The sequence below is a fragment of the Bartonella elizabethae F9251 = ATCC 49927 genome (assembly GCF_000518165.1).
Lineage (GTDB): Bacteria > Pseudomonadota > Alphaproteobacteria > Rhizobiales > Rhizobiaceae > Bartonella > Bartonella elizabethae.
This window is the reverse complement of sequence record NZ_JADB01000001.1, coordinates 346,030-461,372: the sequence shown is the minus strand read 5'-3', so window position 1 is coordinate 461,372 and position 115,343 is coordinate 346,030. Positions and strand designations below refer to the sequence as shown.

94 protein-coding genes (2 of these 94 only partly in view) are annotated in these 115,343 nt (G+C 38.0%); 44 read left to right on the top strand and 50 right to left on the bottom strand.

The features are described from left to right. Both purF and T429_RS0102240 read left to right on the top strand, forming a co-directional pair. Positions 1-832, top strand: the 3' portion of a protein-coding gene (gene purF, locus T429_RS0102245; RefSeq protein WP_005773751.1) for an amidophosphoribosyltransferase. Its footprint begins 659 nt before the window's first position; 832 of the gene's 1,491 nt are visible here — the last part of the coding sequence; its start codon lies off the left edge, out of view; it ends in the stop codon at positions 830-832. A 2-nt stretch (positions 833-834) separates the two neighbouring features. After that, positions 835-1,584, top strand: coding sequence for an SDR family NAD(P)-dependent oxidoreductase (locus T429_RS0102240; RefSeq protein ID WP_005773752.1), 750 nt, complete (start codon positions 835-837; stop codon positions 1,582-1,584). Between the two features lie 68 nt (positions 1,585-1,652). Here T429_RS0102240 and pssA read toward each other — a convergent pair whose 3' ends face one another. From pssA to cysS, 5 genes are all read right to left on the bottom strand, one after another. Beyond that, on the bottom strand, positions 1,653-2,495 hold the full coding sequence (gene pssA, locus T429_RS0102235) for a CDP-diacylglycerol--serine O-phosphatidyltransferase (protein ID WP_005773753.1): 843 nt from the start codon (positions 2,493-2,495) through the stop codon (positions 1,653-1,655). 9 nt (positions 2,496-2,504) lie between these two features. Next, complete coding sequence (locus T429_RS0102230; RefSeq protein ID WP_005773755.1) at positions 2,505-3,203, bottom strand: phosphatidylserine decarboxylase; 699 nt, start codon at positions 3,201-3,203, stop codon at positions 2,505-2,507. Between the two features lie 113 nt (positions 3,204-3,316). Next, positions 3,317-5,200: an ABCB family ABC transporter ATP-binding protein/permease gene (locus T429_RS0102225; protein WP_005773756.1), complete on the bottom strand. Its 1,884-nt coding sequence runs from the start codon at positions 5,198-5,200 to the stop codon at positions 3,317-3,319. Between the two features lie 109 nt (positions 5,201-5,309). Further along, positions 5,310-5,981 (bottom strand): DUF421 domain-containing protein, encoded by a 672-nt coding sequence (locus T429_RS0102220; protein WP_005773757.1) that lies wholly within the window; start codon positions 5,979-5,981, stop codon positions 5,310-5,312. Between the two features lie 43 nt (positions 5,982-6,024). Beyond that, the gene (gene cysS, locus T429_RS0102215) at positions 6,025-7,533 is read right to left on the bottom strand and encodes a cysteine--tRNA ligase (RefSeq protein ID WP_005773758.1); all 1,509 of its coding nucleotides are present in this window, start codon (positions 7,531-7,533) and stop codon (positions 6,025-6,027) included. Positions 7,534-8,018: 485 nt separating this feature from the next. On the opposite strand from cysS, the gene T429_RS0102210 reads away from it, so the two are divergent. Next, the gene (locus T429_RS0102210; protein WP_005773759.1) at positions 8,019-8,405 is read left to right on the top strand and encodes a TIGR02301 family protein; all 387 of its coding nucleotides are present in this window, start codon (positions 8,019-8,021) and stop codon (positions 8,403-8,405) included. Positions 8,406-8,809: 404 nt separating this feature from the next. On the opposite strand, the gene T429_RS0102200 is transcribed toward T429_RS0102210, so the two are convergent. Then, entirely contained in the window at positions 8,810-10,138 is a 1,329-nt protein-coding gene (locus T429_RS0102200) for a dihydroorotase (RefSeq protein ID WP_005773760.1), read from the bottom strand. Between the two features lie 64 nt (positions 10,139-10,202). Between T429_RS0102200 and ygfZ the strand changes: the two genes are divergently transcribed. Continuing rightward, positions 10,203-11,075 (top strand): CAF17-like 4Fe-4S cluster assembly/insertion protein YgfZ, encoded by an 873-nt coding sequence (gene ygfZ, locus T429_RS0102195; RefSeq protein ID WP_005773761.1) that lies wholly within the window; start codon positions 10,203-10,205, stop codon positions 11,073-11,075. Then, a complete protein-coding gene (locus T429_RS0102190) occupies positions 11,068-11,685 on the top strand; it encodes a YfbR-like 5'-deoxynucleotidase (protein WP_005773762.1) in 618 nt (205 codons plus the stop codon). Before ygfZ ends, T429_RS0102190 begins: the two co-directional genes overlap by 8 nt. A gap of 593 nt (positions 11,686-12,278) precedes the next feature. On the opposite strand, the gene panB is transcribed toward T429_RS0102190, so the two are convergent. From panB to rpoZ, 11 genes are all read right to left on the bottom strand, one after another. Then, positions 12,279-13,094, bottom strand: coding sequence for a 3-methyl-2-oxobutanoate hydroxymethyltransferase (gene panB, locus T429_RS0102185; RefSeq protein WP_005773764.1), 816 nt, complete (start codon positions 13,092-13,094; stop codon positions 12,279-12,281). After that, on the bottom strand, positions 13,091-13,951 hold the full coding sequence (panC, locus tag T429_RS0102180; RefSeq protein WP_005773765.1) for a pantoate--beta-alanine ligase: 861 nt from the start codon (positions 13,949-13,951) through the stop codon (positions 13,091-13,093). The genes panB and panC overlap by 4 nt, the downstream gene beginning before the upstream one ends. Positions 13,952-13,979: 28 nt before the next feature. Next, on the bottom strand, positions 13,980-14,726 hold the full coding sequence (gene recO / locus T429_RS0102175; RefSeq protein WP_005773766.1) for a DNA repair protein RecO: 747 nt from the start codon (positions 14,724-14,726) through the stop codon (positions 13,980-13,982). Positions 14,727-14,733: 7 nt separating this feature from the next. Continuing rightward, the gene (gene era, locus T429_RS0102170; RefSeq protein WP_005773767.1) at positions 14,734-15,639 is read right to left on the bottom strand and encodes a GTPase Era; all 906 of its coding nucleotides are present in this window, start codon (positions 15,637-15,639) and stop codon (positions 14,734-14,736) included. Then, positions 15,632-16,339 carry a ribonuclease III gene (rnc, locus tag T429_RS0102165; RefSeq protein ID WP_005773768.1) on the bottom strand — a complete coding sequence of 236 codons (708 nt, stop codon included), beginning with the start codon at positions 16,337-16,339 and terminating at the stop codon, positions 15,632-15,634. Before rnc ends, era begins: the two co-directional genes overlap by 8 nt. Next, the gene (lepB, locus tag T429_RS0102160) at positions 16,320-17,132 is read right to left on the bottom strand and encodes a signal peptidase I (RefSeq protein ID WP_005773769.1); all 813 of its coding nucleotides are present in this window, start codon (positions 17,130-17,132) and stop codon (positions 16,320-16,322) included. Before lepB ends, rnc begins: the two co-directional genes overlap by 20 nt. Positions 17,133-17,212: 80 nt before the next feature. Then, entirely contained in the window at positions 17,213-17,614 is a 402-nt protein-coding gene (gene acpS, locus T429_RS0102155; RefSeq protein WP_005773770.1) for a holo-ACP synthase, read from the bottom strand. A 20-nt stretch (positions 17,615-17,634) separates the two neighbouring features. Beyond that, entirely contained in the window at positions 17,635-18,225 is a 591-nt protein-coding gene (locus T429_RS0102150) for a DUF2062 domain-containing protein (RefSeq protein ID WP_005773771.1), read from the bottom strand. Between the two features lie 94 nt (positions 18,226-18,319). Beyond that, entirely contained in the window at positions 18,320-18,898 is a 579-nt protein-coding gene (gene pyrE / locus T429_RS0102145; protein ID WP_005773772.1) for an orotate phosphoribosyltransferase, read from the bottom strand. Between the two features lie 16 nt (positions 18,899-18,914). Further along, a complete protein-coding gene (locus tag T429_RS0102140) occupies positions 18,915-21,137 on the bottom strand; it encodes a RelA/SpoT family protein (protein WP_005773774.1) in 2,223 nt (740 codons plus the stop codon). A gap of 129 nt (positions 21,138-21,266) precedes the next feature. Beyond that, a complete protein-coding gene (gene rpoZ, locus T429_RS0102135; protein WP_005773775.1) occupies positions 21,267-21,665 on the bottom strand; it encodes a DNA-directed RNA polymerase subunit omega in 399 nt (132 codons plus the stop codon). A 570-nt stretch (positions 21,666-22,235) separates the two neighbouring features. On the opposite strand from rpoZ, the gene T429_RS0102130 reads away from it, so the two are divergent. Beyond that, on the top strand, positions 22,236-22,904 hold the full coding sequence (locus T429_RS0102130) for a uracil-DNA glycosylase (RefSeq protein WP_026500843.1): 669 nt from the start codon (positions 22,236-22,238) through the stop codon (positions 22,902-22,904). Between the two features lie 24 nt (positions 22,905-22,928). Here the strand turns inward: T429_RS0102130 and smpB are convergent, their stop codons facing one another. Next, on the bottom strand, positions 22,929-23,405 hold the full coding sequence (gene smpB, locus T429_RS0102125; RefSeq protein WP_005773777.1) for an SsrA-binding protein SmpB: 477 nt from the start codon (positions 23,403-23,405) through the stop codon (positions 22,929-22,931). Positions 23,406-23,423: 18 nt separating this feature from the next. Further along, positions 23,424-24,308, bottom strand: coding sequence for a 4-hydroxy-tetrahydrodipicolinate synthase (dapA, locus tag T429_RS0102120; RefSeq protein WP_005773778.1), 885 nt, complete (start codon positions 24,306-24,308; stop codon positions 23,424-23,426). A gap of 253 nt (positions 24,309-24,561) precedes the next feature. On the opposite strand from dapA, the gene T429_RS0102110 reads away from it, so the two are divergent. After that, positions 24,562-26,652 (top strand): lytic transglycosylase domain-containing protein, encoded by a 2,091-nt coding sequence (locus tag T429_RS0102110; protein WP_005773779.1) that lies wholly within the window; start codon positions 24,562-24,564, stop codon positions 26,650-26,652. A 994-nt stretch (positions 26,653-27,646) separates the two neighbouring features. On the opposite strand, the gene T429_RS0102105 is transcribed toward T429_RS0102110, so the two are convergent. After that, positions 27,647-28,426, bottom strand: coding sequence for an energy transducer TonB family protein (locus T429_RS0102105; RefSeq protein ID WP_005773781.1), 780 nt, complete (start codon positions 28,424-28,426; stop codon positions 27,647-27,649). A gap of 241 nt (positions 28,427-28,667) precedes the next feature. Here T429_RS0102105 and T429_RS0102100 point away from each other — a divergent pair, with 241 nt between their 5' ends. The 5 genes from T429_RS0102100 to T429_RS0102075 all read left to right on the top strand — a co-directional run bounded on the left by T429_RS0102100 (position 28,668) and on the right by T429_RS0102075 (position 34,999). Next, positions 28,668-30,845 (top strand): TonB-dependent hemoglobin/transferrin/lactoferrin family receptor, encoded by a 2,178-nt coding sequence (locus T429_RS0102100; RefSeq protein ID WP_026500842.1) that lies wholly within the window; start codon positions 28,668-28,670, stop codon positions 30,843-30,845. 263 nt (positions 30,846-31,108) lie between these two features. Further along, positions 31,109-32,152, top strand: a complete 1,044-nt coding sequence (locus T429_RS0102090) for a hemin-degrading factor (RefSeq protein WP_005773783.1) — start codon at positions 31,109-31,111, stop codon at positions 32,150-32,152. Between the two features lie 11 nt (positions 32,153-32,163). After that, entirely contained in the window at positions 32,164-33,069 is a 906-nt protein-coding gene (locus T429_RS0102085) for a heme/hemin ABC transporter substrate-binding protein (protein ID WP_005773785.1), read from the top strand. 20 nt (positions 33,070-33,089) lie between these two features. Beyond that, entirely contained in the window at positions 33,090-34,169 is a 1,080-nt protein-coding gene (locus T429_RS0102080) for a FecCD family ABC transporter permease (RefSeq protein WP_005773786.1), read from the top strand. Beyond that, positions 34,166-34,999 (top strand): heme ABC transporter ATP-binding protein, encoded by an 834-nt coding sequence (locus T429_RS0102075; protein ID WP_005773787.1) that lies wholly within the window; start codon positions 34,166-34,168, stop codon positions 34,997-34,999. The genes T429_RS0102080 and T429_RS0102075 overlap by 4 nt, the downstream gene beginning before the upstream one ends. Positions 35,000-35,384: 385 nt before the next feature. On the opposite strand, the gene T429_RS0102070 is transcribed toward T429_RS0102075, so the two are convergent. Beyond that, positions 35,385-36,359, bottom strand: a complete 975-nt coding sequence (locus tag T429_RS0102070; protein ID WP_005773788.1) for a tail fiber protein — start codon at positions 36,357-36,359, stop codon at positions 35,385-35,387. A gap of 1,370 nt (positions 36,360-37,729) precedes the next feature. Here T429_RS0102070 and thiC point away from each other — a divergent pair. The 9 genes from thiC to T429_RS0102025 all read left to right on the top strand — a co-directional run bounded on the left by thiC (position 37,730) and on the right by T429_RS0102025 (position 49,357). Then, positions 37,730-39,550, top strand: coding sequence for a phosphomethylpyrimidine synthase ThiC (thiC, locus tag T429_RS0102065; RefSeq protein WP_005773789.1), 1,821 nt, complete (start codon positions 37,730-37,732; stop codon positions 39,548-39,550). Beyond that, positions 39,547-40,497, top strand: coding sequence for a glycine oxidase ThiO (gene thiO, locus T429_RS0102060; protein ID WP_005773790.1), 951 nt, complete (start codon positions 39,547-39,549; stop codon positions 40,495-40,497). Before thiC ends, thiO begins: the two co-directional genes overlap by 4 nt. 3 nt (positions 40,498-40,500) lie before the next feature. After that, entirely contained in the window at positions 40,501-40,698 is a 198-nt protein-coding gene (gene thiS, locus T429_RS0102055) for a sulfur carrier protein ThiS (RefSeq protein ID WP_005773791.1), read from the top strand. Between the two features lie 5 nt (positions 40,699-40,703). Next, positions 40,704-41,477, top strand: coding sequence for a thiazole synthase (locus T429_RS0102050; RefSeq protein WP_005773792.1), 774 nt, complete (start codon positions 40,704-40,706; stop codon positions 41,475-41,477). Further along, positions 41,474-42,079 carry a thiamine phosphate synthase gene (locus T429_RS0102045; RefSeq protein WP_005773794.1) on the top strand — a complete coding sequence of 202 codons (606 nt, stop codon included), beginning with the start codon at positions 41,474-41,476 and terminating at the stop codon, positions 42,077-42,079. Before T429_RS0102050 ends, T429_RS0102045 begins: the two co-directional genes overlap by 4 nt. Continuing rightward, a complete protein-coding gene (locus T429_RS0102040) occupies positions 42,070-42,828 on the top strand; it encodes a hydroxymethylpyrimidine/phosphomethylpyrimidine kinase (RefSeq protein ID WP_026500839.1) in 759 nt (252 codons plus the stop codon). The genes T429_RS0102045 and T429_RS0102040 overlap by 10 nt, the downstream gene beginning before the upstream one ends. Positions 42,829-43,211: 383 nt before the next feature. Next, positions 43,212-44,051: a uracil-DNA glycosylase gene (locus T429_RS0102035; protein WP_005773796.1), complete on the top strand. Its 840-nt coding sequence runs from the start codon at positions 43,212-43,214 to the stop codon at positions 44,049-44,051. 69 nt (positions 44,052-44,120) lie between these two features. After that, the gene (pepN, locus tag T429_RS0102030) at positions 44,121-46,748 is read left to right on the top strand and encodes an aminopeptidase N (RefSeq protein WP_005773797.1); all 2,628 of its coding nucleotides are present in this window, start codon (positions 44,121-44,123) and stop codon (positions 46,746-46,748) included. A gap of 287 nt (positions 46,749-47,035) precedes the next feature. Continuing rightward, positions 47,036-49,357 (top strand): sensor histidine kinase, encoded by a 2,322-nt coding sequence (locus tag T429_RS0102025; protein ID WP_005773798.1) that lies wholly within the window; start codon positions 47,036-47,038, stop codon positions 49,355-49,357. On the opposite strand, the gene T429_RS0102020 is transcribed toward T429_RS0102025, so the two are convergent. Further along, positions 49,344-49,889 carry a methylated-DNA--[protein]-cysteine S-methyltransferase gene (locus T429_RS0102020; RefSeq protein WP_034455864.1) on the bottom strand — a complete coding sequence of 182 codons (546 nt, stop codon included), beginning with the start codon at positions 49,887-49,889 and terminating at the stop codon, positions 49,344-49,346. The two genes, T429_RS0102025 and T429_RS0102020, sit on opposite strands and share 14 nt — an antisense overlap. Positions 49,890-50,586: 697 nt before the next feature. On the opposite strand from T429_RS0102020, the gene carB reads away from it, so the two are divergent. From carB to T429_RS0102005, 3 genes are all read left to right on the top strand, one after another. Next, complete coding sequence (gene carB, locus T429_RS0102015) at positions 50,587-54,072, top strand: carbamoyl-phosphate synthase large subunit (protein WP_005773800.1); 3,486 nt, start codon at positions 50,587-50,589, stop codon at positions 54,070-54,072. A gap of 258 nt (positions 54,073-54,330) precedes the next feature. Next, a complete protein-coding gene (locus T429_RS0102010) occupies positions 54,331-54,540 on the top strand; it encodes a cold-shock protein (protein ID WP_005773801.1) in 210 nt (69 codons plus the stop codon). Between the two features lie 316 nt (positions 54,541-54,856). Beyond that, positions 54,857-56,059 carry a pyridoxal phosphate-dependent aminotransferase gene (locus T429_RS0102005; protein ID WP_005773803.1) on the top strand — a complete coding sequence of 401 codons (1,203 nt, stop codon included), beginning with the start codon at positions 54,857-54,859 and terminating at the stop codon, positions 56,057-56,059. A gap of 1,677 nt (positions 56,060-57,736) precedes the next feature. Here the strand turns inward: T429_RS0102005 and T429_RS0101995 are convergent. Both T429_RS0101995 and trxB read right to left on the bottom strand, forming a co-directional pair. Further along, a complete protein-coding gene (locus T429_RS0101995; RefSeq protein ID WP_005773804.1) occupies positions 57,737-58,642 on the bottom strand; it encodes a LysR family transcriptional regulator in 906 nt (301 codons plus the stop codon). A gap of 41 nt (positions 58,643-58,683) precedes the next feature. Next, entirely contained in the window at positions 58,684-59,640 is a 957-nt protein-coding gene (gene trxB, locus T429_RS0101990) for a thioredoxin-disulfide reductase (protein ID WP_005773805.1), read from the bottom strand. 325 nt (positions 59,641-59,965) lie between these two features. Between trxB and T429_RS0101985 the strand changes: the two genes are divergently transcribed. Next, positions 59,966-61,360, top strand: a complete 1,395-nt coding sequence (locus T429_RS0101985; RefSeq protein WP_005773806.1) for a TrkH family potassium uptake protein — start codon at positions 59,966-59,968, stop codon at positions 61,358-61,360. 1,046 nt (positions 61,361-62,406) lie between these two features. Here the strand turns inward: T429_RS0101985 and T429_RS0101980 are convergent. Further along, positions 62,407-63,465 (bottom strand): glycosyltransferase family 4 protein, encoded by a 1,059-nt coding sequence (locus tag T429_RS0101980; protein WP_005773807.1) that lies wholly within the window; start codon positions 63,463-63,465, stop codon positions 62,407-62,409. A 14-nt stretch (positions 63,466-63,479) separates the two neighbouring features. Then, positions 63,480-63,953 carry a transcription elongation factor GreA gene (gene greA / locus T429_RS0101975; protein WP_005773808.1) on the bottom strand — a complete coding sequence of 158 codons (474 nt, stop codon included), beginning with the start codon at positions 63,951-63,953 and terminating at the stop codon, positions 63,480-63,482. Between the two features lie 334 nt (positions 63,954-64,287). On the opposite strand from greA, the gene T429_RS0101970 reads away from it, so the two are divergent. From T429_RS0101970 to T429_RS0101955, 3 genes are all read left to right on the top strand, one after another. Further along, positions 64,288-64,593 carry an SH3 domain-containing protein gene (locus T429_RS0101970; RefSeq protein WP_026500838.1) on the top strand — a complete coding sequence of 102 codons (306 nt, stop codon included), beginning with the start codon at positions 64,288-64,290 and terminating at the stop codon, positions 64,591-64,593. 277 nt (positions 64,594-64,870) lie between these two features. Further along, positions 64,871-67,006: an excinuclease ABC subunit UvrB gene (gene uvrB / locus T429_RS0101965; RefSeq protein WP_005773810.1), complete on the top strand. Its 2,136-nt coding sequence runs from the start codon at positions 64,871-64,873 to the stop codon at positions 67,004-67,006. 975 nt (positions 67,007-67,981) lie between these two features. Beyond that, the gene (locus T429_RS0101955; RefSeq protein WP_005773811.1) at positions 67,982-68,662 is read left to right on the top strand and encodes a BA14K family protein; all 681 of its coding nucleotides are present in this window, start codon (positions 67,982-67,984) and stop codon (positions 68,660-68,662) included. A 59-nt stretch (positions 68,663-68,721) separates the two neighbouring features. On the opposite strand, the gene T429_RS0101950 is transcribed toward T429_RS0101955, so the two are convergent. After that, complete coding sequence (locus tag T429_RS0101950) at positions 68,722-69,372, bottom strand: MBL fold metallo-hydrolase (protein WP_005773813.1); 651 nt, start codon at positions 69,370-69,372, stop codon at positions 68,722-68,724. Positions 69,373-69,493: 121 nt separating this feature from the next. Here T429_RS0101950 and T429_RS0101945 point away from each other — a divergent pair, with 121 nt between their 5' ends. Both T429_RS0101945 and T429_RS0101940 read left to right on the top strand, forming a co-directional pair. After that, entirely contained in the window at positions 69,494-70,198 is a 705-nt protein-coding gene (locus T429_RS0101945; RefSeq protein WP_005773814.1) for a response regulator, read from the top strand. Positions 70,199-70,206: 8 nt separating this feature from the next. Continuing rightward, the gene (locus T429_RS0101940) at positions 70,207-71,547 is read left to right on the top strand and encodes an ATP-binding protein (RefSeq protein WP_005773815.1); all 1,341 of its coding nucleotides are present in this window, start codon (positions 70,207-70,209) and stop codon (positions 71,545-71,547) included. 46 nt (positions 71,548-71,593) lie between these two features. Here T429_RS0101940 and T429_RS0101935 read toward each other — a convergent pair whose 3' ends face one another. Both T429_RS0101935 and T429_RS0101925 read right to left on the bottom strand, forming a co-directional pair. Further along, positions 71,594-72,094: a type III secretion system chaperone family protein gene (locus T429_RS0101935; RefSeq protein WP_005773816.1), complete on the bottom strand. Its 501-nt coding sequence runs from the start codon at positions 72,092-72,094 to the stop codon at positions 71,594-71,596. 381 nt (positions 72,095-72,475) lie between these two features. Beyond that, positions 72,476-72,733, bottom strand: coding sequence for an accessory factor UbiK family protein (locus T429_RS0101925; protein WP_005773817.1), 258 nt, complete (start codon positions 72,731-72,733; stop codon positions 72,476-72,478). Positions 72,734-73,036: 303 nt separating this feature from the next. Here T429_RS0101925 and lgt point away from each other — a divergent pair, with 303 nt between their 5' ends. From lgt to T429_RS0101895, 4 genes are all read left to right on the top strand, one after another. Then, entirely contained in the window at positions 73,037-73,915 is an 879-nt protein-coding gene (gene lgt / locus T429_RS0101915) for a prolipoprotein diacylglyceryl transferase (protein WP_005773818.1), read from the top strand. Then, positions 73,890-74,969: a class I SAM-dependent methyltransferase gene (locus T429_RS0101910; RefSeq protein ID WP_005773820.1), complete on the top strand. Its 1,080-nt coding sequence runs from the start codon at positions 73,890-73,892 to the stop codon at positions 74,967-74,969. Before lgt ends, T429_RS0101910 begins: the two co-directional genes overlap by 26 nt. Positions 74,970-75,068: 99 nt before the next feature. After that, entirely contained in the window at positions 75,069-75,851 is a 783-nt protein-coding gene (gene pgeF / locus T429_RS0101905) for a peptidoglycan editing factor PgeF (protein WP_005773821.1), read from the top strand. A gap of 495 nt (positions 75,852-76,346) precedes the next feature. Then, positions 76,347-77,279, top strand: a complete 933-nt coding sequence (locus tag T429_RS0101895) for a ribose-phosphate pyrophosphokinase (RefSeq protein WP_005773822.1) — start codon at positions 76,347-76,349, stop codon at positions 77,277-77,279. Here the strand turns inward: T429_RS0101895 and T429_RS0101890 are convergent. Further along, entirely contained in the window at positions 77,276-78,775 is a 1,500-nt protein-coding gene (locus tag T429_RS0101890) for a helicase HerA domain-containing protein (RefSeq protein WP_005773823.1), read from the bottom strand. The two genes, T429_RS0101895 and T429_RS0101890, sit on opposite strands and share 4 nt — an antisense overlap. A gap of 286 nt (positions 78,776-79,061) precedes the next feature. Between T429_RS0101890 and T429_RS0101880 the strand changes: the two genes are divergently transcribed. Further along, positions 79,062-79,691, top strand: a complete 630-nt coding sequence (locus tag T429_RS0101880; protein ID WP_005773824.1) for a 50S ribosomal protein L25/general stress protein Ctc — start codon at positions 79,062-79,064, stop codon at positions 79,689-79,691. 76 nt (positions 79,692-79,767) lie between these two features. Beyond that, a complete protein-coding gene (pth, locus tag T429_RS0101875) occupies positions 79,768-80,349 on the top strand; it encodes an aminoacyl-tRNA hydrolase (protein ID WP_005773825.1) in 582 nt (193 codons plus the stop codon). A gap of 375 nt (positions 80,350-80,724) precedes the next feature. On the opposite strand, the gene T429_RS0101870 is transcribed toward pth, so the two are convergent. Continuing rightward, positions 80,725-81,468 carry a L,D-transpeptidase gene (locus tag T429_RS0101870; RefSeq protein ID WP_005773826.1) on the bottom strand — a complete coding sequence of 248 codons (744 nt, stop codon included), beginning with the start codon at positions 81,466-81,468 and terminating at the stop codon, positions 80,725-80,727. A gap of 239 nt (positions 81,469-81,707) precedes the next feature. Between T429_RS0101870 and ychF the strand changes: the two genes are divergently transcribed. Beyond that, positions 81,708-82,811 carry a redox-regulated ATPase YchF gene (gene ychF, locus T429_RS0101865; protein ID WP_005773827.1) on the top strand — a complete coding sequence of 368 codons (1,104 nt, stop codon included), beginning with the start codon at positions 81,708-81,710 and terminating at the stop codon, positions 82,809-82,811. 164 nt (positions 82,812-82,975) lie between these two features. On the opposite strand, the gene T429_RS0101860 is transcribed toward ychF, so the two are convergent. The 4 genes from T429_RS0101860 to petA all read right to left on the bottom strand — a co-directional run bounded on the left by T429_RS0101860 (position 82,976) and on the right by petA (position 86,220). Next, positions 82,976-83,416, bottom strand: coding sequence for a PRC-barrel domain-containing protein (locus tag T429_RS0101860; protein ID WP_005773828.1), 441 nt, complete (start codon positions 83,414-83,416; stop codon positions 82,976-82,978). A 104-nt stretch (positions 83,417-83,520) separates the two neighbouring features. Then, positions 83,521-84,417, bottom strand: a complete 897-nt coding sequence (locus T429_RS0101855; RefSeq protein ID WP_005773830.1) for a cytochrome c1 — start codon at positions 84,415-84,417, stop codon at positions 83,521-83,523. After that, positions 84,411-85,667 carry a cytochrome b gene (locus tag T429_RS0101850; RefSeq protein WP_005773831.1) on the bottom strand — a complete coding sequence of 419 codons (1,257 nt, stop codon included), beginning with the start codon at positions 85,665-85,667 and terminating at the stop codon, positions 84,411-84,413. Before T429_RS0101850 ends, T429_RS0101855 begins: the two co-directional genes overlap by 7 nt. Before the next feature lie 4 nt (positions 85,668-85,671). After that, entirely contained in the window at positions 85,672-86,220 is a 549-nt protein-coding gene (gene petA / locus T429_RS0101845) for a ubiquinol-cytochrome c reductase iron-sulfur subunit (protein ID WP_026500836.1), read from the bottom strand. A gap of 552 nt (positions 86,221-86,772) precedes the next feature. On the opposite strand from petA, the gene T429_RS0101840 reads away from it, so the two are divergent. Continuing rightward, positions 86,773-87,249: a tRNA (cytidine(34)-2'-O)-methyltransferase gene (locus T429_RS0101840; protein ID WP_005773833.1), complete on the top strand. Its 477-nt coding sequence runs from the start codon at positions 86,773-86,775 to the stop codon at positions 87,247-87,249. A 568-nt stretch (positions 87,250-87,817) separates the two neighbouring features. Here T429_RS0101840 and T429_RS0101835 read toward each other — a convergent pair. Further along, positions 87,818-89,071, bottom strand: a complete 1,254-nt coding sequence (locus T429_RS0101835; RefSeq protein ID WP_005773834.1) for a CCA tRNA nucleotidyltransferase — start codon at positions 89,069-89,071, stop codon at positions 87,818-87,820. A 249-nt stretch (positions 89,072-89,320) separates the two neighbouring features. Between T429_RS0101835 and T429_RS0101830 the strand changes: the two genes are divergently transcribed. The 5 genes from T429_RS0101830 (at position 89,321) to T429_RS0101810 (ending at position 97,941) form a co-directional block, all read left to right on the top strand. Beyond that, positions 89,321-90,352: an AAA family ATPase gene (locus T429_RS0101830; protein WP_005773835.1), complete on the top strand. Its 1,032-nt coding sequence runs from the start codon at positions 89,321-89,323 to the stop codon at positions 90,350-90,352. Then, positions 90,353-91,264, top strand: coding sequence for a DUF58 domain-containing protein (locus T429_RS0101825; protein WP_026500835.1), 912 nt, complete (start codon positions 90,353-90,355; stop codon positions 91,262-91,264). After that, entirely contained in the window at positions 91,261-94,059 is a 2,799-nt protein-coding gene (locus T429_RS0101820) for a DUF4159 domain-containing protein (protein WP_005773837.1), read from the top strand. The genes T429_RS0101825 and T429_RS0101820 overlap by 4 nt, the downstream gene beginning before the upstream one ends. Next, positions 94,056-96,152, top strand: a complete 2,097-nt coding sequence (locus T429_RS0101815) for a glutamine amidotransferase (RefSeq protein ID WP_005773839.1) — start codon at positions 94,056-94,058, stop codon at positions 96,150-96,152. The genes T429_RS0101820 and T429_RS0101815 overlap by 4 nt, the downstream gene beginning before the upstream one ends. A gap of 898 nt (positions 96,153-97,050) precedes the next feature. Continuing rightward, positions 97,051-97,941: a metallophosphoesterase family protein gene (locus T429_RS0101810; RefSeq protein ID WP_005773840.1), complete on the top strand. Its 891-nt coding sequence runs from the start codon at positions 97,051-97,053 to the stop codon at positions 97,939-97,941. Positions 97,942-98,128: 187 nt separating this feature from the next. On the opposite strand, the gene T429_RS10560 is transcribed toward T429_RS0101810, so the two are convergent. The 14 genes from T429_RS10560 to T429_RS10760 form a co-directional block, all read right to left on the bottom strand. Further along, complete coding sequence (locus tag T429_RS10560; RefSeq protein ID WP_154645783.1) at positions 98,129-98,272, bottom strand: hypothetical protein; 144 nt, start codon at positions 98,270-98,272, stop codon at positions 98,129-98,131. A gap of 623 nt (positions 98,273-98,895) precedes the next feature. Further along, on the bottom strand, positions 98,896-99,057 hold the full coding sequence (locus T429_RS10555; protein WP_164713647.1) for a hypothetical protein: 162 nt from the start codon (positions 99,055-99,057) through the stop codon (positions 98,896-98,898). A 285-nt stretch (positions 99,058-99,342) separates the two neighbouring features. Next, positions 99,343-100,176, bottom strand: coding sequence for an outer membrane protein (locus T429_RS0101795; protein WP_005773841.1), 834 nt, complete (start codon positions 100,174-100,176; stop codon positions 99,343-99,345). A gap of 778 nt (positions 100,177-100,954) precedes the next feature. Further along, entirely contained in the window at positions 100,955-103,879 is a 2,925-nt protein-coding gene (locus T429_RS0101790; protein WP_026500834.1) for a bifunctional [glutamine synthetase] adenylyltransferase/[glutamine synthetase]-adenylyl-L-tyrosine phosphorylase, read from the bottom strand. A 95-nt stretch (positions 103,880-103,974) separates the two neighbouring features. Next, the gene (locus tag T429_RS0101785; RefSeq protein WP_005773843.1) at positions 103,975-105,357 is read right to left on the bottom strand and encodes a sensor histidine kinase; all 1,383 of its coding nucleotides are present in this window, start codon (positions 105,355-105,357) and stop codon (positions 103,975-103,977) included. Continuing rightward, entirely contained in the window at positions 105,354-106,040 is a 687-nt protein-coding gene (locus T429_RS0101780) for a response regulator transcription factor (RefSeq protein ID WP_005773844.1), read from the bottom strand. Before T429_RS0101780 ends, T429_RS0101785 begins: the two co-directional genes overlap by 4 nt. An 81-nt stretch (positions 106,041-106,121) precedes the next feature. After that, complete coding sequence (locus tag T429_RS0101775; RefSeq protein WP_005773845.1) at positions 106,122-107,633, bottom strand: Do family serine endopeptidase; 1,512 nt, start codon at positions 107,631-107,633, stop codon at positions 106,122-106,124. 172 nt (positions 107,634-107,805) lie between these two features. Beyond that, positions 107,806-108,258 carry a cytochrome c-type biogenesis protein gene (locus T429_RS0101770; protein ID WP_005773847.1) on the bottom strand — a complete coding sequence of 151 codons (453 nt, stop codon included), beginning with the start codon at positions 108,256-108,258 and terminating at the stop codon, positions 107,806-107,808. Position 108,259: 1 nt separating this feature from the next. After that, positions 108,260-110,239 carry a heme lyase CcmF/NrfE family subunit gene (locus T429_RS0101765; protein ID WP_005773848.1) on the bottom strand — a complete coding sequence of 660 codons (1,980 nt, stop codon included), beginning with the start codon at positions 110,237-110,239 and terminating at the stop codon, positions 108,260-108,262. Between the two features lie 7 nt (positions 110,240-110,246). Further along, positions 110,247-110,726: a cytochrome c maturation protein CcmE gene (gene ccmE, locus T429_RS0101760; protein WP_005773849.1), complete on the bottom strand. Its 480-nt coding sequence runs from the start codon at positions 110,724-110,726 to the stop codon at positions 110,247-110,249. 231 nt (positions 110,727-110,957) lie between these two features. Then, positions 110,958-111,740 (bottom strand): tetratricopeptide repeat protein, encoded by a 783-nt coding sequence (locus T429_RS0101755; protein WP_005773850.1) that lies wholly within the window; start codon positions 111,738-111,740, stop codon positions 110,958-110,960. Between the two features lie 265 nt (positions 111,741-112,005). Then, positions 112,006-113,424, bottom strand: coding sequence for an ATP-binding protein (locus T429_RS0101750; protein ID WP_005773851.1), 1,419 nt, complete (start codon positions 113,422-113,424; stop codon positions 112,006-112,008). Further along, complete coding sequence (locus tag T429_RS0101745; RefSeq protein ID WP_005773852.1) at positions 113,421-114,089, bottom strand: response regulator transcription factor; 669 nt, start codon at positions 114,087-114,089, stop codon at positions 113,421-113,423. Before T429_RS0101745 ends, T429_RS0101750 begins: the two co-directional genes overlap by 4 nt. An 18-nt stretch (positions 114,090-114,107) precedes the next feature. Further along, entirely contained in the window at positions 114,108-114,344 is a 237-nt protein-coding gene (locus T429_RS10760) for a hypothetical protein (protein ID WP_026500833.1), read from the bottom strand. A 347-nt stretch (positions 114,345-114,691) separates the two neighbouring features. Here T429_RS10760 and T429_RS0101735 point away from each other — a divergent pair, with 347 nt between their 5' ends. Then, positions 114,692-115,343, top strand: partial view of a transglycosylase domain-containing protein gene (locus T429_RS0101735; RefSeq protein WP_005773854.1) — the 5' portion only. The gene runs 1,499 nt beyond the window's last position; the window shows 652 of its 2,151 coding nt (coding positions 1-652); it begins with the start codon at positions 114,692-114,694; its stop codon lies beyond the right edge, outside the window.

Here is a 115,343-nt window from a genome sequence, read left to right as displayed (position 1 = left end):
TATTATTGGAGCAAAATATGTTCGTGATGTTAAAAATGGAGAAATTATCATATGTGAAATACAAAAAAATGGAGAAATTACGAAAAAAATTATAAAACCAGAAAATGCAAAACCAGAAAAACTTTGCTTATTTGAATATGTTTATTTTGCCCGTCCGGACTCAATCGTTGGTGGGCGTAGTGTTTATACAACACGCAAAAATATGGGAATCCGTTTAGCACAGGAAGCTCCTTGTGAGGGGGATGTTGTGGTTCCTGTTCCAGATGGTGGAACACCTGCAGCGATTGGCTATGCACAAGAAATTGGAATCCCCTTCGAGCTTGGTATTATTCGTAATCACTACGTTGGTCGCACTTTTATCGAACCAACACAGCAAATTCGTGCTTTTGGCGTCAAGTTAAAACATTCGGCAAACCGTCCTGTGATTGAGGGAAAACGGGTTATTCTGGTTGATGACTCTATTGTACGGGGAACAACTTCCCTTAAAATTGTACGAATGCTTCGCGATGCAGGAGCAAAGGAAGTTCATATGCGCGTCTCTAGCCCTATGATTTTCTATCCTGATTTTTATGGCATTGATACACCTAAAGCCGAAAGCCTTTTAGCAAATCAATATCCAGATTTAAAATCTATGTGCAATTTTATTGGAGCAGACTCTTTAGAATTTCTTTCAACGGACGGATTATATCTTGCTGTAGCAGGGGAAAAACGAAATAACGCCGATCCACAATTTACTGACCATTATTTTACTGGATATTATCCTACGCATCTGGTTGATCAAGAAAACCTCTCCAAAATTCATCAATCATCTGTTCTTAAAACAAGAGATTAATGATGACAAAACGTGACTTTAGTCTCCATGGGCGCGTTGCACTTGTTACTGGTGCATCAAGAGGTATTGGCTATTATTTGGCACTTGAGCTTGCTGCACGCGGTGCTCATATTATTGCTCTTGCACGAACAGTTAGCGGACTGACTGAATTGGACAATCAAATCCGAAAAAAAGGGGCTCTTGCTACCCTCGTTCCGCTCGATTTACATCATATGGAAAATATCGATGCTCTTGCACTCTCAATTGCCAATCGCTGGAAAAAACTCGATATTATCGTTGCAAATGCAGGAATCCTTGGAATACTTTCACCAATAGCACATATAGAAAATACGGTCTTTGAAGATGTCTTTCAAATAAATCTTTTCAGCCAATGGCGCTTAATAAAAGCCGTTGAGCCTTTATTACGTGAATCTGACGCTGGACGAGCCATCTTGTTATCCTCAAGCGTTGCTCATGTTGCACGCCCTTTCTGGGGGGCTTATGCAGCCTCTAAAGCGGCTTTAGAAATGATTGCTCGTTGTTGGGCAGAAGAACTCAAACAAACTCCTATTAAGATCAATTGTGTCAACCCTGGAGCCACACGTACAGCGATGCGCGCTGAAGCTATGCCGGGTGAAGATCCAGAAACGCTCCCCTCACCACAAGAGGTTGCAAAAAAAATAGTCCATTTGCTCTCACCTGATTTAAAGGAAACTGGAAAACTCTTTAATGTCCGTGAAAATCGGTTTGTGGATTATTATGCCCCTCATTGATATCATCTGAAATGTAAATAGACCAATCTCTCTCTTTCCTGCACTTCTTAACAGAAGAATGAAGCAGTTTATGATTCTTGAATAGCTTTTTTAGCATCAGCCTTTTTCTCTTCTAAAACGGCCCGTTTATTATAAGCAACGAAACTACAGGGGAGAAAAATCATATAGCTAACAGCTGTAATCAATAAAGTTTTCCATGTGTAAGTCGCAAGAAAACCGACATAAATAACAATGACCAACATGCAGGGTATAACGATATCACGCCTCAAGTTTTGATCAATTGTCTTTGCATTCCACACTGGTAAGCGACTAATCAAAAGAAAAGCGATAATGACTGTATAAAGACTAAAAAACAATGCCCACCCCCAATTGGGGACCAAACCAAGAGCACCTAAATAGGTAGGTAATAAAAGGAGTAACGCTCCTGCAGGTGCAGGAACACCAACAAAATAACTTTTCTGCCATTGTGGGATATCAGCATTATCCAACATCACATTAAAACGCGCTAATCGCAAACAACAAGCAACACAATAAACGAGAGCTGCAACCCAACCAATGTGGTGTGCTTGATTCAAAATAAAAGAATAAACAATAAGCGCAGGGGTAACACCAAAATTGACAATATCAGCAAGAGAGTCCATCTGTGCCCCGAAAGATGAACTCCCATCTATTAAACGTGCAATGCGACCATCAGCACCATCTAGAACTGCAGCCAAAAGCACCATTAAAATAGCAGCCTCATAGCGATTCTCAAAAGCCAAACGAATGCTGCTCATCCCTGCGCAAATTGCCAAAATAGTAATGATATTGGGAATAACATAGCGCATTGATGTCGATGAACGTCGCCGACTTGCAATATCATCATGCTGCCCCTCAGGATTGAACGAAGAAAATGGCGAAAAATTTTTCATTGGGTGGCCCTAATCGTATCTGAAATCCGTTGTAGCATTCTTATCATCAAAAGACCCTAAAACTGTCTCTCCAGCAATGGCTGTCTGTCCAACGGCAACACGCAATTTCATTTCAGTTGGTATATAAATATCAAGGCGAGAACCAAAACGAATCAACCCAAATCGCTCTCCCGTGATAACAGCATCATTTTCTTTTGACCAACAAACAATCCTACGAGCAAACATCCCTGCTATTTGTACGATAGCAATTTTACCATGCTTGCTCTCAATGACCACCCCATTCCGCTCATTAAACTGACTAGCCTTATCAAACTCCGCATTGGTAAACCTACCTGGATGATAAACAATAGACTCTACTGTACCACTGATAGGAATACGGTTGATATGGCATGAAAAGACGTCCATAAAAATGGAAATACGAACCATTTCATCTTTCCCTAAGCCTAATTCTTCAGGTGGAACACATGATTCTACAAATGAAATACGCCCATCTGCAGGCGACATAACCCAATTTGGATTCAAAGGGATTACACGATCTGGATCACGAAAAAAGTATATACACCACACCGTGAGAACAAGACCACACCAAAACAACGGACTCCATATCCAACCAAGAATGAGCGAAATAACAAAAAATGCTACAATAAAAGGATAGCCTTCTTTATGAATCGGGACAAAGCTATTATGGACAGATTGTAGAATACTCATATCATTTCCTATTCATCGTAAACTTAAACAAGCAATAAATCTTTTTGTTCCTCTTGCTTTTATGTATTTTATCAATCACTCCATATAAAGATAGAGATTACATTTTGCCCACCTTATTTTTTACGATTAACAATACCCGTTTCATCTTCTTCACGCATTTTACGTAATTTTTCTTCAGCTTGCGATGCTTCAAGCTGCTTATTCCACATTGAAGCATATAAACCTTTCTTTCGTAAGAGCTCTGTATGCGTCCCATTTTCAATAATACGACCGCTTTTAAGAACCAAAATTTCATCAGCATTGATAACCGTAGAAAGACGATGTGCAATAATCAATGTTGTCCGTCCACGGCTTACAATATCCAATGCTTGTTGAATTTCCTGTTCCGTTGCCGTATCAAGAGCTGCTGTTGCTTCATCTAGAATAAGAAGTGGGGGGGCTTTTAAGAGTGTCCGTGCAATAGCCACACGTTGTTTTTCACCCCCTGATAATTTGAGACCACGCTCTCCTACCATAGATTGAAAACCTTCCGGTAATATCTCAATAAATTTTGATATTTGTGCCATTTCAGCAGCTTTGTACACCTCTTCATCTGTCGCACTTGGGCGTCCATAGCGAATATTATAGGCAATTGTATCATTAAATAACACTGTATCTTGTGGGACCATGCCGATCGCTTCACGCAAACTTTTTTGTGTTATGTCACGAATATCCTGCCCGTCAATTGTGATAGAACCTGCATCAACATCATAAAACCGAAAAAGTAATCGAGAAATAGTTGATTTTCCTGCACCCGATGGACCGACAATGGCGACTGTTTTTCCTCCAGGAACTTCAAAATTAATATCTCTGAGAATCTGACGTGTCGAATCATAAGAAAATTTTACCTGATGAAAACGAATGGTCCCATCGCTTATCTCTAACGGTTTAGCATCCGATTTATCAATGATTTCTTGCTGAACATCTAAAAGATCGAACATCGCTTCAATATCCGTTAAACCTTGTCGAACATCACGATAAATTGAACCAATAAAATTCAGTGGAATGGAAAGTTGCATTAAAAGGGCATTAATAAAAACAAAATCTCCTAAAGTTTGTGTCTTATAAAAAACTTCATAAGCCGACATCAGCATCATGATCGTCATTCCAATACCAAAGATAAGAGCCTGACCAAAATTAAGCCAGCTTAATGATGTCCAAATCTTTGTTGCGGCTTTTTCATAACCTTCCATAGAACTATCAAAACGATCGGCTTCTAGAGTTTCATTGCCAAAATATTTGACCGTTTCAAAATTTAAAAGAGAATCAACAGCGCGCGTATTTGCCTCAGTATCTGCTGTATTCATTTGTTGACGAATGCGAATACGCCAATCACTCGCCTTAATGGTAAAAAAAGTATATAGTAAAACCGTTATAACAACAATGAGAAGATAATGCCATCCGTAGTTGATATAAAATACAAGAGCCGTTAATATAAATTCTAAAACTGTCGGTATGGTATTGAGAATTGAAAATCTTACGATCGCTTCAATTCCTTTCGTCCCACGCTCAATCACACGAGAAAGCCCACCAGTTCGGCGTTCTAAATGAAATCGTAAAGATAACTCATGAATATGGACAAAGGTTTTATAAGCGAGTTGACGAACAGCATATTGACCAACAGTGGCAAAAAGGGAGTCGCGTAATTGATTTAATCCAGCCTGCATAATCCGCGCGACATTGTACGCCAAAACGAGTATGATGGGGATAATCAAACTGGATGGAAACCATTCAGGGAGCTGAAAGCTTGTATCAAGCACATTCGTAGAATATTTAAAGAAATACGGCACAGATATGAGAATGAGCTTGGACAAAACAAGATAAAATATTGCCCACAGTACACGTATTTTTAGATCACGCCGACTTACCGGCCACATATAAGGCCATAAATTGTAAAGTGTGTGTAGAGTTGTCCCTGTATCGGATGATACAGTTTTTGTCATTTCATTGCGTTTCATAAAGCCCTTACTTCTCTATCATCCACACGAACAAGACAAAGCATCCCCCTGTGGTTGTTTATAAGTTTCTTACGCTTTTCAATAAGCTATACCTACTCGTTGTTTGAAGTTAGACTGTTTTTGAAAAAGGAACAAGAAATAATCCATTATACAGCTTATTATTTTGATCTGTATTCTCATACCACTCTGCTGCAAATAAATTTTCAACTTTTACATGCTTTTTTTTCAATTCCGCCTGAAGCCACTTTTTTGTCTTACCAATCTCTTTAAGACCATCATCAATAATTTCACCATTTTCTACGACAATCGTCGATTTCTTCCCCTCTTCCTTCTTAATAACAGTGCAATCACCATTAGTTTCCAAACGAACAAAAGCAGCTTCATGTAAGTGACACCCTTTAAGACGTAACATGGTAATGAGATCATTAACATTGATCCCTAAGCTCTTAATCTTATCCATTTGAAAGACCCCATCTAAAACCAATGTAACATTTCGCCCTGCAATGAGACGACGAAAAAAAACTGAATAGCGTGAAAAAAAATTAAAAGAGGCAACCAAGGCTTGCCAAATCAGTAGAACAAGCAATAATTGAATGCAGCTAATATTCTGATTATAAATAACGCCTCCAATGATACTTCCCATCACAAAATTGCTGACCAGATCAACGGGTGTCATCTGACTAAGGCTTCCACGACCCGTCGTTCTTAGAATAAATAGAAAAGCAACAAGACCTACAGCCAACTTAAGCGCGATATATCCATAGTGATATAAAAATTCCATCATATTCTCCTTTTAATTTATGAGAACTGCTGGAATAGAGAAATTAGAATCGTTTTATTTCCCACACGGTTATGCGCTCACCACTCTGCGGATCCTTACTATCTTTTAAGAGAACCCCCTCGGCTGCAAGCTCATCACGAATTGTATCCGCAGCTTCCCACTCTTTATTATGGATAAGCCACAATCTTTCGGCAATGCGTTGATCAATAAATTTTGAATCAAGAGATGTTTTTTTCATAAATAATGGGCAATCTATTTCTTTAATCCATTCTTGTCGTAATAATCCTAACAAATTCATCCCATTGGCAAGAGCCCAAGCATCCCCTGCTTTATAAAATTTTCGCAAAAGAGTGAATGCTTTTGGCGTATTAAGATCATCACTAAGAGCATCTATCAAAGTATCATCAATCGCTTCATTGTTTTCCATCATACTCTTTTTACTGCGAAGCAATTCATACCAACGATATAGTTCACTGCTCGATTGCATTAAACGCTGCGCTGTCCAATTTAATGGTTCACGATAATGCGTTTGGAGCATCGAAAAACGTGCCGACAAACCCGCCCAATTTTCCTTCATTTCATCGGCCAACACACCATTAAACTCCAAAAAATTATTCTCTAAAACAGAACGAATAGTTATGAAATTGCCAAAGCTTTTTGACATCTTTTTGCCTTCAACTTGTAAAAAGCCGTTATGCATCCAAAAATTAGCCATTCGCTCTGTCCCAAAAGCTGAACAACTTTGTGCAATCTCATTTTCATGGTGAGGAAAAATTAAATCAAGACCACCACCATGGATATCAAAAATATTCGCATTTGGATCAGCACAAGTTAAACCACCACCGTAGGGCGCTAATAACTTTGCCATTGACATGGCAGAACACTCAATATGCCAACCTGGACGACCTAAAACAGGAATTCCGCCTGGCGATTCCCAACCTGGCTCTCCTTCCACAGAAGGCTTCCATAAAACAAAATCCATCTCTTCCCGCTTATAAGCAGCAACATCAATACGCGCCCCCGCCCTCATTTCATCTAAAGAACGATTTGAAAATGCCCCATAATGGGGAGGATTTTTGATGCTCTTTATAGAAAACAATATATGATTTTCCGCTTTATAAGCATGTCCCTTTTCAAGCAATCTTTCGATGAGAGCGCGCATCTCCTCTAAATGCTCGGTCGCGCGCGGCTGGCTGGTTGGCAATAGACAACCAAGTGCTATTGTATCTTGTTGAAACTGAGAATATGTGCGTTCTGTTAATTGACGAATAGCATCATTTAGTGAAACGTTTGGATATTCGTGGGCGGCTCGTGCATTAATTTTATCATCGACATCAGTAATATTACGCGCATAGAGAACATGATCATTGCCATAAACATGACGCAATAAGCGAAATAAAATATCAAAAACAATGACAGGGCGTGCATTTCCTATATGCGCGTAATCATAAACTGTTGGACCACAAACATAAAGACGTACTTTTGTCGGATCTATTGGTGTAAAATTTTCTTTTTTACGTGTCAGCGTATTATAAAATCGCAACTCTTTCATCATTATACTCCGTAAACGATATTACGCACCGTTCTTTTGAATGCCTCTTCTCTCAAATGATCACATTATGCGGTTTAGACTAAAATTTCACCTTACCATCACTTCTTCTTCCCCTATAGTATTTACGGCTGTCTTTATCATTTATCCTAAAAACAATCTCTTTTATTTCATTGGACAAAAGCCTTCTATAGATTTAGAGAGCTTTTCCCTTCTTGAAGGAAAAAAGTTTAGAAAAAATTCCATAGGCAATAGAATATTTATATGAAAAATAGATTACAGGAAACAAATCTTAAAACTTTAACCCCATAAAGCTTCATCAGTATTTTCAATATTCTACAATGGGTTCCTTATTCTCTCTTACGCCCTATATTTCATAATCAATCATTGAGAATAATGTCACCAATTAACCCTCTTTTTTAACAGCGTTCTCATGACACAATTATTTTATCTGTACAGAGTTTTATTCAAAGAAAGAAATCAAAATAATGCGTCATAAATTGAGAAAAATCACTCTTTTAATATTTCTTGTCATTTCAATGCCAACCTTTGCACAACAATCTCCACCTTATGAGAAAAAATTACTTCGCCTCGCAGAAATTTTAGGATCACTGCATTTTCTCCAAAATCTTTGTGAGCCTCCAACAAACCAATGGCCAACAAACCAATGGTATGACTATATGAACGCACTCATTGAAGCAGAACACCCCATTCCACAAAGACGTGCTTACTTTTATGAAGCATTTAATGAAGCGTATCGTGCTTTCTCAGAAAATTATCATCATTGTACACAAGCAGCCATTGAAGCTAATCAAAAATATATTCAAGAAGGAAGAGTTTTATCCGAAAATCTTCTCATGCAGTATAATAACTAACCTGTATAAAAAGCATCTTCTTCAATTTAAGTGATATCAATGATGCCCTCCTCACAAATGAATAGAGCAATAAATTGTCTTCTCGAAAATAGAGAAACTTTTGAAAAATAATGCTTCGGTGTGCTTGTATTTTTATGAGCAGCTTTTCCGTATCACTCTTGGCTTCTCTCCACACCTCAAAGGACGAACATTCTGACCAACCTAGTTTGTAAATAGCCCAAGTTCTATTGAGTTCCACTTGGCTTCCCATTTATGTGATGTACTTTGAGACTTTACAAAAAAGCTTAAGAACATTCATCACGCACTAAAAAACATTTATGTGTTAAGGAAATTGATATGCCTTATATCACATCACCGCTCTAAAAGATGATGTTTTTGGCATAACACAATAAAACTGATGCTGTTTACACTAAAGTTTCTATAAATTTAACAGGCTCTCCTTGTGAAGGTGTAACAATTTCACCTTCCCACATAACGCGCATACCACGGATAACCGTTCCGACAGGCCAACCTTTAACCTTTTGACCATCATAAGGTGTCCAACCAGCACGTGAACCAATTAAGCTATTCGTTATGACTTCTTCTCGCTTAAGATCAACAATGGTCAAATCAGCATCATATCCAACAGCAAGACGTCCTTTACAGCTTATACCAAAAATACGACTAGGGCCATGTGACGTGAGATCAACAAAACGCTCAAGAGACATTTTTCCCGCATTCACATGTGTTAACATAATGGCTGCCGTTGTTTGCACTCCTGTCATTCCTGAAGGGGAAGAGGGGTACGATTGAAGCTTGTCCTCAAGGGTATGAGGCGCATGATCTGAGCCTAAAACATCAATAATCCCCTGTTGAACACCGTACCAAAGAGCTTCACGGTGGCGCGATTCACGAATAGGTGGATTCATCTGAATTAATGTACCAAACCGTTTATAATCATCAGCCGTGAGAGTCAAATGATGGTGCGTCACTTCAATTGTTGCGACATCTTTATGTTTTTTGAGAAAATCAATTTCTTCTTCTGTCGAAAGATGTAACACATGAATGCGTGCCCTCATTTCATGGGCAATTTTTACTAAACGCTGTGTACACTTTAACGCCGCAACCTCATCACGCCAAATCGGATGTGAAGATGCATCTCCTTCAAGACGCAGTATTTTACGCTCTTTAAGCCTTTCCTCATCTTCAGAATGAAAAGCTGCTCGACGGCGTGTATTTTGCAAAATAAGGCGTACACTTTCATCATCATCAACCAAAAGATCACCAGTAGAAGATCCCATAAAGACTTTAATTCCAGCTGCACCAGGAAGCCTTTCTAATTCAGAGAGTTCATGAGCATTTTCACGCGTTCCTCCAACCCAAAATGCAAAATCACAATGCATACGGTGAAATCCGCGCTTAACTTTATCGCTTAATGTTTCTTCTGACGTTGTCAATGGATTGGTATTAGGCATCTCAAACACTGCTGTAACCCCTCCTAAGACAGCAGAATATGAACCACTTTCCAAATCTTCTTTATATTCATTACCTGGCTCACGAAAATGCACTTGACTATCAATAATTCCCGGCAAAATATGAAGCCCCGTACAATCAATCACCTCACCAGCTGAGGCACATGTAAGGTCCCCAATTTCAGCAATACGGCCATTTGTAACACCAATATCACGCTTGCTTTTTCCATCATGATTCACAAGTGTTGCACCTTTAAAAATTGTATCAAATGTTTTAAACATAGCCATGCTCCTTACATATTGCTCACTTATCGATTATGTAACTTTGAGCAGAAAGGCAAGAACCATGATTGAAAAACAAAATGCCATTTGCTTAAAAAACCGCAAGATTATTCAAATTACAGGCGAAGAAGCAACAGATTTTTTACAATCCCTGATCACAACAGATGTAAAAAAAATAAGTCCCCAAGAAATTTTCCCTGGAGCTCTCTTATCCCCACAAGGAAAGGTTCTTGCTGATTTTCTTATCGGTAAAAGAGAGAATGGTTATTTTATCGATATTGTGATGTCTTTGGCTGATATACTCTATAAGCGTCTGTTGCTCTATAAACTGCGTAAAAAAGTAGAAATTACACAACCATTACAAGGGGTTGTTGTAGTTTCTTGGAAAAATGAATCAGATACTTTAAGTTTTGATTCAAATTTTGTTGATAAACGCTTTCCACAACAAGAAAAAATAATACGAATCTATAGCAAAGTTCCTTTTTTGGCTTCAGAAAATTATGACACATGGAATCAATTGCGAATTCGTTATGCAATTGCAGAAAGTGATCAAGACTATGAAGTTGGCAAAGTTTTTCCTCATGATATTAATTACGATCAAATCAATGGATTAGCCTTCAACAAAGGGTGTTATATTGGACAAGAAATTGTTTCACGAATGCACCATCGACGTGCAGCACGTCGCCGTATCTTGATTGTAAAAGGCCAGCGTGATCTCCCCCCTCAATCGAACATTGAAGCAGGAACAAAAGTGCTTGGCCACTTGGGAACATGCGTTGCAAATGAAGCTCTCGCTTTGATGCGTATTGACCACGTCAAAGATGCTATGGACCATAACATTCCCTTTACTGTAAAAAACATTCCTGTCACTATAAGTATTGCTGAAAATATGAGTTTTACCTTTCCTGAAAGTACGATAGAAAATACGCATGGCTAAAGCTGAATTATTAAAAAGTGGAGAAGCCCGCGCTTGGCAACGAATGCTCTCTGGACGCAGACTTGATCTTCTTAATCCTTCTCCTTTTGATATTGAAATTGAAGATATTGCTCATGGACTTGCGCGTGTAGCACGTTGGAATGGTCAAACACGAGGAGAATATGCCTATTCTGTTGCACAACATTCACTTTTGGTTGAACAAATATTTCGAAAACTTTTTCCACAGTCGCTGAAGCATGAATGTCTCTGTGCGCTCCTTCATGATGCACCAGAATATGTCATTGGCGATATCATTTCACCCTTTAAAGCTGTCATAGGAAAACAATATGAACGCATTGAAAAGCGCATCCAAGATGCAATCCACATGCGCTTTTCTCTGCCCGTTGATCTTTCTCAAAAACTTTTAAAAAAAATTAAACAAGCCGATCGTATTGCGGCATATCATGAAGCCATCACATTTGCTGGATTTAATACAGAAGAAGCCCTTCGCTATTTTGGCTCTCCCAATAATATTTCATCCGATGATCTAAATTTACATCCCTCCTCTACTCAACAAATTGAAAACGCTTTTTTAACGCGCTTTAATGATCTAGATGCTCAAAGATTATAGGCTCTTCGCATTGTTGTTTTTTTTCATTACAGATTCATCACACTGATTTATAATAATAATTTGTCGTTTTTCACATTAAATGAGTTCCCTCTAATATGGCAAGATTCACTCATTTCAAATCTGTTTATATTAAATCAATCAAAATCACTTACTTGCACGTCATAAGCAAAGAAAGCCCTAAGGATAAAAACTGTAAAAAAAGACTAAAAATACCGCTTATGAGCCCTCTTAAGTGGCAAGTGTTCATCAACAATATTGGAAGTTGGCAAAGTGTGTGATGCTACCCACGTGTTTTTTATGAAGCGTAAAGATGGTCGTGCTTTATAAAGTTTATACAGTCCCTAGGGACTTTTCCATTATAGCATTCACGAATACCGTCGCAAAATAGAATGAAGTGTCTAAATATTTCTTTTAAAAAGTACGTAAATTAGCATTCCAATGACATTCTGTTTTGGATGGAAAGACTGCCCCTATTAAACACCATGAAAAAAAATCATAGCTAAAATTGCATACAAAAATACATGAAATAACGTACATTCATTATAAAAATAGACAAATGTTCTCTTGTCGAACTTTTTAACTTAAACTAAAATTTATTTCAGTTTATAAACTTCCCTATCCGCTGGAAAAGAACGGGATGTAACATCCTCTGCATAGTTTTTGATTGCGGTTTTCATGGCTTGTTCAAGGTCTCCATAACGACGTACAAATTTGGGTACGTGAGCACCATAGCCCAACATATCTTCCATCACCAAGACTTGTCCATCACATTGATTAGATGCGCCAATACCGATTGTTGGAATAGAAAGCTTTTCTGTCAATTTTACGGCTAAAGGTTCGACAATCCCTTCCAAAACGATAGCAAAAGCACCAGCCTTTTCAATCGCTGCTCCGTCATCTTCAATTTTTTGCCAATCACTCTCTTTCCGTCCTTGTGTCTTAAAACCACCAAAACGATTGACCGCTTGGGGAGTAAGACCAATATGTCCCATCACTGGTATGCCACGTTTAGATAAAAAATCTATTGTTTCCGCTATATAAACTCCACCTTCAAGCTTTACAGCTCCACACCCCGTTTGTGCAAGAATACGCGATGCATTTAAAAAAGCCTTCTCTTTACTTTCTTCATAAGAGCCAAAAGGCATATCAATAACGACAAGAGCTTTTTGAGATCCACGCACCACAGCCTGCCCGTGTAAAATCATCATATCTAAAGTAACAGGAAGCGTTGTCTCAAACCCATATACAACCATACCAACGCTATCACCAACCAAAAGGATATCGCAATAGGGGTCAGCAATCCGCGCAGTATAAGCTTGATAAGCTGTTAAAGAAACAATTGGCTGTTGTCCCTTTCTTTCGCGTATTTGAGAAGATGTTATACGCTTTATAGTTTTATGGATACTCATTTTCCACCCTTCTCTTGCAATATGTATTGATCAATAAGCCGTACCTCACCAAAGCGAACAGTAAGAAGTAAAACCGCTGGTTTATTCAATGTTCCTTTGACCTCGCATAAAGTTTCCATATCCCGTAAATCTATCGCTTCAATGATTGCACGCGTTTCTTTTTGTAAAATATTGCGAACAATTTTGCATAATTTATCAACCGACCGCTCACCTTCATGGTAAAGTTTTTGAGCCACTTTTCCACTTTCAGGAATAATTTTGACCGCTTTACGATCTTCTAATGTTAAAAGTTTATTCCGCGAAGAGTGGGCAACACCATCTGCTTCTCGTAAAATAGGGACGCCAATAATTTCAACAGGAAAAGCTAAATCTTCAACCATACGCCGAATAATTAAAATTTGTTGAAAATCCTTTTCTCCAAAAAAAGCTTTATCAGGCTGAACAATATTAAAAAGCTTAGCAACCACACTTGTTACACCACAAAAGTGCCCTGGACGTAATTTTCCCATCAAAATACGTGATAATTTTTCCACTTGCACAATTGTATCATTTCCCAAGGGCCACATTTCTTCCACAGAAGGCGCAAAAACACATTCAACACCAGCTTTTTCCAATAAAGCACAATCGCTTCTTAAGTCTCTTGGATATTGATCAAAATCTTCATCAGGTCCAAATTGCTTTGGATTGACAAAAATAGAAACCAATACGCGATCACATGTTGCTTTTGCACGCTGTACTAATGCCAGATGCCCCTCATGAAGAGCTCCCATTGTTGGGACTAAACCAATCGAAAAGCCTAAACTTCGTTCTTCTGAAGTATATTGGCGAACTTCAGCAATTGTCTTTAAAATTTCCATTTTTCCATTCTATTCAATTATGATTGGGTCAACAAACAAATGCTTGCATACCAAATCGACGCTCAAACAACTGTATCAAATTCATTCGCACCGACGGCTGTTTTATATCTCGTGGCTCCCAGACATGACGCATAAGAAAAAAACCCGTTAAGTTAAAACCATTTATTATATCCCTAAAATCAGTAGGACGAGTCGTTCTTTGCACAAGAAACTGTGGAAGAATGAGAAGCTTTTTTTTCCAAGGTTCCCCTGCTTCTTCACAGACAGCCCGCCCAGATTTTGGCGATACGTAATAAAGTTTTTGCTTACGACCTGTCGCAGCACAACAAGATAAATCAAGACCAAAACCAAGTTCTTCAAGAAGCCGCATTTCAAAACGTACCAGCAATTCCGCATTTACAAATGGTTCATCAAAATTCTGCATAAAAAGGTGTAAAATATCATATAAAGCGGGGTGCGGATCACGCTCAGGAAGAAGCCGCAGATGAAAAGCGACCAATTGCAAAGCATAAAGTGCTTCTGGTAGACAGATTAATCGCGCCGCATGTAAATCAAGTGCTTCTAGACGAAAAAGTCCCAAATGTTCTTCTAAACGCGCACTCCATTCAGCCTCCACAAAATTCCCAGACTGAAGAAGAGCTGCCATACGACGCGAACGCCCCCCTTTTACCACCCCCATATAACGACCGCGTTCACGCGTCATAACCTCAAGAATAACACTTGTTTCACCATATTGGCGAGCCCCAAGAATAACAGCTTGTTCTTTCCACTTCATTTTTTCATTATTTTAAAAAATCCAATCCCATTTCGCGATAACGTTCTGGATCGGTATCCCAATTATTACGCACTTTCACAAAGAGAAAAAGATGAACCTTTTGATCCATAATTTCCATAAGCTCCTTGCGTGCTGCTTGACCAATCCTTTTAATTGTATCGCCTTTTGCTCCTAAAACAATCTTCTTCTGACTCTCACGCTCTACGTAAATAACTTGATTAATTTTAACGGAGCCATCTGAACGCTCTTCAAAGCTTTCGGTTTCAACCGTTGAAGAATAAGGAAGCTCATCATGAAGACGAAGGAAAAGTTTTTCACGCGTAATTTCAGCAGCAAGGTGACGCATAGGCATATCGGAAATTTGATCTTCCGGATAATACCATGGCCCCTCCTGCATCATGTTACTCAACGCATGAAGTAAATCCTTGCAACCAGAACCATTTAGAGCAGAAATCATAAATGTTTGCGCAAACTTTACACGTTCATTTATTTGAGTGGTTAATGCTAGAAGAGATGATTTAACAACTGTATCAACCTTATTGAGAACAAGAACTTTTTCTTGTTTCATAGTGTTTACAATATCTAACATCATCTCAACTTCATCAGAAAGACCACTTTGAGCATCAATTAAAACAAGCAGAACATCAGCGCTCTTAGCCCCTCCCCAAGCAGTAGAGACCATGGCACGTTCTAAACGCTTATGGGGACGAAAAACACCCGGTGTATCAACCAAAACAATTTGCACATCATCATGAATAACAATACCGCGGATTAAAGTTCGTGTTGTTTGTACCTTATGCGTTACAATTGAAACCTTTGTTCCAACCAATTGATTAACCAATGTTGATTTACCAGCATTAGGCATCCCAATAAGTACCACAAACCCAGAACGCGTTTTCATAACGTCACTCATGATCATTTTTTCCCACGTTTTTCCATACCCCCTCTCGTCGCAAAATTTTTTCAGCGGCCATTCTTTCAGCATATCTTTTAGAGCTCCCCTGCCCAATCTCTGATGCAAAACCTGAAATACTAACCTCTACCATAAAAACAGGATCGTGATCTGGACCTGAACGTTTGATGACCTGATAATGTGGTTGTGCATTGCCTTGGATATGCGCCCATTCTTGTAATTCTGTCTTGGCATCACGTCGAGCTGCATTCATTTTCTTTGCCCGACTTTGCCAATATTTTTGAATAAAAGGACGAACGCTTTCCAATCCTCCATCAAGATACATAACAGCAATCAAAGCCTCTACGACATCTGCATGCATATTGATGAGTCGACGCCCTTCAAAATTTCTCATCTCAAAACCGACTTGGATCATATCAGGCAGCCTCATTTCACGGGCAATATCAGCACATGTCTGCGCATTGACCAGATGATTCAAACGGACTGATAATTCACCTTCACTTGCCTGAGGGAAAAGTTGATACAGCATCTCCGCAATCAAAAGCCCTAGAACCCGATCTCCTAGAAACTCTAGTCTTTCATAATTCCCTTGTTCCGAATCTTGCACACTCGCGTGTGTTAATGCTCTTTTTAATTTCTCTTCATCTTTAAAACGATGCCCCGTCAGCTTGAAAAGCTGATCAATCATGAGACGTTTCATCGTTGTTTCCTTGCTTGATAAGCGGCAAATCATGAACCTTATTTATGAAAGAAAACAAACGTTTCCAACGTACATCAAATGGCCAGCGCCAAATCTGCCAAGCACTTGAACCGTTACTGATAGAAAAGAAAATCACGCTCGCGCGACCAATAAGATTTTCTTCTGGAACATAGCCTACATCCAAACGACTATCATCTGAATTGTCACGGTTATCCCCCATCATAAAATAATGTCCCTCAGGAACTTCAAAGACTTTTGTATCATCAACTTTTGGGATGAAAGCTAAATCAAGCGTATCGTAGCGAACACCATTCGGCAATGTCTCGCGATAGACCTCAACAGGATAGTTCACTTCCGTTATATCAGAATTATCAATCTCTCCCATAAAGTGACGAGAAACAGCCTTATCATTAATATAAAGAACACTTTGACGAACTTGTATACGATCACCTGGCAGCCCAATAACGCGTTTTATATAATCGATCTTCGGATTACTTGGTAAACGAAAAACGACCACATCTCCCCGTTGAGGTTGGGATGCCCAAATACGTCCAGAAAAAAGAGGAGGAGAAAAAGGAATGGAAAAATGAGAATACCCATATGCATACTTAGAAACAAAGAGATAATCCCCCACCAATAAAGTAGGACGCATGGAACCAGAAGGAATACTAAAAGGCTGAAAAAAAAGTGTCCGAATAAACGCTGCTAGAAGCAGAGCCTGTACTAAAACAGAAATTAATTCAAGAATACCACCTTTTTTTTCTTTTTTATGCACTTTATCTTTTTGGACCATCACCAACTGCCTTCCCATCACAAATATAACTTTTTTTCATCATAATATCCAAATAACAAAAGCACAATCTCTCACGCCATCTATCCACGTGGAAGTGCTTCAATGATAACAAATGCCTGCGCCCAAGGAAAATCATCTGTTATGCTGAGATGAATAACCGCCTCATGATGAGGAGGTAATAACTTTTGAAGTTGACCCTGCGCACGATTTGTTAATTGCATGATTGGTTTCCCGGAGGACAAATTAACCACCCCCATGTCTTTCCAATTGATCCCACAAGCGATTCCTGTCCCTAAGGCTTTAGCACATGCTTCTTTAGCGGCAAATCTTTTCGCATAAGAAGAAGATTTTTTTTTGAGATTTTCAGATCTATGCCTTTCAATATCTGTAAAAATACGTTGAATAAAACGCTCGCCATAACGAACTAACATTTTCTCAATACGTCGTATATCAACCAAATCATTTCCAAGTCCAACAATCATAAGATATTACCCAATCTTTCTTACGACGAACGCTTCTTTAAACGCCTTTTTTTTATAATCTTTTGATATCGCTTTTGTTTAAAACGAACCGTTGCTCTGTAAACACCTATATAAGATAAACCACCAAAAACAACACCTAAAAGAGTTCCACCTAAAATCATAGGACTCATAATTGTATCCCATGCCCCTTTAAAAAGGAGAGAGAGATTTGATACTGTCAAACCATTAAACAGAGCACGAATTTGAGAAAGAGAAATCTCATTGACATCGCTAAAAAGCGATAAACAAAAATACCCTACTTTATAATCCGCCATGACAATCAATAAAAATGTGAGTGGATTAGAAAAAACCGTCCCAATGATTGCAGCCGCAAAGTTGGCACGCAAAATCCAAGAAAAAAATATTGCCAAGATAATATGCACCCCGAAGACAGGGGAACAGGCTAAAAAAATACCAATAGCAAACCCTAACGCAACTTCGTGTGGTGTTGCTGATATACGCAAAATACGTTTGTGTATGTAAGAAAATGAGCGAGAAAATGAACGACGTGGCCACAACCAAAGTCGAATACGCGTTACAAAATCTACTGGTTTTCGACGACGAAAAAGCATATGACTCTCAATATACATCTTTTGATGATAAAATAATCTATATCATCCAAATTAATCTTTTTAAGTTTTTGCATAAAAAAAAATAGAAAGACAATTAAATATTTCGACTGCCTGGTTTAATCGCTGGAAGAGCAGAAAGATCTGCAGGAAGTTCATCACTCGCATAAGAAGCAATCTCATATTCAGCTAGCGCAATTAACGGAACGCCAACATCAACCTTACCACCAGAACGATCAAGGATGCATGCACTTGCCAAAACCTCTGCTCCTGCCGCCGCCAACGCCTCAACGGTCTCACGAATAGAAAGACCCGTTGTCACAATATCTTCAACAATAACAACCCGCGCACCCTTCTTGATTTCAAAACGTCGTAATTCAAAGACGCCATTGACACGCTCTACCCAAAGAGAAGGAACACCAAGGTGACGTGAAGTCTCATAGGAAGGAATAAGACCACCAATTGCGGGACCAACAACATAATCAATTTGTTCCTTGATCGATTCTTTGATTTTTTCAGCCAATCCACGACAGAGTTTTTCCGTCAAGTCAGCATGCATAAACACTTTTGCCTTTTGCATATAAGTTGCACTATGGCGTCCCGATGTTAAAATAAAATGCCCTTCTAGAATAGCATCTGCTTGTTTAAAAATATCAATGACATCTTGTGTATTCATTGCAAAATCTTCCTTGTTATCCATGAACCCGCCGTACTGTACTGACTGAATTTGCCTTTTTTAACTGAGAAAAAATACGATTCAAATGTTTTAAATCCCAAACTTCCAAATCAATCATCATTTCTGTAAAATCTGGTGCCGTTCGGATCAAAGATAAATTTTGGATATTGGCATCGTTAGCAGAAATTATTTGCGTAATTTCAGCTAAAGAACCAGGACTATTGACAACCAAAATATTTATTCGCGCAGGAAAACGTTCATTCATTTGAGCATCAATATCCCAGCGGACATCAATCCATCGTTCTGGCTGATCATCATAGGCCATCAACGCCGAAGACTGGATTGGATAAATAACGATCCCAGCACCTGGTTGCATAATACCAACAATCCGATCTCCAGGCACTGCTCCTTCTGGTGAAAAACGGACAGGTATATCTCCACGGGTTCCTCGAATAGGTAAGGCTTTAGATTGATGATCCTCTATCATTGCATCCTTTTCATTTTCTGGAACCTTAAAAATCATCCCTTGAGCATTTTCAATATTGAACCACCCTTCTTCCCCTGGCTTAAAAGATGATTTTTGGACTACACGCTCTTGATAATCAGGATAAACCGCTTTAATCACATCAGCGGAAAACAATTCTCCACGTCCAACAGCAGCCAAGACATCCTCTACATCTTTACGCGCCAAACGCGGTAAAACTTTCTTCAAAACATCTTTTGAAAATTGTTTTCCCATATATTCAAATGAACGCTCAAGAATACGATATCCTAAGCCTGAATATTGCTTACGCACCGCTGCTCTGCTTGCGCGTCGGATAGCTGAACGCGCTTTACCTGTGACAACAAGAAATTCCCACGCAGCGGGCGGAATTTGAGCGTGTGAACGGATAATATCAACTTCGTCACCATTTTTTAATTTAGTCATTAAAGGCATAATACGACCATTGATCTTTACGCCCACACAAGAATCACCAATCTCTGTGTGGACAGCATAAGCAAAATCAATAGGTGTCGCGCCTTTAGGAAAAGCAATTAATCGACCTTTTGGTGTAAAACAAAAAACTTGGTCTTGAAAAAGCTCAAGTTTTGTGTGTTCTAAAAACTCTTCCGGATTATCTCCATCAGATAAAGATTGTATCGTTTGACGTAACCACGCATAGGCGTTCGTTTCGCTTGATAACTTCGAAGTCGAATAATTGGAACCCTGCTCTTTATATATGGAATGGGCAGCAACTCCATATTCAGCAACCTCATTCATGGCAGCCGTTCTAATTTGCAATTCAACACGTTGTCTCGAAGGTCCCACAATAGTTGTATGAATAGAACGATAATCATTTTGCTTTGGTATGGAAATATAATCTTTAAAACGACCAGGAACCATCGGCCAAGTCGTATGAATGACACCAAGAGCACGATAACAATCATTCACGGATTCAACAATCACACGAAATCCAAAAATATCCGATAACTGTTCAAAAGATAATGCTTTGCTTTCCATTTTGCGAAAAACGGAATAAGATTTTTTCTGACGGCTTTTAACATCTGCTTTAATGCCATTTTCCAAAAAAAGTTTTGTCAATTCATTTTCAATTGTGGAAAGCAAATCACGATTGCGCTTTGATAATTCAGAAAGTCGATTGGTAATCGTACGATGACCTTCTGGATTTAAATAAAAGAAAGAGAGATCCTCTAATTCTTCGCGCATATCCTGCATCCCCATACGGCCCGCAAGTGGCGCATAAATATCCATTGTCTCCTCAGCAATTCGTCGACGTTTATCATCACGCATAACGCCAAGGGTACGCATATTATGAAGGCGGTCTGCAAGTTTAACTAAAAGCACACGAACATCATCAGAAATGGCAATAAGAAGTTTACGAAGATTTTCTGCCTGTACAGCTTTCTTTGATACAAGATCAAGCTTATTAAGCTTTGTAAGCCCTTCAACCAACTTCCCAATTTCAGAACCAAAAAGTTGATCAATTTCTGCTCGTGTAGCACTTGTATCTTCAATTGTATCATGCAAAAGAGCAACAGCAATCGTTGCCTCGTCCAATCGCATATCTGTTAAAATAGCAGCGACTTCTAAAGGATGAGAAAAATAAAGATCACCTGAAGCACGCTTTTGATGTGCATGCTTTTTCATTGCATAATCATAGGCTCTTTTTAGAAGAGCCTCATCTACGTCAGACTTGTAACGTTGAACACGCTCAACAAGCTCACACTGACGCATCATACGAGCATATCCTTTATCTTTTCACACCTTTAATCCTTATTGAACACACCTTATCAATAAAGGACAAGAAAAATAATCGCTCCTTATATGACAAGCTATTCTTCACTCCTGTAATACCAACCGCCGTAATTAATAGTCGTCACTTTTTTCTGGAACAACCAAACCTTCAATCCCTGCTAAAAGCTCTTCTTCTGACATCTGATCAAATGAAGCTCCTTCTTCTTGCGATGATGAATTAAAAACACTTTCAGCTTCACTTGAATGGGTGATAAATTCACTTGCCATTTCTGGCTCATCTACTTCCACATGCTTTTGTAGCGAATGAATAAGATCTTCTTTTAAATCAGCAGGCGACAACGTTTCTTCTGCTATTTCACGCAAAGCAACAACTGGATTTTTATCATTATCACGATCGACTGTAATTTGCGCTCCTTGTGAAATCTGACGCGCCCGATGACCTGCTAAAAGTACCAATTCAAAGCGGTTATCAACTTTATCAATACAATCTTCTACCGTTACGCGGGCCATTTATGCCTCTTTCTCAAATAAAAAAATTTAATAGTGGATTAGGAGAGTATATACAATAATCAAAATAAAACACAAGAAAAACAACACACGCTTTCATATTTTTTGCTTAAAGGACTTATTTGAGAAAACTCTTGGAAACTTTATATAAAAATGTATATCCTGCTCATGCTTGTTATCAAAGCTGCGCTTCAAACAATTCCAATAGATTGGATTTGAGCAAAGGAAGGTGTTTCTTGACAAAATACCTCTTTGAGGTCTTTATTCTTTTAACAGAAAAAACAGCTCTTAAAAATCCTTTCTAATAACAACAATCTTATGCATACTTTTTATGATACTGTATTTATATTTATGAAAGACAGAATTTTTTCTTTAAACATTATATGTATTGCACGCTTATTCATCGAATGAATTAGAGAAAGATTGCCTCTCGTTTCATTATCATTAGCCATAAGTTCATATTAAAATTTCTTCTAAAATAGTTTATTGATATTCTAGATTATTTATAAAAACATCACCCGTCATATATGCCATGAAAGACTCAAAAGAATAAAAAAACTGATGCCTAACGCCATGAATAGCCCATTAACATCGCTTTGCCCAGAGCCCCCCAAAAATTGCAATTTATGCCCTAGGCTCCATCAGTTTATCGCTGACTGGCGTGTGAAAGAACCAAGTTGGTATAACGCACCGGTCCGCCCTTTCTTTCCCTATAAAGGAGCAGATACAACGCGTCTTCTCATTGTTGGTCTTGCTCCTGGATTACGCGGCGCCAATCGAACTGGACGTCCATTTACGGGTGATTATGCTGGACACTTACTTTATTCCACTTTAAAAAAATTTGGATTTGCGCAAGGAACTTTTGAGGAAAGAGCAGATGATACTCTTGAACTGATTGATGCTGCAATCGTTAACTCTGTTCGTTGTGTTCCACCAGAAAATAAACCTACCGGTGCGGAAATTAACACGTGCCGCTCTTTTTTTTCGCCTCTTTTAACAAATCTTCCCAAACTTAAAGCCGTTATTACCTTAGGCACCATTGCACACCATTCAACCATACGCGCTCTTAATGCAAAAGTTTTAGCGCATCCTTTTGGACATGGCACAATCAATAACATTGGTAGATTACGCATCTTTTCCAGCTATCACTGTTCTCGTTATAATACCAATACTGGCCGCTTGACAGACGCTATGTTTCACCAAATTTTTCAAGAGGCAAAAACATACTTAGATCAATGCTAAATCAATAAAGCATATCCAAGCCGATCATCCATATCTTTTTAAAAGTCTTGCTTTTTCACGTCCCCAATCACGTTTTTTTTCCGTTTCGCGCTTATCATGAAGTTTTTTTCCACGGGCTAGAGCAATCTCTAACTTAACGCGCCCACGTTCATTAAAGTAAAGTTTGAGAGGAACAAGTGTCATTCCCTCTCGGGATGTTGCATTAAAAAAACGTGCCATCTCACGTTTTGAAAGTAATAATTTACGCAAACGTCTCGGCTCATGATTAAAACGATTAGCCTGCGTATATTCAGGAATATAGCTGTTGACTAACCATAATTCCCCATTTTCAAAACTGGCATAGCTTTCAGCAATATTAGCATGATTAGAACGTAAAGACTTTACTTCCGCTCCTTGAAGAACAAGACCCGCCTCAAGATTATTAAGAATTTCAAAATTAAAACGTGCTTTACGATTGTCAGCAATTATTTTCCGCACAGACGCGTTCTTTTTTTTATTCATGGCTTTGTCAATATCATTTTATGCTTTTAAAAGACCCGCATGACTAAGAGCTGCATCAATAATCTTCTTGGTGCTCTGTGTTAATGGAACAATTGGAGAACGCACTGTCTCACCACAAAATCCTAATTTTGCAGCAGCATATTTAATCCCTGCAGGGCTAGGTTCAATAAATACAGCACGATTGAGAGGCATGAGACGATCATTTAATTCCCGTGCTGTTTTATAATCCCCATGAAAACAAGCAGCTTGAAGTTCTGCACAAAGTTTTGGAGCAACATTGGAGGAAACTGAAATACATCCGACGCCTCCATGAGCATTAAAACCTAATGCTGTACAGTCATCACCGGAAAGCTGCACGAAATCTTTACCACACTTTTCACCTTGTTCACTCACGCGCTCAATTCTGCTCGTTGCATCCTTAACACCAATGATATTGTTAAAATCTCGATAAAGGTCTCTCATCGTTTCCACAGCCATATCAATAACAGAACGACCCGGAATATTATAAATTATAATCGGGATAGAAACAGCTTTGGCAATGGAAGAAAAATGCTTATATAAACCAGACTGATTGGGTCTATTATAATAGGGCGTAACAACCAAAACGGCATCTGCACCAGCTTTTTGCGCGTGTTGTGCGAGTTCTATAGCCTCACTTGTACTATTGGACCCTGCTCCAGCAACAACAGGAACACGCTTTGCGACCTGCTCAACACACAATGCTATAATTCGCTTATGTTCTTCATGACTTAAAGTTGCTGATTCACCTGTCGTCCCAACAGGGCTTACACCGTTAATCCCTTGTGTGATTTGCCATTCAACAAAATCACAAAACGCTTTCTCATCAATTGCACCCTTATGATCAAATGGTGTAATAAGCGCAGTTATAGCTCCCTTGAGCATGATCAACTCCCTATAATGTTCGCTTTTATTTTTTTAATAATCGCCTTTATAAATTTTAAATAGAGCATAATCTTGCTCTATCATCGAAGCAAGATGAATTTCAAAAAAAGCCTTCATAAGATCAACATATTCTTCCTTAGATTTTGAACATTTCTTTAAAATAAGCCGTCTGTATTAACGTGTTTTTCATGCTTGTATTCTATAAAGCCTTAGGTTTTTTTTACAAAAAGCAAGGTCTCAAGGTCTTTTCTCTATGCGTGTATTTTCCACCTCTCTTTTCGTAGCAACCTTTACTACACTTATACTGGCAATAAGAATTTTATTTTCAAATGCCTATGCACAAACACCTCTTTTACATGGGAAAGCACCAATCCCTTCGGCACGCCCCACCGCTCTTACTGTCAAACAAACAGCTCAACCTCTTCAACAAAGACACACGACATCGCACAATACTGCGACACTCAGACAACTAAAGGCTGGGCTAGATGCCCTTGCAAACAACAATATTGCAAAAACAATAAGTCTTCGTAATTCACTGGAAAAACATAGCCTTGATCGTTATATTTTAACATGGGCGCTGGGGCTATCAAACCAAGATAATATACCAAGTTCTGAAATATATAATGCCATCAACATGCTAAAAGGATGGCCCGGTATAGAGACGATGCAACGCAATGCTGAACGTGCTTTTCTTAACGAAACCAATGTCACACGCGCCATCATCCAAAAATTTTCTCATCATCCCCCTCTTACAGCACAAGGAATGGCTCTCTTTGCTAAAGCACTTATTGCGATGGGACAAACCACTCGTGCTCAACATGTTCTTGCACCGTGGTGGCATAAAACACCGCTTAATGCAAAAGAAGAAGTGTTCGTTCTTAAAAGTGCAAGTGCGGCCTTAAAACCTATTGATCATTTAAAACGCATGCAGTTTATGTTGTATGCACATCGTTTTGATTCAGCATCACGTATTGCAAAATTAGCCCACGCTCAATCTCTTTTTGATGCTTTTGTGGCCGTTGAAAAAAATGATCCTAGAGCGACACAAAAATTACGCGCTGTCGAGAGAACATGGAAAAAAGATCCTCTCTTCCAGTTTGCTCGAATGCGCCATCTTCGGCGAACAGAGCAATATGATGCAGCCGCAGCACTTATGATGAAAACATCAAAAGATGCATTCCATCTTATGAACCCTCATTCTTTGTGGAAAGAGCAACGCGCCCTTTCTCGCGAAATGCTCGATTTAAACAAACCCAAAATGGCTTATCAACTCGTTGCGATGCATACTGGCATGACATCTGCATTAGCCATCGATGCTGAGTTTCATGCAGGATGGTACGCACTACGATTTCTTCATAACCCTAAATTAGCCATGCAGCATTTTTCACGCATTCCTCAACTTTCTTCTTTACCTTTTTCTGCATCACGTGGATATTACTGGATGGGACGAACCGCAGAAACGCTAGGAGAACATAAAAATGCTCAGCACTACTTTCATCGCGCCGCTCATTTTGGTGCAACTTATTATGGTCAATTAGCCGCTGCGCGACTCAATCAAAAAAGGCTTAACATTTCCTTTCCTAAACCAACAAATGCTGAGCGACAACATTTTAGTGCACGAAAAGCTATCAAAGCAATTCAACGTCTTGAAGAAGCTGGCTATGCTGATTTTGCTAAAATTTTTTATAGAGAACTCGGAAAAAAAATAGAAAGCCCAGGTGAATTAGCTCTTCTGGCTGTTATGGCAGAAAAAAATGGTGACTATTATACCAGCCTCAAAATCGGAAAAATGGCTGCTTTTCAGGGTAAAAATGTCGGGGCACTTTCTCACCCGCTGGGAGCTATACCGGCTTCTGCTCATATTTCTGTAGAAGAAAAATCGCTTATCTATGCCATTGCACGCCAAGAAAGCGAATTTAATCCAACAGCCATATCAAAAGCAGGTGCACAAGGGATCCTCCAATTGCTTCCTACAACAGCAAAAGCACTCGCAAAAAAATATTCAATCGCGTGGTCTCCTAAAAAATTCGGCAGTGATGCTTATTATAATGCAACATTAGGGGCTTATTTTCTCAATGAACAATTGGAACGTTTTAATGGATCCTATATCTTAACGCTTATTGGCTATAATGCGGGGCCCCGCCGAGTCAATGAATGGATAAAACGTTATGGCGACCCTCGTGGACAATCTCTCGATCACGTCATTGATTGGATTGAGCGCATTCCTTATACAGAAACACGGAATTACGTGATGCGTGTCATGGAAAATTACGGTGTCTACAAAGCAAGACTCACAGGGAAAATAGATATAAAAACCGACCTGCTTTCTGGTCGATGGAAATAATATGCCTTAATCTTCCCTAATAGCATTGTGTTCTTAAGAGATATCTTTATTCCCTCTTAAAGAGTATTCACATACAGCCTCACTCTTAACGTGCAAGTAAGTTAAGTGATTTAATGGATTCAGTATCAATAGAGTTGAATAGGAAAATCCTATGCTATTTGAAGCTCTCATTCCAAATACAAAATAATGAATTATCATTATAAATCATCATGTTGCGCAAATAGTTTATTTTTTCTCAACACATAAACGATCATATCATAGAGATTATCAATGGAAAAAGAGTGAAATGAATAGCTCATCCTTTTACTATTGCTTATTCATCAACATTAAAATCTTGTACAATAGCATATTTTGAGGATGTTTTTTTCTGCTTACAATATTTCTATACCCCATAGGGGGCGTTATTACATATATCTGTTTGGATCATCTCTAAAATAAAAGACAGACTCATTGAGAAAAAACCTTAAAGATAAAAAATATCCTTCTGTCTCTTCTCTTTTCGTTCAGCTTTACAACTTTCAAACATATCAATATCTTTAAGAATGAAGCTGAAACTTTTCCTTTTATTTCTCTCATCTTTATCTATAAGCTCATATCCTTCGCACAAAACAGAATATCTAGCCTCAATAGTATGTGTTTCTTATTCCTATTTTTGATTTAAAAAGACATTTTGTAATGTTTCTAAGTTCATTTCACAATGGTGAACCTGAAGAGTGCTGATGAAAATCCTCTCACGGATGGTATAAGAATCGATAGACCTATCCTCCCCTAATCCTCAATATTGCAAAAGCCTTTTCATATTAGAGCAATCATAAGAAATATGTTCACGCCTAGATTTTTTATATCCATACTCCCCTTGTAATGTCTTTAAGCGAATGATTTTGATTGATTCAACATCAAAAAGATTTGCAGAGAACTATATTTCATTCACATTATAAATGATGAGCAATCATTCCAAATCAATATATTATCTAAACAGAGCCTCCCATAAAAATCAGCTAAATATTAAGGATACTCTGATCGTTTTATTCACTTTTGATGGTGGAGGGGGAGGAAAAGAACCAACCCGTTGAAGGGCTGCCATAGCCAATCGATCAAGTTCTGGATCACCAGCAGAAACGATGACACGGCTAGAAAAAATATTTCCCCGCTCATGCACTCTAAATTCTAACTTTACCGTTCCTTTTGCTCGACTGGTACGCTGTCCTACAACATAATTTTTTTGCTTTTCTAATTGCGACTGTACCTTTGCTAACCACTCCATTAACACTAGATTTTCAAGCCCTGCGGTACTGCCGCTCTGTCTGGCGGCAACCGAACGCACGGCCTTTACAGATGACTGCTTTACAATTGTCTTTTGTTTTATTTTTTTTTCAAATATTTTATCTTCTACTTTGTGAGGCAGAGATTCTTCCAAAAATTTTTCTGTAAAATTATCTTTTTCTACAGTATGCTGTGGCTCTTCTGGTTGAATTTCATCCACCGTCTCTAATATCTCTGGCTCTTGCTCAGCAAGATCTGGCTGTAATAATTCTGATTTTGTGCTCAGACTTGATAAATCTGGATCATGATCTAGATTCGGCGAATCTCTATCAGCATCCAGATATACACTCTCTTGGGCAAGAGTTAGCATAATAGTCGACGAGAGCATACCGTTACTGACACCAGTCTTTCGAAAATAAAACTGTGCTCCCAATGCAATATGCAAAGAAAGGGCGCCAATAAATGCACCAATCCAAAGAGTTGATAACTGCCTCATATTTGCAAAGTTCATCGTTTCTTCCGCCGCTATTCTAAGTGCAATATTGGTCTTTTATCTCATTAAAACAAGCTATTTAGAAATTGCAACTTTTTTCTTGACTGATTTTATCATGTTTAATATGGTTTCTCTGTGATTTTATATTGTTAAATCATTCCTGCTTGGTTGGCTAACTTTTGATAGGGTTAAGTCAAGCGTTTTATGTAAAATTTCAAGCTTAGAGAGGGGATGTTTTTAAAAAAGGTTATAATGTGTTATGCGAATAAGACGAGAAAATATCCATAGGAGCTGTGTGATTTTAGGTGCGTTGTCGGTCTGTATACCTTCATTTGTTTTTGCACAAAGCAGCGATAAGAATGTTGTGACGGAGCTCAAACCAATCCTTATTAAAGGACAAAAAATAGAGGATTCTTCAAGTTCAGTAACCGTTCTAACTGATCGTCAAACCAGCAAGAATATTGATGAAAAACAAATAACTGATGTGTATGATGTCAGTCGTCTTAATCCTTCTGTCTCCTACAATCCCAAAAGTAATAGTTTTGTTATTCGTGGTTTAGATGCAAACCGTGTTCTTATGACAATGGATGGTATTTCTCTTCCATGGTTTAATGATATATTCCGTGATGGAGGTGGGAACACGACTTTTGATTTTAATGCTCTTTCTACGTTTGATACTATTCAAGGATCCGATTCTAGTCTCCATGGTTCTGGCGCTTTAGGGGGAATGATTGCATTGCGTACTCTTAATCCTGAAGATCTTATCGTGGAAGGGAAAAATTGGGGAAGCCTTATAAAAGGTGGTTATCACTCTGTTGATAACAGCTGGCGCATCGATCAAGCTTTTGCTGTGCGCAATTACCGAACATTTTTGCTTTTCCAAGGGTCTTATGTAGAAGGTCATGAGCGCAAAAATATGGGAACAGTGGGAGGATATGAAGAACGCACGCGTAAAAACCCTTCTCATTTTGACAAAAATAACTTGCTTTTTAAAATTCATCAATATTTGAGTGATAACCATCGGATTGGTTTTACTGCAGAACGTTTTGGTCATAATAGTAACTCACATGCATTAAATTCATCTAAAAGATATGCTCCAGGTTCCGTTTATGAGCGGGATGATAAACTTCGTGAGCGCTTTTCTCTTTCTTATAATTATAATGGTAATGGCGACGCGCTTCTTGATGCGTTTAATGGGAAGCTTTATTGGCAAAGACAATCAAGTCGTGACGTTACGACTGGTGTTCGTGTTTCAGCCCCCAAAGGGGATTATTTGAGAGATAATTTTTTGCGTAATATAAATTATGGTTTCAGTGCTGATGCGCTTAAAAAAATGGATTTTAGCACTGTAAATCATACGTTAAAGTTTGCAACAAATGTTGAGTCATCTAAATTTCATCACTATTTGTTCGGTAAAGATAATTGTCATATAAAAGAATACGCGCGGGGATGTCTTTTTGTTCCTGCTAATCGGTCAGATTCACCAGACACAAATGGTTACAATTTAGGGCTTGCTTTTGAAGATGAAATTGGATTCGTTGATGGTCGTTTTCGTGTAACGCCAGGAGTCCGGTACGATTGGTACAAATATGTTCCTCAAAAAACACCTTCTTATGAGAAAGCTCTGATTTCTGATAAATTCCCTCCAGAAAGAAGCGGCTCACGCTTTTCTCCTAAATTGCGTATGGAATGGGATGTTCGGGATCAAGTGACACTCTATGCTCAGTGGGCGCAAGCTTTTCGTGCACCCCGTATTTCAGAGCTTTACGTCTCTTATATCAAACCTTCTGCTTATTATGTGAAAGGAAATCCTGATCTTAAACCAGAGACAAGCAATGGCTATGATGTTGGTCTACAGTATGAGAATGCAAATTTTGGTGGTTCCTTCAATGCCTTTATAAACCAATATAAGAATTTCATAGATACCGAGGATAGAGGGCCCTCAGAAGAATTTAAATTTGCGCGTCGGCATTATATGAATCGTTTCCGTGTGCAAATTTTTGGTGTTGAAACAAAAGCACATTTAGCCCTTAAAAATGGTTTTCATGGCTCTGTTGCTCTTGCTTATTCACAAGGAAAAGATCTTGATAAAAAAGAGTATCTTAACTCAATTCCTCCTTTGAAAACCGTTATCGGATTAGGATATGCAAAAGAGGTTTGGGGAAGCGATATTACCCTTACTTTAGCAGCCAAACGCGACAAAGTAGCTAAAGAATCTGATTATCAAAAAATTCCAGGATACCATGTCGTTGATATGACAGGGTGGTGGAAACCATTCGGTGAAACAGGACCTATCTTAAGAGCTGGTGTTTATAATCTTTTCAATACAAAATATTGGAATGTATCAGAACTTCCTTCAAGTAAGAGTTCAACACCGAAAGATTATTATAGCCAGCCTGGTCGTAACTTTAAGGTGTCGTTCGTACAAAAGTTTTAGTCACTTTTATTAACGATTAGGTCAATAAAATTATCGATAAAAGGATGAATTATTGTGTTTCTATTTTCAACATCTTTAAAATTACAAGAATTGAGTAGAAAAGTTTTAATTCTTTCTGTTTTACCTTTTTTTGATTGTTCGGCTGTTGGCGATAGAGCGTTATTTTGTGATAGATTGAACTCTTAAAAGAATTTAATCTATTGCCTTGGAATTGTAAAATTTGAAAGTTAGTTTTTGAGTTAAGTAACATAAAGGTAAAGTCCATGGCACAGACAGCTGAAATGATTCTTCGTTTACGTGAAGAAAAAAAAGAAATGCGAAACCGCGATTTTGCGGTTTCGATTGGTATATCTGAAGCAGAGCTTATTGCGGCTTATTGTACCATTGGAAAAGCAAAAAGACTACAAATTGATGTTGCTACTCTCTTGGAAAGTGCACCTCTGCTTGGAAAAGTTATGGTCTTAACACGCAATGAATATGCTGTTCATGAAATAACAGGGTGTTTTGAAAAAATTGTTCAAAACCAACATGTCCCTATAACACTGGGTGAAATTGATTTGCGTATTTTTGCAAAACAATGGAAATTCGGTTTTGAATATGATGTCATTATACTTGGAAAGCCTGCAAAAAGTCTACAATTCTTTGATGAGCATGGCGTTGCTATTTTAAAAGTCTATTCTAAAGATACAACCAACATGGAAGAGTGGAACAAGCTTGTTGAAAAGCTCCTTCTTGAAGATCAATCCTCTGTTCTTGACATTCTTCCTGTTTCTCTTCCAGTTCAATGTGACATAACAGAATTGGATATTGAGAATTTTCGGGATCGTTGGCGTAAAATGACAGATGTACACCAACTTCATAAGATTATTTCCGAATTTAAAATTAATCGGCATCATGCTGTAAAATATGCTGGAAATGAATTTTCCGATGAACTACAGGTAAATGCTGTTGAAATAATGCTTACCCAAGTTGCAAAACAAGAACTGCCCATTATGTGTTTTGTTGGGAATAAGGGGTGTATTCAAATTTTCAGTGGAACTGTGAAAAATATTAAGCAAATGGGACCTTGGCTTAATGTTCTTGATCCGGGGTTTGACCTCCACTTACTTACGTCTGGGATTGCTAGTGTATGGCATGTTCGCAAACCTACTCGTGATGGTTATGTCAGTTCACTTGAAGTTTTCGATAAAAATGATGGTATGATTGTACAATTTTTTGGCTTGCGTAAAGAAGGTCAAAAAGAGCGTGAGGATTGGCGTGCTTTATTGAAGTCTCTTCCTCTCTATCAAGAATTAGTCGTCGCTTAGAAAGATAAAATATGCTTATACTTCTTTTGCGTAGACACTTCAGTTTTTTTCTTCTTTTTTTATTGCTTTCTCTTAGCTTTTTTTCTCAACGTGTCATTGCTGAACCTACAACGCATTTTTCTGAAAATGCGCGAATTGTCTCTATTGGCGGTTCTCTGACGGAAATTATTTATGCATTAGGCGCGCAAGATCAACTTGTTGCCCGTGATAGTACAAGCGTTTATCCTAAAGAAGCCCTAAAACTTCCTGTGCTTGGCTACATGCGGGCTCTTTCACCTGAAGGTGTTCTATCTCTTGCTCCAGAAGGTATCTTGCTCGTTGAAGGAAGTGGTCCTCCTTCAGCAATTGAAATTCTCAAAAAAACATCAATCCCCATCGTAATCATACCAGAAAACTATTCTCGAGAAAGTGTCATAGAAAAAATTCGCCTCGTTGGAAAAGCCATCCATCGTGAAGCACAAGCTGCTGCATTAATTCAAAAAGTAAGCCGTGATTTTGTAGATAATGATGCTCTTTTGGCAAAAGTAACGAAACCAAAGCGGGTTCTTTTCATTTTATCTGTACAAAATGGACGCGTTATGGCATCTGGAACAGGTACAGCAGCTGATGGTATCATAAAACTTTCAGGAGCTATCAATGCCATTACCGATTATAAAGGGTATAAACTTCTCAATAACGAAGCGTTACTAAAAGCGGATCCTGATGCTATTTTGCTTATAACGCATAGTGGAAAATCTATTAATCTTGAAAAGCTTTTAGCTATACCAGCAATTCAGGCAACAACTGCTGCCAAAAATCACGCTATTAAACAAATGGATGCTATGTACCTTTTAGGATTTGGTCCACGCACTGCAAATGCATCAAGAGAACTTATTCATATGCTTTATGGTGCAAACCAAAACGATAAAAACAGATAAAATTGGTAGAGACGCTGTCCATGGTTTATGCACCTGAAACAGAAAAACATAAAAGAATAAAGCGTGAAGATTTAAGAAAAATACTCTTATTCGCTCTCATAATATTCCTTATCTTTAGCATTTTAAGCGGACTTTTAAATGGCGCTTCAAATACTTCACTCTTTGATTTCCTTTATAGCCTGTTTACGCAAGAATTTTCTGTCAGTCGTAAAACACGCGATTATCTCATATTTATTGATATAAGGCTTCCTCGTGTTATCTTAGGGCTATTGATCGGAGCAGCTTTGGCTGTCTCTGGTGTTTTGATGCAAGGACTTTTCCGTAATCCTCTTGCAGATCCTGGAATTGTAGGTGTATCGGCAGGAGCCGGTCTTGGCGCTGTTTTAGCCATTGTTGTAGGTTTTGCCTTTCCTGTTTCATTTGCACCTTTTCTAGAGCCGTACAAGGTTATCATAGGCGCTTTTTTGGGTGGGCTTTTATCAACGATTGTTCTCTACATAATAGCAACGCATCATAGCTTTACCTCTATTGCAACCATGTTGCTTGCCGGTATTGCCCTTGGAGCCTTAAGCAGTGCAGTTGTTGGAACATTGATTTTTATCGCAAATGACCAGCAATTACGCGATATTACTTTTTGGAGTCTTGGCTCTCTTGCGGGTGCAACATGGCTCAAAGTATGGCTTGTTCTCCCTTTTATCTTTGTTGGTCTTCTTTTCTCCCCCTTTTTATCACGAGCCCTGAATGCTCTTGCGCTTGGAGAAGCCGTTGCTGGTCATATTGGCTTTCCAGTTCAACGCGTTAAAAATATTGCCATTCCCCTTGTTGCTCTTATGTGTGGAAGTGCTGTTGCTGTCAGTGGTGGTATTGGTTTTATTGGGATTATTGTTCCTCATATTTTACGTCAGCTTATTGGTCCTGATCACCGCTATCTCATTCCTTACTCTGCTCTCTTAGGAGCAGCATTACTTATTTTTGCTGATACGTTTGCACGCTTAATTGTTGCTCCTGCAGAATTGCCAATTGGAATCGTAACAGCACTTTTCGGTGCTCCCTTCTTCCTGTGGATCCTTATATGCAAACGAGGAACAGACTTTTCATGATTGAGGCGACAAACATTTGCGTTCAGCGCGGAAAGAAACAGATTCTTAACCACGTTAATCTTCAAGCTAAAAGTGGCGCTTTTACCATCATTATCGGTCCCAACGGATCAGGGAAAAGTACTTTTGTCAAAGCATTAAGTGGAGAAATTCCTTACAGTGGGAAAATAACCTTAAATGGTTATGATGTACGTCAAACAAAGACTTATGAAATGGCAAAAATGCGAGCTGTTTTACCACAATCAACAACGCTCGTTTTTCCATTCTTAGTCCATGAAGTTGTAGGGCTTGGCCTTTCTGTAAACCAAATTACCATTACCAAAGCCGAATTACACAATCTTATCCAGGAAGCTTTAGAACGCGTTGATCTTTCTGATTACGGTAACCTGTATTATCACCAATTATCAGGTGGAGAACAAGCACGTGTACAACTTGCGCGTGTTCTTTGCCAAATCTGGAAACCCATTTATAATGGAGTTCCTCGTTGGATGATATTAGATGAACCTATTGCTAGCCTCGATATTCAACATCAAATTATCGTTATGGACATTGCAAAACAATTTGCCCATTCTGGTGGTGGCGTTCTTGCTGTTCTTCACGATCTCAATCTCGCAGCACATTATGCAGATAACATGATCTTGCTCAAGGAGGGTGAGATTTATTGCGAAGGAAATGCCTCTGCCGTTTTGACAACACAAAATCTCCGCAACGTTTATCATTGTTCCTTAAACGTTTCTGAATTACCTAAAGAAGATATCCCATTTATACTCCCTCAAACAGCATCCTCCTGTGAAGCTAGATCTCAAAGATATCGGCTTCAATCTAAAAATTAAAATCCATGCAAAAAATAAAATACGAAAAGATCCAAGAGTCTGTTTTATTTTTAAATGAACTCTTTTCTCTAAATCCATAGAAGATTTATTTGTGGTTTTAGTGGCATTATTTTTTTCATAACGCATGTGTTTTAGCTGTTTTTATCAATAGATAAATACTGATTTATAATGATCATTTACCTTCCTCTATAGTCAATAAGAAGATCAAATATGATCATATTTTTCACTTTTCTTCCTCTATTTTTAAAATTGTTTTTTTGACTCTCTCAAGTATCATATAAACCGTATAGAGGTTTCCTCTTTAAATATATAAAAAATAACGCGGAATTACTCCGCGTTAACAAAATTATCAAATGTATATAGATTCTGTATTTTCCAATCATACTCATGATTTTATAGCATAGACGACTGTTGTATTAACAGGGCGCGTTTCAGTCTCACCCGTATGGGAAAGAGTTACCTTGTGTGTATGTGCACCAGCAGAATCTGTTGTTCCTTGCAAGGTAGCATTATAGGTATAATAATTCGGTAATCTCCCAATATTACCCGTTGGCCATCCAACGCCTTTATACTGAAAATTGTGTGTATGCTCACCTGATTCTTCAATGTTACCAATATGCGTATGCGATTTTATGCTATCTTGTTGTTCATCTGCAAATTTTCTATTATCATCTAAACCCCGACCATCATCAAAACCCCGTAAAAACATGCCTCTAAAATCAGGAACTTTAAAAGTTGTATCACTGTCTTTTCCCCATTTATCCCCTATTGCCTTGAATAACTGCGGATAATCTTTACGCTTATAGGCCTTACCATCACATAAAAGCCAACCGGTTGGTATTTCTTGCATAGCAAATGTCGCAATAAATCCTGTAGGAAAACTTTCCACCTTTGGAGATGTAGGATTTAATAAATACCAGCCATCTCGACCTTCCGTTGAAATATTGCCATTATATACCATTTCATAAATACCATCTGTTTGTAGCTCTCCCCCTTCTAACGATATAACACCTGTATGCGTCGCCTTATAAATAGGCTTTTCTCCCATGCTATTAACTTTTATTGTCGTCTTGCCAACATTCACGCCATGGGCCTTAAAACGTATGATGATATCATTGTTGTATTTCTTTATCGGCGAAACTGTCTTTAAGGTAATTAATGTTGTTTTATCTTCCGCATTGATCATAAAGCCTGCGTCAATAGATCCACCATTATCTGCAAGATATTCACGCACGCGTTGCATCATCGCTCTTGCACTATCGTTGACAGAACTAGGCGGCTGACCTTCTGACCAATTAATAATATTATCTGAATGAGCATTTTCATCAGCCTTTAGCGACCAATCGTAAATATTCGACATTATAAATCCCCCATTATTTTTCATCGTTTTTCTAACAACTTCTCGTTCTGTACTCTAAAATTTGCCCGCCACACTGGGATATCATAACCACAGAACCATCCGTATTTTACGCATTCTTTCTCTCTTTACTCCTTTCAATTTAATAAGCTGATTTCATCAGACTTTTTTCATAACATCAGTCTTAATGCTTCCACTTCTCATGTGTAATGTAGGCACCTTATCTGATGTTATTTGGTATCTTGTTTTGTTGCTTTGCTATCGTTATACAGTTTCATTTTTAAATCTTGTATCTTTTTGCAAAGTTTTACAAATACCGTTCAAACTTTTTCTTACTATGGATTTCATATAACCATCATTAAATGCAATAACTTGTCATTTGCATAGAAAGTCGCTGATTTAAATTTTTAATAAAACATTTTATTTGTTCAATCTCTCTTTTGGTTATGATTTGTATTGAAAAAAATTAAAAGTTAGCTTCAAATTCTCTGCATATCTCATTATGTTTTTATTGACATGAGGGTGCTTTATTCTATTTCATTCAATTTATTTCTGAATTTGTATTGCGAGATCAATACCAATGTTTTTTGAACAGAAATCTGTTCAACCTCAATGCATTATAGAGAATATATTCGATATGATAATTTCTTCTCTTCAGTAAACTGGAATACTAAGGAGAAATTACAGAATCTCCCTGAATCTGAAGGTCGCATCCGACTCAAATGCTAAGAAAACACCCAACCCCTTAAGCCTTTACGAACAAATCCCACGTCTTTTTAAATCAACGCTCTATAACCAAACCCGCTCTCACTTAAACTGGCCCCCTCTATGTATATATTTTATTATAGGTATATTTTTTTTGCAAGAACAATAAATCCTTTTGAACATGATCTCGCAATTATTGATGTTCTCCTTAATTGATTACGATATCAAAGTAAGCACTCTCGTAAACTATTTTGCTAACTCATCTGCCTCATCAATCCAAACAAAAAATGCCCGATTGATTGACATTTTCTACCCTTCCCCCTCAGTTATCAAAGATAATTTCTTAATATATAAGTTTATCACTTCATAATGCCTCTTTTTATTCTTAAAAATACACCAAAATCGTTTAAAATACATCTTTGTGATTGACAATGTCCGTATTTAAGCCAATCATATCGGTGCTAACAAAAGTGTTTATATGGGGGAGTGCAGATATTATTTAGATATTGCATTAATCTTTTCAAAATAAATTTTCTTAAGCTTTATTGAAGATCACTTACTATAAAATGTTAGAAGCATTTCTTCATTCAAGAGTACGTAATTGATCATTTGAATATATCCCCATACCACCTTAGTTTTTGAACTCTGTGTTTAGAAGGAAAAAATTTGTGCCCAAAAATATTCCATCAATCAGCTGCAGCCCCTTTCCCGCCTCACGCAAAATTTATCAACAGAGTCCTTTTTTTTCTGATGTGCGTGTCCCTTTGCGTGAAATTTCATTAACCAATGGGAGTGGTGAAAAACCTTTAAATGTTTACGATACTTCTGGTCCCTATACCGACAAAGATGTAATCATTGATCTTACAAAAGGGTTACCCGCAATAGGCTCATCTTGGCTCTCTAGGCGTGATGATACTGAACCTTATCCTGAACGTCCCATTAAACCTGAAGATAATGGATTAACGCGCTCTCCTATACCCGCCTTTGAAAAAAAACGGTCTATTTTGCGCGCAAAAAATGGTAAAGAAATTACACAAATGGCATATGCTCGTGCAGGTATTATTACAGAAGAAATGGAATATGTCGCTATACGAGAAAATGAAGGGCTCTCAATAAAAGATCAACAACAAGTGCAGCCCAATCCATTGGGTGGAGGAATACCAGAAATTTACACTGCGGAATTCGTTCGGAATGAAATTGCCTGTGGGCGTGCTATTATTCCTCAAAATATCAATCATCCAGAATGCGAACCAATGATTATTGGGCGCAATTTTCGTGTTAAAATTAATGCCAATATTGGCAATTCAGCCGTAACATCTTCAATGGCAGAAGAAGTTGATAAAATGGTTTGGGCTATTCGTTGGGGTGCAGATACCGTGATGGATCTCTCGACGGGGCGAAATATTCACAATATCCGTGAGTGGATTATTCGAAATTCTCCTGTACCCATCGGGACTGTTCCTCTTTATCAAGCGCTTGAAAAAGTACAAGGTATTGCTGAAAATTTAACATGGGACATTTTTCGCGATACTCTTATAGAACAAGCAGAACAAGGGGTTGATTATTTTACTATTCATGCTGGCTTAAGATTACCATTTATTCCAATGACCATTGATCGTGTAACAGGGATTGTATCTCGGGGTGGTTCTATTATGGCAAAATGGTGTCTTCATCATCATAAAGAAAGCTTTCTCTATGAACATTTTGATGAAATTTGTGATATTGCAAGCAGCTATGATATCTCTCTTTCGTTGGGAGATGGATTACGCCCTGGCTCTATTGCTGATGCTAATGATGAAGCCCAATTTGCTGAACTTAAGACTTTAGGAGAATTGACAAAAGTTGCTTGGGAAAAAAATGTACAGGTTATGATTGAAGGACCAGGACATGTCCCAATGCATAAAATTAAAGAAAATATGGAACAGCAACTCGATCTTTGTCATGAAGCCCCTTTTTATACTTTGGGGCCTCTTACAACTGATATCGCTCCTGGTTATGACCATATTACATCCGCCATTGGTGCAGCTATGATTGGATGGTTTGGAACCGCTATGTTGTGCTATGTAACGCCTAAAGAACATTTAGGACTTCCCGATAAAAATGATGTCAAAACGGGAGTCATCACTTATAAAATTGCCGCTCATGCTGCTGATCTTGCAAAAGGTTTGCCCAGCGCACAATTACGCGATAATGCTCTTTCGCGTGCACGCTTTGACTTTAGATGGCATGATCAATTCAACCTTTCTCTTGATCCAGAAACGGCTTGTGCCTTTCATGATGAAACAATGCCTAAAGATGCGCATAAATTGGTGCATTTTTGTTCTATGTGTGGACCAAAATTCTGTTCTATGCGTATTTCTCATGATATTCGTGATGCTGCATCACTCAAAATGGCAAAAGGTGAAGGTATGGTCGCTATGGCTGAAAAATATCAAGAAAGTGGTGACCTGTATGTCAAAGCCCCTCAAAAAAAGAGAGTCAACAGTTGAAGAATATTCTGATCAAAGGTGCGGGGGTCGGTGGTTTAACCGTTGCTTTTATGTTACAACAAAAAGGCGCTCATGTTACTGTATCTGCCCCTCCTCTTTCTCCTATAGGAACAGCAAGTTGGTATGCAGGAGGAATGCTTGCGCCTTACTGTGAAAGAGAAAATACTAAACAGATCGTTGAAGATCTTGGTGTACAAGCCATACAATGGTGGCGTAAAGCATTTCCAGATCTTGTTATACGAAAAGGAACTTTAGTTGTCGCACCAGCACGAGATAAGGTAGAACTTGAACGATTTTCAGAGCGGACACATCATCATAGAATTATAAACGGTGAAGAAATAGCGCGTCTTGAACCTGATCTTGCAGAACGTTTTAACCATGCGCTTTTTTATGAAAATGAAGCCCATCTTGATCCTCGTAAAGCGCTCATTGCTTTAAAAGAAATCTTGATAAAAAACGGTGCATGTTTTGTTGGTGTCAAAACATCTGAAATAAATTTTGATATGATCATTGATGCAACAGGAATAGCACGTTTAGGAAAAGATAAAAATATACGGGGGGTGCGTGGTGAAATGCTGCTCGTACGCTGTAGGGATATTAAACTTTCCCGCCCCATTCGTCTTCTTCATCCACGCATCCCACTTTACATTGTTCCGCGACAAGATAATATTTTTATGATTGGCGCAACGATGATTGAAAGTGACTTTGACGGTGCCATCTCTGTGAGATCAATGATGGAATTGCTCAACGCAGCCTATACCTTGCATCCTGCTTTTGCTGAAGCAGAAATTGTTGAATCTGGCGTTGGAGTCCGCCCTGCTTATCCTGATAACTTCCCTTCTGTATGCAAATATGGTAATCACATTTCTATAAATGGATTTTATAGACATGGTTTTCTTTTATCTCCAGAAATGGCAAAACGCGCGGTAAAATTGGCATTGGAATAAAACATGCAAATCTTTGTTAATGGTGAAAAAGTTCAAACAGAAAACACTTTTCTCAATCTCTTGCTTGAAGAATTGGGGTATGAGGGAAATTGGCTCGCTATTGCTGTCAATGCTGAAGTTGTTCCTGTAGAGGCACGCAACCAATTTATTTTACATGAAGGAGATAAAGTAGAAATTTTAAGCCCAATGCAAGGAGGTTAATATTTATGTTGAATCTTTATGGGCGTGAATTCTCATCTCGTCTTATGTTAGGTACAGCGCAATATCCCTCACCTGCTGTTCTTCGTGATGCTATTCATAAATCGAATACAGAAATTGTAACCGTTTCATTACGCCGCGAAAGCGCTGGTGGCAAACAAGGGGGACAATTTTGGCAATTCCTTGAAGAGCTTGATATAACAATACTTCCCAATACCGCAGGTTGTTATACTGTTAAAGAAGCTGTAACGACAGCCCATTTAGCACGAGATCTCTTTAAAACCTCTTGGATTAAACTCGAAATTATCGGGAATGCTGATACCTTACAGCCAAATGTTTTTGCTCTCATCGAAGCAGCGCAAATTTTAAATAGTGAAGGTTTTCACGTTTTTGCCTATACAACCGATGATCTCATTGTTGCTGAAAGACTCTTAGATGTTGGTTGCCAAGTTATTATGCCTTGGTGCGCGCCTATTGGCTCTGCCAAAGGTCCTCATCATACCGATGGACTGCGCTCTATTCGTGCTTATCTTCCTGATGTTACTCTTGTGATTGATGCTGGCATTGGGCGTCCATCTCATGCTGCTGTTGCTATGGAAATGGGTTATGATGCGGTCCTTCTTAATACCGCAGTTGCTAAAGCAGGTGATCCTGTCTTGATGGCTGAAGCATTTTCTAAAGCTATCCAAGCAGGACGTATGGGATATCAAGCAGGCATTCTTGAAGCACGCAATGTCGCCGTTCCTTCAACACCCGTTATTGGAAAAGCAGTGTTTTCATGAAATTGGATCCATTTTATCTCATCGTTGATAATGCTGATTGGATTGAACGCTTGGTTCCTCTTGGTGTCAAACTCATACAACTACGTATGAAAGACGAAGATCTTCAAATAATCCGTCAACATATCAAACGCGCAAAAAATATCTGTGATAAATGGGGAGCACAACTCATAATTAATGATCATTGGCGCATTGCCATTGATGAAAAATGCAATTTTATTCATCTTGGGCAAGAAGATCTAAGCAATGCTGATCTTCCTGCAATTCGCAAAAATGGTATAAGATTTGGTCTTAGCACCCATGATGAACATGAATTGGATATCGCCCTCTCTGTTCATCCTGACTATATTGCTCTTGGTCCTATTTATCCGACAATCTTAAAAAAAATGAAATGGCAACCTCAAGGATTAGAAAAAATTAAACAATGGAGAAAACGGATTGGTGCTTTACCTTTCGTTGGCATTGGTGGTTTAAACCCAGAACGCGCAATAGATGTTTTGAAAGCAGGAGCCAATAGTGCTGCTGTTGTCACAGACATTATCCTCAATAAAAAACCTGAAGAGCGGGTAGAACAATGGTTCAAGGTAACCCAGCCATGGCGTTAACACCTTCTGTTCTCATTGTTGCAGGCACTGATCCAACAGGAGGTGCTGGTATTGTTCGTGATATAGAAACAGCTGCATATTTTCATATCAAAGCTAATTTAGCCATCACTTGTGTCAATGTACAAGATGATCATCACGTTGCTGAAATTGTGCCCATGAATGAAAAACTTGTTGCTGCGCAAATGCGCAGTGCCCTAGAGGCTCATTCAATCAGCGCAATAAAGATTGGTATGACAGGAAATCAAGCCATTATCGCGGCAATTTGTCATGTACTCGAAGATTATCCCCATATTCCCGTTATTCTTGATCCTGTTCTGATTGCCTCATCGGGGGGAAAACTAACAACGGAAAAAATCACAGAAATTATGATCAATCAGCTTCTCCCATATGTTACTCTTTTAACACCAAATAGAGATGAGCTTGCTCTTCTTAGCCAAACCCCACTGGCATCTCATCATGAAGAGACAATACAACAAGCAAAAAAACTTTTATCATTGGGCGCTCGTTCTATTTTAGTAAAAGGAGGGCATGCAGAGGGACCTCTTGCAATCGATAGCTTCATTGACAAAATGGAAGTTATCAATATTTCTGCTCCACGTTTAAAAGGAACAATGCGTGGAACAGGGTGCATTCTCTCAAGTGCTATTGCAGCCCATTTAGCGCTCAATGAACCTCTCATTTCAGCCATAAAAAAAGCAAAAGCATATACCCACACAGTGCTTTTAACTCATTGTAAAAACATTTTTTAAATAATATAAGCTTATATAAAAGTAATATTTATGTATATTATTTATATAAATAATATTTTATACTTAAATTTACTATAAAATGTAATTTTCATTAATTATTAAATATAAAACATAATGATAAATATTTTATTATTTAATCACTTGCATAAAAATGAAAATTCTTTTACCGTGAGAAAATTAGTTTGTTTAAAAAGCTATAGTGTATCTAAGCAAATTGTACATTTAACGATGTATATAATTGCAAACTTCCGCATTTTATGATGTGCCTTTTTTATGAAAAGAGAAAATGCTGTCAGCGTTTTTAGGTACGAACAAACACATTTATAAAACTTGAAGGATAATTTTGTTTGATCTATAATTGCTAGATCATTAGAAAAAACGAAATGTTAAATCAAACGCCGTACTCAATTTCCTATGAAGAACTTTTGAACTTTTATAAAGAAAGTGGTGTGGATGCTGTTTTGACAGATTTACCGATTGATCGTTTTAAGCAGTCTGCTTGTTCAGAGAAAAAATTAACACCTGTTGTAAACATTTCTCATAATCAACAAACATCCCCCAAAACATCTCCAACTGTAAAATTAGATCATCATCCGCTCCATAACTCGAGGTCTATACAAAACGAACCTTCTGCTGTAGAGAGTGCCAAGAATGCAACGACACTTGATGAATTAAAATCTGCTCTTCTTGCATTTAATGGCTGTTCATTAAAATTGACAGCAAAAAACACCTGTTTTTCAGATGGAACAGCAGGAAGCCCCCTGATGCTTATAGGTGAAGCCCCAGGACGAGATGAGGATCTACAAGGCATTCCTTTTGTGGGAAAAGCAGGAATGTTACTGAATAAAATCCTCGCATCAATTGGCTTAACAAGAAATAATGTGTACATTGCTAATACTATTCCTTGGCGTCCTCCAGGAAATCGTACACCAACACCAAGAGAAATTGCCTTGTGCCGCCCTTTTATTGAACGACACATTTATTTAGCACGTCCTCGTGTGCTCATAGCACTAGGAGGCGTTGCGGCACAATTCCTTACCGGATCTCAAAATGGGATCATCCGAACACGTGGGAAATGGCATGTTTATGAAAGTGAGGATAATATAAAGATACCTGTTATGCCAACTTTTCACCCTGCTTACCTTCTTAGAACCCCTAGTCAAAAGAAGCTTACATGGATAGACTTTTTAGAAGTAAAAAATCGTCTCGATAGCCTTTTGTAATTCTTTAATCTTCTTTGACACTAAAATTAAAAACCTTCTTTAACTCTTAAAACACGAATGGGAAAAACTATGGAACAGCCAACAACAGCTCTTTATCGTTTGGAAGACTATCAGCCAACCCCTTACGCTATCCCTAAAACACAACTTTTTTTCCAATTGGCACCAACAAAAACCTCTGTTACAGCCATATTGTCTATTGAACCCCGCCATGATACAAAAGAATTAACACCTCTTGTACTTTCAGGCGATGATCTTACTTTAATTTCTGTTGCGATTAATGGTAAAATATTAGCCCCAAACACTTATAAAGTTACGCCTTCACGTTTAGAAATTACCACGCCACCAGCCGCTCCCTTTACATTGGAATTGGTTACAGAACTAAATCCTGAAAGCAACCGCCAACTTATGGGGCTTTATCTTTCAAATGGTGTTTATTGCACACAATGCGAATCGGAAGGTTTTCGTCGTATGACTTATTTTTACGACCGTCCAGATGTTCTTTCTACCTATAGAGTGAAAATTGAAGCCGATTCCCAAACAATCCCCATCTTGCTTTCAAATGGCAATCTGGTGGAAACAGGAACTTTAGAGAATAATCGCCATTTTGCCGTTTGGGAAGATCCTTATCCTAAACCATCTTATCTCTTTGCTTTGGTAGGTGGCGATCTTGATAAGTTAGAGGACCATTTTACAACTGCATCTGGACGACGTGTCGAACTTGGTATTTATGTAGAAAAAGGAAAAACCAAACGCGCTGCTTATGCTATGGATGCGCTCAAACGTTCCATGCGTTGGGATGAAAAGTGTTTCGGACGCGAATATGATCTTGATGTTTTCAATATTGTTGCTGTTTCAGATTTTAACATGGGAGCAATGGAAAACAAAGGTCTTAACATTTTTAATGATAAATATGTTCTCGTCGATCCTGAAACAGCAACCGATCAGGATTATAGAAATGTTGAACGCGTCATTGCTCATGAATATTTCCATAATTGGAGCGGTAATCGTGTTACCTGTCGCGATTGGTTTCAACTCTGTTTAAAAGAAGGCTTCACTGTTTATCGTGATCAGGAATTTTCATCAGATCAAAATGTACGCAGCCTGCAACGAATTGAAGATGTAAAAGCATTAAAAGCTACGCAATTTGTCGAAGATTCAGGACCTCTTGCTCATCCTGTCCGTCCTCGTCAATATAGCCAAATTAATAATTTTTATACCACAACGGTTTACGAAAAAGGTGCTGAAGTTGTCCGCATGATACGAACGATTTTAGGTCCCTCTCTGTTTCGTAAAGGCACTGATCTTTATTTTCAACGACATGATGGACAAGCTTGTACAATTGAAGATTTTATCACCTGTTTTGCTGAAGTGTCTGGCCGAGATTTCTCCCAATTCATGCTTTGGTATGAACAAGCTGGAACCCCCAACGTAGAAATTGATAGCCATTACCGTGATGGTGTTTTAACAATTCATGCAAAGCAACATATTCCTGCAACCCCACAACAAAACACAAAAAAGCCCATGCTTCTTCCTATTGCATTTGGCTTATTAGGCTCTAATGGAGAACGCCTTGCTTATGAAGCGGAAGCAGATATTCAATCAGACGTTATGCTGTTGTCCAAGGAAAGCCAAACCTTTACATTAAAGGGGCTCCGCGAAAAACCTGTTTTATCACTGCTGCGCGATTTTTCTGCGCCAATCATTCTACACACCCCATTTAATGAAAGCGAACTTATTTTTCTTGCACAACATGATGACAACCACATTAATCGCTGGCAGTCTCTTAATCAATTAATGATGCAAGCTTTGATTCAAAGCATTCAAGATAAAACACAGACAAAAGCAACACTCCCCTCTGCTTTGCTAAAGCTGATTGAAACGATCATAACAGATGAAAACTTAGAGCCTGAATTTCGTGCCTTCTGTTTAAATTTACCTAGTGAAGTTGAGCTTGCTCATATAATCGGTAAAAATATTGACCCAGATCGTATTCATTATGTCCGCAATCAGTTTTTAGCTTCACTCGCACAAACCCACCAAGAGCTCTTAACAAAATTCTATGAGAAAATGCAAATCCAAGAGCCCTATTCACCAAACGCTGCACAAGCTGGAAAGCGAGCATTCAAGAATATCATACTGGATTATCTTTCCATCGCCGAAGCCAATCCAAATCGCGCTGCTCTACAATATGCAACAGCTGATAATATGACTGATCGTATGGCAAGTATCGCTGTTCTCGTGAAGCGTTTTAATGAAAGTGAGCAGTCACAAAATGCTTTAAATGATTTTGAAAACCGCTATCGGCATGACCCTTTGGTCATGGATAAATGGTTTTCTATTCAAGCAATGGTTGCTGGCGCATCAACACTCGAGAATGTTCAAAAGCTCATGCAACATCCGCTGTTCTCACAAGATAATCCTAATCGTGTACGGTCCTTGATTGGTGTCTTTGCCTCTCATAACCCCACAGGCTTCAACAGAGTGGATGGAGCATCTTATCATTTTCTTTGCCAAATCATTTTAGAAATTGACAAAAAAAATCCACAGCTCGCTTCACGATTATTAACAATGATGCGTTCTTGGCGGCAATTAGAACCCATTCGGCAACAAAAACTTGAAACTGAATTAAAAACAATCGCTGCTGCGCCAAAATTATCAAGTGATGTCGCTGATATCATCAACCGTCTGCTTACTTAAAACAAAAAAATATTTTAAATCAATATGATATGAGTATTTTTAAATAAATTCTAAAAACACCTCGATCATTATTAAACCGATAAATAGGCAATCCAAACCTATTTATCGGTTATGTTTCAAATACCTTTTCCTTTTCATATTCCACATTCATAAAAGTAAAATACTTTTTTTTAAAAAAAAGACTGGACAGAAGACTCCTGTTTTGATTCACTGCGCTTTGATGGGGTTACTCATGAAGATCGAAGCAGTTTTTAAATCACATTATTCCGCAATTAAAGGAACAAGAGATGACTAAATTGGACGCATATAATGCGCCAACGGAAATATATGCTGATTCAAAATCGAGCGCTCAAAATCATAAAGCGCAGACAGAGCCTATTCATCTGCTTTCTGGCTCTACTTATCAAAAGCTTCTCTTTATTGAACCTTGGTTACGACGCTCACTTCCATTTGTCATTGTCGCATTTCTTATTGTTCTTGCAGTCATTCGTTTTGTATCAATCTATGATTGGCGCAATACAATTGATAAAAGCACGCGTTCTACTATCGCTCTCTTAGCTTCTCATATTACCAATACTATTGATCATGACTTATTGGTTGTTTCCCAGAAAGGAAAAGTCTCTGCCCTTTCTCATGATCATTTGCAAAATATCCTCACCATTTTTCGCAATCAAGAGCTTATTAATCCTAGCACTCTCATCGCCATTGTTGATCAAAAAGGTAATGTCTTGGCTTCATCCAGTTCAGAGATCATCTTAGGAAAACCTTTACAAGATTTTATCTCTGACAGCATTGCTTTACAATCGCTTGGACAACACGCTGGAATTATGAAAATTACAATAGGCAAGGATACTCCTGCTCTTGCTTCATTTCATCAAACAAAAAACGGGCAATATGGCGTATTCATTAGCGAAAAGATGCAAGATAGCACTATGGAATGGCGCAGATTTTTTTCGCTTAATATAACCCTCTTCATTGGAACAAGCGGTATTATTCTTGTTCTTCTGTTTGCTTATTATAATCAGCTTTTACGAGCACGTAAGACAGATCTTGTTTCAGAAAAAAATCAAAACCGTATTGATATGGCAATGATGCGTGGGCGTTGTGGGTTATGGGATTGGAATATGGCAAGTGGACGTGTCTATTGGTCACGAGCAATGTATGAAATGCTTGGCTATGTCCCTCAAGATGCATTGCTCTCCATTTCCCAAATTAGCGCCATTATCAACCCTAATGATGCCAATTTTTTTGACCTTGCTCAAGAATTAATGGGAGGCAAAAAAAAACATATCGATATCAATGTTCCCATGCGTCATGCTGATGGTCATTATGTATGGATGCGACTTCGCGCCGAAGTTACTGAAGAAGAAGAACCTCATTTGGTTGGTATTTCCTTCGACATTAGTGAACAGCAACAATTGGCTGAACAAACAGCACAAGCTGACCTTCGTATCCGTGATGCGATTGAAAACATTTCAGAATCTTTTGTCTTGTGGGATGCTGAAGGACGTTTAGTCATGTCCAACAGCAAATTTTGCGAATATGCCGCTATTCCTCAACAAATTCTACAATCAGGGATCCAACGTGCAACCGTCGAAGCCATGGCTCGCCCTGCACTCAGTGAATATCCCCTCAAAGATGATGGTCACGGTAACTTAACCAGTATTCGCCAAACAGCAGATGGTTATTGGCTTAAAATTAATGAACGGCGAACCCAAGACGGAGGATTGGTTTGTATTGGTACGGATATTTCTGAGCTTAAACAACAACAGGAAAAATTTGAAGACAGTGAAAGGCGTCTTTTTTCTTTTATTCAAGAACTCAAACGCACTAGAGGGAGTGCTCAACAACGTGCAACAGAAGTGGAAAAACTGAATAAAAGTCTGAAAGCAGAAAAAGAGCGCGCAGAAAGTGCGAATAAGGCTAAATCAGAATTTTTAGCCAATATGTCTCATGAATTGCGTACACCTCTAAATGCTATTCTGGGCTTTTCAGATATCATGTTACAATCGACTTTTGGCCCCCTTGGTTCACAGCGCTATAAGGAATATATGCATGATATTTACAATTCAGGAACCCATCTTCTAACTCTTATCAATGATATCCTTGATATGTCAAAAATCGAAGCTGGAAGATTCACGCTTGATTGTAAAAATACTGATCTTGAGCCCATCATTAGTGAAGCAGTACGAACGCTTACACCACAGGCTCAAGAAAAAAATATTGCTGTTACAACAAACATTACACCAGAACTTCATGCTGAAGTTGATGGGCGTGCAATGAAACAGATTTTCCTTAATCTCATCTCTAATGCGGTTAAATTTACGCCTTCTGGTGGAAATATTGATGTCTGCGCTTTCAAGAAAAAAGATAATCTTATTTTTAAAATTACCGATACAGGTGTTGGTATTCCACAATCAGCCATCAAAAAACTTGGGCAACCTTTTGAACAAGTTGAAAATCAGCTGACTAAATCTCATACGGGCTCAGGTCTTGGATTAGCCATTTCACGCTCGTTATTAGAGCTACACAAAGGGAAACTTGAAATTACTTCAAAAGAAATGAAAGGAACAACGGTAACGATTATCATGCCCATCACACAAGATTAAATTTGTTTTTAATCTCCTCTGTTTGTTCCCGTTGTAACAAAATCTGTTTCCGTTTAACACCCCAACGATATCCTGAAATAAAACCATTTTTACGGACAACACGATGACAAGGAATAATGATAGCCAATTCATTACGCGCACATGCATTAGCAACGGCACGAAAAGCTTTTGGCATCCCCAAACGACATGCTAATTCCTCATATGAAATTGTTTTACCACACGGTATATCGCATAATCGTGCCCATACTTTCCGTTGAAAAACGGTACCACTTATATCTAAGGAGAAATTATATTTTTTTACCAACTTAGGCGTTTCTATCATGGCTATAATATGTGCAACCTCTCTCTTAAATGCATTGTCACCCACAACTTGTTGTGCATCACCAAAGCGTACCGTAAACTCCTGTAATAATTGCTCTGTAGTATCTCCTAATGCAGTATAACAAATCCCCTTTTGAGATTTAGCCACCAAAAGTTTTCCTATGGATACATCTTCCAGACAGAATATTTTCTTTTGGGAAATATTCAGCATTTTAACTTTCTCTCCATTTAAAAAACTTTGAACATAACCTACAATAAAGAGAGAATATTCACATCTTTTAAAACCAAACATGATTATCCTGAAATTATCTTTTTCGCTATGGTATTAAAATACATCCTCACTATTTTATGGTCTGAAAACAGACAGAGATTGTCTTTCTTCTTCCCCTAAAAAACCAAGACTGCAACCAGAGCCAAAATCTAGCTTTTTTTCTTACAGTTCCCCCCTAATAACCACTTCAATATAGTTAACTTCATAAATTCTCCTTAAATCCTAGATTGAATTTTGCTACACACTCTAACAAAAAAACACCTCACGTATCATTTTCATGCCCTATATCATCCTCTAAACAGCAGTATTTTACAAAACAAAAAGATAAACTTCCCCTTTCATTTTACGAAACTTCATCAAGACATAATGGTTTATGTTTTATTCCCCACGAATGCTTGAATATTTTCATTTTTCGGAGCACTCTTATTGTCTTATTAAAGTTTATCCTTTTGATATACTGATCAGGTAATTCAACGAAAAAAAAGGAATTTATTTTCAATTTTATGAAAAAAAGCATGGAAAAGGCATTTTAGTGCTTACTTTCTTTGTCACTTAACTTATAAAATGACTGTAGCCTCAAAACTTAAATATTTTTCTTGCCACAATCGTGTACGGATATTTGTCATAGGAAAAAACCATGCCCAAACGCACAGATATAAAATCTATTCTTATCATCGGAGCAGGACCTATTATTATTGGTCAGGCATGTGAATTTGACTATTCAGGCACACAAGCCTGTAAAGCATTAAAAGAAGAAGGCTACCGAATTATTTTGGTCAATTCTAATCCCGCCACGATTATGACAGATCCAGATCTCGCTGATGCAACTTATATAGAGCCCATTACACCTGAGATTGTTGCTAAAATTATTGCTCGTGAGCGTCCCGATGCCCTTTTGCCCACCATGGGAGGACAAACGGCTCTCAATACTGCTTTATCATTAAAGCGTATGGGGATTTTAGACCGCTATCATGTTGAAATGATAGGGGCCAATGCCGAAGCGATTGATAAAGCGGAGGATCGTGCTTTATTCCGCCAAGCGATGGCAAAAATCGGTTTGGAAACACCACGGTCTATGTTAGCCAATGCCACAGAACTGAAAGAAGAAAATCGCCAGAAACATGCAAAAACGCGTGCTGAACTTAAAGAAAAACTTTCTGGTGCAGCTCTTGACAAAGCCCTCGAAGAACTTGAGCGCAACTGGCGACATACCGAAGCTGATCGCAAACAACATTATATCGCCCATGCAACAGCAAAAGCAGTTCAAGCGCTTGATGTTGTTGGGCTTCCAGCTATTATTCGTCCTTCATTTACCCTTGGTGGAACTGGGGGTGGAATCGCGTATAATCGCTCTGAATTTTATGAAATTATTGAACGGGGGCTTGAAGCTTCTCCTACAACAGAGGTTTTAATTGAAGAAAGTGTTCTAGGGTGGAAAGAATATGAAATGGAAGTTGTTCGTGATAAGAACGACAACTGTATCATTGTTTGTTCTATTGAAAATATTGATCCAATGGGGATTCATACCGGTGATTCGATCACTGTAGCTCCTGCTCTCACCTTAACCGATAAGGAATATCAATATATGCGCAATGCTTCGATTGCGGTCTTGCGTGAAATTGGTGTTGAAACGGGAGGGTCCAATGTACAGTTTGCTGTTAATCCTGAAAATGGGCGTCTCATTGTTATTGAAATGAATCCGCGCGTTTCGCGCTCTTCAGCACTTGCTTCAAAAGCAACGGGTTTTCCCATTGCAAAGATAGCTGCAAAACTCGCCGTTGGCTATACACTTGATGAATTGAAAAATGATATCACAGGTGGTGCGATACCAGCATCATTTGAGCCTTCTATTGACTATATCGTGACAAAAATTCCTCGTTTTGCTTTCGAAAAATTTCCTGGGTCGTCACCTGTCCTTACGACTGCGATGAAATCTGTAGGAGAGGTCATGGCCATTGGACGTACTTTTCAAGAATCATTACAAAAAGCACTCCGTGGGCTTGAAACAGGACTTACTGGTTTTGATGAAATTATCATCCCAGAACATGCTGAAGGTGATGAAAAAAGTTCTATACGCTCAGCCATTGCCATACCAAGTCCTGACCGTCTACGCTATATTGCCGAAGCTATGCGTGCGGGCTTACCCTTAAATGAAATCCACCAAATCAGCAAAATTGACCCGTGGTTTTTAGAACAAATAGCCTCCATCGTTGAAATGGAGCAGCGTATCCGCATCCATGGGTTACCTCAAGATCAAGATAACTTACGTATGTTAAAAGCTATGGGCTTTTCAGATGCGCGATTAGCTACCCTTACCGGACAAGAAGCCGATGATATTGCGGCTTTGCGCAAGTCACTGAATGTTAAACAAGTCTTCAAACGGATTGATACTTGTGCTGCTGAATTTTCTTCTCCTACAGCCTATATGTATTCAACATACGAAGTTCCCTTTGCTGGTATAGAGCGCTCAGAGGCACAGATTTCTGAACGCAAGAAAATTGCGATTTTAGGTGGTGGTCCAAACCGCATTGGACAAGGAATTGAATTTGATTACTGTTGCTGTCACGCGGCTTTTGCCCTACGTGATGCAGGCTTTGAAGCAATTATGATTAACTGCAATCCTGAAACCGTTTCAACTGACTATGATACCTCTGATCGTCTTTACTTTGAATCTTTAACAACAGAAGATGTTATCGCTATTTTAGAAGCAGAACAGCAAAAAGGCGAACTCGTTGGAGTCATCGTCCAATTTGGCGGGCAAACACCCTTAAAATTAGCAAGCGCTCTGGAAAAACACAACATTCCCATCTTAGGGACTTCACCTGATGCTATCGATTTAGCAGAAGATAGAGATCGCTTTCAAAAACTATTATTTAAACTTAACTTAACACAACCTAAAAATGGAATTGCCCACTCTATCGAACAAGCACGCCTCATTGCCCATGAACTAGGATTTCCATTGGTTGTGCGTCCTTCTTATGTTTTAGGAGGACGTGCTATGCAAATTATCCGTGATGAGCGAAGCTTGCAAAATTATTTACTTGAAAGTGTGCCTGAATTAATTCCAGAAGATATCAAAGCTCGTTATCCCAACGATAAAACAGGACAAATTAATATATTGCTTGGTAAAAATCCGCTTCTCTTTGACACCTATCTAACAGAAGCCATTGAAGTAGATGTTGATTGTCTGTGTGATGGTAAAGAAACACTGATTGTGGGGATTATGGAACATATTGAAGAAGCTGGGATCCACTCCGGTGATTCAGCGTGTTCTTTACCAGTTCATACGCTCTCACAGAACATCGTCGCTGAATTAGAGCGCCAAACAAAAGCATTAGCACAAGCACTTCATGTTCGTGGTTTAATGAATGTACAATATGCCATTAAAGATGACACTATTTATGTCTTAGAAGTTAATCCCCGCGCTTCACGGACAGTTCCATTTGTTGCAAAAACAATTGGTCGCCCTATTGCTAAAATGGCTGCGCGCATTATGGCAGGAGAAACGCTGCACAATGCTCTCCAAGCTTATGGTGGATTACCTTCTTCGCAGAAAAAACAACATATTGCCGTCAAGGAAGCCGTGTTTCCTTTTGCCCGTTTTTCAGGTGTTGATACGCTACTTGGTCCAGAAATGCGCTCAACCGGTGAAGTTATGGGACTTGACTATGAGTTTGCGCTTGCTTTTGCTAAAGCGCAACTTGGAGCGGGTGTAAAGCTCCCTAAGGAGGGAACTTTATTCGTTTCTGTAAGAGATGAAGACAAAAAACGTATCTTAAATCCTGTAAAACGTTTAACAGAACTTGGCTTTTCTGTTTTTGCCACAAGTGGAACACAAAAATTTCTCGCCGAACATCATGTTGAAGCACAAAAAATCAACAAAGTTCTAGAAGGACACCCGCATATTGAAGATGCTATTCGTAATCGCCAAATTCAATTGATTTTTAATACAACCAGTACGGCCAGTGCCATCTCAGATTCCAAATCATTACGCTATGCAGCACTCATGCAAAATGTTCCCTATTATACAACAATAGCGGGAGCCGAAGCTGTCGTAGAAGCGATCAAAGCACTCAAAAAAAAGCGCCTTGAAGTACGTTCCCTGCAAAGTTATTTCAATTGAATTTCTTGCTCTGTGAAGAAACATACGCTTTTTGATACTCTTTCTTGATTTTTTCTTTGTATAAAAAATAGCAATTAAAGCTTGCTTTTTATGCTAAAGGCTTTTATATGAGCTCTATCGAATTTTCGGTTACGTGACTTTCTTTCCTGTGCGTTCTGCACTTTTGACGAAACCTCTCCCACCTAATTTCGATCTACAGCCGTATTGAAGAATTATAGCTTCAGTACACAATATAATTATATATCTAAGGAGTTTCCTATGTCTACAGGAACAGTTAAGTGGTTCAATACAACAAAAGGTTTCGGATTCATTCAGCCTAGTGATGGCAGTGCAGATGTATTTGTACACATTTCCGCCGTTGAGCGTTCTGGTCTAACCAATCTTAATGAAGGGCAAAAAATTTCTTATGATGTTCTTCAAGACCGTCGTTCAGGAAAATTTGCCGCTGGCAATCTTGCAGCTCTTTAAAGTTTAAATTCTGCAATATCTCGTTTAAAAATCTTCGTCTATAACGACGAAGATTTTTTTACTTTGTATAAAGCAAAATTGATCTTGATAAATGAAAAGACTGCTTATCTATTTTGCGCAATTTATCAAGATATTCCTACCCTTCCTCTAATACTTTTATAGTCCTTAAGAGAAGAATTCCTTGTTAAAGTTCTCAAAAAACAACACTATAAAAACTATATCAGAGTATTTTAGAAGTTTTTTATTGCATACAATATAATCTCTTATAGAATATCCTTAAAGCAATAATCATTTATTGATATAAGGATTTTAAATTATGGCTTTTATTGCCGACAAGCTATCTCGTATCAAACCTTCTGCAACAATTGCTGCTTCCCAGAAAGCCCGTCACTTAAAAACATTAGGACGCGATGTTATTGCTTTAAGTGCTGGAGAACCAGACTTTGATACCCCAGACAACATCAAAAACGCGGCCATTGAAGCTATTCGAAGGGGAGAAACAAAATACCCTCCTATATCTGGAATTTCAGAATTGCGCCAAGCAATTTCTGCAAAATTTAAAAGAGAAAATAACCTTCTTTACCAACCAGAACAAATTATTGTTGGAACCGGTGGAAAACAAATCCTCTTTAATGCATTGATGGCAACTTTGAATAAAGGAGATGAAGTCATCATTCCATCCCCTTATTGGGTGAGTTATCCAGAAATGGTCGCACTTAACGATGGTACGCCTGTCTTTTTAGAAACAAAAGCCGAATTTTCTTATAAACTCCAACCACAAGAGCTCGAAGCGGCCATTACCCCCCAAACAAAATGGTTCATTTTTAACTCTCCTTCAAATCCATCAGGGGCCGCTTATACATATTATGAATTGAAAAAACTCACAGATGTTTTAGTAAAATATCCTCATGTCTCTATCCTTTCCGATGATATCTATGAACATCTCACGTATGAAGGTTTTACCTTTGTGACTCCCGCTCAAGTAGAACCAGCGCTTTATGAGCGTACACTCACAATGAATGGCGTTTCCAAAGCCTATGCGATGACGGGTTGGAGAATCGGTTATGCAGGGGGACCACAAGAACTCATTAAAGCGATGGATATCATTCAAGGTCAGCAAACATCTGGCACGAGTGTGATTTCACAATGGGCTGCTGTTGAAGCACTCAATGGACCTCAAGACTTTATCGCTAAAAATAAAAGTATTTTTCAAGCACGCCGTGATCTCGTTGTTTCCATGCTAAACCAAACTCCTGGTATTCATTGTCCAACACCTGAAGGTGCTTTTTATGTTTATCCTTCTTGCGCAGAACTTATTGGCAAGAAAACGCCAAACGGCCAATGTATTCAGAATGATGAAGACTTTGCCATAGCACTTCTAGAAACAGAAGCTGTTGCTGTCGTCCAAGGGTCTGCTTTTGGACTTGGATCAGCTTTTCGTATTTCTTATGCAACATCAGAAAAATTACTTGAAGAAGCTTGCACACGTATCCAGCGCTTTTGTAACAGTTTAATTTAAAATTTTAAACATCATCTCTTGTGAGCGCTTTTTGCCGAATGTCACTCTATCCAACACACTATCGAAAGCTATATTAAGGACAGGACCTATCGATTCAGAAAAAATATTCACGAATAAATATAACAAAAAATAGAAGCTGCAGATCAAAATCACAAAAAATCTAGTGATCAAATAATTGAGTCAGTCTATTGTCATGAGAGATAAAAAAAACTGTTTAGCTTTCTCTATCCAATTTATAACACTAAGAAATTTCGTACTTTTCAACATAACCGCCCTTATAATGAAACCTTTTCTATTACTTGGCTTTCTTTTTGCCAGAAAATGAAGAAGAGTCGTCCCTCTCCGTTATGTAAATAGTTTAAATTTTCTTAAGTTTTCGCTATTAACCACTTAATTAACTTTATAGGTGTTATGAACAAGCGCCCTTAATATTCATCCTCATACTCTCATAAAAAACACTCCATATATAAAGTTTTAAAAGAGTTTTATGGTAAAACAGAATAAAACTCTCTCAAATTTCTCATTGAACTTTTTAGTCTACCTAACAAATTTTTTTGATATTCATAATTTTTGAAATTTTTTCTTATCAATCTTCCTATGCATTGCAATTTCTAAGCACTCTTTTAGGAATAAAAAAAAAGCCGGACACATGTCCGGCAAATTTGGAAAATCCTCAGAGATAAAATCAATCTGACAGATCTTCGTAAGGGAACACTCAAGAAAATGCAATGGGAGGCAACATAATCAAGAGATAGCATTCTATGTCATTTTATAAGCAGAAGCACAATAAAGACTTAAGCGTATCTGCTATGCAATAAACACATAGCTCTAATTTTTTCTCAATCTTGTATCTCTTTCATTAAATAGAAAGAGACCATCCTCATACGATTGTCCAATTTTCAATATTATAATAATAGCCTTCACATTTGAGAGAACTCATAAGGGATATTTTATCCCTTTCTGCAAGAGTATTTATTCACACAAATGTCCTTCCACCGTATGACCTAAAATAGTTTTAGAGACCTCATAAAAGGCTTCGGTTGTTTCGGCGAATCAATCGCGTAGACTAAAGTAAAACCTATGCAAACAAGCTCCAAGTTTATTTTTCTCATATCCTTTGATATACAGCTCTCATCAAAGTAACCTCAATCTCAACAGAAAAAATCATTATGAGACAATAAGCACGCTTGTTTTAAATTTAAAGAGATCTGTCTCAAGCCCTTCCCCCCCAACTCGCGATAGCGCTGTGTGGATGTTATAAGGATAAAAGCCATTGAAATCCTCCATCTTTATACTTGTGAAGGAGAAAACTTGTACTATCACACATTTTACCAGCCCCCATGTTTTGACAGCCCTTGCACTTGAGATGGTTCAAAAGAGATATGCCTTTCGCATAAAATTTTATCTATATGTCCCACCCGCTTGTAATGTGCAAGCAAGTGAGTTGATTGATTCGATATAAACAGATTTGGGATGAGAAAAGCTTAATGTACTCAAGCTTATAATTCAATATGAATAAATTTTTATTATCATGATAAATTGATAAGTTGTACACTTAAAACATCACGCAATCAATGATTGTATTGATTCAATGTGGGAAACTTTGAAACGAAAGAATATTATGAGAGTCTTACGGTAAAAAACAATTAATTGTTCCTTATAAATAAGGCATGAATATTAAAAAGACCACTGACGCGCTTTTAAAAAAATATAATCTCGAAAAGCATTCAACCTTGCTAAATTCTTTAAATTATAAGGATAACAAAAAAAAGTATCAAAAGAAGGAATATCAACCATATCAGGAAAAAGACGCACCAAGCGCTCATCATTATTGACAATATAATCAGGCAGTACAGCAATCCCAAGATCACGCATAAGCGCATTTTTTATTGAAATGATATTATTGATTTGTAGAATTGAAATGCGCAATGATCCATCATTTCTACCGGCTTTTTCCAACCAATTTAAACCAGATAAATAAGGAGGAACAGGTTCACCGAAAGAAATAATACGATGTTCATCGAGGTCAGACAATTTTTCTGGTTTTCCATAATTTGCAATATACTTTTCCGAAGCATAAACATGCATATGAATTGTAAATAATTTTCTTTGTATAAGATCAGGTTGTTGGGGTTGATGGAGGCGAACGGCACAATCTGCATGACACATCGTCAAATCAAGCTCTTCATCAGAAAGCAAAAGCTGAACTTGCATATCAGGATAAAGACTAAGAAATTCTGGCATACGCTCTGCAATCCACCCTGCCCCCATTCCGAAGGTCGAGGTCACACGTAAATGCCCCGTTGGTTTTGCATAGCTTTCACTTAATTGTAAACGGACACTTTCAAGCTTCATCAAAACATCATGAGCTGTACGATAAAGAGTTTCTCCCTGTTCTGTAAGAATCAAACCACGCGCATGACGCAGGAATAAAGATACCCCAACCTCTTGTTCTAACGCCGATACCTGTCGTGAAACTGCTGATTGAGATAAATGAAGCTTTTGAGCAGCATGCGTAAAAGATCCCGCTTCTGCTGCTGCATGAAATACCCTTAACTTATCCCAATCCAACGGTGGCGCCACAATTAATCCTACCTCTAGATCTCTATATTTTTAATAAATTATTAACGCTTAGATATATCCAAAAACCGCTCTGCTTCTAACGCTGCCATACATCCCCTCCCCGCAGCTGTTACAGCTTGGCGGAATGTTTCATCTGTTACATCCCCTGCAGCAAAAACACCAGCAATACTTGTTGCTGTTGAATCCGGTGCTGTCCATAAATAGCCGCCCCTTTTTTGTTTCAGTTGCCCTTCAAACAGAGAAACAGCAGGATCATGCCCAATGGCAATAAATATTCCCTCTGCTTCCACTTTCATCTCATGACCTGTTTTAACGTTCTTCAAACGTGCTCCTGTTACAACAGCTCCCTTTGCTCCCTGAGCTGGCAGTCCTACAATTTCTTCAACCACATGATCCCAAAGAACACGTACATTATTACAAGCAAATAACCTATCTTGCAAAATTTTCTCTGCCCGAAACTCTTCTCGCCGATGAACCACGCTTACACTTTTTGCTATATGCGATAAATAAAGAGCTTCTTCAACGGCCGTATTTCCTCCCCCTACAACAATAACATCCTTACCCCGATAAAAAAAACCATCACACGTAGCGCAAGCAGAAACACCACCGCCCATAAAAGTCTGTTCGCTTTCTAAACCAAGCCAGCGCGCTTGGGCTCCTGTTGCAATAATCAGTGCATCACAAGAATATTGTGTTCCCAAATCCCCATATAAAACAAAAGGATACGTCAATAAATCTGCCTTTGTAATCGTATCATAGACAATTTTTGTTCCCATATTCTCAGCTTGTTTTGCCATTTGTTCCATCAACCATGGTCCTTGAATGGGGTCAGCAAAACCTGGATAATTTTCCACATCCGTCGTAATTGTCAATTGTCCACCCTGCTGCAAACCTGTCACTAAAACCGGCTGGAGCATTGCTCTTGCCGCATAAACAGCCGCTGTATAACCAGCCGGACCGGAGCCAATAATCAGTAGACGAATATGCGATTGTAGCATTAAATCCCCTTCATTTTTTTAAACTTAATTGTTTTACAACTTAATAATTCTATAAATTATAATGGAATGCAGTCTTTTAAAAAAATATTTTTCAATAGGCTCAATTATGTTATATATATTTCCTTTAAAGTTTTATGAAAAGATCTGATGATCAATTCATCAAGGCATGCCAATGTTAAGAATTAATCTTTATCCTATAAAGAGAAAAACGTAAATTCTTATGAGTACAAAACCATAATAAAAAGAGATACAAAGATAGGGAACGGTCATTTTTCAGTTTATTATCAATGTCTGTGCACGTTTTGCGTTGATCATGGGAGGAGCAATGCTTTTGCCAGTTTTGGTTGATTTGCATGACAAAAACCATAATGGGATAACCTTTCTCTATTCTTGTGCCATAACCACCATGTTAGCAACGCTGATTCTTTTAGCAACGAAGGGAGCTACTTGTCGTTTTTCAGCACGACTCGGATTTATGCTCACTGTTTGCCTTTGGCTTACAGGGAGCATTGTAGGTGCTTTGCCTCTTTATCTTTCTCCTCTTCCTATTTCTCTCGCAGGAGCCATTTTTGAATCTGTCTCAGGAATTACAACAACAGGCTCCACAGTCCTTTCTGGTCTTGATCATTTATCGCGAAGTATTTTGTTATGGCGTTCTATTATATGCTGGATTGGGGGCATTGGTTTTATCGGTTTAGCCCTCTTGCTTTTGCCTTCACTGCGTGTAGGGGGCGTACGGCTTTTTCATATGGAATCATCTGATAAATCTGAAAAAATACTACCCCGCATCAACCAAATTGCGAACGGAATTATTATCGCTTATGTTGGGCTCACATTGGCTTGTATGCTTTCTTATTTTGCTGCAGGTATGAATTTATTTGATGCCATTAACCATGCAATGAGTACGGTCGCAACTGCTGGTTTTTCAACGCATGATGCTTCTTTTGGCTATTTTTCTGATACACCAGCCATCTTAATTATTGCAACAGTCTTCATGTTGCTTTCTGCTTTGCCCTTCGTACTTTATGTTAAATTAGTCCTTCCTGGACAGTCCAAACGCTTCCTTGACCCACAAGTGATTGTTTTTCTCCATATCGTTCTCCTTTTCAGCTTTGCTTTAGCAGCATGGCTACGGTTTCATGATCATCGCGCTTTCCACTTGATTTTCCTTGATGTCATTTTTCACCTTTCATCCATTATTAGCACCACAGGTTATAGTGCTGAAGATTATCAACTTTGGGGGCCTTTTGCACTTGGAATCTTCTTCATTGTTTCTTTTACAGGCGGGTGTGCTGGTTCTACTTCTGGTGGTATGAAAATCAATCGCCTCATTATTCTTTGGCGTATTACACAAACAAATATAGAAAAACTTCTTTCTCCTAATGTCGTTGTAAAAGCGCGTTACGATCACTCAAATATATCAAACGATGTTGCTCAAGCTGTTTTATTTTTTGTCTGTCTTTATATGTTCTGTCTTGTTATCGGCACTGCACTTTTGCTTACAACCGGTCTTGACTTTACCTCTGCCTTTACGGGTGTCTTAACAGCACTTTCAAATGTTGGCCCAGGCTTTGGAGATATTATTGGCCCCGTTGGAAATTTTTCTACAATCAACGATAATGCTTTATGGATTTTAAGTTTTCTAATGTTAGCAGGACGCCTTGAAATCATAACAATATTCGTCCTTTTTATTCCCGCTTTCTGGCGTGAACAATTCTAATGCATAGAGCATTTTATTCTACCATGATAAAAAGGGCATGAACAATATTCGGAATAATATTTAATCTTCAATCAATCATCTGAAGATTTCCTAGAATTTCAAATATCGTATAAATGATTGACGTAAAAATATTTCGGAAAAAAATTAAAGCGTTAACAGTTTCAACATCGTAACATATAACGCTTTACATGACATTCTTGAGCTTCTCTATCAAATAAAATGAATACAGAAAACAATCATTTTTTACGAATAATCTCCATGCAAAAAACATGAATATTGGCTGATAAAAGCATTTTTTTTCCTGATAAGTGATGGCCTTATAAAAAACAAAGTACCATTTATTACAAACTCACAAGCTTATTAAAAAATATCTCACCCCACCTTCACAACAACCCTCATGAAAAGTATAAAATGGGCATTCTTACTTTTACTTAAATAATAAGGTACAAGTTGGTACCACAAAATAAGATATAAAACAGCACCACCATATTATTTTCTTTTTGTTAATGTTGTAATAATCTGTATTTCAGACAATTTATAAAAAATCTCTTTACAGCTTGTCTTCAATAGTTTTTATCCACCCCATGCCATCTTCCAATTGTGATGTATAAAAGAATAGCGCTCATTGATTTAAGCTTAACAGATTTGACAGGAGAAAATTTTACGATACTTAAAGCTCTTATTAAAATTGAAAAGGTAATTTATCTATATAAAACAATATATTGATCTTAGATTTATCTTATTATGAATGTATTGAAATACCTATATAACTCTTTTATCCATGGAAATACCATCACTCTCTTTTTTAAGATCAAAAAACTTTTTTTTGTACTCTATTTAAGTCTTAAAGAACGAAGAATATCAGGACAAACCTGTTAAGATAGTCCATAAATCTATAGATTTGAGCTAAAGCATCGTTTTCTTATTCCAACGTATCTCTAGAATAAAAATAACTTTCCTCTCTCCTCGTATTGCTTTATAATAAGCCACATCTCGCTCTCAAATGTAATATATTTTAATCTTTTATCCGAAATTTTGATATAATGTTAAACTGTTTTTTCCGCAAACAGTTCTTTGTAAACACTTTCAATCTCGCTTGCCTCTTTTTCCAAAGGAAAGCGAGCACATACATGGGTTAAAGCTTTTTTTCCAGCTGCCAATGTTTTTTCTACATCAGCAAAATAAGGTTCAATGGCTGCCGTTAAAGCCAAACCATCTCCTGCTTTTACAACCGTTCCTGTTCCTTCTACAACCAATTCTTTATAAGCTCCTGCATCACTCGTTACAACTGCAACCTGTGATGCCATTGCCTCTAATGGTGTTAAACCGAAACCTTCTGTACGAGAAGGTGCAACATAAAGCGATAAACGACGATACCACAAAGGAATTTCCAGAATCTCACCAAGGAAAATAATGCGATCATTAAGACCAGCCCTAGCAACTTTTTGGCGTAATTCTTTTTCAAAACGATAATGTTGCTCTGTTGTACGACCAGCGATAAGTGCTGTCCAGTCTGGGTAGCGTGGCAATAATGCTATCATAGCATCAACAAATAAATCTGTTCCCTTTGAGCTGCGCAAACGCCCAAAACATCCTACCGCATATTTTCCTGGAAATCCTGTTGAAGAAAAGTAATCATCAAGAGTTTGTGGTGGCGTAAAACGCTTCACATCCACCCCATGCATAATAACCTTATGAGATACTTCTAGATAAGCGCCCGTATGTGTACTGGTAGCAATAACTCTATCCATACGGCGAATTAACCATTTGGTAAAAGGCTTATGATGACGCTGTGAAGCCGATGTAAAGATAAGTTTCAGCTTCATACGCAAGACATCACGCAACAAGATCCCAAAAAGCATCTCAATATTGCGCCTTGCATGCCAAATACGAAACGACTTCCCTTTCGGACTTTTCCAAAGTCCGAAAAGGTCCCGAAAGGCAAGAGCCGGCAATTTTTTTGGTAATCCAAACCCCAGAGTGGCTATACGTGTACCCTGTTCGCGCTGCAGTGGAACAAGCTGAATAATCGTAGATGTCACTCCGGATAAACGCCTTTTAAAGTGAGGCACAATAATCTCAGTTTCTTCCAACGACACACGCATAACTATTTAGATATTCAAATGTACTGAACCTTAATGATTTCGTAATTATGCGCACCACCAGGGGCATTCACTTCAATCACATCACCCTCTTGCTTGCCAATGAGTGCACGTGCAATCGGCGAAGAAATAGAGATTTTACCAATCTTTACATCAGCTTCTTGATCCCCTACAATCTGATACACCTTTTTTTCTTCAGTATCCTCATCTAAGAGTTTAATAGTCGCTCCAAATTTGATTTTGTCGCCTGAAAGACGAGAGACATCTATAACTTCTGCTCTTGCGATATAATCTTCAAGCTCATTGATACGCCCCTCATTATGACTTTGAGCTTCTTTAGCAGCGTGATACTCGGCGTTTTCTGATAAATCACCATGGGCACGCGCCTCAGAAATTGCTTCAATAATTCGTGGACGTTCCTGTTGTTGACGCCAACGCAACTCTTCTTTAAGACTTTCAAAACCAGCTGTAGTCATCGGAACTTTTTCCATAATCCGTCCCTTTCTATTACACGGAAGGTTTAATAAAAACACAAAAAACGGCTTCCAAAATTACTTTTGGAATCCGAAAACTACGATCTTCCTCATTATATAGCACAGTATCCCTGTTTTCCATATAAAAATAAATAAAGGGAACAAAACATGCACTAATAGTGTTTAAAACATCTCATTTTGGTGTTTAAAACGTTAAACTTCATTCTCCTCTTTAAAGTCTTATAAAGAAGAAAAAATTGTAATTTTTTTTGTTTTATCATAGTCTAGCAAAAGAAATCATACGGTATATAAAGAGAGAGGGATAATTTCTAAAGAAGTTCTTTGTAGAAAAATGAAAAAATTCGTCATTTTTTTTATGTTTGGCTCTTTCTTTTTAGCCACAACAATATCTAAAGCAGCAGATGCTTTTGTGACAACAAATCTTAATTTTAGAACAGGACCGAGCACTCAGTATGCAGTTTGTGGCTTAATTTCTGCTGGAGAATTGGTTTTTGTTAAAAACTGTGAAGGAAATTGGTGCCATATTCGACATAACGCTCAAATAGGTTGGGTATCATCGCGTTATCTATCATTTAAAGATGGCAATGACCTTTATCACACATACACAATGTCTTTAGTTCCAAAACAGACCCCATAGGATTATTCTTCATAACAACCATAATAACTCATACCCCCTCTTGAAGATCAGCATGGCAAGAATGCAATAATATCCTACGAGCGGCTACAAATATGCCTCTACTAAAGAAACATTTCGAAGAACTCCTCTCATAGAAAAAACTTGATCAATATACTCATGAAAGCGCCAATAAACCAAAACAAATCATTCAATAATGTTTTGCTGTTCTTGTAATAAAATTGTAAAAATTAGTATTTTCTTTAAAATCACCAGAAGTTTTCTCTCAAAGGATACAACAATGAAAAATGGTGTTACTGCAACCGTAGAAGCTCTTTCTGCTCTCATTGCTTCAGGTAATCCTCTTTTTAAAAATGGTGCATTATGGACCCCTCATCGCCCTATTCGTCCTGAAAAATCTGAAGGCGGTATTCCATTTCAACTCAAAACATCCTTTAAACCGGCGGGAGATCAGCCTCAAGCTATTAAAACTCTGGTTGAGGGAATTGAAAAAAATGAACATACACAAGTGCTTTTGGGGGTTACTGGCTCGGGAAAGACCTATACGATGGCGAAAGTCATTGAAAAAACACAACGTCCAGCTCTCATCTTAGCCCCCAATAAAACGCTTGCCGCACAACTTTACGGAGAATTTAAAAACTTTTTTCCTCACAATGCTGTTGAATATTTTGTTTCTTATTATGACTATTATCAACCCGAAGCCTATGTTGCACGCTCTGACACTTATATTGAAAAAGAGTCCTCTATTAATGAACAAATCGACCGGATGCGCCATGCTGCAACACGCGCCCTCTTAGAGCGTGATGACGTTATTATCGTCGCATCTGTCTCCTGTATCTACGGAATTGGTTCCGTAGAAACCTATACGGCCATGACCTCCCAAATAGAAAAAGGGGACAAACTCAATCAACGAAAATTCCTAGCTGATTTAGTTTCTCAACAGTATTATCGACAAGACATTAATTTCACTCGTGGTTCCTTTCGTGTGCGAGGTGATACCATTGAAATTTTTCCTGCTCACCTTGAAGATCGTGCTTGGCGTATCTCGCTTTTTGGTGATGAAGTAGAAAAAATTACTGAGTTTGATCCTCTAACGGGACAAAAAACAGATGACCTCCAATCTATTAAAATTTATGCCAATTCACACTATGTAATACCACGTCCAACCTTAAATCAAGCAATGAAATTGATCAAACGAGAACTCGTTCAACGCCTTGATGAATTGAATGACGCCGGTCGTCTTTTAGAAGCACAACGCTTAGAACAGCGTACAATTTTTGATTTAGAAATGTTAGAAACAACGGGTTCATGTCTGGGAATTGAAAATTATTCACGTTATTTAACAGGACGAAATCCTGGTGAACCACCACCAACCTTATTCGAATATATTCCACTCAATGCTCTTGTTTTTATCGATGAAAGCCATGTCACGATTCCCCAAATTGGCGGCATGTATCGCGGTGACTTTCGCAGAAAAGCCACTCTAGCAGAATATGGTTTTCGCCTCCCTTCCTGTATGGACAACCGTCCTTTGCGCTTTGAAGAATGGGACGCTATGCGCCCACAAACAATTGCTGTCTCTGCAACGCCTGGACGCTGGGAAATGGAACAATCCCATGGTGTTTTTGCTGAACAAATTATCCGCCCAACTGGGCTTGTTGATCCAGAAACAGAAGTTCGTCCAGCATGTACTCAAGTCGATGATGTTGTCAATGAAATTCGTAAAACAGTTCAAAAAGGCTACCGTACATTGGTCACGGTCCTAACCAAGCGTATGGCCGAAGATTTAACGGAATATCTCCACGAACAGGGTATTCGCGTACGCTATATGCATTCCGATATTGATACGTTAGAGCGCATTGAAATTCTTCGTGATCTGCGACTTGGCACCTTTGATGTCCTCATTGGGATCAACCTCCTTCGAGAAGGTTTGGATATTCCAGAATGTGGTTTTGTTGCTATACTAGATGCCGATAAAGAGGGTTTTTTGCGCTCAGAAACCTCGCTCATCCAAACCATAGGACGCGCCGCACGAAACGTAGATGGTCGCGTTATTCTTTATGCAGATACAATGACGGGCTCTATAGAACGTGCTTTACAAGAAACACAAAGACGTCGAAAAAAACAAATAGCCTATAATAAAGAGCACCATATCACACCAACCAGTATCAAAAAAAATATTGATGATATACTCAATGTGGCCAGTGAAAACTATCAAACTCCTACAAATATTCCTGATTTTATCACGCAAAGTAATATGGATCACAACAATTTAGCCAGCCATATTCAATCTCTTGAAAAATCAATGCGTAAAGCAGCAGCCGATCTTAATTTTGAAGAAGCAGCACGCCTTCGTGATGAAATAAAAAAACTCCAGAAAATAGAACTCGCAATCGCGGATGATCCCTTAAAATAGTATCGCGAACACCTTTCCCATGTTCCCCTTAACTCTTAAGTGACATAAATCTTGATCACGAAAATTCACTCATAGATACCAACGCTTTGAAAACTAAAAAATCTCACAAAATACTTTTCATAAAATGGCAAAAAAAAACAAAAAACTCTCCTCAACAAATAATCTAAAAATCTCAAAGACTTTCAAATAAAACTTGAATTTCTTAAAGCCCACGCGAAATACTCACAAACAAAACATACTGTATACTTCAATAGAAATTGTCTCATATAAAGAAAATAAGGATCCCTTAAAAAACTTTAAATATGAGGATTTTTAGAAAAAGTTTTTTAATTTAAATATGTTATGCTCAAAAGTTATAAGATTAAAAAAAATCTAAACTCTCAATCAATAATAATAAATTAAAGAGAATATTTTTTATAATCCAGAAGATTTATTTATAAATGTAATTTATCGTTTTTTATAGTGCATAAGAACCAAAAGCGCCGTAAAATTTTCTCATTTCAAACCTGTTTATGATAAAACAAAAAACATCCGACTTACACCTGATAAAAAAATGCGCATTAATATAAAAGATTGAACCTATCAAAAAATGAACAATTATCTATGAATTCAAAAATATAACATATCTCTTCGTTATAAAGGTATAAGTTTATGATAAAATTGATGATATTTTTGATTCATATTTTTATTTTTTTAGGTTATATGGAATTAGTTGATGCAGAAATTATCTACTGAATAAAAAATTTTGTTCCTCCTGTAAAAAATGAAATTTTATAAAATAATTTTTGTAAATCGACATTAATAGAGTATTTTTTATGAAAAGCGATCTTTATTCTCTGTTTACTTTATCATTTTTTTTCAACCAAATAGCCTTTTATTCGTTTTGTCAAAATAAAGTCAAAAGTCATTCAGGTTATATTCAGTTTATCACGTGTATGATGTAAAAAATATGTATTGAAGTTAAGGAGTGTCGCTATGAAAAAATCGAGTAAATTAGCGGTATTATCAGTTGTATCGATGGCAACCGTTTTTGTCCCTTTAAGCACAGCGCTTGCAGATATGAAATGGATGCATAGTGAAAGTCATATTGATCAACAAATAAATGATATGAGAAGAAATATGGATAAGCAAATGGAAGATATGAGGAAAGGAATGCATTCCTATTTTCCTTCTTCTCATACGCATCCCCACCATCATGTTGACCATAAAAGACGAGAACATAATCGTCATCATGTCGAACGCAAAACATATCGTTATGTTGAACGCAAAAAGACAACACATCGTCATATCCATGAGCATTATGTAACACGCGATAACTCAGGAGATGCTTTAGCAGCAGGTATTCTTGGTCTTGCAGCCGGAGCAATTCTTGGCAATGTTTTGAAAAAACCAGAACAGCCACAAATTATCTATCAACCCGTTCCACAAAGACAGGTCGTGTATCAAGAGGTTCCGCAAGTGGTGTATCAAAAAGTTCCTGAGACCCAAATCATTTATGAATCTCAATCAACAGCCACATACCAACCACTCCAGCAACCATGGACTCGTGGATGGCTTCAATATTGCAAGAAAAAGTACCGTTCATTCAATCCCCAAACAGGTACTTTTCGAGGCTATGATGGACAAAACCATTTTTGTTATGCTCCATTGAACTAACATCTCTGCTTTGCTAAGAAGATTTTAAGTAACCCCAAACGCTTTAAAGCGTTTGGGGGTTATGTTCTTAGATCTTGAAGAAAAGGATTCCACTGACGTTCATAACCTATATAGCTTCCAGGACCATGCCCACAGATAAAACGAACATCATCCCCTAAAGGTAAAACTTTTTCTCGAAGTGATTTCATCAATTTTTCATGAGAACAAAAAGGAAAATCTGTACGCCCAATAGAACCTCGAAAGAGAACATCCCCCAGTAAAGCAAAACGTTCTTTTTCATTAAAATAAATAACATGACCAGGAGAATGCCCTGGTGTATGAAAAACCCTAAATACATGTCCAGCAAAATGGACACTATCGTTATCTTCTAACCATTGATCAGGAAGACACACAGAGGCATCCATTATACCATAGCTTCTTGCACTCTCAACCACAGAATCCATCACAGGCTTATCATCGCAATGTGAACCGACAATTTTAACGCCAAGTGCTTCTTTTGCTTGCATTGCCGCACCCACATGATCAAAATGACCATGCGTTATCCAAATCGCTTCAACGGTAATATTCATTCTTTTAATGACTTCTTGAATTCGAAGCCACTCTCCACCAGGATCCACTAAAACTCCCACTTTTTTTTCCTTATCAAAAAGCAGAGTACAATTCTGCTGAAAAGGCGTAACCGGAATAATATGTGTACTAAAATGACTCATGAAACCCTTTTCAAGCTTATAAGGAATATTCCCTTCCTTCTATAGGATAGCCTGCTCGACAGCTTTATGCAACTTATGTAAAATTAAATCTTTTGAAAAAATAGTTTAAAGGTTTTGAAGAATGACCAATCACATTCAAGTTTTGTGTGACGATGCCCCTCACCTTCTTGTGATTGATGACGATACACGTATTCGCAATCTTTTATTTCAGTTTCTTATTAAAAATGGATTTCGTGTTTCAGTTTCAGGCAATGCTCATCAAGCAAGGCGATTATTGGCAAGTTTAGATTTTGATCTTCTTATCGTTGATGTCATGATGCCTGGCGAAAACGGTATTAGTCTTACCCACTCACTGCGCCAAACAAAAGATGTTCCTATCCTCATGCTCACAGCTTTATCAGAAATAGATAATCGTATCCATGGATTAGAAGCAGGTGCAGATGATTATCTGGCTAAGCCATTTGATCCTCGTGAACTTCTTCTTCGCATCAACGCCATTTTACGACGCGGTTTTTCCCTTAGCCAACCCAAAATTGAGCAAATCGTTTTTGGGCCTTATATTTTTTCAATTTCACGACGCGAACTCAAAAGGGGAGGAGAAATTATTAAATTAACCGATAAAGAACAAAAAATGATGGTCATTTTCGCCGAAAATGCAGGGAGCATTATTCCGCGCCATCAATTTGCAATGAATGACAAAACTATTGGTGAACGTGCTATTGATGTACAAATCAACCGCCTTCGTCGTAAGATCGAAAGAAATCCAGCACTGCCTATATGGCTTCAAACCGTGCGAGGAATAGGGTATAAGCTCTCAATTGAATAGGCTTAAGAATGATCAAACCTTTAAGATTTTTTTTTCGATGGTTAACGAAAAAGATGCCTAAACGGCTTTATGCTCGCTCTTTGATCATTATTATCGCTCCCATGGTGCTTCTGCAAACGGTCATTGCTTACGTCTTTATGGAACGGCATTGGCAAATGGTAACGGAGCGTCTTTCAATGGCTGTTGTGCATGATATTTCAGCCATTATTGATATTATTGAAACATATCCGCAACAAGATAACTATGAAGAAATCAAACGTATTGCACAACAACGTATGGGATTAAACATTTCTATTCTCTCTCCTAGCCCCTTACCCCCTCCAGGACCTAAGCCATTTTTTGCAATTCTTGATTATTTTCTCAGTGAAGAAATCACCCGCCAAATCAATCGTCCCTTCTGGATTGATACCGTAGGGGATTCTGACCTTGTTGAAATCCGTATCCATCTTGGTCACAACATCTTGCGCGTCTTTGCGCCACGCAGCCAAGCTTATGCTTCCAATACTGCTATTTTTTTAAGCTGGATGGTAGGAACAGCCCTTGTTTTATTACTGATAGCAATTTATTTCTTGCGCAACCAAATTAAACCCATTCAACAACTCGCTGAAGCAGCTGAAAGTTTTGGACGTGGTCGTCCTTTACCAAAAGGATTTCAACCACAAGGAGCCGATGAAGTTCGTCGTGCTGGCATTGCTTTTTTACGAATGCGCGAACGTATTGAGCGGCAAATAGAACAACGCACTATGATGCTTTCAGGTGTGAGCCATGATTTAAGAACCATTCTTACACGCTTTAAACTTCAGTTAGCATTAGCCAATACTGATTTTGATATTAAGCCGCTTGAGCAAGATGTCAGTGATATGCAAAATATGTTAGAAGATTATCTTGCTTTTGCCCGTGGCGAAGGAAGTGAAAGTGTCAAGACTTTTGACCTCAATGCTCTTATGCAAAAATTCTCCGCCGATGCACATCTTCACAAACGTCAATTTTCTTATACTATTAAAGGTCCTACACAGATACACGTACGTCCCCGTGCTTTCACACGCTTGGTCAGCAATCTTGTCTCAAATGCATTTTCTCACAGTACAACCATTAAACTAACAGCCAACTCTCAACAAGAATCTTTTATATTGATCATCGACGATGATGGGCCTGGAATTCATAAAGATATGCGTACAGAAGTTTTTAAGCCATTCTTCAGAATTGATAAAGCACGAAATCAAGATGCAAGTGGAACAGGACTTGGCCTTTCTATTGCTCAAGATATAGCACGCAGCCATGGTGGCAATATACAATTGGATGAGAGCCCACTTGGGGGATTACGCGCTATTCTTGATATCCCCCTATGAGCAATCTTTCAGCAAACCGTTTGTAAATAATAACAGACTTTATATTTTAGGCATTCCCTACAGTTTCAAACAAAGTGTACTGTAGTGCCTTGTAAGCGCTTTCTCCCGATAACGCCACCATCTGAAAGGCAACATAATGGCTTTCACAGGCTTTAAGTGCGTGTATCAACAATGTTTCAACCTGTATATAGGATGGATGCACTCCACCAGCCAAAAGAAGACCTTGCCGATAAATAACCGAATTATTCCTTTGCCAGTAATCAAAATGCCCCAATAACAATTTTTCATTAATCGCGAGTAATAAGCGTTGTATTTCCGCTGTTCGAGTATTATCAATAGAAAGATCAAATGAACAGGCCAAATGCAGAGCTTCCTGCTCTTCGATCCATGAAAAAGCAAGACGATAATTTGCCCGTTTCCCTTCCACACAAACGCTAATTTCATCTTGGGCATCCCGCTCAAATGACCAATCATATTCACAGGCAATCTGTTCGATAAAGTCAACAGGATGCTCTTTTCTTTCTGTGGCGCAAAATGCAAGCCTCATCACAATCCTCAATCATCTTAAAACATTGTCAACAGAATATAAACCGCTTAAATTGTAACAATATTTTGTTACAATCAGAACCGTTACACCTAACAAATACACATTAAAAACACCCACACTACCCGCCCCCCAGAACACAATCGCGCTCTTTAGGGAAACCTGATAATCATAAAACGAATCATCAAGTCTTTTCAGTGTATTGATACAATTTCATAGCGCCAGCCCCCCTGATTCAAAAAAACGTATTTTACCCCCAAAAAAATTAAAAACAAACAAACATGCCGCTCTAACAGACTCAAGATTAAGCATTTTTTAGTTCCACGCATCATATTGAAAAATTGGGGATATTTTTTTGAAGATTCTTTTTTTAGAGAAACTATTTTATTTTTTTCGTGTCTGCTTTTTTTCTAAATCATCAAGACGCTTTTTCAAATCAGCATTATCAGCATGGACTTTCAGCACCATCTCCTTAAAGGTCTCAAATTCTTCACGTGAAACAAGATCAAGTTTATTGGCTATCTTTTCAGCTTGCACACGAAAAGCTGTTCCAGCTTCACGTCGTATACCTTGTGCAACATCAGCAGCATCTGTTGCTAATTTTGCTAATTCATCAAGAATACGGTTTGATCCATTACGCATAACATTTTTCCTTAAATTTTAATCGACGCACGCATTATAGCGTATCCTCATAACATTTAGATACTGTAATTTGTTCCTTTTACTCTATTTTTACTCTACTATGCATATTTTTCATGATGATTTTGTTTAAAAATTTTTATATTCCTTTTTATCGCCGTAATTTTTTACCATAATAAACAAGTGGAAATTTATTGCGCTTCTAAGCTTATCATCTTCTTGACTTGACCATTGTACATTCATCTGTCATTCCTTGCCATCAGAGTCACTTCATATCCATCTTATATAATGTAAAGTGCTTAATTCATGAACAATCTTGTCTGTCCAGCCATTGCTTTTCCATCTTTTCTTGATCCTGTCATTATCCAGCTAGGCCCCATAACACTTCATTGGTATGGGCTTGGTTACGTCGTGGGTATTCTTTTCGCTTGGTGGTATGCGCAAAAATTATTAAAAAAACCATCTCTATGGCGTAAAAACCACCCTCCTATGGATAAAGAAAAGATTGGAGATTTTGTTGTCTGGTCTGCCATAAGTGTTGTTGTTGGAGGGCGTTTAGGACAAGTCCTTGTATGGGATCCTCTTTATTACTTTAGCCATCCAAGTGCTATCATTGCTGTATGGGATGGGGGAATGTCTTTTCACGGTGGTCTTATTGGCATTATCATTGCAATGATTTTATTCGCCCGTAAAAATAACATCAATATACGAGCGATGTTTGATATCATTGCTGCCGGTGCCCCTATCGGTATTGGCATTGTACGAATCTGCAATTTCATCAATCAAGAATTATGGGGTAACGTTACCACGCAACCTTGGGCAGTTTGTTTTCCCCTAGATCCTTACTATTTACCGCGCCATCCAAGCCAACTTTACGAAGCTTTTATGGAAGGATTTCTTCTCTTCATTCTTCTCTTCATTGTTATTTTTGCCTTCAAAGCATTCAAACGCCGTGGAACTGTGTCAGGAATATTTATTATAGGCTATGCAATAGCACGCAGTATCTCAGAAGTTTACCGTGCTCCTCAAGAAGATCCAGAATGGTTCTCGACCCTTTTCCATTCTACAGGCTTTACCTATGGCATGGCTTTATCTCTTCCCATGCTTCTTTTAGGATTTTATCTCCTCCTTCAAGCATTTAAAGACAAATCCACAGAAAATGGCACCCCTCAAAGAAAAAATTAAAGAAATCATCGCATCTCATGGGCCCATTACTGTCAGTGAATATATGACATTGGCGCTCACAGATCCTCAATTTGGTTATTATCAAACACAAACACCTTTTGGACGCACTGGTGATTTCATAACTGCACCCGAGGTAAGCCAATTATTTGGAGAGATGATTGGCATTTGGATTCTTGCAAGCTGGAAAGCTCAAGGATGTCCTCAGCCTTTTATTCTTGCCGAGATAGGTCCAGGACGTGGAACTTTGATGGATGACATTTTGCGAACCATCCAAAGACTTTCGACAAAAGCATTTAATGCTGCTGAAATTTTTCTGATCGAAATAAGTAAAAAGCTTGCAAAAGAACAAAAAAAGCGCCTTTCCTCTTATCAAAAACAAATTCATAGCATTGAAAATTTTAATCTAGTTCCTTTAAAACCTCTCTTCCTCATTGGCAATGAATTCCTCGATACACTCCCCATCAACCAATATATTAAAGTCAATGGAGAATGGAAAGAACGCTGTATTACCGTCAATCAAAATGGAGATTTCATCTTTATTGCTGCCCCACATAAACTTCCTTCTTCTTGTCTACAAACCTATTGTTCTGAAGTCCCTGACGGGACAATTTTTGAACATGCTCCCTTACGCCATCAATTCATGCAACAAATTAGTCACCATTTAGTACAAGTCACAGGTTCTGCTTTGCTTATCGACTATGGTGCGTGTGATCTTGCCTTTGGCGATACCTTGCAAGCACTCTCAAAACATAAATTTCGGGATGTTTTTGATGCCCCTGGTGAACATGACTTAACATCCCATGTTAATTTTTCTTTTTTAAAAAATATAGCTCTTGAACAGGGCTGTTTTGCTGAAATCTTCGAGCAAGGAGAATTTCTTTTTAAAATGGGGCTCATGGAGCGTGCAAAACAACTTGGAGTGGGCAAAAGCGCTTCCTTGCAAGATAAAATCTGCCAAGATATCGAACGGCTCGCTGGTCCAGATCAAATGGGCAAACTATTTAAAGTTTTATATTTCAGTGATAAAAATATATCTATACCTCCCCAATTTTAATGATCGGCAATTTTATCAATAAGAACATCATTCTCTGAAATGTTCGTCGACAAATAGGAACATCACCCCACCATTCAAATAACCCCATAAGGAACTTTTATGAAGCCTATCCCTCATCCCATCCTTGCAAAAAATCTCTCTACTTTATACTCCCATGGGATAAAACATGGATTTTTTACACGTCAAGCTGGTGTTTCAAAAAACTTTCATAGCTTTAATGTAGGAAAAAGACCAAACGACCAACCTGAACATATTGTACAAAGTCGTCTTTTTATTGCTGATTATTTTGGCGTTGAATCGCAAAGTTTAGTCACGGTTAATCAAATACATTCTTCTGATGTCATCGTCGCTCATCAAGCAATTATCGGTGAACAACCTCCTAAAGCTGATGCTCTTGTCACGACTACATCAGGTCTCGTTATTGGAGTTCTTACAGCAGATTGTGGCCCAATACTGTTTGCTGATCCAAAAGCTGGGGTTATTGCCGCAACGCATGCTGGCTGGCGCGGAAGCTTAAATGGAATTATTGAGAAAACAATTGCTGTTATGGAAAAACAGGGAGCCCAAAGACAATCAATAACAGCAGCTCTTGGACCTTGTATTGGTCCACACCACTACGAAGTAACAAGTGAATTTTGTAACCAATTTATTGAGTGTCACAGTAAATTTCAAAAATATTTTTTAAAAACAGAAAAAGTCAATCACTTTCATTTTAATCTATGGGCATTTATTATCAATCAACTCAAAGAAGCAGGCGTTAATGCTTCTTGTGTAGAGCTTTGTACCTATCAAGATGAACAGCATTTTTTTTCTTATCGACGTGCAAGACACCGCAATGAACCTGATGATGGGCGGCAAATTTCTGCTATTATGTTGAAATAAATTCTTTTCTCACAAAAAACTCAAAACCGCAAACAAAATAATTTCGGTAAAATAAGTACGCTTTTTTCTAAAGTGCTTTTTTCATAAAAATCCTTATTGGCGTCATAAACACGAAAACTGTCGCGATGAGAAATAAAACGAACTCTTCTTTTCAATGTTCGATTATAATGACCTTTAATACGTCATTATTTAAACATAAAATACCATTGAAGCTATTTTTTAAATCAAGTAATATATAAATCTTATAGAGATAAAAATTTTTTTCTATCGTAGATCCTCCCATACAAATAAACGGCAGCCTTTGTTTTTTCTTAGCAATTCCAAGAATCAACTCTACAGGGAACAAAAATTTGGGAAAAAGAGAAAACGTACCGCATAGCTCTTTAACAATAATCAATAAAATTGTAAGGCTTTTGTAATTGTTTTCTTGCAATTTAATAAAAAGAAACTAAAAAACCTGTTGCATTCCTACCATGATTATTCAGAGGTTCTATTATGAAACTTTTCTGCGGAAATTCTAATCCACGTCTCGCTGAAGATGTTACAAATTATTTGAACATCCCCTTAGGTAAAGCAACTGTAAAGCGCTTTGCTGATCAAGAAATTTTCGTAGAATTGCATGAAAATGTACGAGGCCAAGATGTGTTTGTTTTGCAATCTACATCTTATCCTGCAAATGATCATTTAATGGAATTGCTCATCATGATTGATGCCCTTCGTCGTTCTTCTGCGCGTCGTATTACAGCGGTGATACCCTATTTTGGCTACGCCCGCCAAGATAGAAAGCCTGGACCACGGACTCCTATTTCTGCAAAACTTGTTGCCAACCTGATTACTGAAGCCGGCGCCCATCGCGTTTTAACATTGGATCTTCATGCGGGACAAATTCAAGGTTTTTTTGATATCCCTACGGATAATCTCTATGCTGTTCCTGTCATTGCTCGCGATGTCAAAATGCATTATTCTCTTGAAAATGTTATTGTTGTTTCACCTGATGTGGGTGGTGTAGTGCGCGCTCGCTCACTCGCTAAACGCTTGAACAGTTTGCTTGCTATTGTCGATAAACGTCGTGAACGTCCTGGTGAATCAGAAGTTATGAATATTATTGGAGATGTATCGGGGAAAGATTGTCTTCTGCTGGATGATATTGTTGATTCAGGTGGAACTTTATGCAATGCAGCAAGTGCTCTGCTTCAACACGGTGCCAATAGTGTCACGGCTTATATCACGCATGGTGTTCTTTCTGGGAGTGCTATTGAGCGCATTACCCATTCAGAAATGAAAGAATTGGTTATTACAGATTCAATTATGCCAACAGGAGCCATTGAGAAAGCTCATAATATTCGCGTTTTGCCCATTGCCGACCTCATTGGAGAAGCAATTGCCAGAACAGCAGCAGAGCAATCCGTTTCCAGCTTATTTGGTTAAAGCGGTTCTTTTGGATCCCCTGGTGCTGTCTCTACACCAAGATCAGGAAATGCAACGATGCGTTGACCACTAAAATGCGTATGAATAACAATAAGGCCGCGTTCTTCAAAGTAGGTTAAAAGCCGACGTGCACGACTTAGAGAGTGTGTCCCATAAAGACGGGCTAAAAATGCATCAGATGGGCATGGCTTTCCCCCCAATGCAGCCTGTGCCACATTCAAGAAGACTCCTTGGACATCATCTTCCAAACTTTCTGATATCTGCAAAATATATTTCCAATGTTCACTGACAGCTGTTTGTTCATCGACAAAAGCTTGCGCAATCGCCAATTTACGCCGAAATTGTGAAAGATTAAAAGGAACCTTAGACATACCATGGATACGGCAACGAACCGAAAAATCTTGATAAAGCACCGCTGTTGAACGATAAAAAGCCTCAGGATCCTCAAGAATTTCCCGAATAACTTGTTCTGCTTGACTCTCTCGCTCAACATCAGAAAGTTCAGGAAATAAACTCGGGGGGTCTTCTAAGTCCTCTTGTTTTTTATGCACCACCTCCTCTAACATCTCATGCATTGATTTTTCTCTCATAGGCTCTCGTATTTGTTTAAATGGCGTTAAAATTTCCTCTGGTGAAGCCGTAAAAACGAGTTCTTTTGCATCTATGTTCTCTGTTGGAAGTGGCATTAATTTAGGGCTAGAAGAGCGTGCTAAAGTTTCAACCGAACCAATGATAATCGGTAAGGGACGTCGTGATAAAGCTGGACCTAAAGCGATAAAATGTCCCCGCTCAAGATCTCTAAACATTTCCGCTTGACGGCGCTCCATCCCCAAAAGATCAGCTGCACGCATCATATCAATATCTAAAAAAGTCCGCCCTATTAAAAAATTTGAAGCTTCAGCAGCAACATTTTTGGCAAGCTTAGCTAAACGTTGTGTTGCAATAACACCAGCAAGACCACGTTTACGTCCTCGACACATAAGATTGGTCATAGCGCTTAGAGAAATTTTACGCGCTTCATCGGAAACTTCTCCTGCCGCAGTCGGCGCAAACAATTGTGCTTCATCGACAACGATAAGCATTGGATACCAATAATCACGCTCCACATCAAACAATGCTCCAAGGAAAGCCCCCACAGCACGCATCTGTTGTTCGGTATCCAACCCTTCAAGATTAAAAACTACCGAAACCCGATGTTGCCGAATGCGATGGGCAATACGCGTCAACTCTAATTCACTTCGTTGAGCCTCTACAATAACATGCCCAAATTTATCGGCCAAAGTTATAAAATCGCCCTCTGGGTCAATCACACAGTGTTGTACCCACTTAGCACTTTGTTCTAAAAGACGGCGTAAAAGATGTGATTTTCCTGAACCGGAATTCCCTTGTACAAGAAGACGTGTCGCCAATAATTCTTCCAAATCAAGAAGTGCTGGCATCGATTTATGCAAAGCACGACTTTCTGACATCTCACCCAAGGCAATCTCAACCTTCATAACATCTCCAGTGTTTGATTTTAAACATATCAGCGCCTATTGGTTGATTCTCCATCCACACGGAAGTTTGTAACATTTCCTCCTTTTTTACGGTAGAAATCATCGATTTTTCCCACAACTCTTGCATCTATGAAGAGTTTGAATTATAGAACAAACTTCTACGTAGACACCCTTGGAGGCAACGTAGAATGGAGCAATCGCTGTTTTCTAGCGCATATCTTCATATCCATGCAAAAACTATTATTGTTTTTGAAGGATCTCCAATCATGTAAAAAGGACTTAAATTATGAGTAAAAGCTACACTCTTAAGGCCGAAAAACGCGAGCGGGTTGGTAAGGGGTCCTCCCGTGAACTTCGTCGCAACGGTCTTATCCCTGCTGTCATTTATGGTGAAAAACAACCTCCTTTGGCAATAACAGTTCCCTATAAGGAAATTTTCTACAAAATCCACGCCGGTGGCTTTCGGACCACCATTGCAACAATTGTTCTTGACAAGCAAAAAATTATGGTCTTGCCAAAAGATTACCAATTGGATCCTGTGCGTGACTTTCCACTCCATGTCGATTTCTTACGCATTTCAGCAAAATCCGTTGTAGAAGTGAATATTCCTGTCCACTTCCTCAATGAAGATACCGCACCTGGAATTAAAAAGGGTGGTGTCCTCAATATTGTTCGTCACGAAATTGAATGTACAGCTCCAGCGAATGCTATTCCTGAAGCTATCGAAATTGACCTCTCCAGCTACTCTATTGGTGATTCTATTCACATTTCAGCCGTTCAACTGCCAAAAGATGTGACACCCATCATCCAAGATCGGGACTTTACCATTGCAACCATTGCAGCTCCCGCTAGCCTAGATATCACTGATGAAACTTCCGAACAAGAAAAGGATGAAGATGAAGCGCCAACTTCATAAAACGCAACAGGCGGGAATCTTTCCCGCCTTCATTTATGAAACGTATACTCCCCTCACACTTTGACTGAAGGTACATATGTGGCTTATTGCTGGTCTTGGCAATCCTGGTTCCCAATATCAAAATAACCGCCATAATATTGGTTTTATGGCTGTCGATGCTATTTATCAGTCCTTTTCTTTTTCTCCATGGTCGAAGAAGTTTCAAGCAGAAATCTCCAATGGTTTCATAAATAATGAGAAAATTTTTCTTATAAAACCGCAAACTTTCATGAATCTCTCGGGACAAGCTATTGGCGAAGCTTTGCGATTTTACAAATTAGATTTAAAGAATTTGATCATCATTTGTGATGAGTTAGACCTATCACCGGGGAAAGTTCGTATAAAAATTGGGGGAGGAAATAATGGACATAATGGTATTAAGTCTATTGATGCCCATTGTGGTACTGACTATTGTCGTCTGCGTATAGGAATTGGTCATCCTGGAAGCAAAGAACTTGTTCATCAACATGTTCTAGGAAATTTTACCAAATCTGATCAAGAATGGTTGCTCCCTCTCTTAAATACCCTTGCAAAAAATATTACTCTCCTCATAAAAGGTGACAAATCTCTCTTTATGAATGAAGTTTCACAAACGATAAAAAACAAAAACTTATCCTAATCGCTTATTTCTCTTATTGGCAAAAAATCAACACTTCTCTATAGAAATTTTATATAATACATTGATTTATAAAATTAATTTTTTGTAAGCTGAATAAAAGCGTCAAATATCCTAAGATTCATTTCAAATCTATTGATAATGAAAGCAATCAAAACCATTGGCGTACACCTCACAAATTCGAGATGTATACGGATAAAATCTCTTGAAAAAAGAAGGAGAATGCCTCTTATAAGTCTTATCAAAGGTAAAGCCTGTTGGTGAAACATGAAAAGCTAACAAAGGAAATTATGATATTTGTACAGACCTTTTGAAAAAGAGAAGATTGAATAGAAAACCAAAATACTCAAATGGCTCTCTCCAATCTTCTCCCTCAAATTAAAAATCATTTGCCTGAATGGTTGACTCTAGCGGATCGTAGCCATTTGATTGTTGACTGTAAACTGTAGGCACACTCCTATTGTTTTGTAACACCACGACACGTGAACCAACGGGAACACGATCATAAAGATCAATAATATCTTGATTAAGCAAACGGATACACCCACTTGAAATCGCACGCCCAATCGACCAAGATTCATGTGAGCCATGAATACGGAAAAGTGTATCTTTCCCATTTTTGAAAAGATAAAGTGCTCGTGCGCCCAATGGATTATCGGGCCCTGGTGGCATTCCTTTCCCCAAATGACCATAACGTTCTGGTTCTCGAGCCATCATTGCTGCAGTAGGTGCCCAATTTGGCCAGCGACGCTTGCGCTGCACAACCCCCTCACCTTCAAATGCTAGGCCTTCCTTACCGACCCCAATTCCATAGCGTAAAGCTTTCCCATTTTCACCAATAAGGTAAAGAAAACATTCTTGCGTATCGATAACCAACGTTCCAGGTGGATAAGATGTATAATAAATCACTTCTTGTCGCCAAAACTTTGGATCAATTTTTGCAAGATCAACAGCAGGTAACGGATAAGTTTCATTCGTTACAGGACCGTACAAAGCCTGTATTTCTGGTGGAATGTATCGAGCTTGTTGAAAAGAAGCTGATGACATATCTGATTGACGTGTTGTAGCACATCCAGCCAAAGCTAAAAGTGCTGCAATTAAAAAGGCACAACGAGATAACACTCTTCTATTTTCTCCGATTAAACTATTTATGCAGATTTGCGTACCATGAAAAACTTAGCACACTATTAACATTAACTGGAAGTTTTCTTAAATTAAGAACTTTAGAAGGTAAAAAAGCAGATTATTTATTACTGTAAACTTTTTTCTCACTTATCACAATACAAAGACTATAACTCTTCTGAAAATATGCTATACAAATTTTATCTTGAGCATAAAATCAACAGAAAAGAAAGATTCTCATGGGATTTAAATGCGGTATTGTTGGATTACCTAATGTTGGTAAATCAACTCTTTTTAATGCATTAACAAAAACAGCCACTGCACAGGCTGCCAATTATCCTTTTTGTACCATTGAACCCAATACCGGTGAAGTTGCTGTTCCTGATTTACGAATGGAAAAAATTGCATCAATCGCTGGTTCAAAAGAAATTATTCCTACACGCATTAATTTCGTTGATATTGCGGGGCTTGTACGAGGCGCTTCAAAAGGCGAAGGTTTAGGGAACAAATTTTTAGCCAATATTCGCGAAGTCGATGCCATTATCCATGTTTTACGCTGTTTTCAAAATGAAGATATCACTCACGTAGAAGGACGTATTGATCCTATTTCTGATGCGACAACCGTTGAAACTGAACTCATGCTGGCGGATCTCGAAAGTCTGGAGAGACGAATCGTACAAATCCGTAAACGAGCAATTGGAAAAGATAAAGAAGCTCTTACAATTCTCCCCGTTATGGAAAAAGCATTAAATATTCTGCAACAGGGAAATCCTGTCCGGTTATTACTCAAAGATATCGCTTTAGATGAACACCATATTCTAAAGAGCTTAAATCTTCTCACTTCCAAGCCTGTACTTTATGTTTGCAACGTAAGCGAAAATGATGCCGCTCATGGAAATAACTTTACCCAAGCAGTTGAAAAAATGGCAACGGAACAAAATGCACAAAGCATTATCATTTCTGCTTCTATTGAAGCGGAAATCACACAATTGAGTGATGCTGAAGCATCAGAATATCTCGATGCTCTAGGGCTCTTTGAACCAAGTTTAAATCGCCTTATTCGCGCTGGTTATCATTTACTTGATCTCATTACTTACTTCACCTGCGGACCTAAGGAAACACGAGCATGGACAATTACGCGTGGTACAAAAGCTCCCCAAGCTGCCGGCGTTATTCACTCCGATTTTGAGCGCGGCTTCATTCGTGCCCAAACGATCAGCTACAATGACTATATTGCTCTGGGGGGAGAAAGCGGTGCAAAAGAAGCAGGAAAGGCTCGCGATGAAGGAAAAGAATACATTGTGCAAGATGGTGATATCATGTTATTTAAACATAATACTTAATTCTTCACTCTCCCTTAATATTTTAGCATTTTATCTTGAAGATTTTGTAATAAGTCTATAGAAGAGTATTGCAAAAACTCCCAAGTTCTTCTGAACTAAAAACCGTTGCTACCATGTTATTATGGTAGCAACCTCTTTGTCTATTAAAAAATGGAAATATGAAATTAGCGTGCCCAATGCCCTTCATATTTAAATGTTGGAGCATCTTTTAAAGAATCCTTTGTGGCATTTGTAATAAGTTTCCACTTACCATAATCATTTGTCATCTGGATTGTTTCTGGAGAAACGACCACATAACTCTCCCCTATACCAAGAAAACCGCCAACAGCAATTACAAATCCCGCAATATTATTTTCACGTAGAATAATATCTTTTACTTCACCAATATTTTCATCTTCTATATTATAAACATCGGCGCCTATAAGGCTGGAAGCAACAAAGTCCGTTGCTAAAGGCGTTACATAACGCACAGACTTATCGATCCCCACCTGTACAATACCCGTCGAAGAAATTATTTCATGTTTAGAAGGCATTTCAAAAGACTGAGCATAAGTACTAGAAAGCATCAAAATTGACATAAGAGTAGTACATACAATTTTTTTCATTTTAACATCTCCGTTTTACTTTGCTTTTACTTTATAAAACCTCAATGCATCATAAACAGATTTGTTCCTTATGTTCTTTATACTTTCTACTCTTTCAAGATAGGTCACCTTGTCCTTTTCTCTTTAATTTCCTCTTTTGTTTCTACCTCCAAACCACACCAAATACGATTTTTTAAAATATAAACAAGTCCTGCAAAAATGATTAAAAATAAAATAACACGAAAACCGGTTTTTTTACGAATTTCCATATGAGGATCAGCAGCCCACATCAAAAAAGCAGCAACATCACGCGCGTAATGTTCAACAGTTTGGGGGGTTCCATCTTCATAAGTAACGACACCATCACTCAAAGGAGGCGCCATGGTTAAAGAATTACTGGCAATAAAATAAGGATTATACCAATAACCATCTGCAACTTCTACCTCCTTTGGCGCTTCCTGATATCCTGTTAAAAGAGCGGTAATATAATCTGGACCGGCTGTATCATAATGCGTTAACACATCAGTAATTAAAGCAGGAAATGGCAAAGATACGCCACGTGCCCGTGCCATCAATGATAAATCCGGAGGATACGCAGCATTTAAAGCAAATCTTGCTTCTTCTTCATTTGCAAAAGGAGAAGGAAAATAATCCGTTGCGACCCCAGGACGTTTAAAATTTTTTCCTTCACGATTAGGACCATCGCGCACTTCATATTGTGCTGCCCAAGCTTTAATCTGTTCTTGATCATAGCCAAGAGCTTTTAAATGGCGAAAAGCCACATATTTTAGCCCATGGCAGCTGGAACAAACTTGTTTATAAACCTTTAACCCACGCCGCAATTGCGCCTTATCATAAAACCCAAATGGTCCTGAAAAACTCCATTCTTGTTTTGTAGGAATCCGTAAAGGAAAAGAAGTCAGTTCCTCCTCTTGATCCAATCGATCAGAGGCATGACTGCCCCCACTCTGAACAGAAAAGCTCATAGTAATAATAATCAATCCAATAAAAACATTTACCATAATCTCTTTTTTTCCTGTTGCAGATCTTGCATAATCGAAGAAGGAAGAGGACGACTTTTTTCAAACGTAGGCAAAATCGGCAAAATAACCAAAAAGAATATAAAATAATAAATCGTAGCCAATTGCGTCCATAAAAGAATTCTGTCACTTATTTCTCTTGAACCCAGCCAACCAAGAAAAACGACGTCAAAAACCAACGCCCAAAAGAAAATTTTATAAATAGGCCGATACCTTGCCGAACATATTTTAGAGCGATCTAACCACGGGACAAAAATTAATACGAGAATCGAGCTGACGAAGAGAACAAAGCCCACAAAAGTTGAAGAAAAAATACCGATATCAAAAGTTATAGCACGCAGCATCGCATAAAAAGGCAAAAAATACCATTCTGGAACGACACGAAGCGGTGCCTTTAAAGGATCGGCCACGCTATAATTTTCGGCTTGCCCCATATAATCGGGCATATAAAATAAAAACCAAGCAAAAAAGATCAAAAAAACAGTAATGGCAAAAATATCTTTGATAAGTGCATAAGGCGAAAACGGTACCGTTTCCTTATCTGATTGTACAGCAAGACCCGTTGGATTTCCCTGCCCCACACAATGGATTGCCCAAATATGAAGTCCCACAAAAAGAAGCAAAACAAATGATAGAACATAATGAAAAACATAAAAACGATTCAATGTTGGTTGTCCTACACCATAACCACCAAGAAGTGTTTCATGTAACCATACTCCCACCAAAGGTATCGTTTTTAAAAGCCCTGCAATCACTGAGGCGGCTGAAATAGACATCATCCCCCAAACAAGCACATAACCAAAAAATGCGATTGCCATCATGATGATATAAATAAAAATCCCTGTGATCCACACCATTTCTCGCATATTTTTATAAGACCCATAATAAAGTCCGCGCGCCAAATGGATATAAACGGCAATAAAAAAAAACGAAGAGCCTACACTATGCCATGGACGAAAAAGCCATCCAAACTGGCCTTCACGCCGAAATCGTTCACCCGTTTCAAAAGCCAAATGAATATCTGGAACATAATGCAATGACAAGACAAGACCAGTCAAAAGCTGTGATAAAAGCATAAGGGTCAAAATACCGCCAAACGTATAAAAGTAATTAAGATTACGCGGAACAGGAAAAATCACAAATGCATTATAAAAAAAACGAGGAAGAGGAAAACGCTTATCAAACCAACGGGAAAGAGCATTTTTAGGACAATAAGGAGGAAACCTTGTCATGACCTTATCCTATTTTGAGTAAAGTATCAGAAAGAAACTGGTAAGGGGGGATCGCCAAATTATAGTTCGCTGGACCTGACCGCACTCTTCCAGCGGTATCATAAACAGACCCATGACACGGGCACAACCACCCTCCAAATTTCCCCGATTGCCCAAGTGTTACACAGCCTAGATGCGTACAAAGATTAATGACAATAAGCCAATTTTCACGGCCTTTACCGGCTGAACGCGCAAAATCCGTCGCTTCTTTTTCACCTTCAAGATTAGGATTGCGGGCTTGGCGATCTTTTAGAAAACTCAAACTCGTAGCGCGCGCATCAGCGATTTCTTTTGCCGTACGGTTTCGAATAACAACGGGCTGTCCTCGCCATTTCACCGTCACCGACATCCCCTCTTCAATACCGGAAAGGTCAACCTCAACAGAAGAAGATGCCAAAACAGCCTCATCTGGGCGGAACTGACGGATAAAAGGCCACGCAACAATCCCCATTCCAACTGCTCCTGCAACAGCTGTTACCAAAAACAGAAAATCCCGCCTCGTCTGCTCACCCATTGCCTTAACTTCAAAGAGACACGTTGCTAAAACATCTTTTTATCATACCCTCTCCCATTGCACAATGCTTGGATCAATCACCACTGTCTTAACCCATAAAAATACCTCTGTAAAAAATTTCAACTCTTTGAATAACTGATATACAAAAACCTAGTTTAACGATAATTTATCATCCTACAAAGTAAATAAGAAACCTAACTATCCTAGGTTTATTTCAAACCTCTGTTCCTATTCAATCAATCAAAACCTTTCCCTTCCCTGATAAAAACCGAGACGCTTAAAGAAAAAACTTTCTTGTTATGGTCAAATCTCCGTCCCAATGAAAGATCCAACCTCATTAAATATCCTTTCTTTGCACCATATCGCTCAATCGAAGAAAATCCCGAATCATGAGGTTCCCTCTTATCTCAAACAAATCTTTGACCGTAACTTTTTCCTGAAACTTAAAGTGCATAAAAAATAAATACAAAAATCATATATTTCTTGACCATATTTTTCGAATAAATTACAGCACTTCTTTACAAAGCTGAAAAAAATCATATTACAGAGAATATGACACTTCATATAGCTCTTTTCCAACCTGATATTGCTGGTAATACCGGAACAATTTTACGTCTTAGTGCTTGTTTTGGTTTACATGTGCACATTATTGAACCCGCAGGCTTTAACCTGTCGGACCGTAATCTCAAACGTGCAGGATTGGATTATCTCGAATATGCTTCCTTAGAACGACATATGGATTGGCAACATTTTTTAAGCTCTATGAAACACTTTAACCGCCGTCTTTTGCTTTTAAGTACAAAAGCAAAAACATGCTATACGCAGATAGACTATCAAAAAAATGATGTTGTACTTTTTGGTCGTGAATCAGCTGGCGTTCCCGATTATGTCCATGAAGCTGTCGATTACACATTGAAAATTCCCATGAAACCACAGGCACGCTCTCTCAATCTCGCCATGAGTGTAGCCATAACAACAGGAGAAGCACTGCGCCAAATTGGTTATTATGAAGAAAACTGTAATCTATAAAAACACAACACTTCTATCAAAGCATTAATAGAATATCAAAATACATAAACTCTGGTTTTCAAATAAATAGAAAAAACTATTTTTCAAGAATTTTACAAATCTTAAAAGCGCATACTTTTCAACGATACTTCTGGAATAAAGCCTCTAAAAGCTCATAAGCTATCCTATAAATATAGTTAAAGCGTATAACACCTGCCATTGCCCAATACCCAAGTGCTGATAAAATAAACGTTTCTTAGTGCCCATTACCTCCATTTCATATCACCATCTGTGAATGATTAAATCCCTCTCATATTAATATGCATTGAGCATCCTTCTCTTTATGCTCATACAAAATACAAACCGTTATCATTATTCTCTCTAATCTGTTCTTATTTTCCAGAATCTTTATCTTTGATAGGAGTTATTAAGAAGTATTTTTCCCCTATAATCGTTTTTTCTCACACGACTTCCCTCGCTTGTGGCGAATAAGGCAATAATTTTGACTGAGTAGTATGAACAAGTTTGAAATAAGATAATCTTACGATATTTGGCGCTCTTATTCCATATGAGTAATGGTAAATTATTATTATAAATCAATTTTTTCTAATAAGGCATGACGATCCATTAAAAATCCACTTTCAACCCATATCATTTCTAGTTCTTTAAGCTTTTTTCCTAAAAGGATACCTTTTGAAAAACCTTTTTTTATTAAATCGTTACCGTTAATGGGAAACGTTGGAATCTGCCATTTTTGAACAAGCTGATAAAGTTTGAGATACTCTTCTGTTTTTTGCAAAGCATTCCCTTTTTCTGGAATATCGGCATGTAATGCAGCCACTGACAAGGATAATTGATCTAAAACCGGCTGTCGCCCCTGAAAATAAATCAATTTTTGTACAAAATGATCAGAACAGTTTTGGCTTATTATTTCTAACTCTGCCCATTCCTTTAACCGTGTTGTTTCCTTATGGGAAAAACGCAAACGTTGTGCCATTTTATGAAGACGTCCAGGATCAGGAGGAAGAAGACTTTCTAGCCGTAAAAATGGATCAACTTTCCAACCAAGCATCTGTTCTGTTTTCACCAATGCGTGAATTGCATCAATGCCCCATTTTTCTGTTTCAGGAAAAATGAGTGACAAAATTCTGCTTTGTCGCATCCATAAAAGAGCACGTGTTGGATCAGAAGCTAAAAGAAGCTTTTTCATTTCTGCCCAAATACGCTCAGAAGAAAGTTTTTTTAAACCGTGTTTTAAACGAACACATGCCTTCAACCCTTGCCCATCAGGTCGTCCCGCTCCATACCACGCAAAAAAGCGAAAAAAACGTAAAATACGCAAATAATCTTCACGAATACGATTTTCTGCAAAACCGATAAAACGAACTGTTCGGCTTGCAATATCGCTCAAGCCTCCTACATCATCATAAAGGTTGCCAGCGGCATCACAATAAAGGGCATTTATCGTAAAATCTCGCCGTTCAGCATCTTTTTTCCAATCACGCCCAAATACCACTTTTGCATGACGACCATCTGTTTCAATGTCGCTGCGAAGCGTTGTGACCTCATAAGAACATGAATGCGCAACCACTGTTATTGTACCAAAAGCAATCCCTGTCGGAATAGCTTTAAATCCTGCTTCTTCTACACGTGCAATAATCTGTTGCGGTAAGCAGGTTGTCGCAATATCAATATCACTAATAGGTTGCCCTAATAGTTGATTGCGCACTGCTCCCCCCACAATACGTGCCTCTTCCCCCTCTAAAGATAAAATACGAAGAAGTGTTTGGACATCACTTTGTTGTAACCACGCAGCCTGTTTGAAGTTCTGCCTTATATTCACCCTTTAACCTTTCAAAAAAGTTGTATTCATTGCTTTCAAAAACTCTCTTCATAAAACAAAGTTTTTAAAACATTCCTTATAAAACAAGCCTCTTTCTTTCAAAAAAACTTTTCTCTATCTATACATGAATATGAAAAAAAACGGCTTATGATGCTTCTTTTCTTCTCATTTTCTGTTACAAACAATAAGATATCCATTATCATGCAGAGAAAATTACCATTTTTGCGACAAACGCCTTAAGGAAAAAATATGAGTCACCGTGATCCAGCATCTAATTCTGTGAAAAAGGTTAATACTAAACATGAGGCCCAAGTCATTATTGAGGATATTGATACGGCACACAAAGAATTAGATATTATACAACAAGAAATTGACAAAGTTATTTTTGGGCAAAGTCATATCATTGAATATGCTTTAACGGCTATTTTTGCTGGTGGTCATGCTCTTCTTGTCGGTGCTCCGGGGCTTGCAAAAACACGTCTTGTGGAAACATTGGGAGCCGTTTTAGGACTTGATGAAAAACGTATCCAGTTTACCCCAGACTTAATGCCATCGGACATTATCGGTTCTGAAATCATGGATTCCGATAAAGAGGGGAAGCGTTCTTTTCGCTACGTTCAAGGTCCCATTTTCACACAGCTTCTCATGGCTGATGAAATCAATCGTGCCTCTCCACGCACACAGTCAGCTCTTTTACAGGCTATGCAGGAATATCATGTGACCGTTGCAGGAACCCGTTATGATTTACCACAACCTTTTCATGTTCTTGCAACGCAAAATCCTCTCGAACAAGAGGGAACCTATCCACTTCCTGAAGCTCAACTCGATCGCTTTTTGATGCAAATTGATATTGATTATCCTGATCTTACAACAGAGCGGCGGATCATTTTAGAAACAACAAAAGAAAAAAAATCAAATGTAAAAGCAATTTTATCCGCTAAAAAATTACAAAAAATTCAAAATATCGTCCGCAAAATGCCTCTTTCAGAAAATGTGATTGAAGCTATTTTAAAAATTGTCCGTTCAGCCCGCCCTGATAAAGACAATAGCCTTGCCAATACTTATGTTTCTTGGGGACCTGGCCCGCGCGCATCACAAGCTCTTTCACTTTGTGTTCGTGCGCGTGCTCTTTATTATGGGCGTTTAGCCCCTTCACTTGATGATGTTGAAGCGTTGGCATATCCCGTATTACAACATCGTATGGCGCTTAATTTCTCTGCTCGTGCTGAAGATATAACCGTAAAAGATATTATCAATAACCTTGTGAAAGATGCTCTTTAAATGGCTATTGGCAAAAAAGTTTTACAAAAACCTCCATTGTCGCTGGCAAAAGAGCTGTATAAGGATAATGGGAAAATGCCATATTTCCTTTTACAAGCGCGTCATATTGCCAATACACTGATAACCGGATGGCATGGGCAACGCAAACGCGGTCATGGAGAAAATTTTTGGCAATTTCGTCCCTATATGAAGGGAGAATCCATTACCCGCATTGATTGGCGTCGCTCAGCGCGTGATGAAAATACCTATCTCCGCGAGCACGAATGGCAAATGACGCAAACCGTTTGGCTTTGGCCTGATCAGAGCCCATCAATGCATTACTGTTCGCGCTTTTCTAAAATCTCTAAAGGCAATCATGCCATCATTTTAACCCTTGCCTTGGCATCACTTCTGGCACGGTGCGGCGAACATATTGCTATTCCCAACTTAGTGCCTCCCACAATGACATCCAATGTCATAGAACGAATAGCATTTGCTTTAGAAAATCATTCAGATGAAAATTCATTTCCAGATTTTTCAACGATTACACGCTTTTCACACACCATTATAATGAGTGATTTTCTCGATCACCCTGAAAAAATCATCCAACATTTAACTGCTTTATCGACAAAACAGGTGACAGCTCATTTAATTGAAATTGCTGATCCTGCAGAAGAAAGCTTTCCCTACACAGGTCATACGGAATTTTTTGATCCTGAAACGAAAGAAAAACACATTTTTGGAAAAGCAGAAAATCTTCGTAAGAGCTATTGTAAGCTATATCAAACACGTCGACAAGAATTGGTAAATTTTTGCGCACGCCAAGGGTGGTCTTATCACGTCAGTCCAACAGATCAACCTTTAACAGAGACCATTTTGCATCTTGCAAATACAATGGGCGACTCTTCATTGCAAAAAAGGAGGGCACTTTGAGTTTTACTGCTCCCTTTCTGTTATTAGGGCTCTTATTTCTACCCGTCATTTGGTGGCTGTTGCGGATAACCCCCCCATCTCCACGTAAAGAGCTCTTTCCTCCTTTCCGCTTCTTACCCAAACCCACTCATCAGCAGGAAAAAGCAAAACATACCCCTTGGTGGTTACTCTTGTTGCGTTTAACCATAGCCGCACTGGTTATCATCGCTCTAGCCCGCCCCACTTGGAATCAAAAACCTATAAGTTTTTCCGGATCTCAACCCCTTGCGCTCATTATTGATAATGGGTGGGCATCTGTAAAAGAATGGAAAAAACGTATCTCTAGCGCTGAAATGCTCCTTACACAGGCAGAAAAACAGCAAAAAAATATTTATCTTATTGCAACAGCTGAAAATGATATCTCCAATGTGGAATCCAAACCAGCAAAAGTTATAAAACAGTATTTAATGCATTTGCAACCGCGTCCTTGGCCTGTAAATCGTGTGCATATCTTAAAAGAATTCAGTAAAATAAACAAAGGAAAGCCTCTTGATATTGCTTATTTAAGCGATGGATTACAAACAAATGACGATGAGCAAACTTTTGCTCTACTTGAAGAATTAAAACCTAGAAACTTCTTGTGGTATTTGGCTGATATTTCCGATTTAATCGGCATAACATCCATAGAAAATAACAATGGAAATATGGGCGCGCGTATTATTCGCTCAACAACACACGGCACAACGCCCGCTACACTCAACCTTTACGATTCAAATAATCAATTGCTCGGTCAATTTACGAAAAATTTCTCTGAAGGCGAAACAACAGCACTTATTCCTTTTGATGTCCCCCTTGAACTACGCAACGATATCGCTTGGATAAAAGTCAATAACCAAAACCATGCTGCTGCAACTTTCTTAGTAGACAGCCATAGCAGGATAAGCCGTGTTGCTCTTCTCTCTCCCGATACCAACGAAATGACACAGCCTTTACTTACTCCGTTTTATTACATTATCAAAGCACTACAAGGTCATACACAGCTTATAAATTCCGGTGGAAGAGAACTTTCAACAGATATTGATCATTTACTTCAACAAAATCCATCTGTTTTCATTATGGGCGACATGGTTAATATCCCTGAAAAAGCAGAAAAAAAGCTTTCTGATTTTGTGAATAAAGGGGGGACACTCATCCGCTTTGCAGGAGAAAAACTCAGTAGTGCAGAACATTACGATAGTCTCCTTCCGGTACCGCTACGTCAGGGGCAACGTTCTCTTGGGAGTATTATGTCTTGGACAAAGCCACAAAAACTTGCCCCTTTTGCAAAAAATAGCTTTTTCTTTGACCTTCCTTTTCCAGAAGATGTCACTGTCTCGCGCCAAGTTCTCGCAGAACCAATCCCAGATCTTTTTGAAAAAACATGGCTCAGCCTTTCGGATGGGACCCCTCTTATTACCGCAGCAAAGCGTGGGAAAGGAACCCTCATTTTCATTCATATTGCCCCTGATCCTACATGGTCTAATCTTCCTCTTTCCGGATTTTTTGCACAAATGTTGCAAAAACTAATCACATTAGGATCTTTTGAAAACACAAACCCAACACACAGAGAAAAAAGAACAAGGGTACAAAATCCTTGGCGAACCATAGCCGCCGATGGACAATTACAAGTACCGTCCTCTGATGTTGTTCCACTGATCTTTGACACTCAAAATCCGCCCCGTCCTTCCTATCATACTCCCCCAGGGCTTTATGGGGTCAAAAATGACTTTTATGCGCTTAATCTCTTAAACCATTCATCGCGCTTGATGAAACAATCATCATTGCCAACTTCTCTTAATAAGAATCCTTTATCTTACGAGACAAAAGAAAAAAATCTTATCGGTCCCCTTTTAGGATTAGCCCTCTTATTATTTGCTTTTGATCATTTTCTCATTTTATGGATGGGAGGTATTTTTTCTTTTAATAAACGGCGTAATCTGTTTTTTCTTCCTCTCATCATTCTGATTGGCCTATTTTCATATGATCCAACGCTTCATGCACAAACGACAGAAAATCATCATGATAGTGTGCAAGCCGCTGGTGCAACACATCTTGCCTACGTTATAACCAACAATCATGAAATTGATACAACGAGTAAAAGTGGTCTAGAAGCTTTAAGCCAATTTATCGCAGAGCGCACAATGCTTACCCCCGGCTCTGTTAGAGCACTTGATCTCGATAAAGATGAACTCTCCTTTTATCCTCTTATTTACTGGCCAATTGATATTCAGAGTCCTATACTCAGCCCCCAAGCCATTGAAAAAATAAATAACTTTATGAAACATGGAGGAACCATTTTATTTGACACGCGTGATCAGATAAAAAGCAATCTTAATCTTGAAGGAGATGCTACTCCAGAAACGCAAAGATTACGAACCATCTTAAAAGGGTTAAACATTCCCTCCATTGAGCCAGCCTCAACAGATCATGTTGTTGCGCGTTCCTTTTATATTATGCCAGATTTTCCTGGTCTCTACCGTGGTTCACCTTTATGGGTTGAATCCTCATCAACGAACAAAAAAAATAAAAATTCTCTTAGCCTTGGTGATAATGTAAGTTCCCTGCTCATCACCGCAAATAACTTTGCCGGCGCTTGGGCACTCGATGAAAAAGGAACATGGAAATATCCCCTTGTTCCCAATGATCCAATGCAACGTCTATGGGCATTTCGTGCAGGCTTAAATATTGTCCTTTATGTGCTTACTGGAAACTATAAAGCAGATCAAATTCATGTTCCAGCGCTCTTGGAACGCTTTAAAAGAGAAAGAAGGCAATGATACCACTTTTCACTTTTCAGCCTTTTTTACCTCTCTTTTGGATTCTGCTTTTAAGCGGAATATCCATTCTTTTTGTCGTTGTTGGTCTTGTTACACAACGTCAAGGATCTTTATTTCGTCTGATGACATTGAGCGCTCTCATTCTTGCTTTGCTTAATCCAATGATTATCAAAGAACAGCGCGAACCGCTAAAAAGCACAATAGGTATTGTTATTGACCGCAGCAAAAGCCAAACTTTTGGAACACGGATAGACGACAGTGATAAAGCACGTGCGCAATTAATCAAAACATTGGCGCATTATCCACAATTTGAACCACGTTTTATTGAAGCTGGAAAACTGGCTGATCATCAATATACCCCCTCAACAAATTTGTTTGATGCTTTAACACAAGCACTCTCTGATGTACCACCCTCTCGTTATGCAGGAACCATTTTTATCACTGATGGACAAGTACATGACATTCCTGCCCTATCAGATCTTCATCATGAAGCCCCTCTTAATGCTCTGATCACAGGACGCTCAGATGAATTTGACCGTCAAATCAAGTTTATTTCTCCTCCACGCTTTGCTCTTGTCAACAAACCACAAAGGCTTTCCATTTTGGTAAAAGATCAAGGAGTCCGCCCAAAAACGATACCACAGAAAGCCAATATTACACTCAGTGTCAATGGACAAGAAGTTGGTCATTATTCTGTGACTCCTGGTATTATTTTTCAAACTGAAATTATCCTTCCCCATGCTGAAAAAAATATTATCCAAGCAACAACTGAACCTTATAAAGGTGAACTAAGCATTGAAAACAACCGCGCCATAACAACTATTGAGGGAATCAGAGAAAATTTACGCGTTCTTCTTATTTCAGGCGCCCCTTATAATGGAGAACGGACATGGCGTGACCTTTTGAAAGGTGACTCCAATATTGATCTTGTTCACTTTACGATTTTACGTCCCCCCACCAAAGCAGATAATACCCCTTTAAGCCAATTATCCTTGGTGGTCTTTCCCACAAGAAAGCTCTTTGTTGAAGAGATTAATAACTTTGATCTCATCATCCTTGATGGTTACCAACACTCTGATGTTCTACCTTTAATCTATTATGATTATATCGCCCAATATGTACAAAAGGGTGGTGCATTGCTGATGGTAACAGGACCTGAATTTACCCAAAAAAACTCACTTGCAAAAACACCTTTAATAAGCATTCTACCGGCATTGCCCAATGGAACTATTCTTGAAAAACCTTTTCGCCCCGCGTTAACCAAAGAAGGTGAACGTCATCCTGTCACAAGGGATCTTGCAACACTTAACCTTCCAGCTTCTCAATGGGGACGCTGGCTGCGACAAATTGCTATTCAAAACATAAACAACGGTACCGCCCTCATGAAAGGAGCCAATGAACAGCCACTTTTAATTCTTTCCCATATTGATAAAGGGCGTGTAGGTATGTTGCTTTCCGATGAAAGTTGGCTTTGGGCACGAGGTTTTGAAGGTGGTGGTCCTTATGCAACTCTTTATCGCCGAATTGCCCATTGGCTCATGAAAGAACCAGAACTTGAGGAAGAAAAATTAAGTGCGACCAGCAACCATCATCATTTAACAATTCGCCGCCAAACTCTGAAAGACCATCCAGAACCCGCTGAAATAACTTTGCCTTCTGGAAAAAAACAAAAGATCATCCTCACTCAAGAGCAAGAAGGTCTCTTCTCCGCAACTGTAGCTACTGATGAGACAGGGATTTTTACCATCAAAAATGACGATTTAACAATACTTGCTTCTGTAGGGATGCTCGATAATCTTGAATTGTTTGATTTAATTTCAACACAAGAAAAATTAGCCTCCATTATTAAGCACACGGGTGGCTACATCGGACGTTTACACCCTGAGGGAAAAGAAAACATTTATCTTCCTCCAATCAAGCTCATTCAATCAAAAACAAATCTGTCATCTTCCCCAGCACATTCAATTATTTTAAAAGAAGCGACAGAAACGCGTTTAATCGATACCTTTTATTTTTCGGTATTTTCTGGTTTTTTTGCCCTGCTTGTGTGTCTTTTACTGTTGAGCAGCATGTGGTATCGTGAAGGTCGTTAAAAAATACTGAGATTTTGTAGAGCAGTTTTTAAATTAAGCTGATCTTTTTGTATATTTACTTATCTTTTACAATGAGATGAGATATTGACTTATCATTGAATAATTTACCACTTCTTCATATCGAGTTATTATTCCTGTTAGGATTTTCCTTATTTGTAATCCTGTTCATATTAAATCAATTAAAATCATTCTTTTACACATCCTTAAAAGAGGTGCTGCATGGATAAAAACCATTGAAGAAAAGAATAAAATTCCTCTTAAGAATCTTCTTAAAACAAGGATTTTTATAAAATTTTGATGGGATAATATAACCGTTTTGGTTTGCCCCTTGTATAAGCGTAAAGATGGTGGTGCATGAATAAAACCTTATAAACGAGGCTTTTCATAGCTTTGAAGAATTTTCGTTAAATGAAATCAAAGGCACTGGAAAATATTTTTTCAAAAAAATATGTGAATGGACAACACAATATTTTATTTGGAATATTCCTCTTAAGGCGTTCTGTTTTGCATGAGAAGCGTGATCCCATTAAAAACGATATATGGCAGCGCAAAACCATAAAAATTCCCGATAAATACAATATATTCTTTTGCACTTTCACTGAACGATTAAATTTTTATGATAATGTGTGGTCGTATAAAAGCTGTTTAAAAGTCTTAAAACTTTATGACCATCATTTTAAAGTTTATCCCATCATACAAAAGACATATCGCTTGCCAAGAATGGTCTGTTGTATTACGCTGTCCTTTGTCATAAGATATACAAGATAGCATCAATTCTTCAAAGAATTTTCTCCTACTTTCAATAAGCTATTTTTCCTTTTACAATCTTTCTTGCTTTTAAGCACCAACTTATCTTATGCTTATTCTTTAAATCCTTTTTAATACTCTACGAGATTTTATGTTTTATCTTGCCCATATATCGGATATACATCTTTCCCCTCTCCCGAAACCTTCCCTTTTTGAACTTTCTGGAAAGCGTCTTACCGGTTACTTAAATTGGCAAAAAAAACGTAAGAGTCAAATGGCAACAAATGTCCTCGAAACTTTAATAGATGCCTTGAACAAAACAAAGGCTGATCATGTTGTGATCTCTGGTGATCTTGTGAATCTTGCTCTTGATAAGGAATTTGAACAGGCGCGTCGTTGGCTCCTGACCTTAGGACAACCTCAAGATATTTCTTTGACATTTGGAAATCATGATGCTTATGTCCGCGGAGCCCTCCAAAAAGCATGTATACTCTTTAAACCTTGGATCACAGGGGACGTACCTCAAAAAAGTGCCTTTCCGTTTCCTTATATGCGCATTCGCGAAAATGTCGCCATCATAGCTGCTTCTTCAGCCATTGCGACTCCACCTTTTCAAGCTTCTGGTTATTTTGGTAAAATGCAAGCGCGAACGTTACCGCACTTTTTAAAAGAAGCAGCACAGCGCAACCTTTTTCGTGTTGTCATGATCCACCATCCCCCTTTTCCCAAAGCAACATCTTGGCATAAAAAACTACGAGATACAAAACGTTTTCTAGAGGTTATCAAACACCACGGTTGCGAACTTATTGTTCACGGGCATACTCATTTACCCACATTGAAGTGGATTGAAGGACCAATTAAAAAAATTCCTATTGTTGGTGTTCCTTCCGCATCACAAGCTTTTGGTGATAAAAAACCACCCGCCGGTTTTAACTTATTTTCCATTGAACGCTTAAAAAATCAATGGCACTGTCAATTGCAACGTTATAGCGTTATCAGCCCCCAAAACGAAATCGCCTGTACTGAAACAATTAATCTTTAAACACTTCCAAAGTTGTCAAAAAAACAAAAAACGAAAATATTTTCACTTCATATCCTCCCTTTCATAAATCATAATTTTATTGCCCTCCTTCCCTTAACAAGAAAAAACTCTACCTTCTCTGTCGATAGCTCAATTTCTCTCAGAGAGCTCCATTGGCCACCCTTCTTATGTGGCTCACTTTACAAATTCATTGGTTTACTTCCTTTCCATTCTTAAGGACAAAAATTTCTCCCCTATCTGATCTAGAAATAATCTGGATTATTTTCGTACGGGTTCCACCTGCTGATTGCGCATATGACTTAACTTCACAAAGTTCTACAAACCTTGCCATTACACTTCATTGCGCACTCTCTCTAAATGATCTCATAGGAAAAATTCTCATCCCCCTATAATCATGATATTTTATAGGATATAGAGAGACGCATTTAGCTTCCATGCCTAAATATCAATGACGATAAAAAGCCCAATAATAACTAAAACATATAATTTCAATAATCCATCCCCCCTGTAATTCATAAAAAATGATATTGATTTATAGCAAATAGATTTGAAATACCCCCCTACTATTATACATGATAGTTATTATCGAATATTTGAAAAATTTATAAAATTCATCGCTTCTCATTTAATAATAAACATAGAGAATAATGTTTTTTATATCTTGATAAATGTCTAATTTTCTATCTATTTTTTCCTATAAATCACTTTATAATACTCTTTTATTTATTGTATTATTATCTATAATAAAGCATAAATTATCCAATAATAATAAGAAAATTATAGTGTGATTTTTTACTATTTGAGTTATCTTGTGGATGCGATTTTTTTTGTTATTAAATAAAATATTTTATGATAACGAACAATAAGAAATTCAATTGTATGAGAGGTCTTTCAAATACAAGAGAATGTCATTGGATTGCCTATTCACGCGTTTATTTTAAAGAAGCATTTTTGCTATTCAAGCCCTTTTACGACGACTCCCATGAATGGTTTAGGTAAAGTCCCATTAAGCCGCATATTTTTGCGTTTATGAAGAAGAAATTTGCTACCATTACACACTTTGCCCCCTAATGTTACAAATATCTCTTGGCACTCGAGACGGTTCATAAGAAGCATTTTTATTCTTTCTTGAATGTCTTTATACGCACAGGCTTTCCTAGCTTATAACGTACAGACAAATGATTTTGATTGTTTCGACGTGGAATAGGTTTTAAATGAGAGAATTCTACGATATTTTGAATTCTTATTCCAAATGAAATAGTAATTTGTTTTTATAAATCAAACTATTGTCCAAATAAAATAGTACCTCTTCTCAGTAGAGGAGTATTTACCAGTACCTACTTGAAAAATAAAAGCCTCATTTTTAAATGAGGCTTTTAAATTTTTTAATTCTGCAAAAAATTAAAATTTATAAGCGACCCCCACACGGAAGTCATTTGTCTTGTAGTCCATTTCAACTTTATCTTGCACAAATTTCTTCTTACCAAAATCTGAATAACGATATTCTGCACGCAAAAGAATATTATCAGTCATTGCAAAATCAACCCCCCCACCAAGAGTATAACCAATCATGGTCTTTTTTTCATCATGCACTAAATTAGCAAGATCACTCGCTTTATTTTCCGTATTAGATTTGTTAGAGATTATGTTGCTAAGCTGTGTATAAGCAACACCTCCGGCCACATAAGGCATCAAACGATCAAAAGAAAAACCAAATCTTACTCGTGTAGCACCAGCCCATTTTTGTTTTAAAGTGTGATACACCACTCCATCAGAGGCTGCCGAATGATCTTCATCATCACTAGTGCCTACTGTTATAACTTTTGATTTTGATGCTGATGCTGATTCTTCAGTTTTATCTTCTTGTGGCGAATTGTGATCTTTTGTACCCTTTTTATTAAACCACATGAGATCTGTATCAACACCTATAATAAAACCATTGTCGATATCAATATTGGAACCTGCATAAATACCACCGATAAAACCGGAAAGTTTAGGTAAATCTTCCTTTCCAATTGGAAGCCATTGTCCTGCATTCTCATCTTTTAAATAACTTGCTTTAATTTTACTTGAAAAGTTACCAATCTGTCCTCCAATATAAAAACCTGTCCAAGAAAAAGCAGGCGCTGTAATAACAGGAACATGTTGCTCAGGAACAACAGCATCTGCTGCCTGTAATACAGAAATTGACATTAAAGAAAAGATAGATGTTGATATTAAATACTTTTTAATCATAATTGCTCCCCTAAAAGCTAATTTGACGTAAATAATGGTGGATATTTTCACATTTTTTGCAAAAAATCTATAGCAAAAATGACACAGTTATAAAAAATCAAAGTTTATATTTAAATATTAAATTATTTTTTAAATAAATAATATTGTAAAAAATTTTAAATACTCTTTATATTTCTCTTTATTTATTTAATCTCTATTGGATTTTATAGATTCATATTTCACATTATTATCCAGCATTATATCAATAATTATAAAATTAATTTTTGAAAAATAAGAGAGATAATCAACAAAACTTTTTATCTTATTTACTTAAATATCTTCGTAATATTCATGTTATAAGAAACCATATACAGCCATAATCTTTATAAGATTTTATCTAAATCTGTATGATAAAAACACTCTTGCACACCTTCTTGTGTTGAAGATCTCTCAATTCATAAGTATATCTGATAGACTGATGCTTTATAAATGAGCTATATGCTTCTATCATACCCGTAAGCTAAACTCACAAAGAGTATTATTTACTAAAAGTCATTATTCCATTGCTTTTTGTATGAAGAATAATGCCTAGGATAAGCTTATTTTAACAGAAAAATTCTTTCATCACACTTGATAAACCAATAAAAAAATTTACTCTCTAAAGCTCTCAAGCGTATAATGAAATATCAAATTTAATATATAAAAAGGGAATGAAAAGTTTTTATTATTCTATAATATCCGTTTAGTTTTTAACTGAAAATTACATTCAATACTTTCATAAAAGCATTATAAAAAATATTTAATATTTTATAATTTTTGTAAAAATTGAACAGACCAATTGCCCAGTTTCTGCAATTAATTTTTCAACACGAAGCAAATCAGGTTCCCCAACGCTCTTTAACAAAAGGTCACTTAATCCAGGTGGCATATCATTGGGGTCAAGGGGATCACTTAAGCAAAGCCGTATAATTTGACTCAAATTTGTATAGAGACGATAAGCATAATGTAAATCAGCAATAGATGACTGATTAAGAAAACTTCTTGGTAAGTGATCTAAAATATCGGCTGTCGTCGCCCCAATTTGAAACTCAATGACATGCGTAATAAGAGAAAATTGAGCGATAAACTCCAAATCGACAATGCCACCAGACATCGTTTTAAAATCCCATTGATTTTTTGGCGGCTTTTCTTTTGCAATCAAAGAGCGCATTTCATATACTTCTTTTGCAACTTCGTTCTTATTACGAGAAAGAGCAATAATTGTACACACTTCATTTTCTAGTTTTTGTAAAAAATCAGGATCTCCTGTAATACCTCGAGCCCTTGTTAAAGCAAGATATTCCCATATCCATGCTTCTTGACGATAATATTTTTTAAAAAATGGAAAAGAAACAGCAACAGGTCCTTTATTGCCTAAGGGACGTAACCTTAAATCAACGGCATAAAGAACACCTTGGCTTGTAAGGGTAGATAAAGCAGAAACAAAACGCTGTGCTAAACGCGTATAATATTGAGAGATGTAAAGAGGCTTTTCTCCATCAGATATTTCTGCATCATCATCGTGTTCATAAAGCAACATGATATCAACATCCGAACCGGCTGTTAATTCACGACTTCCAAGCTTTCCCATTCCCAATATGCCAACACGCCCCCCTTTAATGAAGCCATGAAGACGAGAGAACTCCTCTTGAACAGCTGAAAATGTTTTTGTAATCATAAGATCAGCAAGCGCAGTAAAAGCAAAACCTGCTCTTTCTCCTGTAATTGTGCCATTCAAAATTCGAATACCAATCAAAAAACGTTGCTCATCTGCAAAAATCCTTAAATGGTCCAGAATTTCCTCATAAGAGGAAACATCTTCAAGAAAATATTCAAGCCGTTTTTCTAAATAGGTTTTTGTCGGCAATTCTGAAAGAATATTAGGATCTAACATTCCATCAAAAACATGAGATCTGCGTGTAATGATTTCTGCAAGACGTGGCGCAGCCCCCATAATCAAGACAAGCATATCTAAAAGGGAGGGATTAGACTGCAAAAGACTAAAAAGCTGAATTCCTGAGGGTAAGCCCTGTAAAAAACTATCAAAACGCAACATTGCCTCATCAGCTCGTTTTGTTGCACCAAAAGCTTTCAAAAGAGCTGGTGTTAATTCTGTTAATCTCTCACGCGCTTCAGCGGATTGCGTTGCTTTATAACGACCACAATGGAGGGTGCGCATAATACGACAAATATCACTCGCTCTTTCAAAACCTAAATGGCTTAATGTTATTAATGTCTCCGGATCATCTCCTTCTCCTGTAAAAACTAAATTGCCAGTTTCTAAACCGAGTTCTTGTTCATTCTCAAACAGTGCTGCATAGTGTTTTTCAACAACCTGAAGTGTTTTTAATAAATCACGGATAAAACTGCTCTTGTCTTGATAGCCCATTAAATAAGCAACACTCGTGAATTGAGAAATATCATTTGGAAGAAGATGCGTTTGTTCATCCGCAAGCATCTGAATACGATGTTCTACATTTCTTAGAAAAGCATAACTTTTTATAAGACTATCTCGCGTTTTCTCACTGATCCAACCAAGTGTGTGAAGTTCTGCTAACATTGCAACTGTCTGACGTCCACGTAATTGAGGAAAACGTCCACCAGCAATAAGTTGTTGTGTCTGAACAAAAAACTCAATTTCACGAATACCACCACGACCTAACTTTATGTTATGTCCATAAGCGGCAATTTGACCGTAACTTTTATGCGCATGAATTTGACGTTTGATCGAATGAATATCAGCAATCGCAGCATAGTCTAAATATTTTCGCCACACATAGGGAAAAAGCTCTTTAAGAAAATTAAAACCTGCTCTCTTGTCGCCGGCCACTGGACGTGCTTTAATCATAGCGGCTCGTTCCCAATTTTGTCCACGCCCTTCGTAATAACGCAAGGCAGTCCTTACTGGTAAAGCCAAAGGTGTTGATCCTGGATCTGGACGAAGACGAAAATCAAGACGAAAAACATATCCTTCGGCCGTGCGCTCTTGAATGATACGGATTAATCGGCGTACCATTTTAGAAAATACGTCGACACTTTCAGAAAGATTACCAATATGAGGAGACGTTTCATCAATGAAAACAATAAGATCAATATCAGAAGAATAATTAAGTTCTCCTGCTCCTAATTTTCCCATCCCTAAAATGATTAAACCACAGTCTTTTTCCGGATTTTCACGGCTCAGCAAAGTAATCTTACCATGATCATGCGCTTCTCTTAAGAGAAAACGCAATGCTACACCTAATGCTGCTTCACCCAAACGTGTCAACCAAGTACATGAAACTTCGTAAGTAAAAACACCACTCAAATCAGCTAAAGCAATGAGGACATGCACCTCTCGTTTTTTGCGCCTTAAAGCAGCCATTAACGAAGCTTCATTTATTGATTTATCCTGATCAATAACCGTAATATCATCGATAATTTCGCTTATCCTCGTTTCTATATCAACATGCAATAAAGGACTAAGATAGGATGGATTAGCAATTAAAACCTCACGCAAAAAAGGAGACAAGGTCATAACTGAACGGATAAAATCAATCTGCATTCCATTCTCTGAAATGAAAGAAACAAGCAGTTCTAAACCTTCTTTCCTTGCTTGTTCTTCCATATCTTTTAACCATTGGGAACCACTTTCATTGAGAGGGCATAAAGGGAGAAGCTGTGTTTTTAAAAAAGCTTGTTTCATCTGATCTCCCTTGAAAAGCATTTTGCCTTCCTTTCTATTGCATTATACTTTTAAAATAGTCGTTCCGTATGAAAAGAAAAAAGTGAAAAATATCTTTAAGGAAATAACAAAACAGCTCTAAGTCCCGGATTTGCATTTTCAAGTAACAATTCGCCCCCGTGTAGCTTCATAACTGCTTTTGCTATACTTAAACCAATCCCAAAACCAGGTTGTGTACGGCTTTCTTCAAGACGAACAAATCGTTCTGTAACTTTTTCACGTTTATCCTCTGCTATTCCTGGACCATTATCGCTTACAATAACTAATAAATGTTCATCACGATATTCCATTGATAAGCAAACCTTCGCTTTCCCTCCATCTTTAGAGGCATATTTAATCGCATTATCGATAAGATTAAAAATTGTTTGCGCAACAAGCTCACGATTTAATTTAAGTTCTTTATCAAAGATATCTCCTAACTGAAGTAAAACACCTGACTCTTCAGCAAAAGGTTCGTAAAGCTCAACAGCATCTTCAAGGATCAGTTTCATATTCATCATCTCAAGATGCTCAATTGCATTGCTTGCTTCAATGCGCGAAATCATTAAAATCGCATTAAACGTACGAATAAGTTGATCTGATTCAGCAATAACACTCTCAAGAACCTGACGATATTCAAGCTTTGTCTTGTTTCTCGTAAGCGCTTCTTCAGCACGATTTCTAAGACGCGTTAACGGTGTTTTTAGATCATGAGCAATATTATCTGATACTTGACGTAAACCAATATTTAACTCTTCAATGCGGTCTAACATCACATTAAGATTTGTTGATAATCGATCAAACTCATCCCCTACCCCAGAAACAGGTAAACGCCCACTGAAATCACCATCCATCAAGCGCCGTGATGCTGCCGTGACCTGATCAATTCTTTGTAAAGCTCTTCTGCCAACAAAAAACCATATGAGTAAAGCACCTCCCACCATTGCAGCAAGTGCTATGATTACAGCTTTACGAATAACCGCCGCAAAACGTTCGGGCTCATCCAAATCGCGTCCTATAAGGATCTTCATAGCATTAGGTAAATCAAAAACAACCGCCAAAGCGCGATGTTCACTTGTTTTGCCATGTTCTCCAAAACGGGAATATAAAAAGGAAGTAGAAATAAAACCATTCTGTTGCAAAAGACCTAATTCAATACGTGCTACATTGCCTGCTAAAATACGCCCCATAGGATCCGTAACAAGATAAAGAAATGCCCCAGGTTGCCTTGAACGATAATCTATCGTACGCATTAATAAAGAAAGCCCCCCATAATTATAAGCATTTTCAATATACTTCAATTCTTCATGTAAAGCCTGTTCAGTCTGCTCTTTTAACAGCGAAGCAGAAAAGGCTGTCATATAAATAGAAAGACCTGTTGCCACCAATCCAAACAATAAAATGTAAAGTGCTGAAAGCCTTAGCGCAGTCGTGCGCATTATATTCATCAAACGATTCATGCTTTGTTATCTGGTGCTTTCAGCATATATCCAGCGCCACGCACCGTATGAAGAAGTGGAACATCAAAGTCTTTTTCAATTTTGGCTCTCAAGCGCGATATATGAACATCAATGACATTTGTTTGCGGATCAAAATGATAATCCCAAACATTTTCCAAAAGCATCGTACGGGTAACAACCTGCCCCGCATAGCGCATTAAATATTCAAGGAGACGAAACTCTCGTGGTTGCAATAGAATGTTTTTATCACCCCGTTTTACTGTATGGGCTAACCGATCAAGCTCAAGATTGCTTACGCAATAAACAGTTTCTGCTTCTTTAGGATTCTTCCGCCGTTGTAATACTTCAACACGCGCAAGAAGTTCAGAAAAAGCATAAGGCTTTGTCAAATAATCATCCGCCCCCGCACGCAAACCCGTCACACGATCATTGACTTGCCCTAAAGCTGAAAGAATGAGAACGGGTGTTTCATTACCTTTAGCACGCAATTCAGCAATAATAGAAAGCCCATCACGATGCAAAAGCATCCGATCAACAACCATAACATCATAATTTTCTGTTTCAGCTAAAGCGTATCCAGTATCACCATCATAGGCAACATCAACGGAATGCCCAACCTCCGAAAAAGCTTTTTCGAGATAACGTCCTGTTTCACGATCATCTTCGATAACGAGTATTTTCATAAAACGCATCTCCGTTATTTTTATAAAATTGTATTGTAGGACAGAAATCTACAAAATCTCTGTCCCACTCATAATAAAGTGCTATTTTTTGAAAATTGGAAGAGCGACAAAACGATTTTGATCATTTGTTCGCACTTGTAGGAGAATAGCTTTTCGCCCTAGCTTTTGGGCATTCTTGATTGCATCGGTAATATCAGAGGTCTTTTTAACAGATTTATTATTCACTGTCACAATAACATCACCTGGGCGGATTCCCTTATCTGCAGCATCTGAATCCGAATCCACATCCGTTACAACCAATCCTAAACCATCCTCAGAAGGAGCAACAATTAACCCATAATCTTCCAATGTTTCATCTGAATTACCCCGTTCATTTAAATATTTTGAACTTTCTTTCTTACCTTCATCTTCAGGCATTGCAGCAAGTTTAACTTTGATCTTTTCCTCTTTACCAGATCTAAAAATCCCTAAAGTCACGGTTTCTTGTGGACTCATATTTGCAATACGCTTTGCCAAATCACGAGAATCATTAACTTTTTCATCATTCACTGAAATAATAACATCACCTGCCTTGATACCAGCCTTTGCTGCTGGTCCTTTTAATGGATCAGTCACCAAAGCACCTTTTGCTTCTTGCAAACCTATCGAATCAGAAATTTCCTTCGTTACTGGCTGAATCATAACCCCAAGCCAACCACGTTGAACTGAACCTTTTTCGATAAGCTGTTGTACAACCTGTTTCGCTGTCCCTGCCGGAATAGCAAAAGCGATCCCCACATTGCCTCCTGAAGGAGAAAAAATCGCTGTATTAACGCCAACAACTTTGCCATTCAAATCAAACGTTGGACCTCCGGAATTTCCTCTATTAACAGCAGCATCAATTTGAATAAAATCATCATAACTACTGGTACCAATATCTCGTCCACGGGCCGAAACAATCCCTGCTGTCACCGTTCCACCAAGGCCAAATGGATTACCAATAGCAACAACCCAATCACCAACGCGAAGCTTTGAATCATCTCCAAAATCAACATAGGAAAATTTTCTTTTGTCATTTACTTTTAGGACTGCAAGGTCAGTTTTTGGATCTTTCCCAATGAGCTTTGCATTCAATTCTGTACCATCATCAAGAACGACAGAATAACTTGTGCCTTCAGAAATCACATGATCATTGGTCACAATGTAACCATCAGACGAAATAAAAAAACCCGATCCAAAAGCGATAGGACGGAGTCTTTGTGAATGATGGGGAAATTTATTTTTAGGCTTATCAAAATCATAAAACTCTTTAAAAAGCCTTTTTAAAGGATGTTGATCTGGTAATTGATCAATCCCTGGACCACTAAAAAAGTTGCTAAAGAACCAATCTTCTTTCTTTTTATTGCTCTTTACTTGCACCGCAACAACCGCTGGTTTCACTTGAGCAACGATATCTGCAAATCCCTGTTGTTGCACCAACGAAGTAAATACAGAACTTGCATGAGCCTTTGTCGTCCATAAGCTTGCTGTACATCCACTAAAAAAAAGTGCACTCTCCAATACTGCGGAAAAACTTACTGCGACAAATGTTTTAAAGAAAGTTTTTTTTAACATTTACTCTATGCTCCTATTCAATCATACTTTCTATCCCAATCTGATCACCTATAAAATACCAGACCTTACCGTTTTCTGTCTAAATTGTTAAAGTTTTGTAAGATTTTAGTATCCACCAATATCATTTACAATAAGGTTGATTGCTTATTGCAAATGAGCTAAATTTTTCCCTCTATGTAATATCTTTTTGACTGTTTTCCCCCGTTGCATTTACAATCATTATTTTCGCACGCTTATACCGTTTTAACTGGAAAAATATGACACTTGCACCAATGATGATAATCATCAAAGGTGAAAACCATAAAAACCAAGTTGTTTTATTCAATGGCGGTTTTAAGAGAATGAATTCACCATATCGCTCAACAAGAAAGTCAATCACTTGCTGATTGCTATAGCCCATTTTTAATTTTTCCCGAATTAAAAGCCTTAAATCACGGGCTAGAGAAGTATCTGAATCATCAATTGATTGATTTTGACAAACCGGACACCGTAAATGCGATGAAATATCGCGCGCGCGCTTTTCAAGAGCTGTATCCTTTAAAATTTCATCCGGCTCTACTGCTATCGCTAATCGAAGAGAAAACATTGCGATTAAAAAACATAAAAGCCAAAGATTTTTTTTCATCTCAATGTCCTCTCCTAAAACTTAAAGTAAGCAACACCCTCTTGTAGGCTCCAGTGCGAAACCAATATCCAAGAAGGGAAAAACATCCGCCCATAGCCATCATGAATGCCCCTAACCAAATACATATTATATAAGGCTTCCACCATATATGCACAACAAGACCCCGATTATCGAGATGTCCCGGCACAATATAGAGCTGTGATAAGCCATAACTTTGAAGACCAACTTCCGTTGTTGATGTATTTTGGCTTGAATAAAATCGCTTTGAAGCTGTGATATGACCCACGATTTTTTTATTTTCATATATTTTAAAATAAAACTCCATTGCCGAATAATTCGAACCAAAACGATTATCCACGGCATCAAAATGAAGTGTTTTATCCGCTATCGTCACCCACTCTCCTATGTTCATGGTTAAAATGCGTTCTTGCCCAAAACTTGCCACACAAATAATACCGAATAATGTAACGCCTAATCCCATATGCGCCATTGCTGCACCAAAAGCCGACCATGGTAATTTTATAAATCTCTTAACCCGCCCCCCAAAAGTTACCTTGTGATATCCACTCTTTCCCCACAAATCCGCTAAACTGCCTAAAAAAACAAACGCTGAGAGCCCAATGCCTAAAACTGCAAGAATATCACGCACAGATGTCGCGTAAAATATTATAAAACAGACGATACCAACCAAGACAAAAACAAACCACAACCGTTCAGAAACGGCGAGAAAATCACCCCGTTTCCATGCCATCATTGATCCAAACGGAACAAGCAACAACAACAAAAGCATGAGCGGTCCACAGGTAAGGTTAAAAAAAACAGCCCCTACAGAAATTTTTTGCCCTGTTAGCATCTCAATAAAATAAGGATAGAGCGTACCAATCAATACTGTGGCTGTTATTGTTGTCAGTAACAAGTTATTTAAAACAATAAACCCTTCGCGTGAAATGGGTTGAAAAAAATTTTCTGTTTTTAAAAGAGGGATGCGTAAGGCAAAAAGAAGAAAAGCAGCTCCCGTAAAGAAAAATAAAAGTGCAAGAATTGCTTGCCCCCGAGTAGGATCAAAAGCAAAACTATGAACAGATATTAAAAGACCAGAGCGAACAAGAAATGTTCCTATTAGAGAAAGAGAAAAAGTTAGCAGTGCTAAAAACAAAGTCCAACTTTTCAATATTCCTCGTTTTTCAAGAACAAGAGTACAATGTAAAAGAGCTGTTCCGGAAAGCCAAGGCATAAACGAAACATTTTCAACAGGATCCCAAAACCAATATCCTCCCCATCCTAGCTCATAATAAGCCCAATAGGAGCCAACCATAATCCCCAATGTCAAAAAACACCAAGACAGGAGAAGCCAAGGACGAACCCAATGCGCCCAAATCCTATCAATATGCCCGATAATCAATGATGCAATGGCAAAAGAAAAGCAAAGTGAAAAACCAACATAACCTAAATAAAGGAGGGGAGGATGAATCGCTAATGCGATATCTTGTAAAAGAGGATTGAGATCATTTCCCTGTAATGCTGGTGGATTCACACGTAGAAATGGGTTGGATACAAAAAGAATTAATAAAAGAAAAGCGCTTGTAATCCAACTTTGGCAAATTAAAACAAGTGTCTTAAAATCTTCTGGCAAATCTTGGCTAAAGAAGGCCACTAATGCACTAAAAAAAGTAAGACTTAAAATCCATAACAACATAGAGCCTTCGTGGTTGCCCCAAACACCTGTGATTTTGTAGAGCATCGGTTTTTCTGAATGAGAATTCTCAACAACATTCAAAACAGAAAAATCAGAGACAACATGAGCGTAAATCAGCACTAAAAAAGAGAAGAGCAATAATGTAAAAGTGATATATGTGAGAGGGATAGCTGTTTGCATTAACAAACGCTCTTGCCTCCAAAAACCTAAAGCAGGTAAGAAAGCTTCTAATAAGCTTACGGAAAATGCTGCGGCTAAAAAAATATGACCCAGTTCAATAAGCACAATTGAATTATTTCTCCACACTGTAATGTTTTTTCAAGCGATCAGCGGTTTCTTTAGGCATATAAGTTTCATCGTGTTTTGCTAAAATACGCGTCCCTATAAAAAAACCTTGTTTATCGAAATGCCCTTCTACAATCACCCCCTGACCTTCACGAAAAAGATCCGGTAAGACACCCTTGAAAAATACTTTTTCATGCTTTGTGTTATCCGTTATAAAAAAAATAACGCCACTCTCTCCAACATATTGAACGCTCCCCTTTTCAACAAAGCCGCCCAAACGCAAAGGGCGACTGGTTAAAATATCTTCTTTTGTAATTTCAGAGGGCATTCTAAAAAAACTGACCGCATGACGCATTGCATATACGAGGAGGCTTGCTGCAATTGCCATAACCAAACAACACAATAAGATGATCCGTAAGCGCCTTTTTTTTCGCTGCTTTAAAATAAGCTTTAACGAAGCAGAGTTCTTTAAAGATTGATTGTTCATAGACACTCTACAAAAAAATTTTAAACACGTTCTATAAGCATCCATATTTTATTTTTTTAAGAGCTTTGCACATCTTCTCTATAGGTGCAACTTTTTATCCAATACCTCACTTTTGCCAACACGCTTATCAATATTTTCCTCCCTTTTTTAGTTTTTACACCAATTTTTATTTACTCTATAACAACCTGTGCCGCGCTCTTGACATTCTTCATTTCTGTTCTTCAACCTCCTTTACCTATCCCTTCCTCTTCCAGAATGATCACTTTTCTCTATTTGCTCATTTGACGAAGCACGTAACTGAATCATCATTTTTTCAACCCGTGAACGTCCTGCAAAATTTTTAGGCATTGTATCAAGAAAACTTTGTAAAAACTGCACTGCCTGCGCCGTTTTTCCAGCTTGATGAAATGCATCAGCCAACAAAAGACGCGGATAAAAATCTGTTGGCGCTAAATCTACTGCTTTTTGAAAAGCTCTTTGTGCCTCTTGCGTTATCACTCCCCCTTCATAACCAACCAACGCTAAACCATATCCTACAAGCCTTGGTGCTGTTTCTCCATTTAAGCGAAGGGCATCTAAATAAGTATTCACAGCTTCTTGAAAATAGTTTTCTTCAAGATACCCTACCGCTAACGCATCGGCTAGCTTACCATCATGAGGAGAGCGAAAAAAAAGCACTTGCAGACGAACAAGCTTTTCTTGCTTACTGAGAAGTTTAGGATTCTTATCCATTAATTCGCTAAAAAAATAACTTTTTACTTCTGGATTGCCTGTCAACCCATAGATACTCCACGTCATAAGAAGAACAAACAAAACACTTAGTGTTTTAAGAATATTTCTTTTTTTATAATGCCTATAAAGCTTACGAGACTCAACCGTATGGATATGACTTCTATAATCATTCATGGTTTGGACTTGGCACTGTTCCTTTACCCCATCGTCAAAATGTAGTGAAAGAAAAAGAATAATTGCCAAAAAAGTGAGAAAAAATGCTGCAAAAATGTGTAAGAGCATATCATTTTTTTCCAATACAAACAGAAGATAACTCGCTTACCTTTACCCTCTTCACGAGAAGAGTGATGTGAAATGATAAAAATTCATCTTTTTATGAAGAACATCGTAAAATCTATTGTTCATTTTTCTCAATAGATCAAACAAGGCTTTATTTTCATAGTTTGATTATAAATACGGATCTTCTGAAATCCCTCCCTCCTTTTTTTATTGTCTAAATATTTCTTTACAAAGTTTATAGACATTTTCTGTTTAAGGAGAAGATATGTTATTCTCCCATTTTGGGTAATAAAACTTTTGTACACAACCCCCCCAAGACAGAACGCGATAAAAAGAGAGTACCACCATATTCATTAACCATATCTGCGACAATAGCTAACCCTAAACCTGTCCCCGGTTTACTTTCATCAAACCGCCGCCCTCTTTTTAACGCTTCATCAATTTTATCTTCTGTTAAACCAGGACCATCATCTTCAACAAAGATACTAAAATATTTTTCTTCTTCAAGGTTTTCTTCTAAATAACAAGAGATCAACACCTTTGCGCGAGACCACTGAGTAGCATTTTCAATCAAATTCCCTATAATTTCCTCTAAATCTTCCTTTTCACCAGAAAAAACAATATCATCAACATCCATAATAAATTCAATTTGTTTGTCAGGATTAAGCTTTTTCATAACCCGCACTAAACGATCAACCACACTGCGAACAGATGTATGATAGACAATACTATCGCATTGTGCAGCAATTCGCGCCCGCTGAAGATAACGATTGATTTGAGCTTGCATGATTTGCGTTTGCTCTCTCAACAAACAAGCCTTTTCTCCGCGCATCTTATCTGTCTCATTCATAATCACGGACAAAGGTGTTTTCAATGAATGTGCGAGATTACCAACCTGTGTGCGAAATCGCTCAATAATACGCTGATTATTCTTAATGAGAGCATTCATCTCTTGAACAAGCGGCATCACTTCGCTGACTAAATCGCTATTCACATAGTGAACTCTTCCTTCTCGAATATCATTCAATGCGCGTCGAATAAGCTTCAACGGTTGAAAACTAAAGAAAATAAGAGCAATATTAATCAGAACACTCCCAATACCAAAACTCCAAAGAAAAATTTGCAAAGTTCGCTTAAATTCCTTTACTTGAGCATGCGCTTCATCAATATTTCCAACAAGCCGAAAACGTGCAATATGATTTTTACTATCAAGAACAACATCACTCTCTATGACTTTTAGCTTTTGGCCATTGTTTCCCTTTATTCGATAAGAGCGAAAGAATTTATTGTCAAAAGGTATATCAACATCGCTGGGTGTAAAGATCTCTCCTGTTCCCAATGAGGGGGAAGTCAATCTTCCTTTTAAATTATGCGATATCGCAACAACTTCCCAATACCATCCCGTTGTTGGATCAGCATAACGAATATCATCAATTCCAGCTCCTCCTTTCAAAGTGTTTTCCGGTGAAACCGTTACTGTTGCAATCAAACTGTAGAGTTGAGCAGAAAGGATACGCTCTAGGCTTTCTTCAGTTGAACGCTTATAAAATAAAATACTCACTGCAGAAATTGATAAAAGAGAAATAACAACCCATAGAGTTGATAAGATCATAACACGTAAACTGAGCGATCGCGTAATGACAAAAAAGAACTTCTGAAACCAATTATCCTCTTTGAAAACATTCATTCATCACCTAGCGTTCTCACGCGATATCCCATACCTCGAATAGTCTCAATCAAATCCACGCCAAGCTTCTTGCGTAACCGCCCTACAAAAACTTCCACTGTATTTGAATCCTTATCAAAATCCTGATCATAAAGATGTTCGGTCAACTCTGTTCTTGAAATGACCCTATCACAATGATGCATGAGATAGGACAGAAGTCTGAATTCATAAGAGGTTAGTTTAATCAATTGACCATCCACAAAAACACGGGATGTCTTTGTATCCAACAAAACATTTCCACAACATAAGGCACTTGTTGCATGTCCTGTCGCACGACGAATAAGTGCCCGCAAGCGCGCCATCACTTCCTCCAAATGAAATGGCTTCACAACATAATCGTCAGCCCCTGCATCAATACCGAGTACCTTATCAGACCAACGATCTCGTGCCGTTAGCATTAAAACAGGCATAGTGCGCCCTTCTTGACGCCACTTTTCAACAACACGAATACCATCAATCTGCGGTAAACCTATATCAAGTATTACCGCATCATAAGACTCTGTATGCCCTAAAAAATAAGCCTCTTCACCATCGAAAGCACTATCGGAAACATATCCTGCACGTCTTACAGCTTCTACCAATTGATGATTGAGATTTCGATCATCTTCGGCAATTAAAATACGCATGACAATATCTACCAAATGCTAATCGGCGGGAACCACAACCTCAACGCGTCGCAACTTTTCACCATTATGGGCTGGAATAACAACTACAATTGCACACATATCTCTTCCATCCTGAGCAACCAGTTTTGAACGGACGAGAACCCCCTTCTCCTGAGTTGCAACCTTCTTACCCACCACAGCGCAACCAGCAGCCATAACAGAATCGGCTCCTAAAAAAGATGCTATTATCACGAACAAGAAAAATTTTTTCATCATAGATATTTCAATAACCTATCTTCTTAATCTTCTGATAAGATAAAAGAAATAATGTTTTTTTTCAGGTCAATTTAAAAACCAAAAATGAAAAATAATTTATCCTCTGTCTTACAGAATAACGTATTAATATTACTCCAAATTTTTAAAAACTCAAAATAAAATATTTTTAATCATGACAATAAAGTTTATTGGATAAAATAATAAAAGATTAATACACAATCTTACAAAAAATGAATAATTCTCCAGTAAACTCTTTCTCTTTAGCACTATAGAAAAAAAATACTTCTACTCCATATAAATTTTATAGATTTGTTTGGTTTTATTGCTTTGCCATAGGCTCTTTTTAAATGTTTAAATTTTTTAAAAAAAAGAAAGGACAACAGCATAAGCCATTTCACAGTCCTTCTCTCATCGAATTAGATGCACGATTAGATACAGCGCTTTATCGCATTCGTTCTGCAAACAGTTTTTTTTGGAATAAGGCAAAAATCATCTCACAAAATTTTCATCTTCAAGGATGGAAACGCTTTATCATTGAAGTTTTTGATGAAATACTCACATTAGGGTTGATAGGCTTTACTCTTTTTACCATTTTTGGCATTTCTGTTTTTGAACTAACCAAAACAGATTGGTCTTCTCCACAAAATTTTTCCATTCTTTTTCTCGATCGCTATGGAAATTCCATTGGTCATCGTGGTGCACTGCCGGCGATCTCTGTCCCCGTTGAAGAAATGCCTGACACCGTTATTAAAGCAGTTCTCGCTACAGAAGATCGTCGTTTTTTCGATCATTGGGGCATTGATTTTCAAGGGCTTACACGGGCAATTTCACAAAATATGCACGCTAAAGGTGTGGTGCAAGGTGGTTCAACGCTCACACAACAATTGGCTAAAAATTTATTCTTAACAAACGAGCGCACAATAACACGTAAAATCAAAGAAGCTTATCTTGCTCTTTGGTTAGAGGCAAATTTTAGCAAAAAACAGATTTTGCAACTTT

What these genes read in the sequence shown, in the direction of transcription:
- T429_RS0102240 (WP_005773752.1), top strand. Translation starts at nt 835, where the DNA reads ATGACAAAACGTGACTTTAGTCTCCATGGGCGCGTTGCACTTGTTACT.
- pssA (WP_005773753.1), bottom strand. Translation starts at nt 2,495, where the DNA reads ATGAAAAATTTTTCGCCATTTTCTTCGTTCAATCCTGAGGGGCAGCAT.
- T429_RS0102230 (WP_005773755.1), bottom strand. Translation starts at nt 3,203, where the DNA reads ATGAGTATTCTACAATCTGTCCATAATAGCTTTGTCCCGATTCATAAA.
- T429_RS0102225 (WP_005773756.1), bottom strand. Translation starts at nt 5,200, where the DNA reads ATGAAACGCAATGAAATGACAAAAACTGTATCATCCGATACAGGGACA.
- T429_RS0102220 (WP_005773757.1), bottom strand. Translation starts at nt 5,981, where the DNA reads ATGGAATTTTTATATCACTATGGATATATCGCGCTTAAGTTGGCTGTA.
- cysS (WP_005773758.1), bottom strand. Translation starts at nt 7,533, where the DNA reads ATGAAAGAGTTGCGATTTTATAATACGCTGACACGTAAAAAAGAAAAT.
- T429_RS0102210 (WP_005773759.1), top strand. Translation starts at nt 8,019, where the DNA reads ATGCGTCATAAATTGAGAAAAATCACTCTTTTAATATTTCTTGTCATT.
- T429_RS0102200 (WP_005773760.1), bottom strand. Translation starts at nt 10,138, where the DNA reads ATGTTTAAAACATTTGATACAATTTTTAAAGGTGCAACACTTGTGAAT.
- ygfZ (WP_005773761.1), top strand. Translation starts at nt 10,203, where the DNA reads ATGATTGAAAAACAAAATGCCATTTGCTTAAAAAACCGCAAGATTATT.
- T429_RS0102190 (WP_005773762.1), top strand. Translation starts at nt 11,068, where the DNA reads ATGGCTAAAGCTGAATTATTAAAAAGTGGAGAAGCCCGCGCTTGGCAA.
- panB (WP_005773764.1), bottom strand. Translation starts at nt 13,094, where the DNA reads ATGAGTATCCATAAAACTATAAAGCGTATAACATCTTCTCAAATACGC.
- panC (WP_005773765.1), bottom strand. Translation starts at nt 13,951, where the DNA reads ATGGAAATTTTAAAGACAATTGCTGAAGTTCGCCAATATACTTCAGAA.
- recO (WP_005773766.1), bottom strand. Translation starts at nt 14,726, where the DNA reads ATGAAGTGGAAAGAACAAGCTGTTATTCTTGGGGCTCGCCAATATGGT.
- era (WP_005773767.1), bottom strand. Translation starts at nt 15,639, where the DNA reads ATGAGTGACGTTATGAAAACGCGTTCTGGGTTTGTGGTACTTATTGGG.
- rnc (WP_005773768.1), bottom strand. Translation starts at nt 16,339, where the DNA reads ATGAAACGTCTCATGATTGATCAGCTTTTCAAGCTGACGGGGCATCGT.
- lepB (WP_005773769.1), bottom strand. Translation starts at nt 17,132, where the DNA reads ATGGTCCAAAAAGATAAAGTGCATAAAAAAGAAAAAAAAGGTGGTATT.
- acpS (WP_005773770.1), bottom strand. Translation starts at nt 17,614, where the DNA reads ATGATTGTTGGACTTGGAAATGATTTGGTTGATATACGACGTATTGAG.
- T429_RS0102150 (WP_005773771.1), bottom strand. Translation starts at nt 18,225, where the DNA reads ATGCTTTTTCGTCGTCGAAAACCAGTAGATTTTGTAACGCGTATTCGA.
- pyrE (WP_005773772.1), bottom strand. Translation starts at nt 18,898, where the DNA reads ATGAATACACAAGATGTCATTGATATTTTTAAACAAGCAGATGCTATT.
- T429_RS0102140 (WP_005773774.1), bottom strand. Translation starts at nt 21,137, where the DNA reads ATGATGCGTCAGTGTGAGCTTGTTGAGCGTGTTCAACGTTACAAGTCT.
- rpoZ (WP_005773775.1), bottom strand. Translation starts at nt 21,665, where the DNA reads ATGGCCCGCGTAACGGTAGAAGATTGTATTGATAAAGTTGATAACCGC.
- T429_RS0102130 (WP_026500843.1), top strand. Translation starts at nt 22,236, where the DNA reads ATGAATAGCCCATTAACATCGCTTTGCCCAGAGCCCCCCAAAAATTGC.
- smpB (WP_005773777.1), bottom strand. Translation starts at nt 23,405, where the DNA reads ATGAATAAAAAAAAGAACGCGTCTGTGCGGAAAATAATTGCTGACAAT.
- dapA (WP_005773778.1), bottom strand. Translation starts at nt 24,308, where the DNA reads ATGCTCAAGGGAGCTATAACTGCGCTTATTACACCATTTGATCATAAG.
- T429_RS0102110 (WP_005773779.1), top strand. Translation starts at nt 24,562, where the DNA reads ATGCGTGTATTTTCCACCTCTCTTTTCGTAGCAACCTTTACTACACTT.
- T429_RS0102105 (WP_005773781.1), bottom strand. Translation starts at nt 28,426, where the DNA reads ATGAACTTTGCAAATATGAGGCAGTTATCAACTCTTTGGATTGGTGCA.
- T429_RS0102100 (WP_026500842.1), top strand. Translation starts at nt 28,668, where the DNA reads ATGCGAATAAGACGAGAAAATATCCATAGGAGCTGTGTGATTTTAGGT.
- T429_RS0102090 (WP_005773783.1), top strand. Translation starts at nt 31,109, where the DNA reads ATGGCACAGACAGCTGAAATGATTCTTCGTTTACGTGAAGAAAAAAAA.
- T429_RS0102085 (WP_005773785.1), top strand. Translation starts at nt 32,164, where the DNA reads ATGCTTATACTTCTTTTGCGTAGACACTTCAGTTTTTTTCTTCTTTTT.
- T429_RS0102080 (WP_005773786.1), top strand. Translation starts at nt 33,090, where the DNA reads ATGGTTTATGCACCTGAAACAGAAAAACATAAAAGAATAAAGCGTGAA.
- T429_RS0102075 (WP_005773787.1), top strand. Translation starts at nt 34,166, where the DNA reads ATGATTGAGGCGACAAACATTTGCGTTCAGCGCGGAAAGAAACAGATT.
- T429_RS0102070 (WP_005773788.1), bottom strand. Translation starts at nt 36,359, where the DNA reads ATGTCGAATATTTACGATTGGTCGCTAAAGGCTGATGAAAATGCTCAT.
- thiS (WP_005773791.1), top strand. Translation starts at nt 40,501, where the DNA reads ATGCAAATCTTTGTTAATGGTGAAAAAGTTCAAACAGAAAACACTTTT.
- T429_RS0102050 (WP_005773792.1), top strand. Translation starts at nt 40,704, where the DNA reads ATGTTGAATCTTTATGGGCGTGAATTCTCATCTCGTCTTATGTTAGGT.
- T429_RS0102045 (WP_005773794.1), top strand. Translation starts at nt 41,474, where the DNA reads ATGAAATTGGATCCATTTTATCTCATCGTTGATAATGCTGATTGGATT.
- T429_RS0102040 (WP_026500839.1), top strand. Translation starts at nt 42,070, where the DNA reads ATGGCGTTAACACCTTCTGTTCTCATTGTTGCAGGCACTGATCCAACA.
- T429_RS0102035 (WP_005773796.1), top strand. Translation starts at nt 43,212, where the DNA reads ATGTTAAATCAAACGCCGTACTCAATTTCCTATGAAGAACTTTTGAAC.
- pepN (WP_005773797.1), top strand. Translation starts at nt 44,121, where the DNA reads ATGGAACAGCCAACAACAGCTCTTTATCGTTTGGAAGACTATCAGCCA.
- T429_RS0102025 (WP_005773798.1), top strand. Translation starts at nt 47,036, where the DNA reads ATGACTAAATTGGACGCATATAATGCGCCAACGGAAATATATGCTGAT.
- T429_RS0102020 (WP_034455864.1), bottom strand. Translation starts at nt 49,889, where the DNA reads ATGCTGAATATTTCCCAAAAGAAAATATTCTGTCTGGAAGATGTATCC.
- carB (WP_005773800.1), top strand. Translation starts at nt 50,587, where the DNA reads ATGCCCAAACGCACAGATATAAAATCTATTCTTATCATCGGAGCAGGA.
- T429_RS0102010 (WP_005773801.1), top strand. Translation starts at nt 54,331, where the DNA reads ATGTCTACAGGAACAGTTAAGTGGTTCAATACAACAAAAGGTTTCGGA.
- T429_RS0102005 (WP_005773803.1), top strand. Translation starts at nt 54,857, where the DNA reads ATGGCTTTTATTGCCGACAAGCTATCTCGTATCAAACCTTCTGCAACA.
- trxB (WP_005773805.1), bottom strand. Translation starts at nt 59,640, where the DNA reads ATGCTACAATCGCATATTCGTCTACTGATTATTGGCTCCGGTCCGGCT.
- T429_RS0101985 (WP_005773806.1), top strand. Translation starts at nt 59,966, where the DNA reads ATGCTTTTGCCAGTTTTGGTTGATTTGCATGACAAAAACCATAATGGG.
- T429_RS0101980 (WP_005773807.1), bottom strand. Translation starts at nt 63,465, where the DNA reads ATGCGTGTGTCGTTGGAAGAAACTGAGATTATTGTGCCTCACTTTAAA.
- greA (WP_005773808.1), bottom strand. Translation starts at nt 63,953, where the DNA reads ATGGAAAAAGTTCCGATGACTACAGCTGGTTTTGAAAGTCTTAAAGAA.
- T429_RS0101970 (WP_026500838.1), top strand. Translation starts at nt 64,288, where the DNA reads ATGAAAAAATTCGTCATTTTTTTTATGTTTGGCTCTTTCTTTTTAGCC.
- uvrB (WP_005773810.1), top strand. Translation starts at nt 64,871, where the DNA reads ATGAAAAATGGTGTTACTGCAACCGTAGAAGCTCTTTCTGCTCTCATT.
- T429_RS0101955 (WP_005773811.1), top strand. Translation starts at nt 67,982, where the DNA reads ATGAAAAAATCGAGTAAATTAGCGGTATTATCAGTTGTATCGATGGCA.
- T429_RS0101950 (WP_005773813.1), bottom strand. Translation starts at nt 69,372, where the DNA reads ATGAGTCATTTTAGTACACATATTATTCCGGTTACGCCTTTTCAGCAG.
- T429_RS0101945 (WP_005773814.1), top strand. Translation starts at nt 69,494, where the DNA reads ATGACCAATCACATTCAAGTTTTGTGTGACGATGCCCCTCACCTTCTT.
- T429_RS0101940 (WP_005773815.1), top strand. Translation starts at nt 70,207, where the DNA reads ATGATCAAACCTTTAAGATTTTTTTTTCGATGGTTAACGAAAAAGATG.
- T429_RS0101935 (WP_005773816.1), bottom strand. Translation starts at nt 72,094, where the DNA reads ATGAGGCTTGCATTTTGCGCCACAGAAAGAAAAGAGCATCCTGTTGAC.
- T429_RS0101925 (WP_005773817.1), bottom strand. Translation starts at nt 72,733, where the DNA reads ATGCGTAATGGATCAAACCGTATTCTTGATGAATTAGCAAAATTAGCA.
- lgt (WP_005773818.1), top strand. Translation starts at nt 73,037, where the DNA reads ATGAACAATCTTGTCTGTCCAGCCATTGCTTTTCCATCTTTTCTTGAT.
- T429_RS0101910 (WP_005773820.1), top strand. Translation starts at nt 73,890, where the DNA reads ATGGCACCCCTCAAAGAAAAAATTAAAGAAATCATCGCATCTCATGGG.
- pgeF (WP_005773821.1), top strand. Translation starts at nt 75,069, where the DNA reads ATGAAGCCTATCCCTCATCCCATCCTTGCAAAAAATCTCTCTACTTTA.
- T429_RS0101895 (WP_005773822.1), top strand. Translation starts at nt 76,347, where the DNA reads ATGAAACTTTTCTGCGGAAATTCTAATCCACGTCTCGCTGAAGATGTT.
- T429_RS0101890 (WP_005773823.1), bottom strand. Translation starts at nt 78,775, where the DNA reads ATGAAGGTTGAGATTGCCTTGGGTGAGATGTCAGAAAGTCGTGCTTTG.
- T429_RS0101880 (WP_005773824.1), top strand. Translation starts at nt 79,062, where the DNA reads ATGAGTAAAAGCTACACTCTTAAGGCCGAAAAACGCGAGCGGGTTGGT.
- pth (WP_005773825.1), top strand. Translation starts at nt 79,768, where the DNA reads ATGTGGCTTATTGCTGGTCTTGGCAATCCTGGTTCCCAATATCAAAAT.
- ychF (WP_005773827.1), top strand. Translation starts at nt 81,708, where the DNA reads ATGGGATTTAAATGCGGTATTGTTGGATTACCTAATGTTGGTAAATCA.
- T429_RS0101860 (WP_005773828.1), bottom strand. Translation starts at nt 83,416, where the DNA reads ATGAAAAAAATTGTATGTACTACTCTTATGTCAATTTTGATGCTTTCT.
- T429_RS0101855 (WP_005773830.1), bottom strand. Translation starts at nt 84,417, where the DNA reads ATGGTAAATGTTTTTATTGGATTGATTATTATTACTATGAGCTTTTCT.
- T429_RS0101850 (WP_005773831.1), bottom strand. Translation starts at nt 85,667, where the DNA reads ATGACAAGGTTTCCTCCTTATTGTCCTAAAAATGCTCTTTCCCGTTGG.
- petA (WP_026500836.1), bottom strand. Translation starts at nt 86,220, where the DNA reads ATGGGTGAGCAGACGAGGCGGGATTTTCTGTTTTTGGTAACAGCTGTT.
- T429_RS0101840 (WP_005773833.1), top strand. Translation starts at nt 86,773, where the DNA reads ATGACACTTCATATAGCTCTTTTCCAACCTGATATTGCTGGTAATACC.
- T429_RS0101830 (WP_005773835.1), top strand. Translation starts at nt 89,321, where the DNA reads ATGAGTCACCGTGATCCAGCATCTAATTCTGTGAAAAAGGTTAATACT.
- T429_RS0101825 (WP_026500835.1), top strand. Translation starts at nt 90,353, where the DNA reads ATGGCTATTGGCAAAAAAGTTTTACAAAAACCTCCATTGTCGCTGGCA.
- T429_RS0101815 (WP_005773839.1), top strand. Translation starts at nt 94,056, where the DNA reads ATGATACCACTTTTCACTTTTCAGCCTTTTTTACCTCTCTTTTGGATT.
- T429_RS0101810 (WP_005773840.1), top strand. Translation starts at nt 97,051, where the DNA reads ATGTTTTATCTTGCCCATATATCGGATATACATCTTTCCCCTCTCCCG.
- T429_RS10560 (WP_154645783.1), bottom strand. Translation starts at nt 98,272, where the DNA reads ATGGCAAGGTTTGTAGAACTTTGTGAAGTTAAGTCATATGCGCAATCA.
- T429_RS10555 (WP_164713647.1), bottom strand. Translation starts at nt 99,057, where the DNA reads ATGCTTCTTATGAACCGTCTCGAGTGCCAAGAGATATTTGTAACATTA.
- T429_RS0101795 (WP_005773841.1), bottom strand. Translation starts at nt 100,176, where the DNA reads ATGATTAAAAAGTATTTAATATCAACATCTATCTTTTCTTTAATGTCA.
- T429_RS0101790 (WP_026500834.1), bottom strand. Translation starts at nt 103,879, where the DNA reads ATGAAACAAGCTTTTTTAAAAACACAGCTTCTCCCTTTATGCCCTCTC.
- T429_RS0101785 (WP_005773843.1), bottom strand. Translation starts at nt 105,357, where the DNA reads ATGAATCGTTTGATGAATATAATGCGCACGACTGCGCTAAGGCTTTCA.
- T429_RS0101780 (WP_005773844.1), bottom strand. Translation starts at nt 106,040, where the DNA reads ATGAAAATACTCGTTATCGAAGATGATCGTGAAACAGGACGTTATCTC.
- T429_RS0101775 (WP_005773845.1), bottom strand. Translation starts at nt 107,633, where the DNA reads ATGTTAAAAAAAACTTTCTTTAAAACATTTGTCGCAGTAAGTTTTTCC.
- T429_RS0101770 (WP_005773847.1), bottom strand. Translation starts at nt 108,258, where the DNA reads ATGAAAAAAAATCTTTGGCTTTTATGTTTTTTAATCGCAATGTTTTCT.
- ccmE (WP_005773849.1), bottom strand. Translation starts at nt 110,726, where the DNA reads ATGAACAATCAATCTTTAAAGAACTCTGCTTCGTTAAAGCTTATTTTA.
- T429_RS0101755 (WP_005773850.1), bottom strand. Translation starts at nt 111,740, where the DNA reads ATGCTCTTACACATTTTTGCAGCATTTTTTCTCACTTTTTTGGCAATT.
- T429_RS0101750 (WP_005773851.1), bottom strand. Translation starts at nt 113,424, where the DNA reads ATGAATGTTTTCAAAGAGGATAATTGGTTTCAGAAGTTCTTTTTTGTC.
- T429_RS0101745 (WP_005773852.1), bottom strand. Translation starts at nt 114,089, where the DNA reads ATGCGTATTTTAATTGCCGAAGATGATCGAAATCTCAATCATCAATTG.
- T429_RS10760 (WP_026500833.1), bottom strand. Translation starts at nt 114,344, where the DNA reads ATGATGAAAAAATTTTTCTTGTTCGTGATAATAGCATCTTTTTTAGGA.